Raw genomic sequence first — 114249 nt, 5'->3', positions numbered from 1 at the left:
TCGTAGATGGCAATAACTTCGTATAGTAGGCTATTAATCAGGTTTTTAATTACCTGCTCTCGGTACGGGTGCGGGGTAGGAAATTTCTGCTGTAGAAAACGCAACGAAGCCGTGATGGTGGTGGCCTCCGCCTCCGACAGCGGTAGTACGTGCCGGGTAATGTTCTCCAGAAAATGGAAACTGTCGGCCTGCACACTGTTGTGGCTGGTGATAAACTCTTTGGTGAAGAATACAGATAGGCTGTCGTGGTCGTCGGATAGCTGCGCCCATTCTTTAATCACGTGCGGCGTGATGAGCATCAGGCAATTCGGCTCGATGGAGTAAGTTTCCAGATTTGCCTTCAACTCCAGCGTACCGCGCAAGCATATGCCAATCTTGTAGTAGTTGCCGCGGTAGGGGGCGTTCAGCGGCGGACCAGCCGAATGCGTGTGCTCATCCAGAAAAAACACTTCAGCTGGCTTATCAGCAGGGTTGGAAAAATAGTGGAGCGAATAGGTAGGAATAGAAGAAGCCATAGCAGGAGCCGAAGATCAGTATGTGTCTGAAGATAAGACGAATAGTCTATGATGAAAGTGGTGGTAAGCACCGCACCGCATCGGTAGTAAAGTTACTGCCTACGCAACGATAGGTAGTACCATAAAGGCGTAGTAGGGTACTAAATAAACGAAAACCAATAGCCGCCTACTGCGTTAAGTCAAGTAAGAGCTCGTCTGTAAGGGCGCTGCTACTGCGCCTCTCAGACGAGCGTACGCAACAGAAAGAAGTAGGGCCAAGCGTGCGTAAGCACGTGGTGCTACCCTATTCTTAACCCCAACCCAACCACCATGGAGTATAATATTGATAACGTAAGAATGGATTTGCAAACCGTTGGTTTTCAAGAAACCTCGGCAATAGTAGACCAAGTAGAAAGCGAACTGCGCCGCGTGATGCGTTTCCGGCAGGATATCGTAGCCGCCGACGTGTACCTGCGCGAAGACGGTAGCAACCCCGAAACCAATAAAGTGGTACGCTGGCGCCTGGGCATTCCCGGCAAGGATCTGTTTGCCGAAGCGGCGGCCGGCTCGTGGGGCGCAGGCTTACGCGATGCCAGCGAAAAGCTGCGCCGACAGTTCGTAGACTAGAATGTCAACAGACGAAGGCTGCTATTCTCCTGTTTCTGAATAGATAGCATGTATACTGAATAGGTCTCCCGTGGTGTAACTATTTTACACTACGGGAGACCTAGTTATTTTGTGAGAAAACAGCCCAGACAATGTCAACCTACGCATTTTGCGTAGTGCCCTCATTTGCTAGAAGCAAGTACCAGAGAGGTTAAGCTTTGTCCTTAAATGGTCGTCGCCATCAACTCCGGGAACTTGGCCGGGGTGCAAGCAAACGAAGGAATGTCCAATGCGGCAAGTTGCTCGGCCACGCGTCGGTCGAAGCTGGGGGCGCCATCGTCGGCGCGGGCGAGCAAGGCGACGACCGTGACGCCGGCAGGGCGCAGGGCGGCTTTACGCCCTTCCGGCTCAATCAGCACATTGTCCACGTCCTTATATCAGCCTCAAAGGGTAGGGCGTTTTGGGCATCGGCTTCGGAGCCGAAGACGAGTTTCCAACTGGTAGCAGGGCAGGTAGGCATCAGGGTCACTTCTTACTCGAAAAAGTCGGCGGGGTCAGCTTGGCTTAAATACTTACTAAGGCTGCCTAAGTCGCCAAAAATGGGATAAATCAGTTGCATAAACTGCTCAGTGGCAGCAGGCCCATCGGTATAGGCCTCAAATGTTTCGCCCTGGCCCAGCAGCTCTACGTGGTCTAGTAAAGCAGGCGCGTATTCCTCCAGAACGGTCTCGATGTGTTCGGCCCAACTGGCACCGCTACCGCTGAAACCGTATTTCTCGAATACATTGTAGTAATCGTCCAGGTCCGTAAGATCTGCTACAATGTGTTCCTGGCGGCCCGGCGTGGCGTGGTCCTCCAGGTCATTAATCAAAAAAGGATAAGTGGAAGTCATAGATGCCAAGGTAGGGAGAGATGGGTATTCGCACTTGGTTGTAGCTTACATGGTTTTGAAAGACACTACTGCGCATGTGAGAATGAGACGTGAATGCGTGAGTGATGACGCGGGGCATAGCCCCACGCCATCCATACTCCCACTACATGCCCAGTAACTCCCGTAGCCCGCGTTCCAGGTCGAATTCATCTTCTGCGGCTACTGCTGCAACGGGCTGAGTGCCTTGCTGAGCGAGGTCCAACTGCGCAGGCGTGGCAGACGCGCGCAGCAAAGCTGCTGGGGCTTACGCACGCACTCGGCACAGCCGAGTGCGTGCGTAAGGCTTCTTAATACGCTACGTCATCGCCCAAAAAGTCCAGGCCGGGCATGCCGATGGGGGCGCCGGGGGGCATGTCCAGGGGGGCGGGTACGGTGAACTTGTTGGGGTCGGTGGTGAAGGTATTGATCTGGGAGAGGCCGAATAGCAAATTAGCTTTCTGCCGGGGCTCGGCGCTGGCTAGCTTGCCAGTCATCCACTGCTTGAGGCCGTCGATTTCGGCTAGGCTTTCGCCGCGCACGCTTTCGGCTACCTGCGGGTCGGCGGCAAGCTGGAGTAGGCTTTTCAGCGTGAGGTTATTCACCAGCACCTGTAACTCACCTTTGTAGCCGGAGGCTAGAGGTGCTTTCCAGGTCTGGCTCAGTAGTTTATCGACCACTGGCATGAAGCCCGGCTGCTTGCTGTCGCGGGCGTGATACTCCACCAGGCGGGTAGCACGCTCCGGATTCAGCAGCGACAGGATGGTAGGTGCCGCCGCCGCTTCAGCCGCGGCCATGGGGTCGAAGGTAGGGCCAGTGTGGCCGGCAAAGGTTTCCATGCTGCTGGGGTAGCCCGCCGGGCGGGGCGGCAGCTGTTGCAGCAGCTTCTCCGGCAGCATCAGCGCCTCCGGCGACACGGTAGCCATCAGGGCATCGAAGGCGCGCCACTGCTCGGCGGGCTCTACCATGCGGGTCACCACCTGGCCGTCGTTTTTCACGGCGTGGGTGAAGTACAAGCCACCCAGCGACTTCGCCGCGGCCTCTACCTGGTAGCGGTGCAGCAAGTACATGGGCACCAGCACCTCTTCCAGCGTGGCCATGGGGGCGTTGTCGGGAATGGCGTTGGTAGAGAAGTTGTCGAGTACGTGGCGGCGCACCTTCATCAGCTTGTCGAGCTGGGTTATGGCGTTGCTGCCGTCGTCCCACTGGTGCGACTCGGGGTGCACGTAACCGCCGATGTCAGGGATGAAAATGTGGCCCTGCTTCAGGGTTTCCACCAGAATCTGGTCGAGCGCTTTGTCCTCGTCGGTGCCTTTCGTGAAGTCCTGGTAGCCCCACAAAATAGCGCGCTTGTCCCAGCTGCCAATGCCCTTGGCGTAGGCATCCGACACGTCAATCGTACCGTCCGATTTCAGCGAGAAGCGCGGGAAGGGGTAGTCCATCACCGAGCCGCGGTCCTGGGTACCCGAGGAGGTGAAATTGTGGTACAGCCCCAAGGTGTGGCCGATTTCGTGGGCCGACAGCTGCCGGATGCGGGCCAGCGCCATCTGCTCCAACTCCGGCGACACCTTCTTACCGTTTTTATAAGGCTGCAACAGGCCCTCGGCAATGAGGTAGTCCTGGCGGTGGCGGTCGGAGCCCAGCGTGACCACGCCTTTGATGATTTCGCCCGTGCGCGGGTCGATGTAGGATGAGCCGAAGGAGAAAGCCCGCGGGTTGCCGGCGCGGTCCACCCAGTTCACCACGTTGTAGCGAATGTCCATGGGGTCGGCGTCCTGGGGCAACTCCTTCACCAAGAAGGCATTCTTGTAGCCGGCCGCTTCAAAGGCCTGGTTCCACCACGCGCCGCCTTCGATGAGCGCCTTTTTGATGTCCGGCGGGGCGCCGCGGTCCACGTAGTACACAATGGGCTCCACTGGCTCGCTCACTTTGGCGCCGGGGTTCTTCTTCTCTAAGCGGTGCCGGCGCGAGAAGCGCTTTTCCAGCGGCTCGGTCATGGGCGCCGAAAAGTCGAGGTAGGAAAACTGGAAAAAGCCCGAGCGCGGGTCGAATTTGCGTGGGTGGTACTTGTCGTCGGGCAACTCCACGAAGGCCTGGTGCATGCGCACGGTCACGGCGTTGGGGTCGGGCGCGATGCTGCGGCCGTAGCCCTGGCCGCCGTTGGGGCCGCCCGTGAAGGTAATTAGCGCGTCGAACTCGGTGTTTTTGGGAAAGTTCTTGGTGGCGTCGGGGTTCACAGCCGAGCGCGACTCATCCAGCCGATAGCCGGCCGAGGCCCCACCGCCAGCGTTGCCACCGCGCAGGCCCGCAAAGCTGCGCCGGCCCAGCTGGTCGCCTATTTTCTGGCTGTCGCGCACCAGGAAGGGCGTCAGGTCAAGCAGTACTTTGTTGCCCTCCACAGCCACCGGCGTAAAGCCCCACAGCACCGATTTGGCAAAGGCGCTTTCCACGGCTCGCTGCTCATCGCCGCCGCGGGAGGCGCGGTAGCTGTAGTTGGGCTCCACCAGCATCACCTTGGGGCCTACCCGCACAAACTTGGCAATGGCCGAGGAGGCGCCGCCCCGCTCGGGTCCACCCATGCCTACGCCGTCAGGTAGGGAGCTGAAGTAGAGAAACTCCTGGTCGAACTTGTCCAGCTCAAGGTAGACTTTTCCGGTTTTCTCGTCGTAGTAAAACGGAAAATAGCCGTCTTGTTTCTTGGCACCCTGGGTAATAGAAGCAATAGTAGCAGCGGGCTTCGCTTCAGCGCGGGTAGGGGAGGTGCCGCCTTGGTTTTGGGCCGGCGCAATATGGCTGGCCGCCAGCAGGGCGGCCACAAAGAAAGGAGTACGCTTCATTCGATAGGGTAGTGGTTTGGTGCGAACTGATAGTGCTTTGGGTGCTTTCTTGGGCACGTTCCTAGCGGCTGATGCTGCGAGTGTGATGCACAATCTGCCTGCTTACAGAATCAGATGGAAAAACCTCACTGCTTCGTGCAAGAAAGAAAGCTACTTGACGAATGGACGAATAACTGCCCACGCCGTTGCGTCAATTTTAGAAAAGCATTGCCGATTACGCAACTATTTCAGTGAAATGCACTGCTACCTTATATTTTTATTAATGCAACGCGGGTATGATTGATAAAAAGGGATTTATGCTGTCAGAACTTCCGATCGGCACTCGACTCAGGCGGAAGTCCTGGCTGTGCTAAGCTGGCTCTACCCGGCAAACACGTTTTGGCAGGTGGCGCACCGCATAGGCGTGGTGCCCACATACAGCAATTGGCGCCACCACGCTACGCGCTCGGCAGGGGCTACGGCCAGGCTGCCGCAACGTGGGCAACGCGGTAATTTCGGTGCGGTGCGCTCCTGCTCAAAATCGGTGAGCAAGGGCTGGGCTACTTCCACCAACGCTTCCTCAATCAGCAACTGGTAGTACATCCCCTCGCCGTAGGGTAGGGAGGGCGGACCGTGGGCCTTCACCAGCGCCACGATATCGGCCTGTAGCAGCTCGTTGTAGAGTACAACGGCCTCGGTGTACGTGAGGTAGCGCGCGGCGGGAACCAGCATAACAGGGACGCCTACCGCTTGCGCTTAGCCGGTGCGCGGCGCTGGCCGCGCAGGCGCCCTACGTACACCAGCAACCCCACGCTCAGCACGGCCAGCCCCGCCGTGAGCAGGTCGCGGGTGGTGCGGCTCTGGTCGACTTCGTTGGCCAGCGCCTGGGCTTCGGCCAGTTTCTTCTGGTGCTGCCGCTCGCGTTCCTCCAGGTTCGTAATCTGGCGTTGCAGGTCGTAGAACCGCTCCTGGGTGGTGCTTTGGTCGCTCTGGGCCACGCTGGCCTGCTGCTGCACCTGCTGGCGCTCGGCCACCAGGCCGGCGGTTTGGCGTAGGGCATCGTCCTTCACGGCCTGCACAATCTCGGTGTCCTTGCGGATGATGCCTTTCAGGGCGGCTACCACTTCTTCTAAATCCCTTTTGCTGGGTTTGTTGGCCAAAAAAGCATTGCGCTGAGCATTAGCGGCTTCATACTGCCGCACCAGCGCTTCCCGCTCCTGAATCAGGCGGGGTACAGGGTTGGTAGTTTGCTCGGGTGCAGTCTGGAGTAGGAGAAGCAGCAGAAGTTTCATGGGGGCAAAGGTCTTGAAAAGTTGCGTTGCGCGGGTGCTGCGTCTAGTAAGCCGCCTTAGGCGTACGAGAAATTTTATTTTTTATGATCGATATGCAACCGCTGCCCAATTGGCGAGGCTCTAGCTACTGTATCCCATCTTTCCATTCATTCACAGATCATTATGAAATTGTCGAAAGCTTTACTCGGAGCCGTTTTGGTCGGCATCACGGCGCAAACTACTGCCTGCACAAAAGGCGACGAGCCCGCACCGAAAGGCGAAAAAGTAGCAAAGGGTAGCGAGAAAAAAACGCCCGTCTACTGCCCCGCGTGTGGCCTGGGCTAAGCAACGCGCCAGAAACTATGGCTGCCGTACCCGCCGTGCCGAGCATCTTATCGGCTATTGCCTGCAATCTGGACGACCACCTTCTGGCCGCAGCCTTGCCGCTGCTCGAAGCAGGCCAGGTAGAAGCCGTGGAGTGGTCGTTTGACACCCTGTTTGACGGCCGGCAGCTGCCTAATTGGTTTGCCGAGCTGCTGACTGCCTACGGTGAGCAGGGCCGGCTGATTGGACACGGCGTGTATTATTCGTTGCTTTCGGGCCGCTGGACACCCGAGCAGGCGCAGTGGCTGGAGCAGCTACGCCTGCTCGCAGCGCGGTTTCACTTCGACCATATCACGGAGCATTTCGGCTCCTTCACGGGGCAGAACTTCCATACCGGCGCGCCGCTGCCTGTACCTTACACGGCTGCTACTCTGCGCTTGGGCCAAGACCGGCTCCTGCGCGTGGCCGATGCCTGCCAGTGCCCAGTGGGGCTGGAAAATTTGGCTTTCGCCTACTCCCTGGAGGAAGTGCAGCGCCACGGCGAGTTTTTGGAGAAGCTGCTGGCGCCCGTCAACGGCTTCCTGATTCTGGATCTGCACAACCTGTACTGTCAGTTGCACAACTTCAACTTGTCTACCGACTCGCTGCTGGCGCTCTACTCGCTGCATCGGGTGCGCGAAATCCATATTTCGGGCGGTAGCTGGGAGTACTCGCAAGTGGAGCAGGGTAGGCAGATCCGGCGCGACACCCACGACGAGGCCGTGCCCGACGAGGTATTTGCTCTGCTGGAACGCACAATCCCCCAGTGCCCGCAGCTGAAGTACGTAGTGCTGGAGCAACTCGGCACCGGCCTCCGCACCGAGGCCAGCCAACACCAATTCCGGCAGGATTTCCAACGGATGGCTGCTATAGTAGAGGCCAGTCGGCACCGCGCGCCCAGCCATCAGCCCAACGCATTCCAGCCGCCAGCAGCCCTACCCACCGGCCCGGCCGCCCACGACGAAGCCCTCCACGCACAGCAGCGCCAACTCTCGCAAATTCTGGAAACGGCCGCTTCCTACGAAGAAGCGCAACAGCGCCTGCGCGCCTCCTCCCTCGCCCATACCGACTGGCAGTTAGAGCAGTGGGCGCCCCACATGCTGGAAACAGCCATCAGCATCGCCCAAAAGTGGAAATAGTGTAGTCTGTTAAAGTCTGTCCTCCTGAGCATGTGGCGCATCAAGCCAGTGTCGAAGGACCTTCTCACGCCAGAACGAGTCGTTGTTACGTTTGTCGTTCACGCGTGAGAAGGTCCTTCGACATTGGCTTGATGCGCCACATGCTCAGGAGGACAAGGCGAAAAATAGCTTTGTCACTCACTACCCACCAAAACCACCCGTATCTCCCTTGGGTTGGTTGTCGATAGAGCTGGCGGGCTTGCTGGTGCCTAAAAACCAGGTGAAGCCCAGGTAGCCCACGCGGGTTTCGTACTTGGTTTGCAGATTGGTAGTGAGGCCTGCGGCTCTTAGCCGAGTGTACTGGCGCCGCGTGTCGAACAGGTCGCTGACACGCAGTGTGAGGGCCGCCCGGTCGTGGAACAGGCGCTGGCGCAGGGCTACATCTACCCCATACACGGCCAGCAGGCGGCCTTGCGGTACCACCAACGGTGCGCGGTAGTTGCCGCTAAGCTGCACGGCCAGCGTTTTGGTCGGGCTGAACGTATTCAGCAAATATGCCGTGCCGGTGAAGTTGGCGCGGGTGCCACTGCCGGTGTAGCTGGCTACCTGGTTGCGGTAAAAGGAGCCGTTGGCAATGAGCTTCCACCAAGTAGTCACGGGCTGCGTCAACGAAACTTCCATCCCGTAGCTAGCCGTGCGGCCCAGGTTGGCGTAGCTGGTGCGGGTGATGAAGTCGGGCTGGCCGCTGAGGCGGGTCGCCAGCGTGTCAACCGTGCGCAGGCTCTGAATGGCTTGATTGGCGAAGCGTCCAAACAGCGTGGTGTTGAGGGTAGTATGCTGCCACGTCACCTGATGGCCCAGCTCTGCCACATGCACGTACTCGGGGCGCAGGGCGGGGTTGCCCACCATGTAGTTGCGCGCATCAGTGTAAATAGGTAAGGCCACGATTTGCAGAAAGTTGGGTCGATTCAGGCGGCGCGAGTAGCTGAGCTGGAGGCGCTGCTCGTGGTGGGGTAGGGTACGCGCCACTGTGGCGGAGGGGAATAGGTTGAAGATGCGTTGGTTGGTTGAGCCCATGGGCAGTACCCGGGCCTGTAGCCCGGTAAACTCAGCTCGCAACCCCACTTGATAGTCCCAATGGTCGTTTTTCTGCTGATACGAGCCGTAGGCCTGCGGAATCACTTGCTGGTAGTGGTAGCGGTACGAATTCGCCTCTTGCCGAATAAATTCTGCGCCGGGTACTGGCTGCACCGTATACTCAGCCGTGCCGGGCGTCACCATCACGTCGGTTTTTACGCCCGCTCCCCAGCGGCGTTTGTCGTCCAGGGGATGCACGTAGTCTATCTGCGCCGAGGGTAGGTGGATGGTCACATCGAGGAACTGCCGACGCGCCTGCCGAGTGTAGCTGGCGGGGCCGTCCAGCACACGTTGCTCCGTAGTCACGGTGCCGCCATCCAAGGTATAGGTAGCGCTGGCCGTTAGCTCGCGGCCAGGGTAGGCAGCCCAGGTATGCCGGTAGTTGCTGCCCACACGCATGGTATACAGGTCGTCGACTTCCGGATTTTGATTTTGTAGGATAATCGTCGGGTCAGTATCGCGCGTGAGTTGGGTAGTGAAATGGTTGGTTTGGTGTAAGTCGTTCTTATAAAATTCGGCGGTCAGCGTCAGCGTTTGCTCCGGGCGCCAGGCGTAGTCCACGCCTAAGCGAAGCGCTTTATTGACTTGGTGGCGGACGGCGCGGCCGGTCTGATCGGTGCCAGTGGTGCGGCCCTCGGCTATAGCCACCTGCTGCAAGGCCGAGCTGCCACGGAACTCATTATTGAGCCCATTTACGTTGCTGTAAAAATTGAATTTGCCCACCTTACGGCCAAGGTTGAGCGAGGCGCTGTACTTGTCGCGGGTACCCACCGTGACCAGCGCCTCCCCGTTCCAACTGTCCTTAACTTGCTTTTTCTGCACTAAGTTGATGATGCCGCCCGCGCCCTGGGCCGAGTACCGCGCCCCCGGATTGGTAATAACCTCAATGGTTTCGAGGCGGCTGGCGGGCAGCTGGTCGAGGCGCAGGCTGCTGGGCGCGGGCTTGCCGTCGAGGTAGAGCGTAACGCTCGCGTTGCCCCGCAAGCTGACCTGCCCGTTTTCATCTACCGCCACAGAAGGCACCTTTTGCAGCACATCGGCCGCCGTGCCGCCCACGCTGTTCAGGTCTTTGTCTACGTTGATAATCTTCTTGTCCAGGTCTTCAACGAGCACGGCCTTTTCGCCCTGCACTACTACCCCGTCAAGCTGCACCACCATCGGAGCGGCCAGCCATTCGCCCAGACGGAGTACCGGGGTAGTCGCATTTAGCGTGATGCTCCGGCGAGTAGTCTGGTAGCCTAGTGCCTCTGCCCGCAGTACGTAGTGGCCCAACGGAACGCTCACTAAGGCAAAAGTACCGTTATCAGCCGTTTGAGTGTTTCCGGCTAGAGTAGAGTCCGGTAATCGCAACAGCAAGACGTTGGCAAAAGGAAGCGGTTGACGTGTGCTTCGGTCCAATAGCGTGCCCGATATGCCACCCGAAACTTGAGCAGATGCTGTGCTCGGCACTAGGCAAACGACTACCAACATCAGCCACCAAAAACGCCACTGGCCCGAGCACGCAGCCTGTACGCAGCAGGAAAACGGATGCCGCAACTGCGTCACAGTTTTTCCGATACATTTCGTAAGTGTCTGACTATAAAGGTATTTTTTAATACAAGTTACCATGTAATGCATAGTACAGAGAGCTGAGTATACCGACTGTTTCATACAAGTGAGTAGTTAACGTGACGAAGAAAAGGGAAGCAGGAGAGGCAACAGCACCCACTTTCCTACCGCTATGCTTGCGGACGGAGATGCTGGAGAAAGCAGAAAGGTGTCGTGCGGATTACTTCGTTTGACGACGCAGGAAAAGGTAGTAAGCCAGAAACCCGAAAGCCGTGCTGAAAAGCAGGATGATGATGGAGTGAATGCCCAAGGGTAGGAATAAGCTGCATACCGTAAGCCCCACGCCGCTGCTCAGAAGCAGCGCAATCCACTTCACTACCTTGTTTTGCTCGTCTTGAGGGCCGGGCAGTAGGCGCTCCACAACGCTTTCCGAAACGGCCGCCCCCAGAATTTGCCGCTTCAGCAGGTAGTTCATAATCAGTTTGATAGCGGCTAGTACGAAGCTACAAAGCAGGTAAAACCCGAAGATCGGCAGCACAACCCGGCGCGCGAGTTCCAACGCATTGTCGTCAAGAGGCACCAGCGTACTTTGGGCCGAAGCTCCCTCCGTAGTCAAGCAGAAAAGCAGAAATAGCAAAAAACCTTTCATAAGTCGGGCCGTGGAGTAGTACTGCATGAGACCGGTCGAAGCCGTTCGTGTTGCAAAAAATTACGAAAAAGACAGCAGGCGCATTTGTCGGCGGTGTCGGGCCAGCAACTCTACACATTGGCCGGCCATAAGGAACCCTACTACTACCAATAGCCCACCTCCCAATAGGGTAGCCATATCCTGAAAAACCTGCATCAGCGTGCCACCAAACAACGCCAGAAAAGCGCCGACAACCCCCACTACAGGAACCGCCACCCAGCAGAGCACCCACGGGAAAGCGGGCTTAGTCTTGGGCAACTGCGCTAGCACGCTGGCCGTGAGGTCAAAAGTGAAAGCCGGTTGGGGTAGGCGGGTCGTTGCCACAAATAGGTGCTGGTAGGTCGCAACCTGGTCCTGGCACTGGTGGCAGCCGCGCAGGTGAGCCGCCTGGGTAGCCGGCAGCAGGGCCAGCGACTCCGCGGCCTCTTGGAGGGCGCGTTCAGAAAGATGGGGGCTTGTCATAAGTCGTCGCGTTGGTAGCGGGCTAGTAGGTGCTGTTTCAGCTGTTTTCGTGCTCGGAAGAGGTAGTTTTTCACGGTACCATCTGGCAGGGAGGTGATCTGGGCAATTTCCTCGTAGCTCAGTTCCTGCTGATGGTACAAGGAAATCAGGGTGCGGTAGAGTGGGGGTAGCTGCTCGATGGCCGTGCCCAAGATATCGGCTAAGTCGTGGCTGAAAAGGGCTGTTTCGGGGTCGTAATCTGAGTCGGCTACAAGCGGGGGCGGGGCTCGGCGTCCTTCCTCTACTGCCGCATCCGGGATGGGTTCCGCAGGGTCTACCAGCACCAACTGCTTCTTTTCCAGGTAGTGCAGGCACGTGTTGTAGGTGATTTGGCCTACCCACGTGGAGAGCTTTGCCTGAAACTTAAACCCAGCCAGGTTTTTATACACCTTCAGGTAGACCTCCTGCGCAATATCCGGGCGGTCGGCGGGGTGTCGGATCATCTTGAATACCAACTGCGTAACCAGCCCTTCCGTGCGCTGCACAATCTGCCCAAACGCCGCGGTGTTGCCACCCAGCACCTGCTTCACAAGCTGCTGGTCGGTTGCGGGAAGGGTAGGCAAATCGGTCATCAAAGCATGAGACCGGTCAGCCGAAAGGATGTTGCATTACCGTGCGCAGATGCCCCGTTTCTCTGAGAAATATTGTGTCTCTACCCACTGAATCCGACTCTACTATAAGGAATATTTGAGTTAACTGGAAAGGCAGCCAGAACAGCGTAGAGACGCATACTTGCGTCTTGTCGTTGCTGACGTTGTTGGGCTAGAACGATACTAATGCGAACTGTTCAACGACGAGACGCAAATATGCGTCTCTACACCGTGCAGTGGCCCAGATACCTTCTCCCTACGAAACCGGCACCGCCTCGCGCACGGCGGCGGGCTGGTGGCGGTAGAACCACAGAATCAGAATGGGCAGCAATGTCAACTCAGCCACTACCCCAAACAGGAGCGTGAGGCCAATGAGCAGGCCCACGTAGAACGTGCCGTCGAACGACGAGAAAATTAGGGTAGAGAAGCCGCCTACCAGAATCAACGACGTGACAATGACCGCCTTGCCGGCCATGAGGTAGGTTTTGCGTACGGCCCGGAACAGGCTGTCTTCTTTCAGCAACACCAGTTTCAATTTGCTGATAAAGTGAATGGTATCGTCCACGGCAATGCCGAAGGCGATGGTGAAGATGATGCTGGTGCTCACCTTCATGCTCACGCCGGCCACGCCCATCACGCCCGCTACTATCAGGATGGGTACCAAGTTGGGAATCAGCACAATCAGCGTCATGCGAATGGAGCGGAACAGGGCCAGCACAATCAGCGTCACCATCAGAATGTCGATGCTCATGCCGGTTATCATGTTCAGCGACAGGTTCTCGTTATTCTTGTCGATGAGGTTGGCCGAGCCGGTGAGGCGGGTTTGCACGATGGTGGAGTCAATGCGCTGACGCAGAAACTGGCGCAGGTCGGCGTTGAGGGCGCCAGCGCGCAGGCTGCCCACGTCGGGCATGCGGCCGGTTAGCCTACCCTCCGAGCCATCGGGTAGGACCAGCGCCTGGAACTCGGGCTTCTTCCGAAACGGCTTGGCCCGGCGCAGCAGGCGTTGCAACTCGGCGTCGGAGTCGGGTAGGCGGTACTCGGCTATGTCACCGCCGTTCAGGGCTTTGCGCACCGATTTTATCAGCGTCACGGGCGAGGCCACGAAGCGCAGGCCGTAGGTGCGTTGGAGGTAGGTCTCGATCTGCTCGGTCTGGCGCAATACGGGTAGGGTGAGGACTGAGCCGCCTGCCGCTGGCGTAAGGGCCATTTCGAAAGGCCGCACGCCCGCAAATTGCCGCTCAAAAAACCGGAAGTCTTGCTTCACCGGGTCGTTTTGCGACAAATCATCCAGCAGCGCCGAGTTGATGCGGATGCGCGAGGCCGACGCCACCGAGGCAATCAATACCACGGCACTCACGGCCACTACCAGCTGCCGTCGCGCCAGCACCTGCCGGAACAGGCGTCCCAGCACGCCGTCCCAGCTGCGGCCTTCCTGGCGTGGCACCCGCAACTGGGGCTTGCGCAGCAACAGCAGCATGGCGGGTAAAAGCGTGAAGCTGAGCACAAACGTGAGCAGCACGGAAATGCCCGTAAACAGCCCGAAGTTATAAATCGGCCGGATGGTGCTGGTCATCAGCGTGAAAAAGCCGATGCTGGTGGTCAGCGCCGACAGCCCCGACCCAAAGCCCGATTCTTTCAAGGTGACCCACAGCGCGGCCCGTTTCTCGGTGCCGTAGCCCAGCTCCGTCACGTAGCGCGTGATGATGTGGATGGTATCGGACATGCCCACCACGAACAGCATCACCGGCAGCAGGGCCGTCATCAGATCAATGCTGATACCGGCCGCACCCATCACACCCAGACCCCACACAATGGCCCCCAGCACCACCACTAAGGGTAGCACCACGCCCCACCACGTCCGAAAAGTGAACCACAGTAGGGCCGTCACCAGAATGACCGACAGCGACATGAACAGCGCCAACTCCATCTGCAAGCGGTCCACAAACACGGATTGCGCCACCATTTTGCCGGCTAGGTGGTAGTCGGTTTCCGCGAAGCCCTGGCGCGTCAGCTCCCGGCGCACGGCCGCCAGCAGCGAGTCGCCGGGCGGCTTGGCGAGGTTGGGCGAGGTTTGCAGCAGCACGGTAGCGGCGCGGGCATCCGGCGAAATCAGGTTGCCCACCAGCCCCGGCGTACGGTACACGGTGGCCGAGTCCTGCGCCCGCCGCGCGGGGTCCGGGTCGCCGGGGTGGAAGTAGGGGATGTTGAACACGCCCAGCCCTTCCACCACCGGGTTGGTGGCGGTGGTAGGCGACGTGACGCTGACCACATGAGGCCGCCGCCGCACAAACTGCGTCAGCGAATCGACGCGCACCAGAAACTGCGGGTCGAAAACGGTCTTGCCCGTGGGAGCTTCCAGGCCCAGCAGCACGTAGTCGTTGTCGTTACCGAAGCGCTGGGCGTACTCCTCGTAGTAGGCCAGGTCGGGGTCGCTGGCGGGGTAGAAATCGTTGAAATTGTAGTTGAAACGCAGCTGGGCGGCAAAGTAACCCGCTAGGCCCGTGAGGAGAAACAGGGCCAGCAGGATAGGGTAGGCGAATCGGCGAGTAGGCATAGGGTAGGAGGGCGGCTCAAGCAGAAACGAGTACGCAGCGTTCTGCTTACCTTAAGGACCGCCGAAGGCCAACCGTTGTTTTTTGCTATTTGTTTCCGCGAGCTATTCTATTTAGAAATGAAAAGCCCTTGGTATATCCTATGTTGTGTAGTGCTGCTGCCGGAGGTAGGGCAAGCGCAGGAACGGTATAACCGCTGGGATGCACGACCGGCACCTAATATTTCAACAATCTCTGCCGAGGAACGGGGAAAAAAGGTATTGCTGATAAAAGCGCGGCAGGATTCACTCAACGCTATAAAGCGCTTCAAACAGGACTCTTTGCGAATTATCGCCATCGCTTCTACCCAAACTCGCTTGCAACGGGGAGTTAAACAACGCATCAAAGATCATTAAGGTCAGCCAGCCGACGTGGCAGCCTACACATATATACAACGTGCTATACTATACCCGATAACAGCACTACGTGCAGGAACCGAAGGGATAGTGAAGGTGCGCCTTTTTGTAAATAGCGATGGGCAGGTTATTCAAACGGAAATCATAGAATCAACTATTCCACTAAATGCGGAAGGCCGGGACATAATGCTACAACAAGCACGTCTTATTATGAAAGGGCTGCAATTTGTGCCCGCTACTGGTGCGACGGAAGAAGAATTGGGTATTAATTACAGAATCCAATAGCTATGATGCGGCTGTTTCGCTTTGAGCGCAATAGTTAGCTAATAGAAGAAGAACCAAGAGCGAACTGCAAATTCTCAGCGGCCCCAATCAGTGCAATTCCACCATAACTGGCTGCAACTCGTGCTTCGGTTTAACGCTCACGAAAAGCCTCAGTCCTCAGTAAAACAACCTAACGTGAACTACCTCGCCAGCGTCCGCAAACAGTTTGAGTACTACAAGCTCCTCGGTGAGCAAACAATGCAGCAGCTACCGGAAGAAGCGCTGTTTTGGCAATACAACCCAGAAAGCAACAGCATCGCGACCATCGTCAAGCACCTGTGGGGCAACATGCTCTCCCGGTGGACGGACTTCCTAACCACCGACGGCGAGAAGGAATGGCGCAATCGCGAAGCTGAATTCGCTAACGATTTACAAACCAAACAAGAGGTGCTGGCGCGTTGGAATGAGGGGTGGCAATGCTTGCTAACTGTACTTGACAGCTTACAAGAGGCAGATTTAGGGAAGGAAGTTTTCATCCGAAATATGGGCTGCACGGTGGTAGAAGCTATTAACCGGCAACTGGCGCACTATCCATATCACATCGGGCAAATCGTCTTCATTGGCAAGATGGTGCTAGACGGACAGTGGCAGTCGCTGTCTATCCCGAAAGGCACTTCCGCCACCTACAACGCCAATAAATTTACACTGCCCAAGCGCACCGAGCATTTTACAGATGAGTTGCTGAAAAAGCCGCAGAGTTAACTTGACAGCTTATCCGGACACTGCGAACCTCTGCGAGAACCTGCCGCCTGCTTACCTTTGCGCCCATGCACCAATACCACACCCTCCTCCAGCATATACTCGACCACGGCACCCAGAAAACCGACCGCACCGGCACCGGCACACTGTCGGTGTTTGGCTACCAGATGCGTTTCAATCTGCAAGAGGGCTTCCCCTTGGTGACCACCAAAAAGGTGCACCTGAAAAGCATCATTCACGAGCTATTGTGGTTTTTGCAGGGCGATACCAACATTGCCTACCTCAAAGAGCACGGTGTGAAAATCTGGGACGAGTGGGCCGACGCCAACGGCGAGCTGGGTCCCGTGTATGGCAAGCAGTGGCGCAGCTGGGCCGCCCCCAACGGCGAAACCATCGACCAGATCAGCGAGGTAGTGCGCCTGCTGCGCGAGCAGCCCGACTCGCGCCGCATCTTGGTCTCGGCCTGGAACGTGGCCGACCTGCCCGATATGAAGCTCCAGCCCTGCCATGCCCTCTTCCAATTCTACGTGGCCGATGGCAAACTTTCCTGCCAGCTCTACCAGCGCTCGGCCGACGTGTTCCTGGGCGTCCCTTTCAACATTGCTAGCTACGCCCTGCTCACGCTCATGCTAGCGCAGGTAGCGGGCCTACAACCCGGCGACTTCATCTGGACCGGCGGCGACACTCACTTGTATAGCAACCACTTGGAGCAGGCCCGCGAGCAGCTCACCCGCACGCCGCGTCCGCTACCCCAGATGCGTCTGAACCCGGAGGTAACGGACATTTTCGGCTTTCAGTACAACGATTTTAAGCTGGAAAACTACGACCCCTGGCCCGCTATTAAGGCGCCGGTGGCCGTGTAATATTTGGTCGAGCATACCGGGCGGTAACTTTGCAGCGTTAATGGAGTAGAATGGGTAAATTCCTATTTCATCTCGTTAACGTGCTGCTCAGGATATGACAACAACTAACCTCTACTCCCTTAAGACCCGTGCCCAGCGTTGGTTGCCAGTAGGCGCGCTGGTATTACTGGCCCAGGCCGGTTACGCGCAAATGTCCTTCAACCGTTGGGAAGGTGGCACCAGCAGTCCTACCGATACACCCGTTCGTAAGTCGGGTAAGCGGGCTGCGGCCACTGCCGATGCCACGCTGCCAGTAGTTACTGCCACCCCCGAGCCGGTCCGGCGTACGCCGCCTGCTGTGGCAGCCTACTCCAAGCCCTTACGGCGTGGGTTGGGGCAACGCGTGCGGGCCAGCGCCTATAGTGCCCCCGATGCGGAGTTTTACCGCTACGCGTGGCAGCACTTGCGCTACCCCGCCACGGCCTTGCAGGCAGGACTATCGGGGCAGGTGCTGGTGCGCCTCAACGTCAACTCGGCCGGGGATGTGATTGATTCGGAGGTGCTGAGTGCAGATATTCGGCAGGCGCCTACCGGCAAAGAAGCGTCTGCGGCGGCGGGTAAGGCTGCCATGCGCCAAGGTGCCGCAGATCTGCTGTGGGGGCTGCATTTTGAGCCCGCCGCAGGCACCACCCAAGAAGACGTACCCGTACGCTACGTTATCCAGTAGGCATTTCAGACGGGTGGTAGAAGATGCGATAATGGTGGTTCGGAAGGCCATAGTTTGCCGTAAACTTTGTATTTTTAGGCATAAAACAAGATAAAATTGCAGCAAAGGGGGCACCACTTGCGTGCAGTTTTATGTTGCGCTCTGTGAGAACGACTAATGATAATTGGTCGTTCGAGCATATTATAAAGTTCAATGCAGTCTAGTGCGATGAAAAAATGGTTCTACTACCCGGTTATTTGCTTGCTGACGCTACTGGCCACGGCCGAGGCGAAAGCCCAAAACTTTAATACCTGGACGGCCGATCCACCGGCCCCTATCACCCCCCGGCGCAAACGGCCGGCTTCCAAACCCAAGCCTACACCCGTAGTGCGGGATACCGTTGCCATAGAGGTACCCAAGGTGGAGCAGTCCAGACTCATCAAGCGCGGCCTGACGCAGCGCATGAAGGCGCACAAGCCATTGGAGGAGGATAACACGTCGGTGGAGTTCTTCGCGAACAACAGCCGTTATCCGACCGCCGCCGCCATGGCAGGTGCCCAAGGCAACGTGCTCATTCGGCTGCAAATAGCACCCGATGGGCACGTGAGTCGTACATCGGTAGTAGCAGTGGAGCCGCGCCCCATTCCGGGCTATAACACCAACGTGCCCCCCGCCGCTATGGATGCCTTGGCCAACGAAGCCCAACGCGTATTTCGGATGCTAAAATTTGAGCCGGCGTCTAGCACATCGGAGGAGGAGCTCAGTGCTAGTTTCTCATTGCAATAAAATTTGAAAAATTATATTATTTCTACGATATGCAAATTATATTTTATTAATATAATTATATCGGGTATGTAATTATATTTTTGAATATGTTGAAAAATATATGCCGTGAGCAATTACGGGGCGTGTTGATGTTTTTGAAATTTATACTTCAAAAATAAAATCCAATATTGCGGTGGATTTCGTATCTGCCATTCATGTGGGTTATTCCTAATTTTTCTTCTGGTGCTACGATGGGGCATGAGGGTGGACCAAGTGGTCTGCCCCTCCAGTACCGCGCCTGGATAGCTTTGTACGCTCTGGATGCGAATGAGCGGCCTCGCGCCGACATTTTACGCATCAACGAAGTCACGGAGGCAGATTTGGCCGAGTTCGAAGCCAGCTGGCTCCAATTACGCTGTCGTTCCAGCGGTACTCTCCCTACCCGGTTCGACTTGCCACCGGCTACTGATTCGCCTTGTACCTGAAGACTGTAAGGTAGCTTACTAGTTAGTTTCGTCGGTTTCCCACTGGCGGAGTGCCCCTAGCAACGGATGCATTGCTGAAGCGAACGTACTGCCCTCTAAACGCTCTATGGGGCGTATTCCGGCTACGTTGGCCGTAAAAACGGCTTCGGCGGCTAGTAGTTGATCGGGAGTGAATAAGCCTTCCTGGCAGGGTAAGCCCTGTTGGTGAGCCACAGCCAGCAGATGCGCCCGGCGTACTCCCGCCACGCAGCCCGTTGCCAGAGCGGGTGTGTATAGCTGCCCTTCTCGCACCCAAAACACCGCCGCCGATATGGCTTCTGCCACGTGCCCAGTGGCGTCCAGCAACAGCAGTTCATCCAGGCCGCGCGTTTGCCGCTCCAATCCGGCCCGTACGTAGTAGAGCGCGTGCGGCCCCTTGCAAAATGATAGCGGCGTATGAAACGTGTGCGTCTCCCGGGCGAAGCCAGCCTGATTGATCGGCTGGTCGTTGGGCTGAAAGGGTAGGGCCGCAACGAGGTACTCGGTAGGGGCAGCGGGCGGCGGGGAGTACAGACCACCGCCACCGCGCCAGAGCTGTATCCGCACCCGGGCCTCGGTTAGCGAATTGGCCGCCGTCACGCGCCGCACGGTGGCTACAAGGGAAGGGGCGTCGGCCAGGGCGGGCGGCAGCGGCAGATGCAGCGCAACAGCCGCTGCCCGCATCCGGCGTAGGTGGTGCGACAGGTAGCGTACGGTATCGGCGGCCCAGACCAGCGTTTCGAAAAAGCCGTCGTTGAACTGTAGCCCGCGGTTGGGTAGGGGCAGGGCGAGGTCGGCCGCGGGTAGCAGGTGGTCGTTGTAGAGCAGCACGGGCGAGTGACTGAGTGGCTGTTTTGGTTGCACAATATGGATAATCTACACCATCACTCAGTCACTCTTCCACTCAGTTGTTCCTATGTGAGCACAAATTTTTTGCCTGGCAGCGCTTTCACTATCCCTCTAAACTCCAACCCCAGCAGCAGCGTGGCAACCTGGTTCACAGGCAACTGCGCTTTCCAACTTAGGTTATCCAGCAACTCTTCTTTGAGCACTACAAGTAGCTCGATAAGCTTGAATTCCTCCGCCGTGAAATCGTGGGGTGAGTAGGTTGGAGCGGCCTGAAACTTGCCCGACTGGTGCAGGGCGGCATCCCAATTCAGCAATTCTTCCAGGTCTTTGGGTTCGGCGTAGAGCGCGGCTTTGTGGGCCTTGATGAGGTCGTGGCAGCCGGCGGAGGCGGGGCTACCCAATGGGCCGGGTAGGGCCAGTACCTCACGATCGTAGCTGATGGCCAGCTCGGCGGTGATGAGCGCACCGCCTTTGCGGGCCGCTTCTACCACCACCGTGCCATCAGAAAGCCCAGCAATAATGCGGTTCCGTGCGGGGAAGTTGTACTTATCGGGCTGGGTGCCAAAGGGAAACTCTGTGAGTAAACCGCCCTGCGTGCGCATCTTCTCGGCAGTTTTGCGGTGGGCAGGGGGGTAGAGTATGTCCAGCCCAGTGGCCATCACGCCTACTGTTTCCAAGCCTTCCTGCAAGGCAGCGCGGTGGGCAAAAATGTCGATACCATAGGCTAAACCGCTTATTACCAGAGGTTGATGCGGCACGAGGCCCTGCACTAGCTTCTCAGTTTGCTCGCGGCCGTAATCGGTGGCTTGGCGCGTGCCCACAATGCCGACTGTTTTAGGCGTGTTTAAGTCGGCAGTGCCCTGGTAGTATAGGAGGGTAGGAGCGTCGGGCAGCTGCTTGAGGCGCTTCGGAAACTGCTTGCTGGTGTAGAACAGCAGTTGTACGCCCTCCTTTTCGGCGCGGCGCAGGGTTTCCTCGGCCCGGCGTAGAGCTGTAGTGCGCTCCGCGCCGGTAAGGGTGGCCACGGCTTTCGGCCCTACCCCCGGAATCTTACGCAGCTTGCCCGGCGGCAGGTGCAGCACGTTTTTGGCGGAGCTGCCGTAGCTCATCAGCTGTCGCGTAAGCTGCGGCCCAATACCGGGAAACAGCGTCAGGGCGACTTCGTGGAGGAGGATATCGTCGTGCATGTGGTAATTCTCACCCCTAGCCTCCTCTCCGAAAAGAAGAGGGAGGATTAGCAGCTAGTTTTTAGTACTAGTATTAGCTCCCCTCCTTTTTCTAAGGAGGGGTTGGGGGTGGTTCTGCTACAGTTAGAAATAAAAATAGAGCTATAAACAGTGCAACGATTGGAATACCCCCAACCCCTCCTTTTTCAAGGAGGGGAGCTAGCTTCTAAAACTAGCTCTAGTCTCCCATCTCCTTTTCGGAGAGGGGATTGGAGGGTGAGGCAGACGTAGGATTCTTCCCAAGTCCATCCAACTGCTTGCGCAGTTCCACCAGAAACCCACGCACCTTCTCCAGCGAGTGCGCCACTTCCATGCGTTCCTTGAGCTGGGGGCCGCGCTGGCGCATCAGGTCGCGGGCGCCGGGGATGGTGTAGCCGCGCTCCTTCACTAGGTGGTAGATGGTGCGGAAGGTTTCGATGTCCTGGGGCGTGTAGAGGCGGTTGCCCTTGCGGTTTTTGCGCGGGCTGAGGTCCTCAAACTCCGTTTCCCAGAACCGAATCAGCGAGGGCGCCACCTCGAACATGCGCGCCACCTCGCCAATGGTGTAATATTCTTTCTTGATCTCGCGCTCTTTGTACGGCATTGGTCGGGGGTAGGGGCGCGTTGCATGCGCCCGTCGTGGCACGACGGAAAAGGCCATTGGCATCGGCAGCAACGACGGGCGCGTGCAACGCGCCCCTACATTTGCTAACTTTGCCAGAACGGCTTTTCGCAAAGCTGCAAACTACCAAAAAACGGGCCGCTATCAACCACAAAGCGGCCTGCGTACCACGAACCCTCACGATTTGCCGGGCCGAAACCCGGCGTTCCTTCCCTATGTCACTCCCCAAGGCTTCGCACGTTCGCCAGCAGTTTCTCGACTTCTTTGCCTCCAAAGGCCACCATATTGTGCCCTCAGCGCCGCTGGTGCTCAAAGACGACCCTACCCTGCTGTTCGTCAACTCGGGCATGGCCCCGTTCAAGGATTACTTCCTCGGCAACAAGCCCGCCCCCTACAAGCGCGTGGCCGACACCCAGAAGTGCCTGCGCGTATCGGGCAAGCACAACGACCTGGAGGAGGTAGGCTACGACACCTACCACCACACCCTGTTCGAGATGCTGGGCAACTGGTCGTTTGGTGACTATTTCAAAACCGAAGCCATTGCCTGGGCCTGGGAACTGCTGACTGACGTGTATAAGCTGCCCAAAGACCGCCTCTACGTCACCTACTTCCAGGGCGACGAGGGCGACCAACTGGCCGCCGATACTGAGACGCAGAACCTGTGGCGCCAATATACCACCGAGGACCGCATCCTGCCCGGCAACAAGAAGGACAACTTCTGGGAGATGGGCGATACCGGCCCCTGCGGCCCCTGCACCGAAATTCACATCGACCTGCGCTCCGAGGAGGAGGTAGCCCAAAAGCCCGGCCGTGAGCTGGTGAATGCCGACCACCCGCAGGTAGTGGAAATCTGGAACAACGTGTTCATGGAGTTCCAGCGTCTGGCCGATAAGTCGCTCATCAAGCTGCCCGCGCAGCACGTAGATACCGGCATGGGTTTCGAGCGCCTGATGATGGCCGTATCGGGTGTGAAGTCGAACTACGATACCGACGTGTTCCAGCCGCTGATTCAGTTCATTGCCAAGGAAGCTGGGGTAGAGTACCACGGCACCGCCCCGGCCACCGTGAATGACCAGCCCGCCACGGAAAATGAGAAAACCGACATCGCCATTCGCGTCATTGCCGACCACATCCGCGCCATCAGCTTCACCATTGCCGACGGCCAGCTGCCCAGCAACGTGAAGGCTGGCTACGTGATTCGCCGCATCCTGCGCCGTGCCGTGCGCTACGCGTTTTCGTCGCTCAATCAGAAGCAGCCCTTCCTATATAAGCTGGTGCCGGTGTTGGCCGATCAGATGGCTGGTATCTTCCCTGAGCTGAAAGCGCAGCAGCAGTTTGTGCAGCGCGTGATTGAGGAAGAGGAAATCAGCTTCCTGAAAACGCTGGAAAACGGCCTGCGCCGCATTGACGCGCTGGAAGAAGGCTTCAAAAGCCAAGGCAACACCATCGACGGCAAAACGGCTTTCGAACTGTCTGATACGTTTGGCTTCCCACTTGACCTCACCGCCCTCATTGCCCGTGAAAAAGGTCTGATGGTAGACGAAGCCGGTTTCCAGAAAGAACTGGAAGCCCAGAAAAACCGCTCGCGCAATGCTCAGGAAAGCGAGCAGAGCGACTGGGTAGTAGTGAACTCCGACAACGGCGAGCTGCCCGTATTTGTGGGCTACGACGTGGAGGAAGCCCCCGCGCGCCTGCTGCGCTACCGCAAAGTGACGCAAAAAGGCAAAACCGAGTACCACGTGGTGCTCGACCAAACGCCGTTCTACGCCGAGTCGGGCGGGCAGGTAGGCGATACGGGCTACCTGGAAGGCGGCCTGTCGCGGGTGCGCGTGATTGACACGCGCAAGGAAAACGACCTCATCGTGCACACCGTGCTGGAGTTGCCCCTACCCGAGGACTTGGAAGGTGAGTTCACGGCCCGCATCGACAGTAGCCGCCGCGCTCTGATTCGCAAAAACCACACGGCCACGCACTTGCTGCAAGCTGCCCTGCGCCGCGTGCTGGGTGAGCACGTGCAGCAGAAAGGCTCCCTGGTAAACGACAAGCTCCTGCGCTTCGACTTCTCGCACTTCACCAAGGTAACCGACGAGCAGCTGCGCGAAATCGAGCAGATCGTGAACGAGCGCATCCGTCAGCAAATTCCGCTGGACGAGCGCCGCAACGTGCCCATTGCCGAAGCGAAAACGCTGGGTGCTATGGCCCTGTTCGGTGAGAAATACGGCGATTTCGTGCGCGTCATCACCTTTGATAAAGAGTACTCAGTGGAGCTGTGCGGCGGCATCCACGTGCGCGCCACCGGCGAAATCGGCTTCTTCAAAATCACGAGCGAATCGGCGGTAGGCGCGGGCGTGCGCCGCATCGAGGCTGTAACGGCCGACGCTGCCGAGGCTTACGTGGATCAGCAGCTAGATTTGCTGCGTCAGGTGCGCGAATTACTGGGAAATCCTCAGCACTTGCTTCCTAGCCTGCAAAAGGTAGGCGAGGAAAACGCCGCTCTACGCAAGCAGTTGGAACAGGCCGAAAATCAGCAACTTGGTCAACTAAAAGATCAGCTCGCTTCCCAGGCCAAAGCAATAGGCGGCGTGCAGTTCATTGCCGCCCAGGTGCCCGCCCGCTCTGCCGATGCCCTCAAGAAGCTCGCCTACGACCTGCGCCAGGTAGTGCCCAACCTCGTAGCCGTCCTCGGCGCCGACATCGACGGTAAGCCCCAATTAGCCGTGATTCTGGACGACGAAATTGCCAAAGCCGGCAAGCTCAACGCCAAAACGCTGATTGGCACGCTGGCCAAGGAAATCCAGGGCGGCGGCGGCGGCCAGCCTTTCTTCGCCACGGCTGGTGGAAAGAACGTGGCCGGGTTAGCTGCGGCTATTGGCAAGGCGGAGGAGCTGGTAGGCCAAGCGCTGGCGTAATAGTTGTGAATTGCAAACGCGGGCCTGAGCACTCCAATTAGGTAAGTGCTCAGGCCCGCGTTTGCAATTCACAACTATCCCAATCTTTCTTTAATGAAGAAGTTTTACGTATTCTGTTTTCTACTAGCTGCGGGAAGTATTGGTGGTTATAATGCCACTGCTCAGGTGAGCAATGAACCACATACAGTTAAGGAGTATTTTGATGCAGCCGGTAAAAAGCTGCCTTCCGCTGAAGGCGCAGCTGAATGGGGCGAATCAATTTATCAGGATAGTATTCGGGGCGTTGTGCAGCGGTACTATGCTAGTGGTAAGTTGAAATGGCGCAGTGAATACGAGAATATTCGTCGGCACACCGTGCATGGTTTGGATGAGGCGTGGTATGAAAGCGGACAGTTGCGCCGTCGAGCGCACATGACCCACGGAAAGTGGAATGGGGAATTGTTGTCTTACCATCCAAACGGCACCCTAAAGCGACGCGAATCATACCAAGATGGAAAAAGCCTGGGTGGCGAGTGTTTCGATGCTGCGGGAAAACCAGTTGCGTTCTACCCCTTTGAGAAGATGCCAGAAGCACCCCTTGGGGGCTTTACGGGTACGTTGCAATATGTTGGGCGGAACATACGCTACCCAGCAGAGGCTTTGAGAAAAAATATTCAGGGCAAAGTATTCGTCAATTTCTACGTCGATACATTGGGTGTTGTGCGTGACGTTCATGTTAAAGAAGGTGTACACCCATCCATTGATGAAGAAGCAAAGCGAGTCGTTGCTAGCTTGCCAGCATGGGAGCCTGGTTATCAGGATGGAAACCCGGTTATGGTGAGTTTTACTATGCCCGTTATGTTTAGAATTCAGGGTAAAAAAATCAAAAAACGTACTTCTGTTGAATAAACAGAAGCTGCCGTTGCCATAGCTATAATGCGAGTAAAGGTTCTATATAAAACAGCACCACGCTGCTTTATCATTGAATAGCTGGCGTAGTCGTCTGATTACGGCTTCTCTGTTTAACTTGCACCTCGATATGGACGAAAGCATCAAAGCCAAATACCAGCCGGTCATCGGCCTCGAAGTACACGCGCAATTGCTCACGCACAGCAAGATGTACTCCTCGGATGAAAACGAGTACGGCGCCATGCCGAACAACAACCTGAGCGTGATTACGCTGGGCCACCCCGGTACGCTGCCAAAGGTGAACTACACGGCCGTGGAGTACGCCATGAAAATGGGTCTCGCCACCAGCTGCCAGATCACGCGCGACAACCTGTTTGCCCGCAAAAACTACTTCTACCCCGACCTTCCCAAGGGCTACCAGATCACGCAGGATAAAACCCCCATCTGCACCGGCGGCCACGTGGATATCCGGGTGGCGGGCGCCGAGCCGAAGCGCATTGGCATCACGCGCATTCACATGGAGGAAGACGCGGGCAAGTCGATGCACTTGGCGGGCGAGGTAGAGACGCTGGTGGATTTGAACCGCGCCGGCGTGCCGCTCATTGAGATTGTGAGCGAGCCGGACCTGCGCACCGCCGACGAAGCCTACGCCTACCTGGCCGAAATCAAGAAGCTGGTGGAGTACCTGGAAGTGTGCGACGGCAACATGGAAGAAGGCTCTCTGCGCTGCGATGCCAACGTATCGGTGATGCTGAAAGGCGCCGACAAGTTCGGGATGAAGGTGGAAGTGAAGAATATGAACTCCTTCCGCAACGTGCAGCGCGCCATCGACTACGAGATTGAGCGGCAGATTGCCCTGCTGGAAGCCGGTGAGGAAATCATCAGCGAAACCCGCGGTTTCGACGCGGCCAGTGGCACCACCAACGGCCAGCGGAGCAAGGAAACGATGAACGACTACCGCTACTTCCCGGAGCCCGACCTACCCCCGGTGGTTATCGACGATGAGTGGCTGCACCGCATCCAGGCCAGCTTGCCGGCATTGCCCCAGCAGCTCTACGCCCGCTTCACGGGCGAGCTGAGCCTCTCGGATTACGACGCCAACGTGCTGACGGCTGAAAAGGACGTGGCCTTGTTCTTCGACGAGCTCACCCGCCTAACGCCCAACGCCAAAGCTGCCGCCAACTGGGTGACCGGTCCGGTAAAGGCCTACCTCAACGAGCGTGCTTTGCCCATGGCTGAGTTCCCGCTCACGGCGCAGCACCTGGCTGGCATCATTGAGCTGATTGATGAAGGCAAAGTAAACCACTCGGTGGCTTCCAAGCAGCTGTTTCCCTACCTGCTGGAGCACCCCACGGCCAACGTAACCGGCGCCGCTGAGCAGCTGGGTCTGTTGCAGCAATCGGATGCCGGGGCGCTGGAAGCCCAAATTCAGCAGGTGCTGGCCGCCAACCCGGCCAAAGTAGCCGAGTACAAAGCGGGTAAAAAGTCGCTGACGGGCATGTTTATGGGCGAGTTGATGAAGCTCACCGGTGGCAAAGCCGACCCCAAAATGGCCAACCAGCTCCTGCGCAAAGCGTTGGACGCGTAAGCTGCGAGTAAATGAGTAGTTAAGTATTAGGTTTATAGAAAAACGCCTGTTATCCTGCGCTTGCGAAGGACCTTCTCACGGCAGAACGGTAATCGTAACAACGACTCGTTCTAGTGTGATAAGGTCCTTCGCAAGCTCAGGATGACAGGCGTTTTTCTTCTTTTTCAATGGATGCTCCATGCGTATTTCTCTGTTACTGCTTCCTGGGCTCCTACTGCTAAGCTGCCGACCAGCTACCCAAGCGCCATCTGAGGCGTCGGCTACAGGTTATGAAATTCAGGGGAGCATTCGACTCGCGGCACCGCAGAGCCGTGTAGTGCTGGAGCAGCAGGTAGGTAGTACGACGCGGCTGGATTCAGCGGCCCTCGATGCCAACGGCCGTTTTACGCTGCGAGGACAAGTACCCGCGCCAGGCCTCTACCGGCTGGTGCTGCGCGTGCCCGGCGCCGATGCCCGCATCTTTCTTGTACCGCTCGACAACCACGCCCACCTGACGCTGACCACTGATGCAGGCGGTGCGCACTGGCAAGGCTCGCCAGAAGTTGACTTTCTACAAGCGCTGACTCGGGCAACGCCCGCCGAGAAACCCCGTATTGTGCGCCGCTATGCTACGTCCTACCTCGCTCCGAGTGTGGTATGGGACCTAAGCGCCGCTGGTGCGCCCGACGATTTTCTGGACTCCATGACCACGCGCTTCCGGTTTGCTGGCGACTCCAGCCGGGCTGCGTTCGGACTCTATCAATGGCAACGCGCCTACTGCCTCACCGCGCCCGGTACGCAGGTGCCAGAAATAGCCCTACCCACCGCCAATGGCAAAACGGTGAAGCTAAGCAGCCTGCGCGGGCAATATGTATTGCTGGATTTCTGGGCTTCGTGGTGTGGCCCCTGCCGTGAAGAGCACCACAGCCCGGAGCTACGAAAAATCCACCGGCTGTTTCGCGGGCGGGGGCTGGCTTACTACGGCGTGTCGCTGGACGAGGAGGCTGCAAAGTGGCACCGTGCGCTCGCGGCCGACAGCTTGCCCGGCGTACAGGTGCGGGCGACTGAGGGCGAGCAAAGCGCAGTAGCGCGGGCCTTTGGGGTGACTACACTGCCCTTCAACCTACTGCTTGATCCGGAGGGTAGGGTGCTGGCCCGCAATCTGCATGGGCACACGTTGGGCTCGCGCATTGCCAGCTATATTCCGTTGGATTAACCCACTTCGGGAACCTGCGCGGCTGATTTGGGTTGTAGCAACGAAGGACGCGCCTAAAGCCGTGGATTCCTCCAAAATCCGCAACTTGCGGCCGCAAACGCTGTCTTTTCCGTCAATTCTATTTAAACGCCTTGGCGTTTTGACCCCGCTTTCCTCGAATGAACCACCCTCCCATGAAAAGTCTGTTGCTGTTTGGTGCCCTGCTTGGTATGGCAAACGCCTGTAACAAAGCTACTTCGCCTACCTCTAGCGCTGGAAATAGCACTGGTTATCAAATCAACGGCGAGTTAACGAACGCCACGTCCGGCGCCAAAGTGTATTTAGCTGAATTGGAAGATAATCAGCTCGTTTCGCGCGATACAGCTACTATTGACGAGAAAGGGCGCTTCGCCTTCACGGGTACCACCCCGGCGCCTAGCATTTATCAGGTGAAGGTAGACGACACCAACCAAGCCCTGGTAGCGCTCGACAATCAAACCAAACTCACGCTACGCGGCGATGCCAGCAAGCTCAACAACAGCTACACCGTGCAGGGCTCGCCCGACTCGGAGCTGTTGCAGCAAGTGAGCAACGCGTTGCAGATGAACAAAACCAGCATGGACCGCCTGGAGCAACGCTTCGTACAGGCCCGGCAGGCAGGCCAGGCCGATTCGGTGGCCGCGATTCAGCAGGAAGCCCAGCAAATCCAAGAGCGTGGGCAAGCAGGTGTGCGCCGTTTGGTACGCCAGCATCCGGGCTCCGTGGTATCGGGCTTTGTGCTGACGGCTGTGCTGAACCCGGACGATAACTTTGGTCTGGCCGATACCGTGGCCACGGCTCTGAAAGCTACCCACCCCGAGTCGCGCTATGCTAAGGCGCTGACTGCCAAGGTGGATGCCTCTCGCGCTACCGCCACCGGCGCTGTAGCACCCGACATCAAACTGCCTACCCCAGAGGGCAACGTGGTACCCCTGAGCAGCCTGCGCGGCAAGTACGTGCTGCTGGATTTCTGGGCCTCGTGGTGCGGCCCCTGCCGCCAGGAAAACCCCAACGTGGTGCGCGCCTATCAGAAATACAAGGACAAAGGCTTTACCGTCTACAGCGTGTCGCTGGACCAAAGCCGCGACAAGTGGGTGAACGCCATTGCCAAAGACAACCTGACTTGGACGCACGTATCAGATTTGCAGTACTGGCAGAGCGCGGCGGCGCAAACCTATAAGATTGAGGCAATTCCGCAGTCGTATCTGCTTGACCCGCAGGGTCGCATCATCGGCAAAAATCTGCGCGGCCCGGCGCTGGAAGCTAAGCTGGCCCAGGTGATGAAGTAGGGGCGGCTTACAGCCGCCTAACGTTGCATAAAAAACGCCCGCTTAATTCGTTCAGCGGGCGTTTTTGTGTTTTTGTCAACGATATGCAGTCGTCAGCAACGATGGGCGCGTACAACGCGCCGCCCCTACAGGAACATGCGTTTCATAGCGTTCCAGAGCAGCTTTTTACGGCCTTGGTCTTCCTCAATCACATCTAGCTCGGCAGCGGGGAGGTAGGCGGCGTCGCCGACCAAAATGACAGGCTCGTAGAGCTGAGTTTTGTGCACGGCCACGTCGAGCAGGTTTTTGCCGAAGCCGATAATCTGCTTGGCTTCCAGCTTGGTGCGCAACGTGCTCAGGGCCACCGGCAAGTGCGATTCCACGTTGATGAGCACCGTGTCTTCCACAATTTGCCCGATGGCCTTCAGCACGTTGTTCAGGAACACGTGCCGGGGTAGGCGCTGAAACTTCACCGCATCCAGGCGCACCAGAATCACGATGCCGCGGGCGTTGCTGCCTAGGGTAGAGAAAGGCGTTTGGGTGAGTGGAGGAGCCGTGCGCTGGGGCGGAGCGGGGGCAGCCGGCGGCGCAATTCTGGTAACAGGGGGCGCAGGCGGTGGGGTTGGGGCACTACTGGGCACCGTAACCGGTGGACGGCTTATTAGTGGCGTAACGGGCGGCACCGAAGCAGCCGGGCGGCTTACGGGCGGTGTTGGGGCTGCAACCAGCGGCGTGGCGGGCGGTGGTACTGGCGTGGCAGCTAGTGGGGTAGGCGGCACGAGCGCAGCCGGCGCTGGGGTAGGTGCCTGCGCCGGCTGTGGTGCGGCAGCTGTTGCTATTGGCGCAGCCTTCTCTTCCCCTACCTCGGGCACTACATAGAGTGTGAGGTCGGCGTAGAACTGCTGATAAAAAGCCAGAGCCGCGTCGTGATTCATGATTTACAGGTCAAATAAGGCCTTCAGCTCCGTGGCATCCGAGGGTTGCATGCGGCCGGCCAGTACCAGGCGCAACTGCCGGCGCTGGAGGGCCCCGTCGAAGAGGCGTACTTCCTCGGGGGTTTCGGGGAGGGCATCGGGCACGTCGATAGGGCGGCCCGACTGATCCACGGCCACAAAGGTGAAAAAGGCCTCGTTGGATTTCACTTTGGTACCGCTGGGAATATCCTCAGCCCACACGTCAATATGTACCTCCATCGAGGAGCTGAACGCGCGCGTCACCTGCGCCTCCAGCGTCACCACGCTACCCAGCCGGATACCCTCCCGAAACGACACGTTATCCACCGAGGCCGTGACCACAATGCGGTTGCTGTGGCGTTGCGCCGATACGGCGGCGGCAATGTCCATCAGGTGCATCATGCGGCCACCCATCAGGTTGTTGAGCGTGTTGGTGTCGTTGGGCAGCACCAGCTCGGTCATGCTCACGAAGGATTCTTTTACGGGTTTTTGCTTGCGCATTGGGGGTAGGCGAGAGTAGGCGAAAAGAGCCGCAAAGATAGGCAGCCGCGCCGGGTATGTTGGCAGGAAAGCGGTAAACAGCCGCTATGGCATTGCGGTAAGCGCTTTCAGCTTCTCTTCAACCACCGCTAAGTGGTTGCTCTTTACCAGCACTACCCCTTGCTTGTCGAGCAGTATGTAGGTAGGGAACCCCTCGATATTGTACTGTTCTATCATGCCTTTGTCAGCCTTTAGCTCCGAGAGCTGCGTCCAGCGCAACTGATGCTTGCGAATGGCTTGCAGCCATAGATTCTTCTCGTCGATGCTTTCCACACCAATGCCCACCACGGCCATTTGGGAGGCGTAACGGGCTTGTATTTCCTTCAAGTGGGGCATCGACTGTATGCACGGGCCGCACCAGTGGCCCCAAAAGTCGAGCAGCACATATTTACCTTTAAATGTATCCAGCGATACGGCTACCCCAGCCGTATCGGGTATGGTGAACTTGGGTGCCGGACGACCCACCTGCGGCTGATTGCGTAAGGCGGTCAAACGGCTGGCAGCGGCTTGCCCCTGCATACTGGCGCGCACCTTGGGCGACAAGCCGCGCAGCAGCTGCTCGTATGTTTCTACCGGTTGGTCATTGACAAATCTAGCTTGCTCATAGAGCAAGTTGGCGCTGGTGCGGGCTTGCGGGTGTGCCTGTATAAATGCTCGGGCGGCTTTCCCATCCAATGATTGTAATGTTCTCATCGAATCTGGGTGAGCCTCCATCCGTTGCTCAAGCTTCCACCTGCTGCGCTGGTTGTACTGCGTGTTCCAATCATTTTCCGGCGTGCCCGTAACCACCAGTTGTCCCACATTTTTCATATCACCCGCGACGGTTACCCGGCCCGGCTCGTTCCAAATGGGAGTGTAGCGTGACGGTACGAGCTTCATATTGATGACGCCATCGTCGCTGGGGCGGGTAGTGTAGGTGAATCGGTCATTCACCGCGCGCACGGTGTCGTGTAGCTGGTGATTGTTATGGTCGTAGAGGAACACCACCGATTTGTTGCCCAGGCCTTTAACGTTGCCCGTAATGCGGCAGGGCTGTACCGTTTGCGCAAGAACGGGGGCAGTCAGGCCCAAGCCTAGCAGTGCGAGAAGAATAGTACGAGTTAACATAGAAAAAGAGTAATAAGATGGAGATGACAACAATATAGGCACAACTATATGCAACTGTTTACTAGCTGACAGACTCTTCATAAAAAGTCTGTCCAAAGACCGTGTTTTCCTATCTCAAGTAAGTAAGGCATTATGCAAAAGCTATTTACCAAAACGAAGGGGCTTCTCCTGCTCAGCGCTGCGCTGCTGGCTGCGTGCCAGCCTGACAGCGACGTATCGCCCGACAATACGCCCAACGTGCGGTCCCTCACGGCGCAGGAGTCGCAAACCGTTGGTAGCGCCAACGATTTTGCCTTCCGCAGCTTTGCCGCGCTGCGCAAGAGCGAAGGAGGCGAAAACCTGTTCATCTCGCCCCTAAGCATCTCCGCGGCCCTCACCATGACCTACAACGGCGCCGATGGAACGACCAAGGAGGCCATGCGCCAGACGCTGGGTTTCGCGCCAACTGCCACCAACGAGGAAATCAGCCAGTCGTACAAAAGCCTGTTTGCGTTGCTGCAAGGGGTAGACCAGAAGGTGAGCTTTGCGGCGGCCAACTCGCTCTGGCATGCTCAGCAGTACAAGCTGCAAGCGCCATTCGTGCAGCTCAATCAAACGTATTTCGACGCCAAGGTGCAGGGTGTGAACTTCGCCGAAAGCAGCACTAAGAACACAATTAATGACTGGGTAGAAAGCAAAACCAACGGCAGGATCAAAGACCTGATCAAGCAGACTACGAGCGACGATGCCCTGTACCTAGTGAATGCCCTCTACTTCAAAGGCACCTGGACCTATACCTTCGATAAGAAACAGACCCAGAAAGCGCCTTTCTACCTGGAAGACGGTAGTACCATCTCCCGAGACTTTATGGCGCTGACCAAAGGCCGCTACCTGCACGCCGCCGATGCCGATATGCAGCTCATCGACCTACCCTATGGCAACCGCCAGTATAGCCTGACGCTGCTGCAACCCACCGCCACGCACACGCTGGCCGACCTCACTGCCACGCTCAGCAGTGCCAAGCTCGCCGCCTGCCTGTCCCGCGCCGATACCATGAGTCTGCCGCTGCACCTGCCCAAGTTCAAGCTGGAGTATGAAGCTAACCTTAAGGAGGTGCTGACACAGCTTGGTATGGGCGAGGCGTTTGACAGGGGAGCCAATTTTAGCAAGATGCTGGAAGAGCGGCGCGACTTATCCATTGATAAAGTGCTGCACAAAACCTTTGTAGAGGTAGATGAGGAAGGCACTGAAGCCGCCGCCGCCACAGCGGTAGGGATGGTGACTACTACCGCTGGCCCGCCGGCTGAACTGTGGATCAACCGGCCGTTCATTTTCATAATCCGGGAGAAATCTACCAACGCTATCCTCTTCATTGGGCAGCTAATGAGATAGGAATAAGGGTACGGCTGTGCTCAGGATGACAGCTGTATTTCCACTCACTCACTCACTCACTCACTCAATGCCTATCCCTCCCAGCCGGCCCTACCCAGCAGGGGCACGAAGCGGAAGGTCTCGAATTCCTCGCGCACGAATTCTTCCTCGCTCTCGCGCACCACGCGCAACATCCGCTGGCTTTGCGCGTCGCCTACGGGAATGACCAGTGCGCCGCCTACCCGCAGCTGGCGCAGCAGGGGGCGCGGGATAGTAGGCGAGCCGGCCGTTACGAGAATCTTGTCGAAGGGGGCGTGGGCGGGCAGGCCAAGCGAACCGTCGCCGCAGAATAGGTGCGCCGGCTGGTGCATGGTGGCCAGGCGGCGGCGTGTACGTTCAAACAGCACCTGGTTGTACTCGATGCTGAACACCTGGGAGGTAAGCTGGAGCAGCACGCAGCACTGGTAGCCCGAGCCGGTCCCAATTTCCAGCACCCGGTCGGTGGGGCGCACGCGCAGCAACTCCGTCTGGTAGGCCACCGTGTAGGGCTGCGAAATGGTTTGGCCTTCGCCGATGGGGAAGGCCTTGTCCTGGTAGGCGTGGGCCTGAAACGCAGGGTCAAAAAACTGATGGCGCGGCACGGCCATCAGGGCCGTGAGCACTTGTTCATCGCGAATGCCTTTGTGGCGCAGCTCGGCCGCGAGGGCGCGGCGCTGGCCACGATGCCGGTAGCTGTCGGGGTCCATAGCGGAAGGAAGAGGCCGGGCGGTGTAGCGGGTTCCAGTGTATGCCCTACCTTTGTGCCCGGCCAGCCCGCAGGGCCAGGCTGGCGGCACGGGCTGCGAAACTACGGTTTCGACCCCACAAAACCGCTTTTTCCGCCTCACCTTTTCCTTTCTTTCCCTTGCTCCGAACTTTGCAGAAGCTTAAGCTGGTGGCCGCCGACTTCGGCGCGGCGCTGCTGGCCTGGATCTGCTTCTTCCTGATACGCAAGTACTTACTGAACGAAAGCAGCACAGGCTACCATCTTACAGCCGGAGTGTGGTTGTACTTATTTGGTTCAGCACTGCTCATTGCCTCCTTCTGGACCATTCTATACGCGCTCATCGGCGAATACCGCGATATTTTTCGCAAATCCCGCCTTACGGAGGTCATCCGATTGGGGCGCGTGTCGGTGGCGGGTGCCATGGTTATCTTCTTCGCGCTGCTACTCGACGACGAAGGCGTTAGCAATTACCGGCTGTATTACAAGACTATTACGGTCTATTTTCTGCTGCATTTCGTGCTCACAGCAGTGTTGCGTACCTGGGCCATATCAAGCGTGCAGCGGCTGGTGCGCCGTGGCATCATAGCCTTCAATACTCTGCTGGTAGGGGCGCAGGCACTGGCCCACGATACCTACCATGATCTGCGCCGGACGGGTCAGCACCTGGGGCTGCGGCTGGTAGGGTTTGCGCAGGTAGGCGAGGAACCCGATGCGCGCCTGGCTGCCGAGCTGCCGAGCGTAGGCTCCTATCAGGAACTGGTCAGCATCATCGCGGAACAGAAGGTCGAGCAGGTAGTTATTGCCATCGAGCCCTCCGAGCACCGCCTAATTCAGGATATTCTGACGCTTCTGCAAGGCGTGCCCGTGCGCATCAGCGTGCTGCCCGACCTCTACCAAATGCTGCTGGGTTCGGTGAAGGTGAATCACCTATTCGGGACGCCACTCATCGAGATAAAGCAGGATTTGCTGCCCGTGTGGCAGGCCGTATTCAAGCGCAGCGGCGACTTGGGCCTGGCCATTAGCTTCTTTTTGCTGGCCTGGCCCATTTATTTATTCACTGCCCTGATGGTAAAGCTGACCTCCACGGGGCCGGTGTTCTACGCGCAGGAACGCATTGGACGCAATGGAGAGCCGTTTCGGATCTATAAATTCCGCTCGATGGTGGTAGACGCCGAGAAAATGGGCCCCGCCCTCAGCTCTGATCATGACCCGCGCATTACGCGCTGGGGGCGTTTCATGCGCAAGGTGCGCCTCGATGAGCTGCCTCAGTTCTGGAACGTGCTAAAAGGCGACATGAGCGTGGTTGGCCCCCGTCCCGAGCGTCGGTACTACATCGAGCAAATTGCCAAAATAGCGCCCCACTACCGCCACCTGCACCGCGTGCGTCCTGGTCTTACCTCCCTGGGCCAAGTGAAGTATGGCTATGCCGAAACCGTTCCGCAGATGGTAGAACGCCTCAAGTTTGATATTCTCTACATCGAAAATATGAGCCTGGCTATGGACCTGCGGGTGCTCCTCTACACGCTTAAGATTATCGTGGAGGGTAGGGGGAAATGATTGTTGAACGAGACTGAAAAGCTGGGATAGGCGTATCAATCCAAACGTTCTGCCTCATCATCTGTTCTCATTTCATACAGTAGCACATCACCAATCAGCACATCAAATAACGTGTTTACCGGAATCATTGAAGCCCTGGGCACCATTGCCGCCGTGCGGCGCGAAGCAGCCAATATCCATTTTACGGTTGAATCGCCCTTTGCCGGGGAGCTGCAAATCGACCAGAGTGTGGCCCACGACGGCGTGTGCCTGACGGTGGTGGCCGTGGATGCCGTGGCTGGCACGCACACTGTCACAGCTATCGACGAGACGCTGCAAAAAACCAATCTAGCCAACTGGCAGCCCGGCCGCCGCGTGAACCTGGAGCGCTGCCTCTCGGCCAACGGCCGTTTCGACGGTCACATCGTGCAAGGCCATGTGGACCTAACAGCTGAGTGCGAGTCGGTGGAGGACCAGAACGGTAGCTGGCGCTACCGCTTCCGCCACGCGCCCGGTCCCGGCCGCATCACCGTCGAAAAAGGCTCCATCTGCATCAACGGCACCAGCCTCACATGTTTCGATAGCACCGACGATGGTTTTTCGGTGGCCATCATTCCCTACACCTACGAGCACACCACTTTCCAAGACCTGCGCCCCGGCGACCGGGTAAATCTGGAGTTTGACATCGTAGGCAAGTACATAGCGAAGCTGCTGGGTAAATAAAGATTAGAAAAATTATTTGTTAAGTTAGCACTTATATGTTTCCATTTTCTATAAGTTATAGTGTTCAAATCACTAGGAATATAACTTCGGATGAGTATGAATCAGTATTAAAATATGTAAAGGAATTTATTGAGAAAAAAACAGCAGATGATATAATAATATGGGAGAATGGCCTTGAATTCAAATCGCGTTTATTAAAATGGAGGTCGCGCAATAACATTATGTCGGCAATAGATAAAGGAGAATTTTATATACTTTCAAAAGAAGGTAAAACTTTTATTTCATATAAAATATATATGTATTTTCTACTTCTTTCAGCACTTGTTTTTGCTGGATTAGTAGAAGCTTTAACTAAAAATATCGCTTTAAGTGTTTTTGTAATAATATTTATGGGTGGATTGAATTGGCTTACTGCTGTTATTCGTCATAGATATATGCTTAATGATTTAAAAAAGAGAATAGACTTATTAATCCCAAGTGGAATATATCCTTTCTATGCCAATAAAAAATAGTCATGTATAGTAATAGTAAGAAAATTCCTCCGCTCTCGCTTGGCATAGTCAAACGAGAGCGGAGCCAGTAAAAGATAACGCGGCCTACGCTCAACTGAGCGTAGGCCGCGGATGCCCTGTGCAAAGGTAGTAAGGCCCTACTGCGCCGAAGGCGGCGGGGTCTTGGTACCCCAGGTTGTGTTGGGTTTGCTACCCATAGTAAAAACCAGCTTGCCGCCCTGCATCAGCTCGTCGCGGTACAGCCAGCAGTTGTTGAGCGGCTTGCCATTCATCGTGGCCGACTGCACGTACACGTTTTCCTTGGAGGTGTTTTTGGCCTCAATGATGAGCTTTTTCTGGTTGCCCAACTCAATGGTAGCCTTGCTGAAAATAGGGCTACCCAACTCCACAATGGGGCGGGCATCAGTGAAGCCCTTCACATCAAACAAGCCCAGCGCGGTGATGACGTACCACGAGCCTAACTGGCCCTGGTCCTCATCCTGCCCGTAGCCGTAGCCGTGGATGGGCTCGGTGCCGTAAAAATCCTCGCAAATCTGGCGGGTCCATTTCTGCGTCAGCCAGGGCTTGCCCGAGAAGTTGAACAGCCAGCTGATGTGCAGGCAGGGCTGGTTGCCGTGGTTGTAGATGGCATTGACGCCGGCAAAAGCGTCGATTTCTTTGCCGCCCCCAAAGTCCGTTTTGGCCGAGGCCGTGAAGATGCTGTCGAGGCGGTTGTTGAACTTCTCGCGGCCCATGGCGTCAATCAGGCCCGCGGGGTTCTGGGGAACGTAGAAGGTGTACTGCATGGCATTGCCCTCCTGGAAGCCACGCCACGGCTCGTACGGTTTGAAGTTATTTACGAACGTGCCGTTGGCCAGCTTGGGCTGCATGAGCTTGTTCTGCGGGTTCAAAATCTCTTTCCAGCCGTTGGAGAGCTTAATCAGGCGCTCGTAATCAGCCTTTTTGCCTAAAGATTTCGCCATTTGCGCGGCGGCAAAGGCACTATAGCTATACTCCAGGGTATGCGAATTAGAGAAATAAGCGCCCGTAGAATCCGTCTTGTACCACTCGCCTTTATACTCTTTATATTCCTCCTTGAAGGGCACGTAACCGTATTGGGTAAAGGCCTTCACGTCCATCTTGCCCGAGCCAAACGGGCGGTTGCGCCAGTTCAATTCGTTGGCCCGCACGGCCTGATAGGCCAGATTCACGTCGTAGTTGCGAATGCCAGTCTGGTAGGCGGCGGCAATGGCTAGGCCCACGAAGTTGGTGCCTACTCCCGATACGTACTGGCTGTTGGCCAGGCCATCGGCAAACCAGCCCCGGTCGCGATAGAGTTGCAGCTGGGTGTTCACGAAGCTACCGTACCACTCGGGGTAGGACAGCGCCCACAGCTGCGTGATGTTCCAGTAGCCGCCCCAAATGGCGTCGGTATTAATATACTCAGGCTTGGGGCCGCGGCCGCTAGTCACCAGCTTGCCTGTTTTGCCGCCATGGCGGGGGTAGTCGCCGTTCACGTCGCTGGCAATGCCGCGGCCTAGCAGGGCGTGAAAGAGGCCGGTGTAGAACTTGGTCTTGTCCTGCTCATTGGGGCCTTCTACTGCGAGTTTGCCCAGCTCGCGCTGCCAGGTTGCCTGCGCGGCGGTGCGGGCCTGGTCAAAGGTCAGGGTGCGGGCTTCGGCTTGCAGGTTGGCCTTGGCATTGGCAATGGAAGTATAGGAGAGTCCTACCTTCATTTCGATTTTTTCCTGCGCAGCGGTTTGGTAGTTCAGCACTAAGCCCGCGCCTTTGCCGGTGGCTTCATTCTTCTTGCCCTGCGTGCCTGCGGCCGTAAAGGCCTCCACGCTCGCCGGCTGCTTGCTGATTTCGCCGTAGAAATACATGTTCACCTTGCCCTCGGGGTCGTAGGTTTTCACATACTTGGGGTAGGTGCTCACGAAGCCCTCCACGTGCGTAGCGTCCACCATCCGAATGCTGGCGTCGGTCACTTCCCCGCTCTCGCCCTGCGTGTTGCCGATGTCGAGGATGATATGGGCCTGATCGTTTTTGGGGAAGGTGTAGCGGTGAAACCCTACCCGCTTGGTGGCCGTCACCTCGGCCGTAATGTTGTAGTCGTCGAGCAGGACTTTGTAGTAGCCGGGCTCGGCCACCTGATTTTTGCGGTCGAAGCGCGAGCGGTAGCCGCTGGCGGGTTTGTCGAGGTCGCCGGGCTTCACGCGCAGCTCGCCTGTGGTGGGCATGAAGCTCACGCCGCCTACCTGCCACTCGTGGAAATGCACGAAGCCCTCGATGGAGTTCTGACGGGTGTCGTAGCCCACGGCTTCCCAGCCCGACTTATTGCCGTAGTGGCCGTTGGTGGAAGGCGCCAGCTTGGCCATGCCGTAGGGCACAGCCGCCGGGGTGTAGAAAAACCACCGGCTGTGCGCCGTGCCGATGTTGGGATTTACGTACTTCAGTACGTTTTGCGCGCTGGCTTCGCTTATCGACAGCAGCAAGGCCAAGGGCAAAACGCCGGCAGAGAAAGACAGTTTCATATAAAGGGTAGTATTAATTTTCAAGAGTTGATCAAGCACATCAAGCTTGCGCTCAGCATGACGTGCTGTAAACTATTGCCAGCTACGCTCGATTTCTTCCAGGGTCCGGCCCTTAGTTTCGGGCACGGCCCGCCACACAAAGAAGAACGTGAAGGCCGACAGCACCGCGTAGAGCCCAAACGCGCCAGACAAACCTGCCACCTTCACCAACGACAGGAACGTGTAGGAAATAAGTGTGCAGGCTATCCAGAGGGCCACCGTAGCCAGCGAGGCGGCCCGGCCGCGCACGGCATTCGGGAAGATTTCGGTGATGACCACCCACACGCCCGGCCCCAGACCCACCGCGAAACAGGCCACGTAGAGCATAATCAGCCCCAGCAATAGCGTGCCCGGCGCGTGCAACTGCAAGGCGACCACCAGCGCGCCCAGCGCCAGCGCCATGCCCCCCGAGGCAAAGAGCAGCAGCGGCTTGCGCCCTACCCGGTCAATCACGAATAGGGCTACGACCGTGCCCGCAAAGTTGATGCCCCCAATGAGTGCGTTGGCCCCAATAGCCGAGGAGGCGCTTTGCCCGTTGTACTCGGTGAAAATGATGGAGCCGTAGTAGAGAATGGTGTTGATGCCCGTGATTTGCTGCAACACGGCCAGTACCACCGCAATCCGCAGCGGCTGGCGCAGGCGCGGCTGGTACAGGTTGGCGTCTTCGCCGCGCTCGGCCACCAGGGCAGCCTGAATTTCCTCGGCCTCAGCCGCCGCGGCCACCGGGCCGTTGAGGCGGGTGAGCGTACCCAGCGCCTCGGCCTCGCGGCCCCTACCCAACAACCATCGCGGACTCTCAGGTACCAGCAGCAGCGTGAGCATAAACAGCAACGAAGGCGCCGCTGCCGACGCAAACATCCAGCGCCACGACGCCAACCCTAAATCGGCCAGGTAGTAGCTGGCCACGTAGGCCAACAAGATGCCTGTTACAATAGCCAACTGATTCAACGTCACCAGCTTGCCGCGAATACGAGCCGGGGCAATTTCGGCAATGTAAAGCGGCACCAACAGCGAGGCTACCCCGATGGCGAGGCCACCGGCCAGCCGCGCTACCACAAACTCGGTGAGCGTGCGCGGTATCGCCGCCGCCAGCGCTGAAAGCGTGAACAGCATAGCAGCCCCAAACAGCAAGCGACGACGGCCGTAGCGGTCGGTAAGCCAACCGGCCACGGCGGCGCCAGCCACGGCCCCAAACAAAATAGCGCTGGCCGCCAGCTCGGTTTGCGCATCCGTCAGGCCAAAGTCCTTCTTCAAAAAGACTAGGGCGCCGTTAATGATGGCCGTATCGAAGCCAAACAGCAAGCCGCCCAGTGCCGCTACGGTGGCAATCAGGTACACGTAGCCAGCACTACCGGCTGGGCCATCAGCAGCATGGCGAGGAGTAGGGCCTGGGGCAGCGGGTGTAAGCATCAGAAGGTGGGTAGGTTAGGGTAAGGACTAGGGTAAAGCGGCGCTCTACCGATAAATAAGCGTATTCGTAGAGGCCGGCCGCCTACCTTTCTAAATAGGCAGCGAGCAGGGTAGGCAGGTAGCGCACGGAGGCCGGGCGCCTCACACCAGCAGCACGTCTATTCCTAGCGCGCGGAAAGGCGCCACCTGGGCCTCGGTCGCGCCGGTATCAGTTATGAGCTGGTGCACATCCGTAGCGGGGCAGATAAGCGACGTTGCCACCGTGCCGAGCTTGGTGTGGTCGGCCACCACAATGCAGCGTTTCGCCTGGCGCACCATCACCTGAATCACGGCGGCTTCTTCGGGGTGCAGGGAGGTTAGTCCCTTCTGGGCGTCGATGCCATTGACACCGATAAAGAGCTTATCCACAAAGAATTGGCTGAGCGCCTGCACCGTAGCGGGCCCTACCACCGAAAACCAGCTACCCGTTAGGAAGCCGCCCGTCACGAACACGCGCACATCGTCGCGGTGGCTTAGTTCCATGGCCACGTTCACGGTATTGGTAATCACGGTGACGTTGGACCCCGGCCGCAGGCTGCGCGTCACTTGGGTAGTGGTGGTGCCGGCCGTGAGGGAAATCATTTCGCCCGTTTGGATAAGGCTCGCAGCGGCCAATCCAATGCGGCGCTTCTCGGAAAGGTTGCGGTCAATCTGCTCGTGAAAGCTGGAGTTGTAGCGAAACGGCTCGTAAAGCAGCGGCTCCCGGGGCACCGCGCCGCCGTGCGTGCGTCGCAGCCAGCCCTGCTGCTCCAGCTCCGTCAGGTCGCGCCGTATGGTGGCCACCGACACGCCAAATTGCGCGGCCAGCTCCTCTACGACTACGGTGCCGGTATGGAGCATCTTTTCGACAATGGTTTGCGCACGGGTTGTAGCGGCGTTATCAGAAGTTTGTAAGTCAGACACAGTGAGTAGCGTTAGAGGTGAAAATGTGAAAGGTGAAATTGTAAAAGATTTCCCTTTCACTATTCAGCTGGCATTCCTCTTCTGGGGGAGCTGGGGGTAGGAGCCTAACAGACACAGCGTTGTAGCTGGAAACCTCAAATTCGCTTTAGGTCCGCACGTAGGCCTTCAGGGTAGCGCACTCCGTCCCAACTGCCGCGCCGTGGGGTCGGATGGTGTAGGCGCCTACCGCCGCGGGCACAATAAACGTCTCGGCGTAGTGCACCACAAAGGGCTCGAAGGCTCCCGTTGGGCTTTCGACGATGGCCTCCGTGCCCTGCACCAGGTTGAGGACCTGCACGCCACCGTGGGTGTGGTGCGGCACTACATCGGTGAACCAGTGGCGGCGTGTTTCAATGAACTCGCGCTCGTGTAGGCCGGTGCGCTCCTCCCGCCAGCCGGAGCCGCTGGCTACGGGCTCTAGGTGGTTTACCAGGTTCTGCTCCACCCAAGCGGTGGTACGGTCGGGCTGAATGTTGGCCGCGCCGTGGGTGAGGTGAATGGGCCGGGGGCGGCCATCGAGGCCCAGCCGGTCCCAATCCCAGAGCTTAAAGGTGAAGATGTAGGGGGTAGCCGAAATTTCCAGCACCATCCCATTAGCGCCCGAGCAGTGAATGGTACCCGCCGGAATTAGAAAATGGTCGTGTTTGCGGGCCGGAAACTCGTTGATGTACTCCGCGGCGGGAAAAGGCGCAGTGGGGTCGTCCTGGGCGCGCTGTAAATCAGCCAGCATGGCGGGAAAATCAGCGTCTTCCTTCATGCCCAGGTACACAACCGCGTCCGGCTCGGCGTCCAGCATGTAGTAGCTTTCATCCTGCGTATACGCCAGGCCGAACTTGTCGAAGGCGTACTCCGTGAGCGGGTGCACTTGCAGCGAAAGGTTGCCGCCACCCATGGTATCGAGAAAGTCGAAGCGGATGGGAAACTCGGTGCCGAAGCGCCCGTGCACGGCCTCGCCCAGCAGCTCGCGGGGGTGGGCAAACACGAGGTCGATGCTCGGGATTTCCACGCGCACGTCGCCGAAGCCTAGCAGCAGCGAGTTTTCCTCGGGTACGCAGTCGAAGCCCCAGGCGTAGTTGGGCGGGCCGTCGGGTAGGTCGCAAACTTCGCGCAGCCACTGCCCACCCCACACACCGGGGTCAAAAAACGGCACCACCCGGAACGGCCGCCGCACAGCGGCCGCCAGTCCGGCTTGCAGGTCGGCGCCAGTGATGAGCTTGGGTAGGGTAGGGTCGTTGGTGTCGAGCAGGAAGTCGGCGCGGGGTAGGACTTGCTTTTTCAGGCGGTCGGCCGCCCGCCAATCCACAAAATACGCCCGCTTGTACTTCAAGCTGGCTTTTTCGGTGAAGTTGTCGCTGCCTAGGTTGGCAATTTCGTTGCGTCGCTGCCGCAGCTGTATCTCCCAACGGGCCAAGTCGGCATAGACTACAACAGCGGGGGTAGGGCATACCAATGTAGCGCCGGTGCCTATAATTACCACCAGTTTGCCCGCTGCCGAAGCCAGTGCCGCTTGCGCCGCCTGAAGTTTCGACGGGTCAAAAAAGTCGGTCACCGTCAGGCCATTGAGTCGGCCAAAAACGGGGTCGTCGGTGAGCGGGCCGGCCACCATGGCGTCGATATCGGCGGGCGAACGGTAGAAGTCATCGGCTACCAAGCACTGCGCCGGCTGCAAGGCCTGCACGAGTTCTTGTTGGAGTTGCTTGAGGTCGGTGCCGGGGTAGCATTCCACGGCTAGCACCAGGGGTTGGTCGGGGGCAGTAGGCGCGGCGGGTAGGGCCGCTCGCAGTGCTTCAGTAATAGCCGGCCAGTCGGTTTGGCAAGCATCTGGCCTCGCGGCGACCGGCACAAAGGGAAACTTATCGTAGTTGGAAGAGCGCATAGAAGGCAGCAACAGGGGTAGTGCAGGGCCGCGCATTACACCCTTAAAGCTGATGCGCGGTCTAGTGTCATCGCGTGCCGACGTATGATGCCGACCGATTAGCGGTGATTTTGTCGCTGCTATATTAAGAATAATATGATCGTTTTGACAGTAAACGATCAAAATAACTTGCGCGCTTTACTATATAATGCTCATTTAGCCGGTGTTACTCCCCACTGTTCGTTGGGATGAGGACCCATCACGAGAACCAATGAGCCGCCTTTCAATAGCTCTGTCGCCGGAAACTGAAAGGACTGCAACGGCTTGCCATTGAGCATGGCCGCCTGCACGTAGAGGTTGCGACGGGAGGCACCCTTGGCTTCGATAGTGAATTTGTGGCCTCGTCCAAAACGCTGCCCCAAGTCAATATCAACTTTGGAATACAGCGGGCTACCGATTTCGTAAATTGGCGCGGCGCTGGTGCCGCCATCGGTCTGAAACAAGCCCAAAGCCGCCATCACCAGCCACGCGCTCATCTGGCCCTGGTCCTCGTCGCCGAGGTAGGCGTTGCCCACGCCGTAGCCGTAGTAGCGCTCCAGAATCGAGCGGCTCCATTTCTGGGTAGACCAGGGCTTGCCCGCCCAGTTGAACAAAAAGGCAAAGTGCATGGATTGCTGGTTGCCCTGCACCACGGGGTAGTTCCAGTATTGGTCGTTCAGGCCATTGTAGCGCCACGGCTCACTCTCGCGGAAGCCCCATTCCAGCCGGTCGATAAAGGTCTGCCTACCCACTTGTTTGATCAACGCGGGCACATCCTGCGGCACGAAAAACGTGAGCTGCCAGGCGTTGCCCTCCACATATTCTTCGTTGGCGCCGCTGCGGAACGGGTCAAACGCTTTCGTCCAGGTGCCGTTGCTGAGCTTCGTGTGGCTGTAGCCGGCGCTGTCTATCGTGTTTTGCCACCAATAGCCGCGGTCGTTAAATTTCTGATAGATACCAGGTTGATCGAGCGACTTGGCCAATTGTCCTACCGTCCAATCGTCGAAGGAATACTCCAATGAGTTGGAAAAGCGGCCTTTGTCGGAGGGCACGTAGTGGTAATGCTCGTAGGCAACCAGGTCCCGGTTGCCGGCAAAGCCCGTGAACACCTTTTGGGCTGGGGTGGTCTGCATTTTCACCGCGGCCGCCAACACCTTGTTCGCGTCAAAGTCCCGAATGCCCATCTGGTAGGCGGCTACCATCTGCGGAATTTCGTGCTCGGCCACCATCACCGGAATGTAGTTCATGCCGGCCGGACCCTTTGCCAGCCAACCGTAGGCGTCATACATGGCCAGTTGCGAGCGTACCCAGCGGCTGCTCCACTCCGGCGTGACGAGATTCCAGACCTGGTTCAGATTCCAGAAAGTGTTCCAGAACGCATCGCAGCCCAATGCCACGTCGTCGGCGGGGTGGGGTAGGCGATGCACCTGGCCGTCGGTGCCGCGCCAGTCGCCGTTGGCGTCGCTCCAGGTGTTGCGGCTGCAAATGGAGCGATACAGGGCGTTGTAGAACCGCATCTTTTCCAGTCGATTGGTGGTGGTAATCTGCACGCGGTTGAACAGCTCGTTCCACGTATCGACTTGATGTTGGCGGACGGCCTCGAAGCGCCAGCCGAACGGCGCCGTTACTTCGGTTTGCAGGTTTTGGGCGGCATTGGCAATGCTCACCAGCGAAATGCCGGACCGCACCTGCACTACGGGATGCTGCCGGGCGTCGAACTCAGCAAACAAGCCGGCGTCCTTCAAGTCTTTGCCAATGAAGGTGGTGCCGTACTGAATTTGGTTGTTGAGCCAGCCGCCGAGCCGCTTGATCGGCTGATCGAACTCAACCACAAAATGCAGCGTGTAGTCCTGGGAGGCATCGTTGCTCCACACGCCGGGCGAAAACTGGTGAATGCTGCCTTCGAGGCGGGTTGCACTCACTTGCTTCACCTGTACCTCCTTCAACTGATACTCGTACTCCGACGGAATGTGAAAGTCGAGCAGCACGCGGGCGCTGTCGCGGTCCTGCGGAAACGTAAACCGCTCGAACCCGCAACGGGTGGTAGCTGTCACTTCCGCCTTAATGCCATAATCGGCCAACTGCACCGCGTAGTAGCCAATGGGCGCCTTTTCCGTTTTCTTCTCAATACGCGAGCGGTAGCCCGATTCAGGCCGCAGCTCATCGCCTATGTGGGTCTGGAGCTTGCCGTTGGTGGCAAATACGCCAAGTCCAGCTATCGTCCACTCGTGGATGTGGCTGAAGGTGCCCACGCTTTCATAGGTAGGCTGGTAGCCCGCTTGCCAACCGCTGTTCTGGTTGTCGGGGCTCATCTTCACCATGCTAAACGGCATCCAGGGGCCCGGCGCAATCATCCACCGGGAGTGGGCCGTGCCCATGCGGGTATCCACGTAGTCGGCCAGGGTTTGCTCTTGCTGGGGTGCCCGCTGCACCACGCCTTCCTGCACCACTTTCCCGTTTTCCAGAATCCTGTATTTGCTTTGGGTAGGAACGGTTACGGCGGGCATTGGCGCCTCAAACTCGTACGCGCCCTTTTCTACTGGCTCTCTGAAAATGGTTTGGCCGTCCAGCTGTACGCTTAGGGTAGGCGTGCCCGCCACGTGCTGCACATTTACCAGCAGCGGCTGCCGACGCTGCCCATCGGCGGCTAACTCGTACGGAGCAGGCGTTACAGAGCGCACAAAAAGCTGTTGGGGGCGTTGCACCGTCACGCCCGATGGACCAAGCAAACTCACTTGGTCAAAAAGAATCCATGAGCCTTCCGTAACGGTGATAGTGACTTGGTTGCCACCCGCTTGCAGGACGCCTTTATCCAGCGGAATTTCGATGACTTTAGGGGTAGCCTTCGCCAGATTGCCACTGATGGAAGCCGTGTCAACGGGGCTTTCGGTCATCTTGGGCCGGCGCTGTTGGCGCACGTCGTAGCCCGCGGCGCTTAGTTGGATTCGTTCTTCCTGCCCGTTGATGCTGACCTGTAGAAGAGGCAAAAACGTTTTAGCATAGTCTGCTAATCGAATGACGAGTTTGTAGCTACCCGTAGCGGTCAACTTCTTCAAGGTAAATAGCAGATTCACCTGGTTGGTGCGCCAGCCGGCGGTACTCCAGGTGCCGCCCCACGTGTCTACCGGCCCCGGCAGCACATACGGAAACGCCTGTTTTTCCTTGGAAGCACCAATGAAATAGCACTTGTCTTCATAGCCGAAATCCTGTCCCACGAACTTGCGGAAACCAGCCGGAGCTAAGGCAAATTCTGCCCCCGATTGATCGGCTTTGCCTACTTGCCAGAGTATGCGCTCCGGTTGTTGCGCGTGGGAAGGGGCCGCTACGCTCAAAAGCAGCAGTAGCCAAAAAAGTGTTTTCATCATGCCTATCGTGCCAAAAGAAGGGGCAGAAGATAGGCAGAAGTCAGAGGAAACAACGAAGATGCGGTTGATAATCACCCGGTTTCTCCGCGAGCGGGCACAGGGGCCGCACCGCGAACAAGCGCGTGCGGCCCCTAAGGCCCTACCTGGTTCGGGCCATAGTATGCGGCCACCACCGCGCCGTGCCCCATTTATATAGCTCGGCGCAGCCCCAGGCCGTGAGACTGCCCAGCGTGGCGCCGGCCACCACATCGGAAGGGTAGTGGGCGCCCAGGTAGATGCGGCTGTAACACACCACCACGGCCCAGGCCAGCGTGAGCCACTTGGCCAGGCGGTAGCGTGCAGGTAGCACCAGCCACAGAAAAATTACCAGCGCAAACGAGTTGGCTGCGTGCGACGACAAAAAGCCAAACTGCCCGCCGCAGCCGTTCACCAGGTTTAAGGTAGTCGATACCTGCGGGTCGTGGCAGGGACGCAGGCGGGCAAAGTAGGGCTTAAACAAGCGGCTGGAAATCACATCGGCCAGCGCCACGCTCAGGCCCAGCAGCGGCAGCAGCAGCAGGGCACGGCGCTGGTAAAGGTAGCCCAGCACCACCACCAGCACAAAGTACGCTGGAAACCACACGAAGCGTTCCGAAAAAAACACCATCCACTTATCCAGCGCGGGCGAGTGGTGCAGGTTGATGGCGATAATCAGCCACCGATCTAAGGCGCGCAGCTGTTCAAGCAAGGGAATCGGCATTTGGGGTAGAAGAAACCCAATCGACACCCTTACGCAGCCAGGCGAGGGTAGCAGCCTCCGGCGAGCCGGGCGCGGGCACGCGGTTGTAGTGCCACTCGGCGCGGGGTGGCATACTCATCAGAATGCTCTCGGTACGGCCACCGGTTTCCAGGCCGAAGCGCGTGCCCCGGTCAAAAGCCAGGTTGAACTCGGCGTAGCGGGCGCGGCGCACTAGTTGCCACTGCGTTTCGGCCGAGCCATAAGGTAGGGCCTGGTTATGGCGCATCAGCTCGGTGTAGGTAGGGCCGAACAGGTTGCCCACGTCCTGCACAAAGGCAAACAGCGCGTCGGCTGAGCCATCTTTGCCTACCGTGAGGCGGTCAAAGAAGATGCCGCCCACGCCGCGCGTTTCCTGGCGGTGGGGTAGGAAAAAGTAGTCGTCGGCCCACTGCTTGAAACGGGGGTAGGAGGCCACCGCGTGGCGCTGGCACACGGCCTGTATCTGCTCGTGAAACCAACGGGCCTGCGCCTCATCCACATAAATTGGGGTGAGGTCGAGGCCGCCGCCAAACCACGCCTGGCCATCGCCGGCCTCGAAGTAGCGCACGTTCATGTGGGCAATGGGCACGCGGGGGCTGCGCGGGTGCAGCACCACCGACACGCCCGTGGCGAAAAACGCCGGATTGGGCATGTGCAGCAGCTGGGCCGCCTGGGCGCTCATCTCGCCCGCTACCGCCGAAAACGCCACGCCGGCCTTCTCCAACACCGCGCCCTCGGTGAGCACGCGGGTGCGGCCGCCGCCACTCTGGTGGTGCTGCCAGGCATCGGTCAGGAACTCGCCGGTGCCGTCGGCCTGCTCCAACTGTTGGCACAGGCGGTCCTGGAAATCACGCATCCAGCTTTCCACGGTGGCGCGAAAAGTAGGGGTGGCAGGGGTAGGGGAAACGAGGGGAGAAGCAGACAAAAGCGCGGTGGATTGAGCCAAAAGAACGCGACGCGAAGAAACGTGCCGCTTGAGCCGGCAAAAATACGTACAAAACCTGCCCCGCAGGCACTTTTCGCCCAAAGCCGTACTTTCGCTTTTTCCTACCCTACCTGCATGACCACCCAGCCCGCCCCGTTTTCCGACCCTGCTTCCCCGTTCACCGTTCCCCGCCCGGATACCCAGATGCGCGCCTACCGCCTGATGCACACGGCCGCCGAGCTGGCGCGTCTTTACGAAGAAAACAAGGCCGTAACGGCCCGCTACGTGCACGCCACCGCCCGCGGCCACGAGGCCGTGCAACTGGCCGCCGCCTTCCACCTGCGCCCCACCGACTACGCCGCCCCCTACTACCGCGACGATGCCTTGCTGCTGGGCCTGGGCTTGCAGCCCTATGAGCTGATGCTGCAACTGCTGGCCAAGCGCGACGACCCCTTTTCGGGTGGGCGTACGTACTACGGGCACCCCTCGCTGCGCCGGGAGGGTTTCCCCGTTATTCCGCACCAAAGCTCGGCAACGGGTATGCAGGCCATTCCGGCCACCGGCATGGCGCACGGTATCAAGTATCTGGAAAGCCAGGGCCTGTTGAAAACCGCCGACCAGCGCCCCGTGGTGCTGTGCTCCATCGGCGACGGAGCCATGACCGAGGGGGAGGTGAGCGAGGCCCTGCAAATGGCTGTGCTGCACCAGCTACCCATTATTTTTCTGGTGCAGGACAACGATTGGGGTATTTCGGCTACCGGCCGTGAGATGCGCGCCATGAATGCCTACGAGTTTGCCGCTGGCTTTAAAGGCCTGCATCGTCTGAAGATTGACGGCGCTGATTTTGCCGTTTCCTACGCTGGGCTGGCCGCCGCTTTTGCCCACGCCCGCGACACCCGCGGGCCAGTGCTGGTGCACGCCACTTGTCCGCTGCTGGCCCACCACACCAGCGGCGTACGCCGCGAAAAATACCGCGGCGACAACCTCGCCCAGCACGAACCCCACGACCCACTCCCGCGCCTGCATCGCCAGCTGCTGGATATGGGCTTGGCCACCGAAGCCGAACTGGACGACCTGGCCGCCCAGGCCCGCACCACGGTAGACGACGACTACCAGCGCGCCCTGCAAGCCGCTGACCCCGACCCCGCTACCTTCGCCGACCACGAGTTTGCCCCGCCCGCCGTGACCGAGGAAGCCGGTGAGCGAAGCCCCGCCGGTGCCGAGAAAGTAACAATGGTAGACGCCGCCTTGCACGCGGTAGACGATATTTTGCGGGAGTTTCCAGAGGCGCTCTTCTACGGGCAGGACGTGGGCGGCGCCTTGGGTGGTGTGTTTCGGGAGGCGGCGCTGCTGGCCCAGAAGCACGGCGCGGCGCGGGTATTCAATACGCCCATTCAGGAGGCCTATATTGTGGGCAGCACGGCCGGCATGTCGGCCGTAGGGGCGAAGGCCATTGTTGAAATTCAGTTTGCTGACTATATCTGGCCGGGCCTGAACCAACTGGTAGAGGAGCTGTCGAAATCATGCTACCTGTCCAACGGTCAGTTTCCGGTGCAGAGCCTGATTCGGGTGCCGGTGGGTGCTTATGGTGGGGGCGGGCCCTACCACTCGGGCTCGGTGGAAAGCACGCTGCTCAACATTCGGGGCATTAAGGTGGTCTACCCCAGCAACGCCGCCGATATGAAGGGCCTGCTGCGCGCCGCCTTCCTCGACCCCAATCCGGTGGTGCTGCTGGAGCACAAGGGCTTGTACTGGAGCAAAGTGCCCGGCACCGAAGACGCCCGCACCCCCGAGCCGGCCGCCGGCTACGTGCTACCCCTGGGCCAGGCCGCCATTGCCCAACCCGCCGACCCTGAGCAGACGCGCCGAGGCGCTACCTGCGTGGTCATCACCTACGGGATGGGCGTGTACTGGGCCAAAGCCGCCAGCCAGCAGTTTCCCGGCCGCGTCGAAATCCTGGACCTGCGTACGCTCAACCCCCTCGACTACGAGGCGGTGGAACGGGCAGTGCGTCAGCACAGCAAAGTGCTGGTGCTCACCGAAGAACCCCTGCTCAACTCCTTCGCCGAAAGCCTCGCAGGCCGCATCCAGCGCACTTGCTTCCAGCACCTCGACGCGCCGGTGTTTACCCGGGGCGCTGCCAACCTTCCCGCTATTCCGCTGAATGTAGCGTTGGAGAACCAAATGCTTCCCAACACTGAAAAAGTAGCTAAAACGCTGGGCGAGTTGCTGGGGTGGTAGCAAGGAGTGAGTACAAAACGGCTGTCATCCTTCGTAAGCGCAGGATGACAGCCGTTTTGTACTCACTCACTCATTAGAACGGATAGCCAATACCCAGGTTAAACGCTGTTTGGCGGGCGCCGAAGCCGAAGTTGCGAATCACCCATCGGTTGCCGGGGTAAGTGGGGTCGTAGACTTTGGTGGCTATGTCGAGGCGCAGAATAAGGAAGGTGAAGTCGAAGCGCAGACCGAAACCCGAGCCCACGGCAAATTCCTTGTAGAAGCGGTTGAACGCAAACTGAGCGTTTTTATAATCCGGATTTGTTTCAATGCGAGACTCGTCGGCATGCAATAGCCAGACGTTGCCAAAGTCTGTGAATACAGCACCATTAATAAAGCTATACAGCGGAAAACGGTATTCTACGTTGCCTTCTAACAACAACTCGCCGGGTTGTTCTTGTGCTAGGTTTTGCTTGCCGTTGATCAAAGTAGAGAAGGAGCCTGGGCCTAAGCGGCGCGGTGCCCAGGCCCGTACACTGGAACTGCCCCCGGCAAATACAAATTTATCATAGGGGATAATCAGACCAGTTTGTTGCTCATCAGAGCCGGGTGGGTAGTAGGTGGTAGGGGTAAGAGCCCGTGCCGCGCCCACATTGAAGCGGTAAACGAAATACGATTTTGAATCCAGCTTGATATAGCGACGATAATCCGCGCTGAAACGGGCGAAGTTGAATACGTTCAGATCCGGGAAAACTGCCTGATAGATCTTACGTGTGAGGCCGCCTACCTCCGCATACAATCGCAAGTAGCGGGCATCTCGGGTTTCATTAAAATCGTTGGAATTGTAGAGGGAAGTGAAGTTGATGCTGGGTACCAACTGCCGCGTAAAGCTCTGAATCAGCGGAAATCCTTGGTTTGATAGCTCTTGTAAATTTGCTAAGAACGCCGGATCAATTGAGTTAAAGGGCGTATTCACGATGCTCAAATCAGCAGGCGTAAATACGTATTGGTGAAACTCGGAGCGCTGCCAGATATAATCGTACGTAGCCTCGGCATTGGTGCGTGTGTACTGCGGCCGGCTAACGAAGGTATACGAAGCGTTGATGCGCGTACGTGGATTATATTGTACCAGGTAGCGCTGGGGCCGGAAGGGAATAATGAACTGCGGAATCACCAGGTTCACGTTGCCGCCAATTTGGGTCGTGAGTACCGCATCTGGGTTACCGCTGGTTTCATCGTCGGTACTGGCAATGTTATACTGCCCCTCGAAGCCCGAACGGATACCAAATTCCAACACCTCAGCTCCGCCAAACGGGTTACGCACGCGCAAGCGCACGTTGGCAAAGGGCCCTACCAAGCCGCTCACGTAAGTGCCGCCAAACTCAGTGGTTTCTTGAAATTTTTTGGCTGGTGAGGCATTCACAATGGCCGCCAGCTGGCCTTGTACCGAGTCGGCCAGTGTGTTCGACTGGCGGGGTAGGCGGCGGTAATTCACCGTGTTGAAACGGAACATATCCAGCGTACCCAACTGCCGCTGCGTGAGCAGCGTGTTGGCCAGGCTGTAGTGGTCACCGGGACGTACTTCCAGCTTATTATCCAAAATACGCGGGCGAATTTTGTGCTCGTAGGCTAAAAACTTCACCGAGTCGCGCACGATAGTGTCGCGCGCTACCCCGAAGCGGACAATGCCGGCATCGGAAATAAAGCTCACGCGCTCAATGGTATACAGGCGGTGCGATTGGCCGGGTGCTGGATCGGCAACGAAGGTGCGCAGGCGCACGGTGGTAGGGGCAAAGCTGGTATCGGCTTCCAGGGTGATGTACTGCTCCCGAAAGTCGTAGTAGCCTGCGTTTTTCAGCAACGTTTCAAGCCGGGTGCGCTCCTGCCCAATCACTTCCTCGTCGTACTGGTCGCCCACATGCAGCAGCGACTGGGGGCGGGAAGCCAGTACCCGCCGCTCCACGGCCGTGTCGGGGATGGTGTAATTGAGCTGGGTGTAGTGAAAGGGTAGGCCCTCGTGCACGTGGTAGGTTACGGTCACGCGGCGGTCCTCCACCGTGTCGGTGGCGTATACGCTGCTGCGGAAGAAACCCTTGGATTTCAGGAAGATATCGAGCTGCGTGACCGTTTGGCGCGTGAGGGCCGTATCGTAGAGTACCGGGGGCTCGCCAATGCGCATAATGGAGTTGCCCTTTTCTAGCTTCTGCTGAAAGCGGCGGTTGCGCCGCTCCCGCTTCTGCGTGAGCTTGGCTACCTCCACCGAGTCGGGTCGGGCCTCAGCAATGAGTTGGTTGTAGCGCTCCAGGTCCTCGTTGAGCTTACGCCGGACCTTTGTCGAATCATAAAAATTCGTCCCCAGCTGATAGATGAGTAGCTTTGGGATGGGAAAGCGGGAATTGGGCTGCTGCTGATAGAGCGTTTGCATGCGCTCGGCGTCGGCCTTGTCTACCCCCTTCAACTCAATCTCATTCAGCAGGTTCTGGCCGGGCGGCAGCAACTTGGTAGGTGCGCAGCCAACCAGGGCCAGCAGCAGCCAGCACACGGGCAATAGGCGCCGCCAGAGGTGGCTGGCCCCAAGCGTATTAACGAATAACGATGGTTTCAAAAGCAGTAGCGAAATATGTGCACGCCCTGCACCAAAAAAAATACCGGTTGCGGCACGGCGCTTTTCTGGTAGAAGGAGGCAAAAGCGTTCTGGAGCTGCTAAGTTCCACACTTCTGACCGAACGGTTGTTCGTGACGGCGGAGTTTGCGGCAAAAATTTCGCCATTCCCGCCTCAGGTACCCGTGGAGGTGGTATCGGCGGAGGAACTGACCCGCCTGGGTACGTTGGCTACCAACCAAACGGCGCTAGCCGTAGCCCGCCTACCCCAGGAGTCGCCTTTGCCCACAGTGCCCGGCTTGCTCTTGGCGCTCGACGAAGTGCGCGACCCTGGCAACCTGGGCACCCTCATCCGCCTAGCCGACTGGTACGGCCTGCCCGGCGTGGTATGCTCCGATACCTGCGCCGACCCTTGGAGCCCCAAAACCGTGGCCGCCACCATGGGCTCGTTCACCCGCGTGCCCGTGTGGCAGCGCGACTTGCCCCAGTGGCTCGCTTCCCTACCCCCCGAGATGCCCGTTTATGGCGCCGACCTGCACGGCGATAATGTGCACCACCTCCGGTTGCAGCCCCAAGGCGTGTTAGTGATGGGTAGCGAAAGCCACGGCCTCACGCCGGCTGTGGAGCAGTGCCTCACCAAGCGCCTGCACATCCCTGGGCGTGGCCAAGCCGAGAGCCTGAACGTGGCCATTTCGGCAGCCATCCTGCTGGACAATTTCTTCCGGGCGGGGTAGGGGCCTTTGCTCCGAAAAAAGAACGTTATGCTGAGCGTAGGCGTAGCCGGAGTCGAAGCATCTCTACCGTGAGTAATATTCAACGATTGAAATTACCATTACGGTAGAGATGCTTCGACTCCGCTGCGTTGCGCTCAGCATGACGTTCTTTGTAAAGCCAATGCTACTCCTTAATCAATCCCGAAAAACGAGACGCCGAAGCTCAGGCTCTGGGCTTGGGGACCACGGTTGTCCTTGAAGAGTTGGTTGAGGTGATACTTGGCAAACAGGTCTACCTTACGGAAGCCGATGCTGCCCTGTAGCCCGTACTGGAAATCCTCCAGATTGTAGCTGCCGCGGTCCTTGTCTTTCCGCGTGTCACCATCCTGGTCGTACTTTAGCTTGGTGTGCGTGCCCAGGCGGTAGCCCACGAAGCCACCGGCTGCCAGCCGGAACGTTTTGTGGTACTCTTTGTCGCGCAGATTTGCTTGCAGCATCACGGGCAGGTTGACGCTAGACATGGCCAACTTGCTTTTTTCCAGGTTGTAGCCTACCCGCTCTACCGTTGTGTAGTTGGGTTGGCCGCTTATCAAGCTCGTGTTCGATACAAATCGGGTATCATTATCGAGCATGAAGTTGTTGAAGGAAAACTCGGGGCCCAGCAGCAGGTACATGGGCGAGCCTTTGCTGCCCAGGCGCTGGGCGTAGCGCCAGTACAGGCTCACGTAGCGCGAACCAAAAGGCCGCAGATCAATGGGCTGCCCGCTGCTGTAGTTGCTTTTATTGACCAGCGCATTCAAGCCCAAATCCATCCCGAAGGCACTCTGGCTGCTGCGGTTGGCCTCGCGCTGCCGCCGCGCCAGGCGCAACGAGTCGCGGTCTACTTCCTTCTTGCCGTCGTTGTCGATGTGGATGGACACGTGGCCGTTGCCGTGCTCGTCCTTGTTTTCTTCTACTCTGATGTTGCCCACGCGGCCCAGCGTCACGTCTACTCGCTCGGCGGTGGGTTTCTGGGGCTTGCCTTGCGCATCCTCGTTGCGCACCGTGATGCGGATTTGCTCGGGCACGCCGGCGCCAGGGTGGTCTTTAGCAGGGTAGAACTCCGTCGTCACTTCACCCGATGAAGAGTTTTTGCCGGCTGCCTCGGCCTGGCTGATATAGCCGTTCAGCACCGTCATCAGCGAGTCGAGCTTGTAGTTCTGCAACTGGCGCAGCTGGGCTTTGTTTTTCACATAAAGCGTCATCACGGCTTGGTTGGGGAGCCGTACAATGATGGTATCGTCGTTGAGAACGGGGGTAGGGCGGAGCGAACGAGCGGAGAAAAGGTCGGTAGCACGGGCCGAGCAAGGCGCGGCCAGGGCCAGCAGCGCGGCGGCAGCTAGCAGGGAAGTAACGCGTTTCATGGCGTAGGAGCGTTAGAGTTGAATCGTTTTGTTGAGCTGATGGCCGGCCACGCGGGCCTGCACCGTCAGGGTTTCGGGTAGGCCTACTTGCTGTAGGTCTACCGGGTCTCCAACTACGGCATTGCGGGCCTGGCGCAGCACGGCACCCAGGCGGGTACGCTGCTGCGGAGCCGAAACCGGGGTTTGGGCCGCGGCCAGCACCGGCGCTGCCACTTCACGCACCACTTCCACCTCAATGGGGCGGGTAGGCACTTGCGTGGTGGTCAGCGTGGCCGGCACGGCCGCCACGGCTACTTCCGGAGCTGCCACTTCCAGGCGCTCCGGACGCGCCTTGGGGGTAGCAAGCGTTGCCACGGCAGCCGGCGCCGGGCGAGCAGAAGTAGTAGTGGCCGCAACCATGCGGGAAGCCGCCGCGGAGTGGCTGGCAGACAGCACCGATTGCGCTGCCGAAGCACTGGGGGCGGTAGCAACCGGGGCTTCTGAAGAGGTAGATGCGAGGTCCTGGGGAGCAGTTGCCTGGGTAGGCAAATCTTTTTTCGGAGCGGAAACGGCGGGTGCCGTGGTAGCCAGCTGGTCCGCTGTATCGGTGGTGCCGGGAGCTTGCAGCAGCCAGCCCAAGCCCACTGCCAGTAGCAGGGCTATTACCGCCGCGGCAGAATATAACCACATAGTAGGCCGCTTCTTAGCGGGCTGTAGCTCTTCTTCCAGTTGAGCCCATAAGTGGTCGGGCGGGGTAGGGGCGTGGCCCTGGAGCCGGTCCCGAAACAGTTGATCAATATCTTCCGGTAGCATAGTATTCTTTTGGTGGGGTGGTAGAAATGGCCGTGGCGTTGGCCACGGTCAGGCGGCGCTGCAACATGGCCCGCGCCTTACTCAGCTGCGATTTGCTGGTGCCTTCCGAAATGCCCAGCAGCTCGGCAATTTCGGGGTGGGAATAGCCCTCCAGCGCGTACAGGTTGAACACCGTACGGTAGCCGGCGGGCAGCTCAGCCAGCAGGGCCAGCATGTCGTCGGCCTGAAGCTGGGTGTCGGCGGTGGCGGGCGTCACGGCGGCGGTGCTGGGCACGTCGTCGATGGCCAGGTGCAGGGGCTCCTTGCGGCGCAACTGGCCCAGGGCCTCATTCACCATAATCCGCCGGATCCAGCCCTCAAACGAGCCTTCGTGCCGGTACTGGTCTAACGCCCGAAACACCTTCACAAAGCCGCCAATCATCACTTCTTCGGCATCCTCGCGGTGCCGCAGGTAGCGCAGGCACACGGAGAGCATCAGCCCCGCAAACCGCTCGTAGAGCAGTTTTTGGGCGCGGCTGTTGCCCTGGCGGCAAGCGGCAATGAGGTCGGCGTCAGTCACGGGTGTTGGGGTAGAGGTCTAGGGCGATAGCAAGCGTGTTTGGGAAGGTAGATGGGCGATGGGGAGTAACGGTTGCCTGACGGCAAAGAAAATTTTAGAGTATTTGCCAAAAGCAAAAAGATCATGGATATCATTAGGCTGTCGAAGCAGGGTAGGCATGCTGCCGTTGGCGGCTACTTTTCAACCTGCACGACATCGTACGTCGCGCACAAGTATCTTATTCACAATGCTATGAAAGAACCCAAGGAAATTGTTCAGGTAGGCGCGCTGGAGCTGCGCTTTCTGCTGGATGGCGATGACACCGACCAGCGCCTGGTGGTGTTTGAGTTTTCGGTGCCACCCGGAGCAAAAGTGCCCGCCCCGCACTACCACCAAGACGTAGACGAAATGGTGTACGGCCTAGCCGGGAGCATGACCACTACGGTAGCCGGCCAGAGCCGCACGCTGGGACCAGGCGACTCGTGCTTCATTCCGCGCGGCGTAGTGCATCACCATGCCAACGTAGGCTCCGAAACGGCTACCCTACTCACCGTACTAACCCCGGCCCTTATCGGCCCGGCGTATTTCCGGGAGCTAGGCGCGCTGCTGCAAGCGGGCAGCCCACCCGACCCAGCGCGGGTGCAGGAAATTATGGCCAAGTACGGACTGGTGGTGGCGTAATAGCGTGTGCATTATTGCTTTAGATGTGATATCAAAAAGAAGACGCTACCTACCCCAGCACTGTGCTGGGGTAGGTAGCGTCTTCTTTACGGAGGTGGCAAAAAGAAACCTTAGGTCGGGAAGCGCTGGATTTATACGCGTGCTACCCCAAATGCTACGTTTGTCTCTGTCATGCAAGCTTAGTAATTGCCTATCGACAGCATCACCAGCGTGCAGGCTTCTTCGGTCCGGATGCCCTTGGCCTGAGCCATCTTTTCCAGTTCCTCGTTCTCGGTGCCGGGGTTGAAGATGATGCGTTTGGGCTTGAGGTCCAGAATGTAGTCGTACCAACTGGGCTGGTTATGGGGCCCTACGTAGAGCGTCACGGTGTCCACAGCATCTTCGGCGGGGCGGTCGGTGTGAATATCGAGTCCGGCCACCTGGCCCTTGCGGATGCCTACGGGCACTACCTCATGGCCATGGTTCTTAAGCATGTTCACGGCCCGAAACGAATAACGGGCGGGGTTATCACTGGCCCCGATAACAACGGTCTTTTTCATAAATAGAGTCTTGGGGTCTTAGAAACTTAGATTTTTACTTGAAGGTCATTAGGCTGAACGTTCAAGGAATACGGGTAAATAAAGGTGTTGTTAAACAAATAGGAGAAAACCTCCGACTCGGGTTCACGCAGGTTGATTCGGTGATAGTGGCTAGGCGGTAAGCAAATTCATAGCAATACCGCTTAGCAGCAAACCCTTACCAAGGCAAGACGCCAGTGGAAGAGGATGCCGTGCCGGTGGGGCCATCGGCTGCCAGCAGGGCCAGCCGGATGGCCTCTGCCGCGCCCTGCGCGGGCGTGTCAGTTCCCTCAAAGCCATTCAAGTCGGTGGCCGTATAGCCGGGAGCGGCCGAATTCACCTTGATGGCCGTGGCCCGTAGTTCGTAGGCTAACTGCACGGTGAGCATATTCAGCGCAGCCTTTGAGGCCGAGTACCCTAGCAGGGCCCAATCGTGCTGCCCCACGATGGTGAGCGAGCCCAGCGGGCTTGACACGTTGACGATGCGCCCCGCCGCGGCCTGCTTCACCAGCGGCAAAAACATTTGAGTGACGGCCAGTGTACCCAAAAAATTGGTTTGTAGCACTTGCGCTACGCTGCGCACATCGGCGGTGCCCGGTGAGCCGTCGCCGGGCACATTGATGCCCGCGTTGTTCACCAGGATGTCGAGGTGGCCTGTCTCGCGTTGTAGGCGCGCCGCAGCCGCGTCGAGCGTTGCTTGGTTGGCTAGGTCTACTTCGAGGAAGCGAACATCGCCTTCGGCAGCCAGTGCCGCTGCGGCTTGCTCACCTTTGGTGGCCTCGCGGGCTCCTAGGTACACCTGGCAGCCTGCCTGCAATAGTCCCCGCACTATTTCGAAGCCAATGCCTTTGTTGCCGCCCGTCACCAGCGCAATTTTCTTGTTTTCCATGTCAGTTGTGAGTTTAGCCTCCTACTTAATAAGGAGGCGAGTAAGTACCCCACAAAGGTCCGGGCAGTAGCTTAGGGGCAAACTTCGCCAGTCAACCCATCTGTTGTAGATTTCAAACATGGCAGCGCAATTTCAAAGGCGCCACACAAGCTGACGCCCGATAACTACACCCCAAATACGGCCAAGCGCCGGAAATCTCCTGGCGTTTGGCTGGCCTGACGCTTGAAAAAGGTGCAAAAATGCGCTACGTCGGTAAAGCCCAGGCTGTCGGCAATTTCTGAAATACTCCAGGCGGTTTGCTTTAGCAAGAGTTTGGCTTCCTGCATTAAGCGGCGGCTGATGAGGGCAGTGGTCGTGTGGCCCGTCATCTCCTTCAGCACGCGGTTGAGGTGGTTGACGTGCACGGCCAATTGATCGGCATAGTCCGTGGCGGTGCGTAGGCGGAGCGGTGGCTGCGGGCTTTGGCGCGGAAACTGCCCTTCCAGTAGCTCCGTGAATTGGGTGGCTACCCGTTCGGCGGCGCTGTGGGTAGCCAGCGGGGCGGGGGCCGGCTGTAGCTTCTGCACCAAGTGAATCAGCTCCCAGAGATAGGTGCGCAACAGGTCGTGCTTGTAGGCGTAGCCAGACGTGAGTTCGCGGGCCATCTTCTCGAATATAGCTTCAAGCACTGCGCAATCGGCCTCGGCCACATCCCACACGGGGTAGGCCCCAGGCTGAAAAATGGGTAGCTCTGCCAGTACCACCCCGGTGCGGGCAGGTAGCAGAAAGGCGTCATCGAAGAGGCAGCTATAGCCCGTAAAATCCTCGGTGAGCGGCAACCACCGATAGGGTACGCGCGGCGTCACCAGAAACAAAGTGTTATTGCCGACGTGCGGAGCCTGATCGGCACACTCTACTTGGCTACGCCCCCGGCAGAGCGTGATTTTGTAGTAGGACCGCCGGTTAAACGTCATCGGGGGTGCTCCGCGAAGGTCTGCCAACGGGAATACGTTGAAATGCCCTACCCCCTGTTCCATATCGGGTGGCGGCAAGACGCCTACCGCGGACTCCAAACTTGGAGCACACGCAGCGTAAAAAGCAGGTAGGGAATTCGGTTTCATACAGGTAATTATACGTAGTAAGCGTGGCAGTAGGCAGCAGCGACGACACGTTGCCACAAGAAACAGGAAACTACTTTCATGGGGTTGATTCCTGCTATAAAGGCTGACTTGGTCGTTTTCGCTTAGGTAGAAGTCAGCGGTTTATCCTAATCTGTTCATTAACATCTACAAAGCAAAAAGGTGTTGTCGGTTAAACAACACCTTATTCCAACAGCCAAACCAGCCAGGTATTTGCTCCAATTAAAGCGCTAAGCTCCCACTAACTGCCTCTGCGCACCGCTCGCCGTCCATGGCGGCCGATACGATGCCGCCGGCGTAGCCTGCACCCTCGCCGCACGGAAACAAGCCGCGCACCACCGGGTGCTGCAACGTGTCCCGGTCGCGGGGAATGCGCACCGGTGACGACGTGCGGCTCTCTACCCCCACAATCTGCGCGGCGTTGGTGGCATAGCCCGGAATCTTGCGCCCAAAGTTTTCGAAGCCCTGCCGCAGCCTGCCCGCCAGGTTTTTGCCCAGCACCTTGTCCATGGGCACCGATACCAGGCCGGGTTGGTAGGATGTGTCTAGTAGCTCCGCCGACACCTTGCTTTTTAAGAAGTCGCCCAGGCGCTGGGCGGGGGCTACCTGGGTATTGCCGGCCAGCTGGCAGGCGCGTTGCTCTATTTGTTGTTGCAAGCGCAGGCCAGCCAACGCACCGTGCTGGCGCACGTCCATATCCTCCAGCTCCACGGCCGTCACGATGCCGGAATTGGCATACTGGGAGTCGCGGCGGCTGGGGCTCATGCCGTTGACTACCACCTCGCCGGGGGCAGTGGCGGCGGGCACAATAAAGCCGCCGGGGCACATGCAGAACGAAAATACGCCCCGCTGCCCGCCCTGGCCCTGGGTCTGGTGCACCAAGGCGTAGGAAGCGGCCGGCAGTAGGCCACGGTCGGGGAGGCGGTACTGGGCGCGGTCGATGAGCTGCTGCTGGTGCTCCACGCGCACGCCCAGGGCAAAGGGCTTGGCCTCGACGAGCACACCGCGGCGGTGCAGCAGTTCGTAAATGTCGCGGGCCGAGTGGCCGGTGGCCAGAATCACGGCATCGGCCAGCAACTCCTCGCCCTGGGCCGTGACCACGCCACGCAGATGGTTGCCGGTCAGCACCAAATCGTCTACCCGCGTATCAAACCGCACCTCGCCGCCAGCCTGCCGCACCGAGTCGCGCAGGGCGGCTACCACGGCCGGCAGCTTGTTGGTGCCGATGTGGGGGTGGGCATCGACCAGAATATCGGGGGTAGCGCCGTGCTGCACCAACAGGCGCAGGATGCGCTGCACGTCGCCGCGCTTGGTGGAGCGGGTGTAGAGCTTGCCGTCGGAGTAGGTGCCCGCGCCGCCTTCGCCAAAGCAGTAGTTGGAATCGGGGTTAACGAGCTGTTGCTTGTTGAGGGCCGCCAGGTCGCGGCGGCGGGTGCGCACGTCTTTGCCGCGCTCCACTACAATGGGCCTGATGCCCAGCTCAATAGCCCGTAAGGCCGCGAACAACCCAGCCGGACCAGCACCCACAATCAGCACCGTGCGGCGGGCGCGACTTACATCCGGAAACTGAAACCAGGGTCCGAACAACTCGGCTGGCGGTGTCGTGCGGTAGATGTCGGCGCGCAGGCGCACCAGCGGCTGCCGGCCGCGGGCGTCGATGCTGCGCTTGCGCAGGTGCACAAAATCGGCTTGGCCGGGGCGCAAGCCAGCCGCGGCTAGCAGGGCTTCGTAGCGGGTCAGCTCGTCGTAGGCTTGCTCGGGCGCAAGCAGCAGCTCGACTTCCTGGGGGGAAGGGGTATGCATGGGTGAAAGGGAGTTAACCTTTAAACCGAAGTAGGAAAAGGATTGCAAAGATACGGCAGGAGTGGCAGCTTGTCATTTCGAACGCAGTGAGAAATCTGAAGTATTCCTGCTGATCGGATTGTAGGCACACGCAAGATTTTTCCTGTCTACCTGATGGGTAGAGTAGTCTGATGTGTTCCAGATTTCTCACTGCGTTCGAAATGACAAGCTGCTACCCTACCGCCTCCACGGGCGTGTCCAGAATACGGACGGGGCGCTTGTTTTCATCAATGGCCACGAACGTGAATACGCCCGAAACGGCCTTTTCGCGCTCCTCGGAGTACATCTGCTCCACAAACAGGTCCACGCGTACTTTCAGGCTGGTGTTGCCCACGTGCTCCACGCGGCCAATCAACTCCACCAGCGTGCCGCCGGGAATGGGATGGGTGAAATCAACCCGCTCGGACGAGACGGTTACCATTTTCAGGCGCGAAAAGCGGGTGGCTGCGATGAACGCTACCTCGTCCATCATGTGCAGGGTAGCCCCGCCGAACAGCGTGTCGTAGTGGTTAGTAGTGTTGGGGAATACGGCTTTGAAGATGCGCGTCTCGGCGCGGGTAATTTTTTCTTCGAGGGTCATCACAACGGAGTGAAAGGGTGAAACGCCCTTCGACAGCTTTCCGCAGGAAGCCAAACCACAACCAAGCCGATAGGGGGGTAGGGAGATACGCGCACGATTTCTGGCCGGCGGCGCGGGGCGCTCCGGGGCGGGTCGTATGCTTCCTCAATACCCGACAACGGCCCCAGGCGCGGGGGCTACGCATTGTCAGTCAGCGGCAGGCAGATTTTCTGACTTATACCTCCTAATCGCCCAACTCTTCTCGCCCGGCCGTGGGGCCAGGCAATGGGTAGCAAGCGGGGACCCTGCGGTGGTACTTACAGTAGCGCGTCTGTTCGGGAGTTGCACCCGATTCCCTTTTCAGGCCACTCCCAGGGGCGGCCACCTTCCGTTGTCTGATGGAAAACAGGCAAAGAACAACTGTCGGCAAAGGTAGGCGCTGGCGCGGGAATAGCAGCAGACGCCCGCGTCGTACCAAAAGCAACCTGCTATTGAACGCGGTATGTAGTCACAAAAACTGCATTATATGCCGGCAACATCGTTGTGCAAGCGCGGTCCTCGCTCGCTTTGGCCTTACGAATAGTAACATATAAGGTAGTGCCTTTGGCCAGTGTGGTGGGCAGATTCAGGCCGTAGTAGCTGCCACTAGCGGAAGCAGCGCTAAGTGACGAGCCGAACATTTTCCCTACTTCTTCATTTTTCTGAGTATTGGAAAAGTGTAGCAAGGGCAAGCGGCAGTCACCGCCGATACCTTGGGCTATTACCTCGTATTCCTTCGGTGCAGCATCGTCTTTCTGGCAGCCAAACGCTACGAGTAGAATGCTCAGCAATAGCAAATAACGTATCATGGCAGCAGGGTTTATCAATATAGAATACTAACTAGTGGGGGCTTTCGGAGAAAACTACACCACAGATACTAGAGAACTGATAAGGCAAGAATGGTTGCAGGCGTAGCATCTGAATTGGTGTGATAAGCCATTTCAACGTCTCCCAAAAACAAAGCCTCCGACGACTATTTGCATGACAACAACTCCTGCCCGCACGATGGCCTCGCGGGTGAAATCCATCTTCAGCGGCTCCATCGGCAACCTAGTGGAGTGGTACGATTGGTACATCTACTCGGCGTTTGCGCTGTATTTCGCGCCGGCGTTTTTCCCCAAAGGCAACCAAACGGCGCAGCTGCTGAACTCGGCGGCCATCTTTGCGGTGGGCTTTCTGATGCGGCCGTTGGGTGGCTGGCTGCTGGGCCTCTACGCCGACCGTCGGGGTAGGAAAGCAGCCCTGTTGCTATCGGTGCTGCTGATGTGCGCCGGCTCCCTACTCATTGCCCTCACACCCGGCTACGCCACCATTGGGGTGTTTGCGCCAGTGCTGCTAGTGGTGGCGCGGCTACTACAAGGCCTGAGTGTGGGCGGCGAATACGGCACCTCGGCCACCTACCTCAGCGAGATGGCCGATCAGAAGAACAGAGGGTTCTTTTCCAGCTTTCAGTACGTGACCCTGATTGCCGGTCAACTGGTGGCGCTACTGGTGCAATTGGGTTTGCAGGCCGTGCTCACGACTGAGCAGTTGCATGCGTGGGGCTGGCGTGTGCCCTTCGTTATTGGGGCCGGGGCAGCGGTAGTCGCCTTGTTTCTGCGCCGGCACATGGAGGAAACCGACGCCTTTGTGAAGAATGACCAGCCTGCGGGAGCAGCGCTAAAGAAAGAAGAAAGCAAGCTGCGCGTGCTGATGCGTTACCCTCGCGAGGTGCTCACGGTAGTGGGCCTCACACTGGGCGGCACCATTGTGTTCTACACATTCACCACGTACACGCAGAAATTTCTGGTGAACACGGCGGGGTTCACTAAGGACCAAGCTACGCTAGTGTCGTTTGGGGCGCTAGCCGTGGCCATGGTGCTGCAACCCGTGGTAGGGGCGCTATCGGATAGGGTAGGACGGCGGCCGGTGCTGCTGGCCTTTGGGGTAGGCGCCACGCTGGGCACTGTGCCACTGATGACAGCCTTGGGCCACGCTACCACCACCTGGGGCGCATTCGGCCTGCTGGTCATCGCCATGCTGATTATGAGCGGCTACACGGCCATCAACGCCGTGGTGAAAGCCGAGTTGTTTCCGACCGAAATCCGGGCCTTGGGGGTAGGACTGCCGTATGCCCTCACGGTTGCTATCTTCGGAGGCACGGCCGAGTACGTGGCGCTGCTGGCCAAGGGCTACAACGTGGAAGCGTGGTTTTACTGGTACGTAACGGCTTGCGCCAGTATTTCTCTTATCACCTACCTACGCATGGCTGATACCCGGCATACGTCGCGCATGAACCAAGCATAAAGGCCGGCTACTGCGCATGCCGGGCGTTCCATTCGGCGGCGAGAGCCGGAAGGCGGTCCGAGTCATCTGTCAGCCAACCCATAGCCGATTTCGTATCAGAAAAATACTGCGCGTCGAAGCGGATGGCGGGCTGCACCAGGCTATGCAGCGCATTAATGGCCAACTGGTTATGCGTCTGCCCACTATCCAGCACCAATACTAGTCGCTCCAAGGGTAGGACCACCAAGCCAGGCATCCAGTGTGTGCCCAACCATACCTCATCTTCTAACGATAAGTCGGGCACACTATTCATATCAAGTAGCAACCGCCGCACGGCCAATTGCTGTAGCAGCATGAGCAGTTGCCCAGCGCTGCGACGCAGTTGCCGTACGTTGCGTCCGCTTATCCATTCGACTCGTAATACAGTTACTACCTCGTCATATTGCAAATAAAAATCAGATATAGTGCGTATAATCACGTTTTGTATAAGCAAAAGTACAGTTACAAAGATATAGAGTATAGTAGGTTGCATCAATATGATACTGACTTTTTTATTTTGGGAAAAAGGGCTAATGCACTAGCAATAAACAAGAAACCCTGGCCACTATAGCAGCCAGGGTTCTAATAGAAGCTTGCCCTATTATGGGAGGAAACTACTTATGCGCCCGCTTAGGGCGCTTGGCGCGCTCGTATTGCACAGGCCAGGCCAGTTCCACGTCTAAATCAGAGGCGGCATGTAGGGGGAAGTACGGGTCGCGGAGGAATTCGCGGGCCAGCAACACCAAATCGGCCTGGCCTTTCTGAAGGATGTCCTCGGCTTGCTGGGCGGTGGTAATGATGCCCACAGCACCCGTAAGCATCCCGGTTTGCTGTTTCACGGCCTCGGCAAACTCCACCTGGTAGCCCGGGCCAGTCGGGATTTTGGCATCGGGCACGTTGCCGCCGGTAGAGGCATCCAGCAGGTCAACGCCGTTTGCCTGGAGTACGCGGGCCAGCTGCACCGAATCGTCCTTGGTCCAGCCACCCTCGGTCCAGTCGGTAGCCGACACGCGCACGATAACGGGGTAGTCGTCGGGTACCTCGGCGCGAATGGCGGCTACCACTTCCAGTAGCAGACGGCTGCGGTTCTCGAAGGAGCCGCCGTACTGGTCGGTACGCTCGTTGCTGAGCGGCGACAGAAACTCGTGGAGCAGGTAGCCGTGGGCGGCGTGCACCTCAATCAGCTGAAAACCAGCCGCGAGGCTGCGGCGGGCAGCGGCCCGGAAATCAGCGACAATCTGCTGGATTTCCTCCTCGGTGAGGGCGTGCGGGGTGGCTTTGTCGGGGGCGAAGGGTAGGGCGCTGGGCGCTACCACCTCCCAACCGTTGGGCTGCGTGGCCGCAATGGCTTTGCCGCCGTCCCACGGGGGCGTGGTGCTGGCCTTGCGGCCGGCGTGGGCCAGTTGCACGCCAATGGCGGTGCCCTGCTGGCGCACAAAGTCGTTGATGCGCTTCAGGAAGGGCACGTGCTCGTCTTTCCAGATACCCAGGTCCTGAGGCGTGATACGGCCCTCGGGCGCCACGGCGGCGGCCTCCGAGATAATGAGGCCTACCCCGCCCACGGCGCGGCTGCCCAGGTGCACCAGGTGCCAATCGTTGGCGAAGCCGTCTTCCGAGGAATACTGGCACATCGGCGATACCACAATGCGGTTTTTAAGTTCAAGTCCGCGCAGATGCAGCGGGGAAAAAAGAAGCGTAGACATAGGTAGGAAAAGCGTTAACGGAAACTCTCGCCCCGGCAGCGGCCAAGCCACAACTGCCGGGGTAGAGAAAACAGCACGCCCTCCAATAAGTTACGACGCCTCTTCCGCGGGGGCAGAAGAGGCGTCGTGTTATAAGCGAAGAAAGAGGCGGTTACTTCTTCACTACCCGAATGCTGATGCGGCGGTTGAGGGCGCGGCCCTCTACGGTTTCGTTGCTGGTGAGCGAGTGCTTGGCACCATAGCCCTTGGCTTGCAGCCGGGCCACAGGAATACCCATATCGGCCAGGGCGAACATGGCGGCGCGGGCACGCTCCTCACTTAAGTGCAGATTTTGCAGGTCGTTGCCGAGGCTGTCGGTGTAGCCACCTATCTTCACCACGGCGTTCGGGAACGACTTCAGAATGCCGGCCACGTTCACCAGTTGCTGGTGCGACTCCGTCGTGAGCACGGCTTTGGCCGGCTCAAAATACACCCGGTCGAAGTTGATCCAGCCTTTTGTGCGGTTCACCGGATCCACCTGAATACTGGGTTCGGACAGGAAAGTATACAGGCGGTTTTCGGTGGAGCGGGCGCCTACCTTCTGGGTGGTGCCATTCGTCAGCTGTAGGATAACCGGCTGGCCTGTGTCATAGATGTAGCTGTCGCTCTCGCTGTCGTAGTGGCCGGTAGCGGCAGGGTCGGTAGCCGTAGCCGACGCCGTATTTTCATTGGCTGCATATGTAGTGGCAGAAGGAGTAGGGGCAGTGCCCGCATAGGCCGCAGTACCCGGCACAGCCGACAGGCGCTCGTGTCCGAAATAGTACCCTAGGCTAACGGCTAGCAGCAACAGCAGGCCCCACTGCCAGCGCAGCGAGGTAGCCGCACGCCCACTATCAACGGGCTCAGGAGTAGGGGAGGTGCCCCAGCTACCCACGCCGGCTCGCACCAGCTCGGCCGCTGGCCGGGGTGCCAGCTCAGGCGTGCCGGCGCTAACGGGATGCCACGCGGCCGTCCCCATAGCCCCCAGTTCCTCGGGCTGATTTTGCAGGTAGGCGCTGAGCTGCTGTACGCTCAGCTCCTGCTCGGCGGCGTAGCGCCCCAGCGCTGCCAGCGTAGCCGCCGCTACAGTGCCCAGCAGCGTGCGGGCCGCCGTGGGCTCCACGTAGGCCGATACTGACAACCGATTGAGGGTGAGAGCGTAGGCATCGCCCAGTAGGCCCTGCATCAGGTCGAGGCCGCGGCGCTGCCAGTTGGTGGTGTGTAGGTCGGCCAGGTGGTGCAACACGTCGGCCCGGTAGGCTTCCTGTGCCAGCGTGGCCAGCACCTCAGTGCCGCCCGGCCGCTCGGTGCGCGCTATCAGGTGCTGCACCACCAGAGTAGACGCTTGATTGACGACCTGTTCAACGCCCGCTTCGTTCTCCCGAACTGTGGCGCTAATCTGGCTGATCTGCTGCGCGGTGAAGCAGCTTTTCACCGTTTGAAGTAAACTTTTTCCCATGGCTGTAAGACGAAGAACGTGCGGATGGATGCACCGAAGATAGAGATTTTCATGTGTTTTTTAGAATAAAAAAGATGGATAAAATACTATTATTCAATTAGATAACTTGTACTAAAATCCTTTGGATTGCACTGCGATTTGCAACTGTCCAATATCGGGGTGCATAAAAGAATATCGGAGGTGATGTTTCCCGGAAAAGTGCTTTTATTCAATAAGCTGAACTTTAGTAGTATGGTATCGAAATAAAGCAAAACGCACAAAGACAGCAAAACAGTGGTTTTGCTGTCTTTGTGCGTTCAATCAAAGCAGAAGCGATGAGGATGCGGGCAGTTACCGTGCCCCCAAAATCTGCTCAATGCGTTGCAGCTCGTCGTCCTGGAAACCAGTGTTGCGCAGGCACTGCAAAGAATCGAGGAGTTGGGCGGAGCGGCTGGCGCCAATGAGCACCGACGTCACGCGCGGGTCCTTCAATAGCCACGACAGCGCCAGCTGGGCCAGGCTCTGGCCGCGCTCTTGAGCCAACTCGTTGAGCTGCCGGATTTGCTCCAGGCGCTCGGGCGTCAGCTGCTCGGGCGTGAGGTGGCGCCCCTCGCGGCCGGCCCGCGAGTCGGCCGGGATGCCGTGCAGGTACTTATCCGTGAGCATGCCCTGGGCCAGCGGCGAAAAGGGAATGCAGCCCACGCCTTTTTCTTCCAACAAATCGAGCAGGCCACCTTCCACCCAGCGCTCAAACAACGAGTATTTGGGCTGATGAATCAGGCAGGGCGTGCCCAACTCGCGCAGAATACGGATAGCCTCGGCGGCTTCCTGGGGCTGGTAGTTGCTGATGCCCACGTACAGGGCTTTGCCCTGGCGTACCACATGGTCGAGGGCGCCCATGGTTTCTTCCAGGGGCGTTTCGGGGTCGGGGCGGTGCGAGTAGAAAATATCCACGTACTCCAGCCCCATGCGTTTTAGGCTTTGGTCGAGACTGGCAATGAGGTACTTGCGGGAACCCCATTCGCCGTAGGGGCCGGGCCACATATCGTAGCCGGCCTTGGTGGAGATAATCAGCTCGTCGCGGTAGGGTAGGAAATCCTCTTTCAGAATACGGCCAAAGTTGGTTTCGGCCGTGCCGTAGGGCGGGCCGTAGTTGTTGGCCAGGTCGAAGTGCGTGATGCCGTGGTCGAAGGCCGTGCGCAGCGTTTCGCGAAACGTGGCGGGCACGTCCACGTCGCCGAAGTTGTGCCACAGACCCAGCGATATAGCGGGTAGTTTCAGGCCGCTACGCCCGCAGCGGCGGTACTCCATTTGGTGGTAGCGGTCGGGGTTGGGGTGGTAAGGGGTAGTCATGAGGGTAGGGATGAAAAGAAGGTCAGCGGCCGCAAATAACGAAAAGCTACTTATCTAGTGGTCTACTCATACGAGCGAAAGCAAATGGCGGGAAACAAAGCCCGACTGTTTTAGCTTATAGCCGCAGTACTCATCTCAACCAACTTTCCCATGAAACGCATTTCCTTCTGGGTAGGCGCCTGCGCCGTCCTGTTGCTGGCGGCCCCTACCCACAGCCACGCCCAAACGACCACGCCAGCCACCAAAACCAAAGCGCCGGAAGACAAGTCGAAGCGACCCAGTCCACCCGCTACTGCCTCGGCCACCGTGGGCGGCACCAAGGTCATGATTGACTACAGCCAGCCATCCGTGAAAGGCCGGGAAATATTTGGTGCGCTGGAGCCGTATGGAAAAGTATGGCGCACCGGTGCCAACGAGGCCACTACCTTCATGGTGAGTAAAGACGTGAAAATCAACGGCCAAGCGCTACCGGCTGGTACGTATGGCCTGTTCTCCATCCCCGGCAAAGATGAGTGGACCATCATCTTCAACAAAACAGCTAAACAATGGGGCGCCTACGAATACGACGAGAAGCAGGACGTTCTGCGCGTAAAAGTGAAGCCCACCACACTGAGCCAGCCCGTGGAGCGCTTCACCATCACGGCCGCCAATTCCGGTAAAGTAACCATGCAGTGGGCCACTACCGGAGTAGAGTTCATGGTAAAGTAGAGACAACGCGTAGCAAACCAGTTATATACAGCTAACATTCTGGCGCTGTCCTTACCTTGTCAGTTCCCGTTGCATATTGAAAATATCACGTATGTTTGTGTAGCGAAAATGGCAGCCAACCACTTGGGCTGACTGCCACCTTCACTACTTCAGCCAGTGCGACAGTAGCAGGTACAACCCGCTCCCGCCGCCGCAGGCTGCCAACACTTTCACAACAAAAGTGCTGCTTACCTGGATGTCGAAGCTCAGCTTCAAGCCATCCAGCGGCATACGTCTCTTACCCATAGTCCAGTGGATTTGAGGGTGGCCAAAACACCCTACTTATCCAGAAGCCCGTGCTCGCAACACGGGCTTCGCTGTTTCAGAAGCAGCCGTGTTGGCGGGGTGACAACCGTACGTTAGTCCAAAGATAAGGATATTAGCAAGATGGTAGAAGTATTTTGCTAATTATTTTAGTAAATCAGGGCTTGACTTGCCCATACGCTCGTTCTAAATCCTGCCGCAGATTATCGAATACGTACTGGTGTTCCTGCGAAATGCCGAGTTGCTCCAGCGGCTGCCAATAAGCACGGGGTTTTAGCTCGGAGGTGTAGGTAGTGATGCGACTAATACGCGTTTGGTGCGCGTCTACTTGTTCAAACAGGTAGATAGCTTCCTTGAATCCCAGCCACTTTCGCCCTGTCAACTGGTACTTCACCACATCCATGCGCAGGATTTCTCCTGGGCGCAGTTCCGTGACGCGCTCCACTATCTGACCACCACTGAAGTAGCAGATGCGACGGGCACCCACTGCTTCGCGCTCTAGTACACACTTTTGCGGAATGGGTAGGCCTATTTGTAACAAAAAGGGCTTCGGCGCATCCAGCGTATCCACCGATTTTATCTGCTCATACACCTGGGCCGCCGAGTATGGTAGGAGAATATCCGTGCGAACCGCGACGATGGCGGGACGACTTTCCAGCGCTTTTTCGGCGGGGGCACTTAGTAGAAAAAGCAGGAATGGGAGGAATAGAACCGGCAGGCTATTCCGATCAAGCAGCTGTTGCCGGCGCTGTACCAAGTGCATGGCCACGCTCCCCAGAAATAAGCACGATACCACCAAGGGCAAAGCCATCAGAACGCAAATCATACCCTCCAGCTTACCAATTAGCAGTAGCAGAAAGAATATCGCTAAGCTCGTAAGTAACCCAATGTGTGCCCACCTGCGGTTAGGCAGTGCCCCAATGGCTACCCCCGTCACAATGGGTAGCAGAATAAAAAAGGCCCAACCATAGGCCACGAACCCATAATGAAGGAGAAGAAAGCCGAGCGATAGAAAAACAAATGAAATAATAGCGGCCGTGCGGAAGCTTTTATCGGCGAATAAGGATTTCATATCATTTCAGCGCATAGGGATTTATAATTATTCAGCCGCTACTTTACATTTCCTCACCCAGCACCTCTTCCACCCACGCCTTGCCCCAGTCGGCTTGCTCCTGCTCGGTCCAGAGTTGGGGGTAGAAGATGCGGCGCTGAAACTTGGGGGGTAGGTAGTTGCGCCAGTTGGTGCCGCCCGTGGCGGGCACGTCGGTGGGGTCGCGCTGGAGGTAGCGCACCGCCGATTTGAAGTGCATCAAGGGCCAGTTCACGTTCACGCTTACGTCGAGCTGGCGCAGGGCGCGCACCAAGCGGGGGTGGCGCTGGTCTTCCTGGGGTAGGCGTTGCACCACACTCCACACATTGCGGTGCTGGTACTCGGCGGCGTGCTGGTGCAGCTGCTTGGTATATTTCTCCTCAAACTGCGTGAGCGTAAGCGCCTTGGCCCCGGTTTCTTCCACAGTAGCCCCGGCTTTCCAGTAAATGCAGCCCATCAGCTCCGTCGCGTCGGCCGACTCGCCCAGGAGGCGGCGCTTTTCCTTGTCTACCAAGTTGTCGAGGGAGGTAGAGGCCAGCTCAATCATGCGGTACTGCACGCTCTGAAAACCCGAGGCTGGCATCAGCGCCATCCGGAATTGCAGGAACTGCTGCTTGTCCATGCCGTCCACCATCACATCAAACGAGTCGATCAGGTTTTCGAAGTAGCGGTTGATGCGCCCTACCCGCAGCACCACTTCTTGGAGGGTAGGCGCTTGCAGGTCGCCGATTTGCTCGTACTCGCAGAGGCAGAGCTTGAAATACAGCTCTGTGATCTGGTGGTACATGATGAAAATTCGCTCGTCGGGAATCTGCGTGAGTGGGCGTTGCAGGCTCAGCAGCGTGTCCAACTCAATGTAGTCCCAGTAATTGACGTAGTCGGCATAGTAGAGACCTTCGAGGTAGGCGGCCAGGTCCTGGCCATCGGCGGCGTATTTCTCTTGCAGGCGGCGTAGCTGGGCCAGCACGGCGGGGGAGAATTCTTCGGAAGTGGGGGTAGGCATAAGCAGGAGCAAGCGCGTGTCAGCAACAAGGTAGACCGGTATAAATTTTAAAGCCAGACGGACTACTGCGCAAAGAACGACAAACCCCACCAACCAGCTCTACACTGACGATTAGAACGGTATGTCAAACGCAGTGAAAAATCTTACAGGATAGTACTCCCGATAGGGTCTCTGCGAAAGGATCCGTCTTTTGTGCGACGTGTAAATAGGTCAAGAAGGCTACGCGTAAGGAGCTGTTAATGGGCTGGCCTGATTGTGTGTTAAGCTGACTAATATATTGCATACCTGTTAAATACTGTATAGCGACTCAGGCAACGCCTACCTACTTGTTGGTATCTAGTAGGCAATGGCAGCTACCGGGTATGGCCGTTCCCCGCGAATCTGATACCTTTAGCCCGTTATGGCAGAGAAGAGCAGTATTTTCGATATGATCGGGCCGGTGATGATCGGGCCGAGCTCCTCACACACGGCGGGCGTGGTGCGCATTGCCAGCGCGGCCATCCGCATTCTGGGCAGCTTGCCTACCCACGCTACCGTCACCTTCTACAATTCGTTTGCCCGCACCTACGAGGGCCACGGCTCCGACCGCGCCATTATTGGCGGTCTGCTGGGCTACGCCACCGACGACGTGCGTATCCGCGACGCGTTCGACCACGCCAAGGAGGCTGGCTTGCAGTACACGTTTCAGAGCGTAGGCAACGCCTCTACCATGCACCCCAACACCATTAAGCTGCAACTGCGCGACGAGCGCACTGGCCACCAGGTAGAGGTAGTGGGGCAGAGTCGGGGCGGGGGCGTCATTCGCATCGTGGAGGTAGACGGCTTTCCGGCTGATTTCTCGGCGGCGCTGCATACGCTAATTCTGGATGCCGACGACCGCACGGGCTCCATTGCCTTTATTGCCTCTGTTATTGCGCACGATGAGTGTAATATTGCGACCATGTCGGTGTCGCGCAAGGGTCGCAACGACCGGGCGCGGCATTTTATCGAGATGGACTCCGATCTGAAACCCATTACCCTGGAGTACCTGCGTCAGTTGCGCTGGATACACCGCGTTATTTATATTCCGAATATTGCTTAAAGAAATTGCTTCCTGTTTCTTTCGCTTGTGCTTATGAAAACAACGTTTACCTTGTTTCGGCGGCCGCTGGTGGCTGGCCTGGGCCTCTTGCTACTGGTAGGGAACGTGCCCGAGGCGCACGCCCAGCAACGGACTCCGCCCGCGCAGCCGCCTGCCGGTAGCATGCAGGTCCCAACCCCCAGCGGCCCCTGGACCCTACAAGCTGCCGTAGACTATGCCCTAGCCAATAACCTGAACGTGCGTCAGTCTCGGCTGTCAGCGCAGTTGGCAGACGTGACACTGCTGCAGAGCCGAGCGGCGCTATGGCCTACCGCCAACCTGAACGGCTCTCAGACCTGGAACTACGGTACCAGCATCAACCCCCTAACCAACGACTTCCAGAGCCAGACTACGCGCTCCAACAACTTTTCCGCCAACACGCAGGTGACGCTGTTTTCGGGATTTCAGTTGCGCAATACGGTGAAACGCAACGTGCTGGACTACGAAGCAGCTCTGGGTGATATTGAAAAAGCTCGTAATGATCTGTCCCTGAACGTAGCCTCAGCGTTCTTGCAGACCCTGCTGGCGCAGGAACTGGTGCGTACCAACCAAACTCGCGTAAACAGCACGCAACAGCAGGTGGAGCGCACACAGGTGCTCTTGAAAGCAGGTAGCGTGGCCGAAAGCAACCTTATTGATAGTCGGGCGCAACTGGCTACGGATCAACTTAACGTCATTACGGCGCAAAATCAGGAAACGCTGGCTCGTCTGCAACTGGCTCAGTTCATGAACCTGAACGAAGCCGCCACGCAGGCGCTGGAAATTACTACCCCCCCGCTGCCCGACCCAGACGAGCTGTCTTTGGCCGATGTGAATCCTTCGACTACTTACCAAACGGCCCAGGCCATCCAACCCGAAATAAAAGCCGCTGATTTGCGCGTGCAGAGTGCCTTGCGCAACGTGGAGGTGGCGCGTGGCGCGTACTACCCACGCTTATTCTTTGGGGCAGGTATTTTCACGGGTTACTCCTCTGCCCGTAACCTAACGGTTATTGGCAATGACTCAACTGCCAGACGTACAACGTTTTATGTTGAGAACCCGAACGGAGGCGGGATTACTCCGCTAAGCGTGACGACCTACCAGCGCGACGTATCGACGCTGCCGCAACGCTACTGGGACCAACTGGATAATAACCTGGGTCGCTCATTGCAGTTCAGTCTACAGGTTCCGATTCTGAATGGCTTGCAGGCGCGCACCAACGTGCAACGCTCGAAGATTGCGGTGAGTCAGGCAGAACTACGCGCTGAGCAAGAGCGCCTGCTACTGCGGCAGAACATTGAGCAGGCTTACGCTGATGCCCTAGCTGCTCAACGCCAGTATATAGCTTCAAAAGAGCAGGTAGAATCTCTGACGTTGGCCTACCGTAACGCGGAAATCCGCTTCAACAACGGTCTGCTGAACGGTACGGAGTTCAATATTGCCAAGAACAACCTCACGGCTGCTGAGTCGAGCATGATTCAGGCGAAGTACAGCTTCATCTTCCGCCGCAAGGTGCTGGACTTCTACCAGGGTAAATCGATTGAATTGTAAGAGAGCTTTGGGGCTGGCTGGCAGAACGTCAACTAAGCCTTAAGCTTCTACTCAAGACTCAAAAAAACCTATGAAAAATAACCGCTTACTCTATATTCTGCTGGGCCTGGTCGTGGTGGTCGTACTCGTCGTGATAGTCGGGAAGAAACAGGGCTGGATCGGGCAGCCGGTGGGCACGGAAGTGCTGGTAGCCAAAGCTGGCCCGAGCAACATCGTGGAAAAGGTGAGTGCCTCGGGCAAGGTACAGCCGGTGGTAGAAGTGAAGATTTCGCCCGACGTATCGGGGGAAATCACGGAGCTGTACGTGCAGGAAGGCGACTCCGTAAAGCAGGGCCAGCTGCTGCTGCGCATTCGCCCCGATAACTACCAGGCCATTGTCAGCCAGCAGTCGGCGGTAGTGAACACCCAGCGCGCCAACGTGGCCCAGAACCAGGCCCGCTTGCAGCAACTCATTGCCAATGCCAAGCAAACCGAGCTGACCTACCGCCGCAATGCGTCACTCTACAAGCAGAAGGTGATTTCGCAGTCGGACTACGAAGCCTCGCAGGCGGCCTACAATGCCTCGCAGGAAGAGCTGAACAGCGCCCGTGCCAGCATTAAGGCGGCGCAGAGCAACGTAGCCAGCGCGCAGGCCTCGTTGGAAGAAGCCCGTCGTACCCTGGATAAAACCACCATTTATGCCCCTGTGAGCGGTACCGTGAGCAAGCTCAGCGTCGAAAAGGGCGAACGGGTGGTAGGTACTTCGCAGATGGCCGGTACTGAAATCATGCGCATTGCCAACCTGAACTCGATGGAGGTGCGCGTGAACGTGAACGAAAACGACATCATCAACGTGCACCTGGGCGACTCGGTGGATGTGGAAGTAGATAGCTACGCCGCCCAGGACAAAACCTTCCGGGGCCTGGTGACCAGCATTGCCAACACGGCCAAAGACGCAGTAACGGCCGAAGCTGTGACCGAGTTTGAGGTGCGGATTCGCCTGTTGCCTGCCTCGTACCAGGACCTGATTACGACCGTGAACGGGCGCACGCGCATTCCGTTCCGGCCTGGCATGACGGCCTCCGTTAACATCATTACTAACCGCAAAAGCAACGTGCTGAGCGTGCCGCTGGCCGCCGTGGCCACCCGCTCCGACTCTACCGCCTACAAGGCCGCCATGGCCCAACGCGGCGGCAACAGCGCCAACAATGCCGAGGCCGACAAAGGCGCTCCGAAAGTGGATGTTCAAGAAGTGGTATTTGTGGTGCGGGGCGGCAAAGCCGTGATGACACCCGTAAAAACCGGGGTGAGCGACTTTGCCAACATTGAAATAAAGAGTGGCCTGCAAGCGGGTGAGCAGGTGGTGAGCGGTCCTTTCCGGGCCGTGTCGAAAACCCTGAAAAATGGGGATTTGGTGACCATTAAAGATGCCAATACCATCAACAAGGCGGAGATGAAGGAAGACGTAGCCGCGAAGTAGCGCGCGGCCCTACCCTCCGTGTCATCCTGACGAAGGAAGGACCTTATCACGCCAGGGCAGTTGCTCGACGCGTGATAAGGTCCTTCCTTCGTCAGGATGACATCGATTTATAACCGATAAAGGAAACCAATACGTTGGAAAAAATAGCCATGTTGGGCGGCGGCTCCTGGGCCACGGCACTCACCAAAATCCTGTCCGAAAACGGTGCCCGCGTGAGTTGGTGGCTGCGCGGCAAAGACGACGTGCAGCACCTGCGCACCACCCGCCACAACCCGCGCTACCTGTCGTCGGTGGCCTTTGATCTGACGCGCGTGTTCCCTTCCACGGATATTGCGGAGGTAGTGAAGGATGCCGATTGGGTGGTGCTGGCCGTGCCCGCCGCCTTCGTGAAAGAGGCCCTCGACAAGCTCGACCGCGACGCGCTGAAAGGCAAGCGCATTATTTCGGCCATCAAGGGCATGATTCCGGGGCGCAACGAGCTGGTGACGGACTACGCCATGGAGCGGTTTCGGCTGAAGGAAGGGTGTATGGGCGTGGTGGCCGGCCCGTGCCATGCCGAGGAGGTAGCCCTGGAAAAGCAAAGCTACCTCACCATCGGCTCGCCCGACGTAGCCCTGGCTGAGCAGTTTTGCCAGCTGCTGCGCAACCGCTACGTGCGGGCCCACGCCGCCGCCGACCTCGACGGCATTGAGTACTGCGCCGTGATGAAGAACATCATCGCCCTGACCTGCGGCATTGCCCACGGCCTGGGCTACGGCGACAATTTTCAGGCGGTGCTGGTGAGTAACGCGGTACAGGAAATCCGCCGGTTTCTGCACGCGCTCAGTCCCGAGCCCCGCGACCTGTCGGCCTCGGCCTATCTGGGCGATTTGCTGGTGACGGCCTACTCGCAGTTTTCGCGCAACCGCACCTTTGGCAGCATGGTGGGTAGGGGCTACTCCGTGAAATCGGCGCAGCTGGAGATGAACATGATTGCCGAAGGTTACTACGCCGTGAAAAGCATCTACGAGCTGAACCGGGAGCTGAAGGTGACGATGCCTATCACCTCCGCGGCCTACCACGTGCTCTACGAGAAGATTGCCCCGGCCGTGGAGCTGGAAATACTCAAGGAAAAGCTGCGGTAGGTAGCAGCCATTTGGGTTTTTTTGGCGGTTTTGCGGGGGTAGGGGAAAACGATGCCGAAAGGGGCAAGTAAGGCAAGTAGAGAGGCTGTAGGGCTCTCTAAATAGCTTCTCATTCCCGTAAAATCAAACCGAAACGTTTGCGCCCGTTGCGGCAAAAGTCGGGGAGTGAGGCCGCGCAAATTCCCTTTTAGAACTCTGAAAACGGCTTTTCTGAAAGCACACGGCCGCTGCAATGCGAGGCGAGTTCCTACCTTTGCGGCCAGGGAAATACATAGTTCCCTGCTCAGGAGGGTTTTGTTATGGAGTTGAGTATTCCGTCTTTTCCGGCGGCGCGGGCGCGCCGGGTATACCGGGCGGCCGTGGCCACGTGGTTTTTCTTGCCGGGGCTGGTGTTTGCCAGCTGGGCTTCGCGCATTCCGTTTGTGCAGCAACGCATGGGCTTCAGCGAAACGGCGCTGGGGTTGGTGCTGCTGGCTATTCCGTTGGGGCAGCTGCCTTCGCTGCCGTTTTCGGGCTGGCTGATTGCCAAGCAGGGTAGCCGGCGCACGCTGCTGCTAGGCGTGGTAGGCTACTGCCTGGCGTTGCTGGGACTGGGCTGGGCGCCCACGCCGGCGCTGCTGGTGCCGTGCCTGGTGCTGTTTGGCTTTGCCAGCAACCTGATGAATATTGCCGTGAACACCCAGGCCGTGGGCGTGGAAAGTCTGTACGAAGGGCAGCACATCATGGCCTCGTTTCACGGTATCTGGAGCACGGCGGGCTTCGTGGGCGCGGCCATTGGCACGTTTATGAGCGGGCAAGGCGTGGTGCCGCTGTGGCATTTTCTGGTGATTGTGGGCCTCATTGCCATTGTAGGGGCCTTTAGCCAGGGCAAGCTGCTGCTACGCGATACGCACACGGCCACCGACCAGCCCATCTTCGTGCGCCCCGATGGGCCGCTGCTGGGCCTGGGCCTGATTGCCTTCTGCGCCATGATCTGCGAGGGCGCCATGTTCGACTGGAGCGGGGTGTATTTCAAGAAAGTGGTGCAGGCGCCGGGCGCGTGGGTAGGGGCCGGTTACACGGCCTTTATGAGCACTATGGCGCTGGGTCGCTTCGGCGCCGACTGGCTGACCGGCCGCCTGGGCGCACGCCGCATGATCCAACTCAGCGGCCTGCTGACGGCGGCGGGGCTGCTGGTCGCCGTCGGGTTTCCTACCCTCATTACGGCCCTGATTGGGTTCATGATGGTCGGCTTTGGGGTGTCGGCGGTGGTGCCGCTGGTGTACAGCGCGGCCGGTAAGTCTAAGGTGATGTCGCCGGGCATGGCGCTGGCGTCCGTTTCCACCATCGGGTTTCTGGGCTTTTTGATTGGGCCGCCCATGATTGGATTGGTTGCCGGCGCTACCAGCCTGCGCGTTTCCTACTCCCTCATTGCCGTAATGGGCCTGTGCGTAACCTGGGCCGCCACAAGGGCAAAGCAATTGTGAGGTTGTGAGTTGGGAATTGAAAAAACGATTCGCGCCGAGCAGCCGTACCATTTCACAACTTCACCTTTCACAACTTCACACTATGGGTACTTGGGGGCATTTCAACTTCGATAACGACGATGCAGTAGATTTTGCCGGCGAATTTATGGATTCTGGCAGCGAAGTAACGCTCCTGGAAGCGCTAGTACCCGCCGCCGAAGCCGACGAATATTTGGAGGTAGACGCCGCCGCCGCGGCCCTAGTAGCCGCCGAAATCGTAGCAGCGTGGCGCGGCCACCCCGGCTCCGACTTCCTGCCCGGCCTACTCCCCAAAGTCCAGCACCTCGACGTAAGCGACGAGGACGAGCTAACCGACCTGGCTCTTCGTGCTGTGGAATCAGTGCTGAAAGAATCGGAAATGCAGGAGCAATGGGCTGAGGGTAGCGAATTGGCTGCCTGGGAAGCTGCTCAGCAGGATTTGCTGGGTAGGCTGAAGGCGGAGCCAGTGGAGTAGGGAATTAGAAACAGCGTGTCAATAGAAAACGCGTGTCATCCTGAGCTTGCGAAGGACCTTATGCCCACAGAACGACAAGCGTAACAACGACTCGTTCTGTGGGCATAAGATCCTTCGCAAGCTCAGGATGACACGCGTTTTCTAATTTCTACCCAATAAACTCGCAAAGTCGTCCCCTAGCAATTGTTCCAACTCCGCCCACACCCTGTGCACGGGCAACCCCATCACGTTGAAGTAGGAACCCTCTAGGCGCGTTACGCCTACCATGCCTATCCAGTCCTGGGCACCGTAAGCGCCGGCTTTGTCGAGAGGTTGATAGTGCTTCACGTAAAACTCAATTTCAGCCAAAGACAGTGGGCGGAACGTCACGCGCGTTTGGTCGGAGAAAACCACTTGGCGGCCGTCGCCGGTAAGCAGGCACACGCCGGTGAACACGTCGTGGGTGCGGCCTTGCAGGCGCGTGAGCATTTGGATGGCCTCGGCCGCGTCGGCGGGCTTGTTGAGCACGTCCTCGTCGAGGCAGACGATGGTGTCGGCGGTGAGAATTACTTCATTTCCGGCTAGCTCTTCGCGGTAGGCGGCGACTTTGCGGGCGGCCAAGAACTCGGCTACCGCAGCGCGTTGCAGGTGGGGGGGAAAGTCCTCGTCTACCTCCTTCAGGCGGATTTCGTAGGGTAGGCCCAGCTCGGTGAGCAGCTGGCGACGGCGGGGCGAGTTAGAAGCAAGCAGCAAATGGGTGATGGGCATCGTCGTCACGAATGGAGGAGAACAGGAAGCCTCCGATGGTTTTGGGGTAGAAAAACGTTGATTTGGGCGGCATCACGGCCCCGGAGTGGCACACGCGCTCTACGGCCTGCATGGTCACCTCGTTGGTGATGAGGGCGGCGCGGGCTTCGCCCCGGTCTACGCGGGTGAGGCACTCGGGGAAGTTGCGTACGTAGGCCACGCCCGGCCAGGTACGCTGGGCGTCCATATCGCCTAGGCCCAGCGCCCTACCCAATACAAAGTAGTGCAACACGGTCAGGTCGAGGGCTTTCACCTCAGGGGTGGTGGGCCAGTCGAGCTGGGCGTGTACCTCGGGCCGCAGCCGGATTTTGTAGGACTGCCCATCGAGGTATAACCCGAAGGCCCAGGGCTTGCCGGCAATCAGCTCGGGCAGGCAGTAGGGGTCGTCCTGGGGTAGTACCGTAAAGTAGGGCGTCAGGCGGGCTAGAAATTCCTCCGCCGTCAGGTTGCCGGGTAACTCCAGTAGCAGGCGATGGGTAGGCAGGATGCGCAGGTCATCGGCAGCGGCGTTGGTCAGGTACATCAAGTGGTAGTTCCACGGTTCCTGGCCGGTGTAGGAGTCGCCGGCGTCGGCGCGGCGAGCCTGGCGGTAGGCCAGGGAGCCTTCGTAGCGGTGGTGACCATCGGCCAGAATCACCTGCTTGTCGGCCAGTAGTTGCTGAAAACGCTGAATCACGCGGCGGTCCTGAATTACGGCCAGCACGTCGCGGGCGCCTTGGTAATCCTCCTCGGTCTGGTAGAGCGGGTCCTGGATGGCCTCGTCGAGGTAGTATTCCAGTTCGTGCTCCTCGTCGCGGTAGAGGCCGTGGGTGGCGCTGGTTTGCAGCTGCAAGCGGCTGAGCAACTCGGCGCGGTCGTTCACCGAAGAGGGTAGGGTGTTCTCGTGCCGCAATACCACGTTATCGGCCCAGTCGTAGGCCCGAATGTGGCACATAAAGCCCTTGCGGCAATACTCGTAGCCGGGGTTGCCTGGCAGCCGAAAATACTGGTAGTATACGTAGATGCCCGGCAGCACATCCTGAGTCAGCACGCCCTGCTGCTGCCACTCCCGCAGGCGCACCAGGGCCTCAGCAGCCGGATCGTCGCCGCGGGGTACGGTGAGGTGCAGGCTGTTGAGCGGATTGCGGTACAGCGCTTCGCGCTGTCGCGCCGACACCACATCAAACAGCGGCGATACGTAGTCGTCAATCTGCTGACTCAAAGCGGGCGCATAGCGCCAGCCGCGTACGGGTTGAATTTCAGCCAAGTAGGTGAGGTTGTAAGTGAGAGGAAAGTTAGTAGCGCTAGAGTTAGTAGAATTAGCTCTCCTCCTTTTTCAAGGAGGGGAGCTAGCTTTAGCTCTTATCCCATACAGCATAAAATTCCAGAATAGCATCTATAATCCGGTCCTGGTCCGCTTCGGCCAACTCATAGTAGAGGGGTAGGCGCACCAGGTGGTCGGTATAATAGTCAGCCCAGGGGAGGGCGCGGTCGTCGTGGTAGGGCGCGTAGTAGGGGCTGCGGTGCAGGGAAAGGTAGTGAAACACCAGTAGCACCTGTTGCCGGGCCAGGTGCTCGATCAGGGCCGTGCGCTCGGCCAGGGAGCGGCACGTGAGGTAGTACATGTGGGCGTTATTGGTCGCATATCCGGGGATGACGGGTAGGCCCACTTGTCGGGCCGCCAGCGGGCCACGGAGGACGTCATCGTAGCGCTGCCATAGCACGTGGCGCCGTTGCTGGATGCGTGTCATGCTCTCCAGTTGCGCCCACAGGAAGGCAGCCGTGAGGTCGGAGGGTAAGAACGACGAGCCTGGCTCCAGCCATGTGTACTTGTCCACTTCGCCCCGAAAAAACGCTGCTCGGTCAGTGCCCTTTTCCCGGATTATTTCAGCCCTCCGCACCAACTGCGGGTCGTTTACGGTCAGCAAACCGCCCTCGCCAGCTATAATATTCTTGGCTTCGTGAAAGGAGAAGGCCCCCAGCGTACCGAGCGTGCCGAGCGGCCTACCCCGGTGAAAGCTGTCGATGGCCTGGGCGGCGTCTTCCACCACGGCCAAGTTGTGCCGGGCGGCTACGGCCAGCAGCACGTCCATGTCGCAGGCAATACCGGCGTAGTGCACCGGTACAATGGCGCGGGTGCGGGGCGTAATGAGCGTCTCTAGCTGTGCAACGTCGAGGTTAGGATTCTCTGGGGTGCTGTCTACGAACACGATGCGCGCCCCCCGCAGGACAAACGCGTTGGCCGTCGACACGAACGTGTAGGAGGGTACCAGCACCTCGTCGCCGGGCTGAATATCGAGCAGCAGCGCCGCCATTTCCAACGCGTCGGTGGCAGAGGAGGTCAGCAAGGCTTTCTGAAAACCTAGTTCCTGCTCAAAAAAAGCGTGGCATTTTCGGGTGAATAGTCCGTCGCCGGAAATCTTGCCCGAGCGCACGGCCTGCTCCATATACTGGAACTCGCGACCGGATAAATAAGGCTTGCTGAACGGGATAGGCGAAACGGACATGCGCGGCAGGAACTTCGGCAAAGGTACAGCCCGCAGGGATTACGCGCGCGGTGGGGTAGCAGGGGCCTCATCGACGATATAGAGCGGGCGGTTCTTCACGCCCTCAAACGTTTTGCCCACGTACAGCCCTACTACGCCCAACACGCTGAGTAGTAGACCCGAAAAAAACCAGATGGAAATAATCAGGCTGGCGTAGCCGAGTACCGTAATTTGTCCCAGCCAGTAGCGCACCAGCGTGTAGAGCACCGCCAGAAACGCCGTGCTCGAAATCAGCAGGCCCAGCTGCACGGTCAGGCGCAGGGGTTTATCGGAATAGGCCAGCATCACGTCCAGGGCTAAATGCAGCCGCTTGCGGAAGCTGTAGCCGGTGGCGCCGCTGGTTCGCTCGGCGTGCATGACATTCACCGTAGCGGCCCGAAACCCTACCCAGCGGGCCATGGTAGGCAGGTAGCGCGCACTCTCGCGCATCTGCCCGATGGCGTCCACCACTTTGCGGTGGTAGAGGCCAAAATTCGCCAGCGTACGGTCCTGAGGCGTGTCGGTGAGGTAGGCCAGCGTGGCGTAGAACAGCCGCGAGAAGGCTTTTTGCATCCAACTATCCTGCCGTTGGTGGCGCCGGGCCAGCACCAGTTCATATCCTTGTTGCGCCTGGCCGTAGAGGGTATGGATTTCCTCGGGGCGGTCCTGCAAGTCGCAGTCGAGTACCACCACCCACTCGCCGCGGCTGTAGTCGAGGCCGGCTGTGATGGCGCGGTGCTGCCCAAAGTTGCGGCTCAAGCGCACCCCGCGCACGCGGTGGTCTTGGCGCATGAGTTGCTCAATCACTGGCCAGGAGTTGTCCGGGCTGCGGTCATCCACCAAGATAATTTCGAAACTCTCCGTAATCGGCTGCACGCTGGCCACAATGCGTTCCACCAGTTCCACCAGCATCGCCTCGGCCCGATACACCGGGCTGACAATGGAGAGATGGGGCACTGGCGGATCGTGACCGATGGGAGCCATGGGGGTGAGGTGGGAAGTTAGAAAAAGCCTGTCATCCTGAGCTTGCGAAGGACCTTCTGCCAGTTGAACGAGTCGTTGTTACGTCTGTCGTTCCTACGTGAGAGGTTCCTTCGTAAGCGCAGGATGACAAAGCAAAGCTGCCAGACGACTCTTACGGTGCCAAACGGCTTAAACGCCAGGTGTCGCCGGCCTGCTCATACACAATGCGGTCATGGAGGCGGGAGAGGCGGCCCTGCCAGAACTCTACCCGGGTAGGACGGAGCAGATAGCCGCCCCAGTGCGGAGGGCGGGGTAGGGGATCTTGCCCAGCAAACTGCGACTCTACCTCGTGCTCCCGGGCCTCCAGCGTCTCCCGGTTGGCAATGGGCTGGCTTTGGGGCGAGGCCCAGGCGCCTACCTGGCTGCCGCGCGGCCGGCTCTGGAAATACTCCGTTGACATAGTTTTCGGCGCTTTTTCGATGCGGCCTTCCACGCGTACCTGGCGTTCCAGGCCTGGCCAGAAAAATGTAAGCGCTGCTCGCGGCTGCGCGGCCAGCTCCTGGCCTTTGCGTGAGTCGTAGTTGGTGTAGAATAAAAAGGTGGCGTCGTCGGGTAGGCCTTTCAGTAACACCACGCGGGCCGAGGGCTGACCGTCTGGGCCGACGGTTGATACCGTCATGGCCGTGGGCTCGTCGAGGTGGGCGGCCAGGGCCTCGTCCAGCCAGGCCCGAAATTGAGGAACGGGCGTGGGTTGTACGTCGGCTTCAGAAAGGGTGCGTTGGGAGTAGCTCTGGCGCAGGTCGGCAAGTTCCTGGTCGGTCATGGCAGCGAAATAAAAAGGAATTCGTAACGAAGAAAAAGGACTACTCCGCTTCCGGCAGCCACTAGGCGGCGGAGCGAAGCAGCCGAACCTCCGGTCTTACTTCCAGTAAAAGTACTTTATTGACCTTCTATTTCCCTAACTATCCTATCGGCTACCCTTTTCACTCATTGTCCTATGCCTCAGCTACGCACCAGCAGCCTCCTGATTTCCCAGCCTTTTCTAGGTGACCCAAACTTTGATCGTTCCGTGGTCTTGCTCTGCCGTCACGATGAGGAAGAAGGCTCTTTCGGACTCACCATCAACCGCTTATCGAACTTGCGCCTGGGTGATGTGCTAGAGCTACCCGGCCCCGACGACTCGGTGGTGGCTACCCTGCCGCTCTACCTGGGTGGCCCCGTAGAGCCCGATACTCTGCACTACCTGCACCGCCAGCCCGACCTACCCGATGCCCTACCCCTGGGGGATGGCGTATACTGGGGCGGCGACTTCCGCCAACTGCTTGGGCTGGTGGAAACCGGCGTGCTGCCGCCCACAGATATTCGGCTCTACGCCGGCTATTCGGGCTGGACGGCGGGGCAGCTGCGCGAGGAGGTGCGGGAAAATGTTTGGATCGTGCACCCTAATGCTGCCGGGAAAGTATTTACTTTGGATAATGATGCCTTCTGGCAAGCTATTTTGCGGGAGAAAGGGGGCCGCTACCGGATGCTGTCCAATTACCCCGTCGATCCTCGCCTGAACTAAATCAGTTGGTCATGTGCCGCGCCGGCGCCCACCCAAGCCGCCGACTTTTTGTTTGAATCGTATGCAACCCGAGAACCCCAACACCGCCCCTCAGAGCCCCGAGAATGCCGCGGAAACCCCGCAGAGCATTCTGGAGCGCCGCCTGGCCGAAATCAGCGCCCAGAAGCAGCCCACCACCACACCTGATGCCGACTCGGAAACCGAGCAGATTCAGGAGCGACCCGCCCAAGGTACGCCTGCGCTGCCCGAGGGTACGCCGCCTGGTGCCGGCACCGCCGAACCAGAGCCCGACGCCACCCCGGCCCCCGCACCTGGCAGCGCCGAGTCGCCGGCCGATGTGGAGCCGGAAACCACGCCGCCCGCTTCTGATATTTCGGCTTCGCAGCAGCGGGCCCAAGCGCACGAAGGCGCCCAGAACGACGCAGCACTGGCAGATACCGCATCTGCGCCCGCTGCGTCTGTTGCCACCGAAGAACCCACTACCCCGCACGGCATTGCCGATATCAAGGAGATAGAAGAGCACGTGCCGCACGTGTCGCTGTCTTCGGCTGAGGCCATCGAGCAGGCTCCCGAAGGCGTGGCGATGCTCTCTACCTCCGCTGAAACGCCCGTGAGTGGCGAATCCGTTGTAGCCGAGGAAGCTGATACTACTACGGATGAAACGAGTGAATCTGAGGATTCTGCTGCCGCTGGTCCCGATTTCAGTTCTCTGAGCCTACCCGAACAAGGTACCTATTTGCTAGGCCTGTTGCGCGACAAGGGCGCCCGTAAGAACCGCAAGCGCATTTTCGACTTCAACCGCCAGTACGAAACTGCCGTGGCTGCCGACCGCACCGCTGCCCAACAGCGCTTCGTGGACGAAGGCAACCCCGCCGACGCCTTCGCCTACCTGGGCCCCGAGGGATATGCAGAAGTGGGCAAAGCCGTGCAAGATTTCCGCGAAAGCCGCGCCCGTGATGCCAAGGCCGAAGATGAGGAGCGCGCCCGTAACCTCACGCACAAGCAACACCTACTGGCCCAGCTACGGCAGTTGGTAGAATCGGCTGAAACCAAAGACAGCTCGGCTCGTCTGAAGGCCTTGCAGAACGACTGGAAAGCCATTGGCCCTGTGCCCCAGCAAGACTCGCAGGAGCTGTGGAACAACTACCACGCGCTGCTTGATATTTACTACAACAACCGCGGCCTTTTCTTCGAGATGAAGGAGCTGGACCGTCGCCGCAACCAAGAGGCTAAAGAAGCTCTGATTGTGCGGGCCGAAGGCCTAAGCGCACAGTCCAACGTCAACAAAGCCCTACAAGAGCTACGGCTGCTGCACGAGGAGTGGAAAAACATTGGGCCCGTGCCCAATGAGCAGCGCGAGCCACTGTGGGCTCGTTTCCTAACGGCCTCAGAGCAAGTACACGCCCGTAAGCAGGAACTTCTGGACGCCCGCGGCACGCAGGAAAGAGAGAACCTGACACGTAAGCAAGCCCTATTAGAGCGCCTGCAACCGCTGGCTGATTTCCAGACGGAACGGGTAAACGAATGGCGCGCCAAAACCGACGAACTGCAAAAGCTCAAAGAAGAATGGGACGCCACTGGGCTGGTACCCCGACAGCAGGCCGAGGCCATCAACAAGCAATTTTGGGCGGGCTATAAGGGCTTCTTCCAGCGCAAGAATCAGTTCTTCAAGGCCATGGACGAGGAGAAGAACGCCAACCTGAAGCGCAAGCAGGAAATGTGCGAGCAGGCCGAAGCCGCTCTGGCTAATCCTAACTGGGAAGAGGGTAGGGAAATCGTAATCCGACTTCAAAAGGAGTGGAAGACGGTGGGTCGTGTGCCCGAGAAACAGTCGGACAAAATCTGGAACCGCTTCCGTACGGCCTGCGACGCATTCTTCGAGCGCAAGCACGAGGAAAGCCGCCAGCGTCAGCAACAGCAGCAGCAAGTGTCGCAGGAGCAGTCGGCCTACCTCGATCAGTTGGAGGAAAGCATTGCACTGCTCACTCCCGAAGCACCGGGCACGCTCGAAGGCTTCCGCCAGCAAGCTGCTGAATGGCGCACGCAGGCCGGGGCCAGCGGTGGCCGTGGTGCCGACCGCGCCGAGGAGAAATTTCAGTCTCTGATGGGGCAATACCTGGATGCCGTACCTGGGGTGAGCTATTCGGAGCGTGCCAACTTATTATTCCAATTGCAGGTAGAGCGCCTGAAGGCCAGCCCCGACTCGCAACAGGCCCTGCACAAGCAAGAGCAGACGCTTCGCCGCGAAATCAACGAGTTGGAAAACGATATTGCTACCCTGCAAACCAACCTCGACTTCTTTGCCCGCTCAAAGAATGCCGATCAGTTGCGCGGGGAGTACCAAGGCCGTATCGATGAGGCAAAAGTTCGTATCGAGCAGTTGAAAAAGCAACTGAAGGTAGTGCGCAGCTAGTCTCCTGCTGACAGAAAGACAATAAAAATGGCCTGCTACACTAGCAGGTCATTTTTATTGTAAAATTTAAGGTGTTGATATGGAGAAGGATACAGGTATGCAGTGTAAAATTATTCGTCTACTATTTGCAAAATAGTTCCGCATGGCTACTTTTGCACCACCAACACGCCTCCATAGCTCAGCTGGTAGAGCAACTGACTTGTAATCAGTAGGTCGCTGGTTCGATCCCGGCTGGGGGCTCACGGTTCCTAAAACGCCTTGCAAATCTTGATTTGCAAGGCGTTTTTTTATTCTGCTCGATGGTAGCCAAACAGGCCATCATATAGAGTACTTCTTCTAGCATAGATCTGCTTGTATACCTGCCGATAGTACTTCTACTTGTTTTTGATAGGTGGGCAAGAGGTGAATAGTTTCAGAGTGGGAATACTATTGGAATAGAATAGGATTGTGCATCAGGGTTTTCACGGACCAACGATGGGAATTACACCCAAAAAAATGAGGTTCTTCATGATACTTATTTATCTAATTGTACTTTTGGGATATGTTAAGAGTAGTGAAATGACGATAAGTTCTTTTTTCGATTATGACGATACCCGCCAATAACCCAGAGAATGACAGGGGGCTTACCTCCACTGCTACTGAGCAATTACTACGGCGTTATAATGTGCACGTACAGGGAGAAGGAGAGGAAACTCTGTTGTTCTGCAATGGTTTGGGTTGCAGCCAGGAAATCTGGCAGTATCTCACGCCTCGCCTCAGAACCCGCTACCAGTTAGTATTATTTGATTATCCGGGTACTGGAAATGCACAGCCAGATGCATATGATGCGCAGCGTCATAGCACTCTGCAAGGATACGTAGAAGATATTATAGCTATTTGCCAAGCACTGCAACTACAGCGCATCATTCTCGTTGGGCACTCAGTGGGGGCTAGCATTGCGCTGGTAACAGCTGCGTACGCGCCTACTTTGGTGTCGTCGGTGGTATTGCTGGCGCCATCTCCTTGTTACCTCAATGAGCCAGGCTATTACGGAGGGTTCGAGCGGGTAGACGTAGACCAACTCCTATCGCTAATGGAACAGGATTATGATGGTTGGGCTTCGTTATTGGCTTCGTTGCTAATCGGGTCGCAAAACCCCGCTACGCTGGGCGAACAACTGAATGGTTTCTTTTGTCAGGCCGACCATCTTATCACGAAAAACCTCGCGCGCTTAACGTTCTATACGGATGTTCGTCCTGTTGTGCCCAGTGTGCGTATGCCTACGCTCATTTTGCAGTGTCAGCAAGATGTAGCTGCTCCTGAGGAGGTAGGCGCTTATTTATCACGGCACTTACCCCAAGGCACCCTCGTGATTATGCAGGCAACGGGACACTGCCCCCATTTAAGCGCTCCACTAGAGACACTTGCTGCCATAGAAGCTTTTCTGGGGTAGCACTGCCGGAAAGAGACAGTTCTGTAGTGTTACCGGCCAGTTAAATGGTGAGCTCTGACGGGCACATCATTTGGGCTTGCCTCAGGGTATAGAAAAAGCTGCCTTTTTTATGCGGAAGCGAAAACGTTAGGAAGAGACGCTAAATAGTGTTCCATGTGAGCAATAGTAGCGACAGGTGCATTCAAATGAGGATAATGCCCCGTGGTGTCGAGGATCTGTAAGGTACTGCCTTGCAGATGCTGGTGCAGGTAGTGGCCCACACTGGGGGGAGCTATAATATCCTCTGCGCACTGAAGAATGAGCGCTGGTACTTGCAACTGGGATAATATATTTCGGTAATCAGACAGAAACGTGGCGCGGGCAAACTGCCGAGCAATAGCTGGGTCTACGCGGGAAAAACTTTGCAATACTTCGTCCACCAAATCCGGGCGTAAATCGCCGCCTACCAGGTTTGGGACCACATTACTGCTCCAAGCGTGATAATCCCGGTCCAGAAACCCGAGAAGCTCTTCCATGTCCGCTGGGTCGTAGCCGCCTGCGTACTCGCCGTCATTAAGATAACAAGGGGAAGCAGCCAGCAAGATCAGTCGTTCGAACAAAGCGGGTTCCCGAATGGCCGCGAGCACCCCAATAATGCCACTAACGGAATGCCCTACATAGACCACTTTAGGGATCTGCAAAGCACGGATCAGTTCCAGTAGATCAGATACGTATCCGTCTAGGGTCTGATACCGAGTGAAATCATAGGCTGCTTTATTGGAGTCGCCAGCCCCCATCAGGTCAAACAGTACGACCTGGTAGTGTGAAGCGAAAGCAGGCGCTACATAATGCCATACCTGCTGATCAGTTCCGAACCCGTGCGAAAACACAATGGGGCGTGGTCCAGCACCATAAGAACAGACGTGGTGGCGACAAAAAATATTCATAGGAGGTAAATATTTGTGTGCGCGCATTGTGTAAACTCATCTGAGCGTACCGTACGATGCGAAGTAAGCAGATTCGTATCTGTAAGAGAATCGAACTAAAGCTGCTAATACTATTTGCATAAGACAAGCTCTTCCCAACAAAGTACATGTTTTCCCGTCGTGGGTCTATACTAGAGTGTGAGGATGCACGACGGGTTGTAGTAGCCATAAAAACGCCAGGGGGCCAACTTCACGATGAAGTTGACCCCCTGGTAAATGCGATGCCGGTAGCTTTTCTATCCATTCAGCTCCCACTCAGGCGGTGGCGGGTGAGTGTAGCCAGGTAGGCAGGAGAAGGCTGCTGCTCAGATTCTATCCGGGCCAGTTCTTCGATAGAAAGTACGCCATTGATGTAGGCTTGTAAGCCGGCAATAATGGTATCATCAAGGGGGGCACCACCCATACGGGCAACGGCAACGCCCCACTCGGCGTGGCGTTGGCGGCGGCGGCGGGCAGTAATTTCAGCCACCGGTAAATCTGGTGGCAGGGTAGTAAAGTAGGAGTGAGCCATAGAGTAAACAGTTAGTAGAATACTCCGATGGTCAAATGGTATGCCGATCTGCTGCTCAATCAGGCATAGAGCATAAATTTGAAATACAATATATGGAAAATGGTTATTTATATAACTATAGCAAGGTAATTATAGTGTATTATCTACTGTAAATGGTGCCAAATAGCATATACTAAAGCTGCGAATGCTACAGCACTCATCAGAATATACAAAACCCGATTCTGGCGTGGTTCTATTTCGCTTGGTTTCATCGCTGAAGACGTAGGAGTTCCTGCAGCTAACGAATAGCAGTTGGCAAAGTTGGTGATGAGCTTAATTGCGGGCGAAAACGGCGTAGAGTTGAGTGGGCATCAGCAGTCGCGCCAGTTGAGCTGAATACGCATTTTGCTTGAAATGCAGTCCGCGCAGGTATGTGTTCTGAATGGCATGAGCCAGTTGCTCGTCTTCCGCCCGCAGCAGATCCGCTACTACAAGGCATTCCTTCAACGTCGTTAAGCTACCTTCTTCTGCTGCCTGCTGGGTGAAAACGGCAAAGATTCGGAGTTGACGAGGAAGTGAATGCTGGTTTTCCGGTACGTTCAATTCGGGTGCTAATTCCGGAAAATGACTAACTAAAAACTCTTTAACATGGGTGGGAGAAATCATAGCTATTCCTGATAAAGTAACCCGACACACAACAAAGTCACTGCTAGTGTGCTGTACTAAGCCAACTGTTGTGCCACCTACCTGCTGTGTCTTCCAGTCTCTATCTATCAACTAGTTATGCGATAATGAGTCAAAGCTATAAGGTGAATGTTTCCATATTTGAGAATAAATAGCTGTATAATGGGATATTATGGAGATAATATATGCAAAAATAAATATTTTGTATTTTTACAATGGTTTATTGCACGCGACTCTATAATATATGAATTGAAATACCCTTTGATTGTCGTTTGGATACGCACTCTATTAAGGAGTCCTGTACTTTTGCCGCCTGTATCATCCAGTACCACTCGTACGCTATGTCCATACCATCCGCGCCTACTCTGATTCCCCATACTGCCGCATTTGTTCGAGAAAAATTTCTGCATGAAGGGTCGGGCCACGATTGGGCACACATTGAGCGCGTGTGGCGCACCACGCAGGCACTGGCCCGCCAAACACCCGGTGCCGATACCACTATTGCCGAACTAGGCGCCTTGCTACACGACATAGCCGACTGGAAATTTCATGGGGGCGATGAAGAGGCTGGTCCCCGTGCTGCCCGTACGTGGCTGCTTGACCAGGGGGTAGGCGAGGAGGTTATCCAACCTGTAGAAACCATCATCCGCGAAATCAGCTTCAAGGGGTTGGGTGTGCCTACCCCCATGAGCACCCTGGAAGGAGCCTTGGTGCAGGATGCCGACCGCCTCGACGCGATTGGGGCCATTGGCGTGGCGCGGGCTTTTGCCTACGGCGGACACAAAGGTCGCCTACTCCACGACCCCGCCGTGCCGCCCGTGCAGCACGAGTCCTTCGAGAGCTACAAGAAAAATGACAGTCCTACCGTCAACCACTTCTACGAGAAGCTGCTGCACCTGCGGGAGCAGTTGAACACACCCGCCGCGAAGCGCGTGGCCGAGGGTAGGCAGCGGTTTATGGAAGAGTTCCTGACGCAGTTCCTTCGAGAGTGGGAAGGGGAGGATGTGGGGTAGGTTGGCTAGACTTTAGCGCGTACGACGTATGCACTCTGGCAAATTCTCAAAGGTTACAGTGCCAGCCAGGATATCTTGCTGTAATAGAAGGCCAGTGGGCAAAATAGGGGGCAACCCGCTCACGGTCTCCATACCAAGTTTATGACGCGAGCCAAGTTGCTCATTGATATGCTAATTGAAAAGTGGCAGGATAGTAGTACCCTCTGTATCGCCGCTATATAAAGTAAGACCCGGCCCGGCTTTTGCGCACGCCCCGCACAACCTGCCTACCTTTGCTGCATGACGCTCCGCTATCTTTTCTCGCGCTTCTACCTACCTCTACTTGTGGTGCTACTGGCCGCTGGCTGCCGTACTTGCCCAATTGCTTCCTGCCACACCCGCAAGGTGCACATGCACGATGGCGCCAAGTATCGCGGGCAGCCGCTGTGGAAGAAACAGAACCCCGCCATCGGTGAGAAAATCAAGTGGCACCGGCAGACGACAGGCAAGCGCAAAGCCGATAAGAGCAAGCCGTTGAAGTAGGCTGCCGAAAGCCCGTCAAGCCGAAAAAAATGGCCTTTTTTTCGTATCTTGCCAGCTTAACGCAGTACACATTCACCGGTGCCGGCGCGACCCTGTAAGGGCCTGCGCTGGCCGACTTTGTTCTCTTATGGCGGAAGGCGAAAAGATCATTCCGATTAACATTGAAGACGAGATGCGTGGTGCCTACATCGATTACTCGATGTCGGTTATCATCTCCCGGGCCCTGCCCGACGTGCGCGACGGCCTGAAGCCCGTGCACCGCCGCGTGCTCTACGGCATGTCGGAGCTGGGCGTTTCTTACAACAAATCCTACAAGAAATCCGCCCGTATTGTGGGCGAGGTGCTGGGTAAGTACCACCCGCACGGCGACTCCTCCGTGTACGATACCATGGTGCGCATGGCTCAGGACTGGAGCCTGCGCTACCCGCTGGTAGACGGCCAGGGTAACTTTGGTTCCGTGGACGGCGATTCGGCGGCGGCTATGCGCTACACCGAGGCCCGCCTCAAACGCCTGTCCGACGAGCTGCTGGGCGACCTGGACAAGGACACGGTAGACTTTCAGCCCAACTTCGACGACTCCCTGGAGGAGCCGTCGGTGATGCCGGCCAAGTTTCCGAACCTGTTGGTGAACGGCACCTCGGGCATTGCCGTGGGTATGGCTACTAACATGGCTCCTCATAACCTCACGGAGGTAGTGAACGGCATTGTAGCCTACCTCGACAACGAGGACGTGACCATTGCTGAGCTGATGGAGCACATCATCGCCCCGGACTTTCCAACGGGTGGTATCATCTACGGCTACGAGGGCGTCAAGCAGGCCTTCGAAACTGGCCGGGGTAGGGTAGTAATGCGTGCCAAGGCGCACATCGAAACGCTACCATCGGGGCGCGAGCAGATCGTGGTAACCGAGATTCCCTACATGGTGAATAAGGCCGCTATGCTGGAGAAAACTGCGGCGCTGGTTGACGACAAGAAAATCGAGGGCATTTCAGCCATTCGCGACGAGTCGAACCGCGAGGGGATGCGGGTGGTGTACGAAGTGAAGCGCGACGCTATGCCCAACGTGGTACTGAATCAGCTCTATAAGTACACCCAACTGCAAAGCTCGTTTGGGGTCAACAACGTGGCGCTGGTGAAAGGCCGGCCCATGACGCTGAACCTGAAGGATCTGATTGTGTACTTCATCGAGCACCGCGAGGAAGTGGTAGTGCGTCGCACCCGCTACGAATTGGCGGAGGCCGAGAAGCGCGCCCATATCCTGGAAGGCCTGCTGATTGCCCTAGACCACCTCGACGAGGTGATTGCCCTGATTCGTAGCTCCCGCGACGGTGAGGTAGCCCGTGGCCAACTCATCGAACGCTTCAAGCTGAGTGAGGTGCAGGCTCGTGCCATTCTGGATATGCGCTTGCAGCGCCTGACGGGGCTGGAGCGTGACAAGATTGTGCAGGAGTATGAGGAGCTGATGCAGCAGATCGACTACCTGAAATCGGTATTGGCTTCACCTGCCTTGCAGCGGCAAATCATCAAAGATGAGCTGACCGATATTCGGGAGCGGTACGGCGACAAGCGCCGCACGGAAATCGAATACGCTGGCGGCGACTTCTCGATGGAGGATATGATTGCCGATGAGAGCATGGTAATTACCATCTCCCGTGAAGGCTACATCAAGCGTACTGCCTTGGACGAATACCGTTCGCAGGGGCGGGGAGGGGTAGGCGCCCGCGGCGCTGCCACCAAGCAGGACGACTTTACGGAGCACCTGTTTGTGGCAACTACTCACGAATACCTGCTGTTCTTCACCGAAGCCGGTCGCGTGTTCTGGCTAAAAGTGTACGAAGTACCAGAAGGAGGGAAGGGCGCCAAAGGCCGTCCGATTCAAAACCTAATTGAGATTCCGCGTGAAGACAACGTGCGCTCTGTGCTGAACGTGCGCGGCCTACGCGACCCTGACTACCTGGAAAATACCTTCCTGATGTTCTGCACAGAGCAGGGCACCGTGAAGAAAACGCCGTTAGAAGCCTACTCGCGTCCTCGCACCGCCGGTATCAACGCCATCAGCATCAACGAGGGCGACCGACTGCTGGATGTGCAGCTCACTACCGGCAACAGCCAGGTGATTCTGGCCTCCAGCGCTGGCCGGGCCGTGCGTTTCGACGAGGAGAAAGTGCGCTCGATGGGCCGGAACGCGGCTGGGGTGCGCGGCATCTCGCTAGCTGAGGATGGTAATGACAAGGTGGTAGGCATGGTTTGCCTCTCCGATCAGACCCAGGAACTGCTAGTGGTTTCCGAAAATGGTTACGGCAAACGCTCGGAGCTGGAGGAATACCGCACGACCAACCGTGGCGGTAAAGGTGTACGCGCCATGAAAATTACCGACAAAACCGGGGCGCTAGTAGCCATCAAGGCCGTGACGGATACCGATGATCTAATGATTATCAACAAATCGGGTATTACTATCCGCCTGCGGATGGCCGACTTGCGGACCATTGGTCGGGCTACGCAGGGGGTGCGTCTGTTGAAAATCAACGAGCGTGACGAGATTTCGTCTGTAGCCAAAGTGGCCGCCGAGGATAAAGATGAGGAGGCCGTTGACGGCCTACCCGAGCCGAATGGCACCCCGGATAATGGGGGCGGGGAGGGCCTAACGGAGGACTCTACGACAACGGATCTAACCTCGCTAACCGATCCGGATGCGCTTAGCGCAAACTAAAAAGCTGAGCTAAAACGGCGGAACCTGGCAATGGGTTCTGCCGTTTTGCGTTAGTTTACATTCTGAATTCACCCATTCTCTACCTATTCTTCGCAAAGAACACCATGAAGAAACTTGTGTTAACCCTCGTGGCTGCGGCTGCGCTAACTACTGCGTCGGCTCAAAATTCGGCTGTCAATAACGCGTTGCTCTACCAAAAGCAAGGCACGCTGGATAAGGCCCGCACCGAAATAGACAAGGCTATTGCCCACGATAAAACCAAAGACAAAGCCAAAACCTGGTACACCCGCGGCGAGATTTACGACGCCATGACCAGCAACCCGATCTACGGCAAAACGCTAAAGGCTGGAGAGGGTATGAACATAGCTTACGAGTCGTACCAGAAAGCTATTGAGCTAGATGGCAAAGACGGTGAATATGGCAAACAAGCGGCTGCGAAGATGCAGGGTCTGTATGGCTTGGCGTTGAATGCTGGTGTAGAAAGCTACAATGCCAAAAATTACGACGAGGCGATTAAGTCGTATAAGATGGCGCAGCAGATGAACCCCCAGGATACGACGGCGTATCTGTATGCGGCTTACGCATCGTTGGCCAACGAGAACACGGCTGGCGCTAAGGAAAATTATGGCAAGCTGATGGCGATGAACTACAAATCGCCTACCATGTACAGCCAGTTAATGCAGATTGCCCGGCAGGAAAACAATACCAATGAGTACAACAAGCTTCTACAAAGCGGCTTGCAGGCGTATCCGAACAACAAAACCTTTGTGCTGGAAGATCTGAACCAGCTGATTACCGCTGGCAAGGATAAAGAAGCCATCAGTAAACTACAGCACGCTATTGAGCTGGATCCAAAAAATTCCAACCTGCAAAGTGTGCTTGGCTCGGTATACGACAAGCTAAAGCAGCCTGAGCAGGCGGAAGCGGCTTATAAGAAAGCCATCGAGTTGGACGCGAACAACTTCGATGCGCAGTACAATTTGGGCGTGTACTACTACAACAAAGCAGCAGAGTTGTATACCAAAGCCAGCAAAATGGATTTGGCAGCGTACCAGAAGTCAGGCAAGGCTTTAGAAGCAAACGGCAAGAAGTACTTCCAACAGTCGTTGCCATACTTTGAGAAAGCACTAGAACTACAGCCAGACGAGAAGGCTGTAATTGTACCCTTGCAAAAAGTATACGTTCGGTTGGGACGCAACGCAGATGCTGACCGTTTGAACGCCAAGCTGGAAGGCAAATAGAGTATGAAGAATAATCTCCTTATCCAAAAGGATAGGGGATGCTACCCGAAGCCATTTATACGCTTCGGGTAGTTTTTGAAAACTCTACTTAACATAATATAAATTATAAGACAAATAGACAGTTGCTTTTTTTAGGCCGGCTGCCTTAAGAGTTTGTGAAGTTCACACTGTTTGACGTGCTACTGATGCGGGTAACCGTGAAGTACGGTTGAGGGGGCGTAAGCATTATAAGCGAGAATAACTGTAAAACTCTAGTTGGTATTGGCAGTATTCGGCACGCAGTCTACAGTTCCCATAACCTTATAAAAGAGCAGTATTTGTTTTGTTGTTCGCTTTAACAGCAATAGGCTTATTCGTGGACTCGATTTTATAAGTTGATTATTAGATAAGGAGCAGATAAGCTACGCGATTAAAAAAGCGTAGGTAGCGCAATTAGAAAATGAATTTGAACCTCTCTCCTATTACGTGTTACTCTTCTGTGTTAAGCGATATTTCTTAAAATGTTTTAAAGACGCTTTTCCTTCGTTCTAGACGAAGCTTTAATCTAGTCTTTTACACTATCGTCTCACAATTGTTGAGTGATTGGAACAAGGTAAAGTAGCTTCATAAGAATAGCTTCCTGCCCTAGCCCCCGGCTCCGGGGTTATATAGATAGTAATTAAAAGAGAGACAATGACAATAGGTAGTAGATTAAATAAGAGTATTAATAATGTCAATGTATGTACTATAAAGTAATTAAAAGTACAAAATAATATAATTTGGTATAAATATTTTATACTTTATACTGCTTCTATATACTTTTATTGCATATACTTGCTACGTAAAACCTACCTATAATCTTTTCCTTTTATGCCAAAGACCATAGACTATCCTCGCACTACCTATGCTAGTGCTTGGGAAGTAGCTGAAGTTGTAGATGATACTGGTGGCAAGTGCGCTATTGAAACAAGTGCAAAGAAGCTGGATCGTAAAGTCAGTGGTTCTTATAAAGCCATTATTGGCTCTGCCGTAAAGTTTGGTTTGCTTACTAGTAAGCGGGAGATTCTCACCACAACCAATCTATACCGTCGTATTAAGCATGCTTATGATAAATACGAAGAGAAGATCTATCATAGGGAAGCATTTCTACATCCACCGTTGTTCATGCAGATATGTCGCAAATTCCGTAACAGGGAATTACCGGTGCATATGTTCGACGTTATGCTGATTCGGGAGTTCGGCGTAGAGGAGATCAACGCGCAGAATGTGGCCAAAGCCTTTGTGGAGGGAGCACGTATGGTAGACATCCTGGATGAGCGCAATGTAATTGCCGACGTGGATCAATTAGCAAATCAACAGACTCCACGTCGGCAGCTAGCCAGCACGGAGATGCCCACTAATCTATTTGCTACTCCTACTACCAACACTGCAAGTCTACCGGAGGCCGAGTCTACCTCTACTCCTACCACTTATACCAAAGGTATATCCCCCACTCCTGCTTTTGTGCCACCGGCTCCCCCCTTACGAGGTGGCGATGCTGTCTCGGCCCTCTTTGGCTTAGACACCGATGATTTAGATCATGACGAATCAGAGCAAGATGATACTCCAGCAACTGAGACCTTAGAAAACCCACCGATTGCGCAGCGTGTTTCCCCTATTCCTGTAACGCCACCACCCGTGGCCACCCCCACCGCTACAAAGGCGACTACCCCTCCACCGGCCCCCGCCGTTAGTAGTAGCAGCACGAGCTACTCCATCCATATTAGCGGGCCGGGAATTGAAACTCAACTGCTTATTCAGGATGCGCAGGATCTGGCAATCGTATCTATCCTTTTGGAGAAGATACGCAAGCAACTTTCTGCTTAGCTCAACTACATTGTAAACCCATTACCCAACGCGACTAGGTAGCGGAGTGTGCCACCTAGTCGCGTTGGGTTTATTTTCGGCGCAGTACTGTGTAATACCAGATACCGGCGCCCCGGTCCCGACCCAAGTAGAAACTATCGGAAGGCATCGCATCGACGGACGCCTGCCAGGCCTGCGGCAGATCGTCGTCGTCGTACGGTTCGTCGGAGAGAACTACTACCGGCAGACGGGACAGGGTATGCAACGTATCGTCGGAGATATCGGGCATGGGCTCACCAATCATCCATATTTGCTTGACTGGCACCTCCCCCATACTATACCAGGGTAGCTTTCGAAGGGTAGGCTGCCGCCGCACGTCAACTAAATGGCGTAGACCCTGCTCATCCCGCCGCCCCTCCCATCGCGGATACGCCGGCAGCAATAAGGCCAACAGTGCCGCCATGCCCGTGAGGGAGGTAGCCATAAGCGCTGTCGGGCGCAGGTGCTGCCACCCCTGCCGGATAGCGACAACAGCAACGCTACCTAGTACGACCACTACTGCCACAAAACGTAGGGTATTCGGACCGAAGCCGGGTAAGCGTACTACCATCATGGCGAGCGGAGCTAGTGCGCACACTACCACCAATACCACGGTCCACGCCCGCACCAACCGGCGCTCGGTAGGCAATACGGTTGTAGGCCTTTGAAAAGCAGTTTCCAGGTACCGCAGCATGCCCGCTATCAATAATGCTATGGGCGGCAACAGGGGAAGCATGTAGCGTTCTTTTTTCTCGGGTACTAGGCTCAGCAGCACCAGGCTGGTCACCAGCCACCCCAGCAACAGCAGATACGGCACGTAGGCACCAGCCCGATGTCGGGCATAGGGCACATACAGCGCTACCAAGGCCACGAGGGTCCAGATACCCGAAAACACCGGAAAGTTGAGGTAGTACCACGGGGGCTGTACGTGCCGCTCGCCCCAGGAGGTGGTTTCGACTTGCGCCACGGCCAGCACGGCCGCCGGCACATGACTGTATACATACAACGGCCATGATAACCCAATACCCAGCCCCAGCACAGCCGCTAGCGCAGTTCCCTGCCAATGCGCCCGCACGGTAGCCCGCCACGGGTTCAGGCGCGACAGGTAACATGCTACGTAGGGCAACAACATTGCGTAGGGAGCTACAGGTCCCTTGCTGAGCATACTGGCACCCAGGGTAACCCCAGCCGCAGCAAACCACCCATACCCCCGCCCGGCACTGTTCCACCCCCGCGTAAGCAGCCAGAGCGTGCCTACCATAAAGCTATTCGAGAAGATGTCCCACTGCCCTTCCCGCCCACTGGTAATGATAAGCAGACTGCTAGCCAGCACCAAGGCCCCCAACCAAGCAGTGCGCCCAGCCTCGTCGGTCTCGGTGGGTAGACCCCGGGTTAGCTCGCGGGCCAGCCCCCAGAAAAAGAGTATCAACAGCGTAGCCATCAGGGCCGCTGGCAGGCGCAGCACAAACAGATTGGAGGTTGTCCCGCCAAGCTTCATGGCCGTTGCCACGGCCCAGGTAGGCAGTGGGGGCTTTGCCAGCCGCAGTTCCAGATTCATGGTAGGAATTAGCCAGGAGCCACCGTTTACCATTTCGCGGGCAGCTACAAAGTTGCGGGCTTCCATCAGACTCACGTTGGGCGTACCCAGGTAGGGAAAAAAGCTGAAGAAGCAAACGAGCAGCACCGTTAGTGTACGGAACCAGCCAGCACGCAGAATAGAGGTAGGCAACATACTGAAGTAGTGAGAGTGCCGCCCCACGCGCAACGCAGGCCGGCAGAACAACATAATGGAACTATGCAACAGGGTGCGGCAATAATTGCCTAGCGGCCTAACAACGTCAGGAGTTGGGGAACATTATCTACTTCTATCGCATCCGGACGGCACGCCAAGATCCGGCGGATGGAAGCCGAGGACCGCCCGCCGAAGACCACCACCTCCAAGCCTGCGGCCCGGGCGGCAGCCGAGCGGGCCGGCGTAATCACGTCCTTATGCACCACAATGGCTTCCACCTCCTGCTCCCGGGCAGCCTGCACGCCTTTCGCAAACTCATCGTCCTTGGCAATTTCTACGGCCAGCGGCGCCCCAGGCACGGCGGCGCGTAACAGGGGTAGCGTTTGGGGATGGTCAGTGAGAATCAGGAGGCGGTCAGCAGGTACACGGAAACGGCGCAGCACGCGTCCTAAGGCCCGCGCCAAAGCCGGCGAGCGGCGGTATGCCTGGCCCTCCGGCGCACAGTCATCGTGCTCGTGCAAATCCAGGTGCAGCAAGGGGTAGCGCCCCGTACGTCGGGCCCGGCGTTGCAACTGGCTCAGCAAGGTTTCGAAGGTAGCGGGCTGCTCTTGCTGAAACCAGTCGTAGGGCCAGCCCCCGCGGTAGTGTAGGGCCGTAATGGCCGCCGCGGGCAGCTCACTCACGCACCCGTGCCCGTCGGTCATGGAGTCGAACCGCGGGTCGTGGTAGAGGATCGGTATACTGTCCTGACTGAGTTGCACGTCAATTTCTACCCCATCAACGCCCTGATCCAACGCGTGCGCAATGCCGCGCAGACTACTAGGAGGTAACGGGTTGAAAGGATTAATAGGCGTAAAAAATCCCGACCCGGCGTGGCCAACAACCAACACCTGACGCTCCACCGGCGGTACTTTCTCTCCTGGTGACAGCCACTGCCAGGCGACTACCAGGCTGAGGACTACTAGCAGCCCCAGACCCCAACTTAATTTCTTTTTTCTGCTTAACACGTGCTAAAGGTATTTCGCAAAAAACGAAAAAACCGGATGAGTATGCCGCCAGCGGTCCTATTTCATAAATCGCGCTACCTTTGCCCCCCTCCCCGCCCCCGGGGAAATTTCTCCGTTTGCGTTTCCCAATCGTATGCCTTCTGTTCTCGTTACCGGGTGCGCCGGCTTTATTGGCTCCCACCTCTGCGAGCGGCTGCTGGCCGACGGCTACCGGGTGCTGGGCCTCGACAACTTCGATCCGTTTTACGATCGGTCGCTGAAACAGGCCAACCTGACCGCCTTACTCCCCCATGCCCAGTTCAGCTTTCACGAAGTGGAACTGCGCCGCGGAAGCGAGGCCCTGGCAGATGCTTTTCCCGCCGACCCCATCGACATAGTGGTACACCTGGCTGCCAAGGCCGGCGTGGGTCCTTCCGTACGCGAGCCTATCGCCTACCTCGACAACAACGTGATGGCAACCACTCACCTGCTGGAGTGGATGCGCGGACGAGAAATTCATAAACTATTCTTCGCCTCTTCTTCCTCGGTGTACGGCAACACGCCGGAACGTCCCTTTCGGGAGGACATGAACCTGCTCAGCGCGGTCATATCGCCCTACGCTGCCTCTAAACTGGCTGGGGAGCAACTTACCTACACCTACCATCACTTGTATGAGCTGGACGTACTGAACGCCCGCTTTTTTACGGTGTATGGCCCCCGCCAGCGGCCCGATTTAGCCATTCATAAGTTTGTGCGCCTGCTGCACACCGGTCAGGCCATTCCAGTGTTCGGCAACGGCAGCACGGCCCGCGACTATACTTTCGTATTGGACACTGTAGATGGCATTGCCCGGGGCGTGGCCTACTTGCTGAGCCATACAGAGGTGTACGAAACCATTAACCTAGGCAACAACCGCCCGGTGCCGCTACTGGAGCTGATTGAGGCCGTGGGAGACGCTGTGGGCGTAACGCCTCGCTTGGAGTTCCATCCCATGCAGGCCGGTGACGTGGACGTGACCTACGCAGACATCAGCAAGGCCCAACACCTGCTTGGCTACCAGCCCAAAACCAGTTTGGCCGATGGCCTACGGCAATTCGTGGCCTGGCAGCAGGCACAGGTGGAGTAAAGGGGTTGTCCGTACCCGAAGCGGTGGAGTCGAGCGGCATCAGCCTTTCCAGCGTCAAATGCTACCGCAAGTATTTGTAGGCATCATTATTCTCTGTGCCTAATTTTATATGGTTGTAACTAAGTATATTTCATTTTCTATTGCGCTACCTATTGTCTTATTCCGGCTCGTTGACGCTAGTTAGGAAGCTACAGCCTCGATCCATTTTTTATTATATTCCTTTTCAATATGTTAAGCTCTTGTTTATTGAAATCCGCTGGCCTTCTGAGCATCGGGCTGGCCTTGGCGGGTTGCTCCTTATTTGAGCAAAGCGGACAAACTACCGTCGAGGGCGTCGTCGTGGACGACGTGACCGGGCAGCCCATCGCCTTGGCTGACGTGGCCGTACTGGCCAACAAGCGCAGCAGCTCCTCCTCCGCCTTCTCGCAAGTGGGCGACTGGCACCCCACCGACGCGCAAGGCCGGTTCTCGTTTGCCTTTGAAGCCAACGGCGCGACCGACTACGTGCTACGCGCCGATGCGCCCCGAGGGAGCACACAGTACTTGTCGGCGCCCAAAATCAAAGCCGGCCGCAAAAATAAGAACGTGCGCGTCCCCCTGACGTCTATATCCTGGCTTCAGGTGCACTTACGCGACGTACCTCCACGCGCCGATGCGTTGAATATTACGGTCAGCGGCTTTCTTACCTCGGTGACAGTTCGTCCGCCACAGGACACCATCTTTTACCGGCCCGTGCCAGCGGGTAATAACGTAGTGGGGTGGAGCCTGAACGGGAGCCCAACCGTCTCGGATGCCGAAACGCGCATCCCATACACCGTGGCGGGAGCGGACACCGCGCGCATCGAGATTCGCTACTAATTCGTCGTCAGAATTCCTGAAAACGAAGCACGGATTGAATGGTAGTACCCCACCTACTTCCGCTCACTCTTCAACCGGCACTTTTACTTCCACGATTTTCAACGCCTTGATTTCGCGGCGTAGTAGCACGATGTTGCGGGCGTACACCACCGTGCCCGACACGTTGCCCAGCAGCAGCACCACGTCCCAGCGCAGCACGGCGTATACCAGAATCAGCACGGAGCCCAGCAGGCTCACCACCCAGAATCCCAAGGGTAGCACCGACTCGCCTTTGCGCTCGGAGTAGAGCCATTGGTACACAAAGCGCAGCAAAAAGATGGTTTGGCCCACCGCGCCCAGCACCAGCACCCCACGCGGAATACGGCTGCTGAGCATGGCTTGCAGGCTGAAGTGCGCCTCGCCGACGATAAAGCGCATCAGCGTGGCCAGCGGAAACACGTAGGCCGCCACCCGAAACCAGCTGTTCAGCTTCTGCCACTGCCCCAGCAGTTGCAGGTTGCGGATGTAGATGACGTAGCTGATCAGCTGGGCACCCAGAATCACCGGGTCGTGGCGCAGGATGCCGTAGATAATCATCAGAAACGACGATATCAGGCTGATCTGCCAGAACAGCGCGGGCACCAGCACCCGCCGGGCCCGCTCGCTCTGAATCCACTGTAAGACAATACGGCTCGAAAACAGCAGCTGCGATACCAGGCCAATCACCAGGGCCACGTTCTGCACCGAAAACCACCGTTCGAGCGTCGCCAGCAGGGTTGTACTCATACTCACCTCAATGCCGCGTTAGTTAGACGGTGCCCCGCTGCTGCTCCCCAATCTCGTAGTTTTTCCAACGCGAACGGATCCAGCGGAAGCCGAACGTATCCACCAGGGGCTTCCAGGCACGATTCCAGAGGTTGTACTTGGCCGTGCCGGCAAAGCGCGGGAAGTGGCGCACGGGAATTTGCTTCACCTTGCCGCCTTGCAACTGCACCAAGGCGCCCAGGAAACGGTGCATGCCGTGGAACAGGGGTAGACGGCGGGCATACTCAATCTTCATGATCTTGAGCGGGCAGCCCGTGTCCTGAATGCCGTCGTTGATGAGCGTGCGGCGCACGGTGTTGGCAATCTTGGAGGACATTTTCTTGGTGAGCGTATCCTGGCGTTTGGCCCGGATGCCGTTCACCATATCGAACTCCGGAAAAAACCGGAAAAACTCCAGAAAATCCAGCGGCGTGGTCTGAATGTCGGAGTCGATGTAGCCCACCAGCGTGGTGCGGCAGTGGTCCACGCCGGCTTTGATGGCCGTGCTCAGGCCGCGGTTCTGGCTGAGGCTGATAAATTCGTAGCGGTTGTCTTTCGCGCAGATGTCGCGCAGAATAGCCAGCGAACCGTCGCGCGAGCCGTCGTTCACGAACAGCACCGTGGTCTGTACCGGCGTTTGTTCCAGAAACTTATTCATCTCTACCACAAACTGCGGCAGGCTTTCTTCTTCGTCGTAAACGGGCACGAGCACCGTCAGGGTTTGGGTGGCCAGGTAGGCGGCGTTGGAATCGGCGGGCATTGGCTAAAATAGCATTAGAAACGCAAGGTAGGCAGAAACCCAGCAATCCTCAGTGTACGCTACCCACGGCCTACCCCTACCCAATTGAGCGCACTACTTTTTCGATCAGCTCTTTGGTGCGGCGAATACCGGCTTCCTCGCTCAGCTTTTCGCCCTCGTACTCGATGCCCAGATAGCCCTGAAACTTCGCCTTTTTCAGCAGTCCCAGCATCTTGTAGTAATCCGTTTCCACGCAGTTGCCCGTTGCATCAAATTCCAACGTTTTGGCGCTTACGCCGGTTTTGATAACGGGCAGCCATTCGGCCACGGCCTTGTACCGGTCATACTCCTCCACGCACTGGCCCTTGTACAAGTCGCCCGTTTCCCGGCGCACGCAGAAATTGCCGAAGTCCGGCAGCACGCCCACGTTGGGTTTGCCTACCCCCTGTATCGTGTGCAGCAGCCACTGCCCGTTGGAGGTGTAGCTACCGTGGTTTTCTACCACCACGTTCAGGCCCAGCGGCTGGGCGTAGGCACTCAACTGCCCCAATCCCGCCATCGCCGCCCGCTGCACCTCTTCGGCAGTACCCTTGCCAAAGGCATTCACACGCACGCTCCGGCACCCTAGGTAGGCCGCCGCCTCCAGCCAGGGACGGTGGTTTTCCACGGCCTGCTGCCGCTGCCGCTCATCGGGTGAGCCCAGGTCGCCTTCCCCATCCACCATAATCAGGTGGTTGGTAATGCCGTTGTCGCGGCAGCGTTGCTGCAACGCCCGCAAATAGGTTTGGTCTTTCGCTTTGTCCTTGAAAAACTGGTTCACGTACTCCACGGTCGTGATGCCAAATTTCTGCCGGGCCACGCCGGGAAAATCCAGGTTGGTTAACTCTTGCTTGAAAAGCGCTTTGTGCAACGACCACTGCGCCAGAGAAATTTCCCCGAACGTGGGAGCTGGAGTAGTAGCGGTCAGTAGTTGCGGTGCAGCCAGCGCGGCGGTAACCAAGACGGACGTTTTCTGCAAGAATTCGCGGCGGGAAGTGGACATAGACGACGGGGACAGGTAGGAAAACACTCCTAGATACCACCTTTTTTTGTATATCGAACACGTAGCCGCGCGCCGGAGCGGTTCAACTTCCCCGGTGCGCGGCGCGTACCCATCGAATCGTAACGCCTATGAAAACGTATAAAGTCCTGGTCATTGGGTGTGGCAACATGGGTGCTTCTCACGCCCGCGCTTACCACCAACTGTCCGCCTTCGAGCTGGTGGGGCTAGTCAGCCGTGGCCCGGAGAGCCGGGAAAAACTGTCGCGGGAACTGGGCGGCGTGCCCACCTACGCCACCACCGAACAGGCCCTGCACGCCACTACCCCCGATATGGTGTCCATTAATACCTACCCCGACACGCATTTTGCCTTGGTGCGGCAAAGTCTGCTCGCCGGTGCCCACGTGTTCGTGGAGAAGCCCCTGGCCACCACCGTAGCCGAGGCCGAGGCATTGATAGAGTTGGCCCAACAGCAGCAACGTAAGCTGGTGGTGGGCTATATTCTGCGCGTGCATCCTACCTGGAACCAGTTTGTAGCCCTGGCGCAAACCTTAGGAAAGCCCCTGGTGATGCGCATGAACCTGAATCAGCAGAGCGCCGGGCGCCACTGGTACACGCACCGCCAGCTCCTGCGCTCGGCCTCCCCGCTGGTCGATTGCGGGGTGCACTACGTGGACGTGATGTGCGCCATGACGGGGGCCGCCCCGCACAGCATCAGCGCCATTGGGGTGAATCTATCGGCGGAAGTTGACTCCGCTATGTACACCTACGGGCAGTTGCAAGTGCGCTTTCAAGATGGCTCCGTGGGCTGGTACGAGGCCGGCTGGGGACCGATGATGAGTGAGACGGCTGTGTTTATTAAAGACGTGATTGGGCCGAAGGGGGCCGTTTCCATTATCGACGAGGTGCAAAACGGGTCGCAAGACATTGCCGGCCACACCCACACCGGCGGCCTGCGCATTCACCACGCGGCCCTAGATGCCGATGGCCAGTTTGCCCGCCCAGACGAGGTGCTGCCTACCCCCACCGAGCCCGACCACGACGCGCTGTGCCTACTCGAACAGCAGTTTCTACTCGATGCTATTACCCACAACCACGACCTGACCGACCACCTACGCTCGGCCGTCACCAGCCTACGCATTGTGCTGGCCGCCGATGAGGCCGTGCGCACCGGCCAAACGGTAGTGTTGTAAATGTGCGGAGCCAATGAACCGTTACACCTTCCTGGGCCTGCTGGGCACCGCGGCGACTACCCCCCTGCGTCGGGCGCTGGCGGTCCTCTCCCCCAACTTGCGTCTGATGCAACCTGAACAGTTCCTTTTTCACGACGACGGCCAGATTCCCAACAGCCGCTTTCCCGTCCTGCTCTACCGCAATGCCTTCCCGGCCCGCGACATGGAGGGCGCCGCGTGGCTTGAAAAACGCTTTGCGGCGAATAACTGGACCAACTCCTGGCGCAATGGCGTGTATGCCTACCATCACTACCACAGCACCTCACACGAGGTACTGGGCGTGTATGCGGGCACGGCCCTTCTACAACTCGGCGGCGAGCAAGGCCAACAGGTGCGCGTGCAGGCCGGCGACATTCTGGTGCTACCAGCCGGCGTAGGGCACAAAAACCTGGGTAGCGAGCAGTTGGGCATCGTAGGCGCCTACCCCGAGGGACGCCACTGGGACGTAAACCGCGGCTTACCCGGCGAGCGGCCTCAGGCCGATCAGAACATTGCGGCCCTACCCATCCCGACGACGGATCCGCTGCTAGGCTCCACCCAGGGCCTACCTACCCTGTGGAAGAAGTAAGGTAGGTAGCCTGCATATTTCAGTTCATCCCAAGCTGACTCAAGGAGACAGAGTACCAGGTGGCGTAAGTCTGCCACTGCCGGCGCCAGTAGGCGTACTCACCCAGCACGCAGATTACTTTGTCGCCCTTGAGGTAGATGCGCGTTTTGGCTTGCTCGTTTTTCCAGGCAATCGGGCCGGCCTCGTCCGGCTCCATGTCCTCTACATTCTGCCATAGGAAAGACCGGGGAGTTTCGTGCTGCTGCCCCAGCATATCTTGCCAAAACCGCGTCGCGTGTGCAATAGGAGAAGGAATCATAAAGAGTGTAAAAGCGAAATGAAGAGAAAAGAGCTAGTAGCTACGGTTCAGGTAAGGCAATATAATCACAATCAACTTTTCAAACCGGCTTTTATTAAAATCCCTACCAACCGAGCATCTGATTACACACTTCTCATATTTATTGCCAAACTCCTTGTATGTATCATAAAAATAAACAGCATCTATTATTTTGTTAACAAAATAATAGATGCTGTTTTGACGATACCATTTCTCACAAAAAGAACAAGTTGTCCCTATAAGCTGAATACGTTTTTCCTACTCTACTCCCGGCGCACGCCTGCTGCAATGGTGCTATGGCGCTGGCGCAGCACGGAAACGATGTCTTCCAGCGTGAGACCCGAGCCCGCCAGCAGCACCAGCAGGTGGTAGAGCAAATCGGCCGCTTCGCCTTTCAGCCCTTCCGTGTTGCCGCCTACCGCATCAATCACCGTTTCGACGGCTTCCTCGCCTACTTTCTGGGCGATTTTGGGCATGCCTTTGCGGAACAGCGAGGCGGTGTACGACTTGGGGTCCTCGTCGGGAAAGTCGCGGCGGCGCTGCACTAGGCGCTCCAGCTCGGCCAGGAAGCCCACTGGGGCAGTGGGTAGGGCAGTTTGCGCGGGCTGCTCGAAGCAGCTGACGGTGCCACGGTGGCAGGTAGGGCCGTCGGGGCGGGCGCGAATGAGCAGGGCGTCGCCGTCGCAATCCTCATGCAAGCTGACCACGGTGAGGTAGTTGCCGGAGGTTTCGCCCTTAGTCCAGAGGCGGTTTTTGGAACGGGAAAAGAACGTCACGCGTCCCTCCTGCCGGGTTTTCTGCCAGGCTTCCTCGTTCACGTAGCCCAGCATCAGCACCTGGCCGGTATCGGCGTCCTGTACCACGGCGGGAAGCAAGCCGCCCATTTTATCGAAATCTAAGTTCATTTTTGTTGATTTTATCTGTCATGTTGAGCTTGTCGAAGCATCTCTACCATGCGTATTCTTCTCTGTTCGCAACGAAGCAGTAGAGATGCTTCGACAAGCTCAGCATGACCCGTAACTATAAACATAACCGACAAACTAATCCTACAGTCGTACCGGAATGCCTTCTGCGCGCAGGGTTTGCTTCAACTCCTGAATACCAATTTCACCGAAGTGAAAAATGCTCGCCGCCAGGCCCGCGTCGGCTTGCGCCTGCTGGAATACGTCGGTAAAGTGTTGGATGCTGCCAGCCCCGCCCGAGGCCACCACCGGCACAGATACGGCCCGGCTCACGTCGCCGGTGAGGTCCAGCGCGAAGCCGTCCTTGGTGCCGTCGTTGCTCATAGAGGTCAGCAGGATTTCCCCGCAGCCACGGTCAGCGACTTCGCGGCACCACTGCACGGCGTCGCGGCCGGTATTATGGGTGCCAGCGCGGGTGTACACCTGCCAGCCGTTTTCAGGCGTGTAGCGGGCATCTACGGCCACCACAATGCACTGGGAGCCGAATCGCCGGGCTAGTTCGTCTATCAGCTCTGGCCGGTGCAGGGCGGCCGAATTGATGCTGGCTTTATCGGTACCGTTGAGCAGGAGCATTTCCACATCGGCCACCGAGCCAATGCCGCCGCCTACCGTAAAGGGAATATCCAGGGTAGCGGCCACGTCGCGCACCAGTTGCACCAGCGTCTGGCGCTTCTGGTTGGTGGCCGTGATGTCAAGAAACACCAGTTCGTCGGCGCCCTGCTTGGCGTATTGTTCGGCTAGCGCCACTGGGTCGCCGGCATCGCGCAAGCCCTCGAAGCGCACACCCTTCACGGTGCGGCCGTCCTTCACGTCGAGGCAGGGAATGATGCGTTTGGTTAGCATGGAGTTGAGTTTTGAAAGGTTCTGTTGGTTTTATTGGCTCAGTTCTGCTAGCAGCCAGGCGCGGGTATCGGAGCCAGCTACTTCCTCCACAGTCGCCAACAACGCCTTGGTGGTGCATATCTTTCTCCCGGCCACAGTAGCCAGCAGATCGAAGTACTTTGCACTACCCAAACGGGCATGCAGCGCGGCAAGCACCACAGTGCCCTTGTTGTAGATAACCCGCCGGTACATGGTAGGTTCGTACTGATATCGGTTGAATCCCAGAATAGCAGGTGTTCCCGCCGCAGACTGCGCAAGCTGAGCAAGCCGCGTCCGATACGTGACCGTATCGCCGCTAGCCTGTAGGTAGAGCAGGCTGGAGTAGGTAGCAAAGGCCTCGTTGAGCCAATCGTTTTCGTTGTGGATGGAGCCCCAGCTCCACCATTTATGGCTGATTTCGTGGGCCAGAATGAGCAAATCACCTGGCTTCTTTACGTCGAAGTCCGTGTACGTAATGATGGTGGCGTTGTCCAGCAACCCAAACGCATCTGTGTTGGTCCCGGGTAAGAAGATAGTGAAGTGCGTAATAGAGTCCTGCCTACCCAGCGTCCGGTTGTAAAACGCACGAATGGCCTCGGCCTGTTGCAGCAACGCGGCATCATCCTGTGTGGCTACCCCGCCTACTTTCACTACCTGCATACCTCCGGAAGCGACTGGTGGTAGTTGGTTGAACTGCGAGGCGACCAGGTCCGTAATTTCAATAGCGCTGGTTATGCCGCGGAAGGTCCACTGCCCGGAGCGGTGACGAAGCGCCGGGGAGGTGCTGCGCACCTTGTAGGCCGCGGGTGCCCGCACTCGCAAGGTGTAGTCCACCACGTCGTATTCGTGGTAAGCCCGCATAGGCAACCAGCCCGAATGCGCGCTAAAGACGTGTACTTGCTGTGTGTAATACGACTTCGCCAGCGTGCCCGAATACGTCAACGTAATCTGCCGTGCTTTGCCAATACGCGCCTTGAGGTAGTGTATCGCTATCCGCTGCAACGTATCTGCGAAGTAGGGGTAATAACGCGGTAGCACGCGCTGCTGATCGCCACCGGGTGTTTGCAGACGTGCCAGATGATACCGCCGATTCAGATTGAATGTGATGCTTGTTGTTGTATCCGTCGGCGCTATCCACCAGGTATACCGACACGTAAAGGCATGCGTCTTTGGCTCCACCTGAAGCTGTACTTCTACTACTGGCGTAGCCTGGCAGGTTTGGGCAATTACCAATGCCACCAGCAACCCAATTAACAACAGCGAAGCTTTCATTTTAGCAGAATACAGCGTGCGGTTCTCTACTAGCAAAGTCTTTACAACATCGGCCGCAGTTCATCTAATGTGATGGTACCTTCATAAATCGCCTTGCCGATAATGGCGCCGTGCATCCCCACAGCGGCAAGTGCCTCTACATCAGCCAGCGTAGTAACGCCGCCCGAAGCGACCAGCTGCGCCTGTGGGAGCTGTTGCCGCAGCTGCTGGTACGTAGCCAGGGCGGGGCCTTGCAGCTTGCCGTCCTTGCTCACATCGGTACAGATGAAGGTAGTGGCGCCGGCCGCCAGGTAGTCTTCGATGAACTCCGCGAGCGTCCGTTCGCTCTGCTCGGCCCAGGCATTGATGGAAATATGGTTGTCGCGGAAATCGGCCCCGATGATGATGCGCTCGGCCCCGAAGGTGCGCAGCCACTCCCCTACCAGCGCCGGCTCGCGCACGGCAATGCTGCCGGCCGTAATCTGCCGCGCCCCAGCATCGAAAGCCTGCCGCACGGCGGCCTCGCTCTGCAAGCCCCCGCCGAAGTCGATCGTCAGGTTGGTGTGCCGGGCAATGCGCTCCAGCACGGGCAGGTTGACAGGCTGCTTGGCGCGGGCTCCATCCAGATCGACCAGGTGGAGGCGGCGTACGCCGGCCTGCTCGAAGCGCTGGGCCACGGCCAGCGGGTCCGAATCGTAGGTGGTTTGTTGGGAAAAGTCGCCCTCCGTCAGGCGTACGCACTGGCCGTTGATGAGGTCGATAGCGGGGATCATGTCCATGGGTTAGGGGTATGCATGTCATCCGAGTGCAGGGAGGAATCTGAACCATTGAAGATGCTTATTCAGACTCCTCGCTGCACTCGGAATGACAGTTACAGCTTTAAAAAATTCTCCAGAATACGCGTGCCTACCGGGCCGCTTTTTTCGGTGTGGAACTGCACAGCATAAAAATTCTCGTGCTGCACGGCGGCGCTGAATGGCGTTGGGTACTCGCCCTCGGCAATGGTGTAGCTGCCTACCGGCGCGTGGTAGCTATGCACAAAGTACACGTAGTCCTGCTCGCGCACTCCCTCGAACAAGGGTGAGCGGAGACGGTGCAGATTATTCCATCCCATGTGCGGCACTTTATGCTGGGCGTCGGCCACAAAGCGCTTCACCTCGAAGGGTAGGATGCCTAGCATGTCGGCGTTGTTTTCCTCGCTGTGCGTGCCCAGAAGTTGCATGCCCAAGCAAATACCCAGGAAGGGTTGCCGGCAGGTAGGCAGCACTTGGTCGAGGCCTTTGCTGCGCAGTTCCTGCATGGCTGTAGACGCCTCGCCCTCGCCCGGAAACAAGATCTTATCGGCGCTACGAATCTGCTCGGGGTCGGCCGTCAACGTGGCGTGTACGCCTAGCCGCTCCAGCGCAAACAACACGGACTGCACGTTGCCTCCTTTGTAATCAATCACTGCTATGTTCATTTGAGTAAAATAAAGCCAGACAACTCTATTTTCATTTGTTTAGCCATTTGAATAAAACCAATTTCTCATGCTTTTGCTACCCCTCTACGCGAGTGTAGTTAACCTTTAGCTTCACATATAGTTAGTCAGGCTCACCTTCGCCTAACTATGCACAATGCACAATACGCAATAAATCAGATATATAAGTAAGTTTATTCATTTTTTTAAACAAATGAATAAACTATAAAATACCCTTCGTGCTGGGTATTTCCATCTTGCCAGCATCACGCACCAACGCCATCTTCATCGACTTCGCAACTGCCTTAAAGATGGCTTCGATTTTGTGGTGTTCGTTCTGCCCTTCGGCTTTAATATTAAGGTTACAGCGAGCTGCGTCAGCGAAGCTTTTAAAGAAATGGTAAAACATTTCGGTAGGCATATCGCCGATTTTTTCGCGTTTGAACTCCGCTTCCCACACCAGCCAAGGGCGACCAGAAAAGTCAATGGCGGCTTGGGCCAACACGTCGTCCATAGGTAGTAAAAAACCGTAGCGGGCCAAGCCGCGCTTGTCGCCGAGTGCCTGCGTAAACGCTTCGCCCAACGCAATAGCTGCGTCCTCAATAGTATGATGCTCGTCGATGTGCAAGTCGCCTTGTACTTCTATTTTCATGTCGACACCTGAGTGCTTGCTGAGCTGGTCGAGCATGTGGTCAAAAAAGCCGAGGCCGGTGTGCATCTGCGGCCGGCCGGCGCCGTCGAGATTCAGCTCCACCCGGATTTTGGTTTCGTTGGTGTCGCGCTGCACCACGGCCGTGCGAGCAGGTAGGCGCAGGCGTTGATAAATTTCTTCCCAGCTAGTAGTCGTCAGAGCGGCGCGCTCGTCGGACTCCTCCCCTATCAGTATAGCTTGGCACCCTAGGTTCTCGGCCAGCTGCACATCGGTAGGCCGGTCGCCGATGACGTAGGAGTTCGGCAGGTCGTAACCGTGCTGGGCATCGAGGTAGCGCGCCAACATCCCGATACCGGGCTTGCGGGTTTCAAGGTTCTGGTGGGGGAAGCTGCGGTCGATATGTTCGCGCACAAACTCCACACCTTCCCCGCGCAGAATGTCGAGCATGAGCGTGTGCGCCGGCCAGAAGGTTTCTTCCGGGAAGCTGTCGGTGCCCAGGCCATCCTGGTTGCTTACCAGCACCAGCTCGTAGTCTAGCTCGCGGGCAATGCGGGCCAGTCCCGAAACAGCGCCGGGCACAAACTGAAACTTATCCGGCGTGAGAGCATCAATCTGCTGGCTCGGCTGCGGCTCGATGAGAATGGTGCCGTCGCGGTCGATGAAGAGAACTTTTTTCATGAAGTAGCGCGAGTCAAGAAGTTCGCGTAGTAGAAGAAGCTATAGCCAAGGCGA

105 protein-coding genes, 1 tRNA gene and 1 riboswitch (1 of these 107 running past the window's edge) are annotated in these 114249 nt (G+C 57.6%); of the genes, 43 read left to right on the top strand and 63 right to left on the bottom strand.

Going from position 1 to position 114249, the window contains the following annotated elements:
* On the bottom strand, positions 1-515 hold the 5' portion of the coding sequence (locus tag J4D97_RS04020; RefSeq protein ID WP_208306444.1) for a helix-turn-helix domain-containing protein. It extends 355 nt beyond the left edge of the window; 515 of the gene's 870 nt are visible here — the first part of the coding sequence; its start codon is at positions 513-515; its stop codon lies off the left edge, out of view.
* A gap of 309 nt (positions 516-824) precedes the next feature.
* Between J4D97_RS04020 and J4D97_RS04015 the strand changes: the two genes are divergently transcribed.
* Positions 825-1121 (top strand): HPF/RaiA family ribosome-associated protein, encoded by a 297-nt coding sequence (locus J4D97_RS04015; RefSeq protein ID WP_208306443.1) that lies wholly within the window; start codon positions 825-827, stop codon positions 1119-1121.
* Between the two features lie 203 nt (positions 1122-1324).
* Here J4D97_RS04015 and J4D97_RS04010 read toward each other — a convergent pair whose 3' ends face one another.
* The 6 genes from J4D97_RS04010 to J4D97_RS03990 form a co-directional block, all read right to left on the bottom strand.
* Positions 1325-1528, bottom strand: a complete 204-nt coding sequence (locus tag J4D97_RS04010) for a hypothetical protein (RefSeq protein ID WP_208306442.1) — start codon at positions 1526-1528, stop codon at positions 1325-1327.
* A 104-nt stretch (positions 1529-1632) separates the two neighbouring features.
* Positions 1633-1992 carry an Imm51 family immunity protein gene (locus J4D97_RS04005; RefSeq protein WP_185283747.1) on the bottom strand — a complete coding sequence of 120 codons (360 nt, stop codon included), beginning with the start codon at positions 1990-1992 and terminating at the stop codon, positions 1633-1635.
* A 142-nt stretch (positions 1993-2134) separates the two neighbouring features.
* Positions 2135-2263 (bottom strand): hypothetical protein, encoded by a 129-nt coding sequence (locus tag J4D97_RS23720; protein ID WP_279592406.1) that lies wholly within the window; start codon positions 2261-2263, stop codon positions 2135-2137.
* A 55-nt stretch (positions 2264-2318) separates the two neighbouring features.
* A complete protein-coding gene (locus tag J4D97_RS04000) occupies positions 2319-4844 on the bottom strand; it encodes a zinc-dependent metalloprotease (RefSeq protein ID WP_208306441.1) in 2526 nt (841 codons plus the stop codon).
* Positions 4845-5204: 360 nt separating this feature from the next.
* Positions 5205-5555, bottom strand: coding sequence for a hypothetical protein (locus tag J4D97_RS03995; RefSeq protein ID WP_208306440.1), 351 nt, complete (start codon positions 5553-5555; stop codon positions 5205-5207).
* A gap of 11 nt (positions 5556-5566) precedes the next feature.
* Entirely contained in the window at positions 5567-6115 is a 549-nt protein-coding gene (locus tag J4D97_RS03990) for a hypothetical protein (protein ID WP_208306439.1), read from the bottom strand.
* Between the two features lie 162 nt (positions 6116-6277).
* Between J4D97_RS03990 and J4D97_RS03985 the strand changes: the two genes are divergently transcribed.
* Complete coding sequence (locus J4D97_RS03985) at positions 6278-6439, top strand: chryseobasin-related MNIO class RiPP peptide (protein ID WP_208306438.1); 162 nt, start codon at positions 6278-6280, stop codon at positions 6437-6439.
* A gap of 17 nt (positions 6440-6456) precedes the next feature.
* Positions 6457-7596 (top strand): multinuclear nonheme iron-dependent oxidase, encoded by a 1140-nt coding sequence (locus J4D97_RS03980; RefSeq protein WP_243900110.1) that lies wholly within the window; start codon positions 6457-6459, stop codon positions 7594-7596.
* Between the two features lie 180 nt (positions 7597-7776).
* Here the strand turns inward: J4D97_RS03980 and J4D97_RS03975 are convergent, their stop codons facing one another.
* The 5 genes from J4D97_RS03975 to J4D97_RS03955 all read right to left on the bottom strand — a co-directional run bounded on the left by J4D97_RS03975 (position 7777) and on the right by J4D97_RS03955 (position 14596).
* Entirely contained in the window at positions 7777-10182 is a 2406-nt protein-coding gene (locus J4D97_RS03975) for an outer membrane beta-barrel protein (protein ID WP_208306437.1), read from the bottom strand.
* 298 nt (positions 10183-10480) lie between these two features.
* Positions 10481-10876: a hypothetical protein gene (locus J4D97_RS03970; protein WP_208306436.1), complete on the bottom strand. Its 396-nt coding sequence runs from the start codon at positions 10874-10876 to the stop codon at positions 10481-10483.
* Positions 10877-10969: 93 nt separating this feature from the next.
* The gene (locus J4D97_RS03965) at positions 10970-11410 is read right to left on the bottom strand and encodes a hypothetical protein (RefSeq protein ID WP_208306435.1); all 441 of its coding nucleotides are present in this window, start codon (positions 11408-11410) and stop codon (positions 10970-10972) included.
* A complete protein-coding gene (locus tag J4D97_RS03960) occupies positions 11407-12021 on the bottom strand; it encodes a sigma-70 family RNA polymerase sigma factor (RefSeq protein ID WP_208306504.1) in 615 nt (204 codons plus the stop codon). Before J4D97_RS03960 ends, J4D97_RS03965 begins: the two co-directional genes overlap by 4 nt.
* A 274-nt stretch (positions 12022-12295) precedes the next feature.
* Positions 12296-14596, bottom strand: a complete 2301-nt coding sequence (locus J4D97_RS03955; protein WP_208306434.1) for an efflux RND transporter permease subunit — start codon at positions 14594-14596, stop codon at positions 12296-12298.
* A 117-nt stretch (positions 14597-14713) separates the two neighbouring features.
* Here J4D97_RS03955 and J4D97_RS03950 point away from each other — a divergent pair, with 117 nt between their 5' ends.
* The 7 genes from J4D97_RS03950 (at position 14714) to J4D97_RS03920 (ending at position 18810) form a co-directional block, all read left to right on the top strand.
* Positions 14714-14989 carry a hypothetical protein gene (locus J4D97_RS03950; RefSeq protein WP_208306433.1) on the top strand — a complete coding sequence of 92 codons (276 nt, stop codon included), beginning with the start codon at positions 14714-14716 and terminating at the stop codon, positions 14987-14989.
* 15 nt (positions 14990-15004) lie between these two features.
* Entirely contained in the window at positions 15005-15274 is a 270-nt protein-coding gene (locus J4D97_RS23945; RefSeq protein WP_208306432.1) for an energy transducer TonB, read from the top strand.
* Positions 15275-15448: 174 nt separating this feature from the next.
* On the top strand, positions 15449-16015 hold the full coding sequence (locus J4D97_RS03940) for a DUF1572 domain-containing protein (RefSeq protein WP_208306431.1): 567 nt from the start codon (positions 15449-15451) through the stop codon (positions 16013-16015).
* 65 nt (positions 16016-16080) lie between these two features.
* Positions 16081-16875: a thymidylate synthase gene (locus J4D97_RS03935; protein WP_208306430.1), complete on the top strand. Its 795-nt coding sequence runs from the start codon at positions 16081-16083 to the stop codon at positions 16873-16875.
* 94 nt (positions 16876-16969) lie between these two features.
* Positions 16970-17581, top strand: a complete 612-nt coding sequence (locus tag J4D97_RS03930; RefSeq protein WP_208306429.1) for a TonB family protein — start codon at positions 16970-16972, stop codon at positions 17579-17581.
* A gap of 207 nt (positions 17582-17788) precedes the next feature.
* Positions 17789-18346 carry an energy transducer TonB gene (locus J4D97_RS03925; RefSeq protein ID WP_208306428.1) on the top strand — a complete coding sequence of 186 codons (558 nt, stop codon included), beginning with the start codon at positions 17789-17791 and terminating at the stop codon, positions 18344-18346.
* A 194-nt stretch (positions 18347-18540) separates the two neighbouring features.
* The gene (locus J4D97_RS03920; RefSeq protein ID WP_208306427.1) at positions 18541-18810 is read left to right on the top strand and encodes a hypothetical protein; all 270 of its coding nucleotides are present in this window, start codon (positions 18541-18543) and stop codon (positions 18808-18810) included.
* An 18-nt stretch (positions 18811-18828) separates the two neighbouring features.
* On the opposite strand, the gene J4D97_RS03915 is transcribed toward J4D97_RS03920, so the two are convergent.
* The 3 genes from J4D97_RS03915 to J4D97_RS03905 form a co-directional block, all read right to left on the bottom strand.
* Positions 18829-19692 (bottom strand): aminotransferase class IV, encoded by an 864-nt coding sequence (locus tag J4D97_RS03915; RefSeq protein WP_208306426.1) that lies wholly within the window; start codon positions 19690-19692, stop codon positions 18829-18831.
* 50 nt (positions 19693-19742) lie between these two features.
* Positions 19743-20864 (bottom strand): DNA-processing protein DprA, encoded by a 1122-nt coding sequence (gene dprA / locus J4D97_RS03910; protein WP_208306425.1) that lies wholly within the window; start codon positions 20862-20864, stop codon positions 19743-19745.
* 217 nt (positions 20865-21081) lie between these two features.
* Positions 21082-21486 (bottom strand): MerR family transcriptional regulator, encoded by a 405-nt coding sequence (locus J4D97_RS03905; protein WP_185283729.1) that lies wholly within the window; start codon positions 21484-21486, stop codon positions 21082-21084.
* A 233-nt stretch (positions 21487-21719) separates the two neighbouring features.
* Between J4D97_RS03905 and alaS the strand changes: the two genes are divergently transcribed.
* From alaS to J4D97_RS03880, 5 genes are all read left to right on the top strand, one after another.
* The gene (gene alaS, locus J4D97_RS03900) at positions 21720-24413 is read left to right on the top strand and encodes an alanine--tRNA ligase (protein ID WP_208306424.1); all 2694 of its coding nucleotides are present in this window, start codon (positions 21720-21722) and stop codon (positions 24411-24413) included.
* Between the two features lie 93 nt (positions 24414-24506).
* On the top strand, positions 24507-25301 hold the full coding sequence (locus J4D97_RS03895; RefSeq protein WP_208306423.1) for an energy transducer TonB: 795 nt from the start codon (positions 24507-24509) through the stop codon (positions 25299-25301).
* Positions 25302-25431: 130 nt separating this feature from the next.
* A complete protein-coding gene (gene gatB / locus J4D97_RS03890; protein WP_208306422.1) occupies positions 25432-26889 on the top strand; it encodes an Asp-tRNA(Asn)/Glu-tRNA(Gln) amidotransferase subunit GatB in 1458 nt (485 codons plus the stop codon).
* A 178-nt stretch (positions 26890-27067) separates the two neighbouring features.
* Positions 27068-28084, top strand: a complete 1017-nt coding sequence (locus tag J4D97_RS03885) for a TlpA disulfide reductase family protein (protein ID WP_208306421.1) — start codon at positions 27068-27070, stop codon at positions 28082-28084.
* 158 nt (positions 28085-28242) lie between these two features.
* Positions 28243-29391: a TlpA disulfide reductase family protein gene (locus J4D97_RS03880; RefSeq protein WP_208306420.1), complete on the top strand. Its 1149-nt coding sequence runs from the start codon at positions 28243-28245 to the stop codon at positions 29389-29391.
* Between the two features lie 125 nt (positions 29392-29516).
* Here J4D97_RS03880 and J4D97_RS03875 read toward each other — a convergent pair whose 3' ends face one another.
* The 3 genes from J4D97_RS03875 to J4D97_RS03865 form a co-directional block, all read right to left on the bottom strand.
* The gene (locus J4D97_RS03875) at positions 29517-30305 is read right to left on the bottom strand and encodes a hypothetical protein (RefSeq protein ID WP_208306419.1); all 789 of its coding nucleotides are present in this window, start codon (positions 30303-30305) and stop codon (positions 29517-29519) included.
* A gap of 3 nt (positions 30306-30308) precedes the next feature.
* Entirely contained in the window at positions 30309-30824 is a 516-nt protein-coding gene (locus tag J4D97_RS03870) for an acyl-CoA thioesterase (protein ID WP_208306418.1), read from the bottom strand.
* An 84-nt stretch (positions 30825-30908) separates the two neighbouring features.
* On the bottom strand, positions 30909-31970 hold the full coding sequence (locus J4D97_RS03865) for a TlpA disulfide reductase family protein (protein WP_208306417.1): 1062 nt from the start codon (positions 31968-31970) through the stop codon (positions 30909-30911).
* 132 nt (positions 31971-32102) lie between these two features.
* On the opposite strand from J4D97_RS03865, the gene J4D97_RS03860 reads away from it, so the two are divergent.
* Entirely contained in the window at positions 32103-33341 is a 1239-nt protein-coding gene (locus J4D97_RS03860) for a serpin family protein (protein ID WP_208306416.1), read from the top strand.
* 71 nt (positions 33342-33412) lie between these two features.
* On the opposite strand, the gene J4D97_RS03855 is transcribed toward J4D97_RS03860, so the two are convergent.
* On the bottom strand, positions 33413-34066 hold the full coding sequence (locus J4D97_RS03855; RefSeq protein WP_208306415.1) for a protein-L-isoaspartate(D-aspartate) O-methyltransferase: 654 nt from the start codon (positions 34064-34066) through the stop codon (positions 33413-33415).
* Between the two features lie 158 nt (positions 34067-34224).
* Between J4D97_RS03855 and J4D97_RS03850 the strand changes: the two genes are divergently transcribed.
* From J4D97_RS03850 to J4D97_RS03840, 3 genes are all read left to right on the top strand, one after another.
* Entirely contained in the window at positions 34225-35643 is a 1419-nt protein-coding gene (locus J4D97_RS03850; protein ID WP_243900108.1) for a sugar transferase, read from the top strand.
* 111 nt (positions 35644-35754) lie between these two features.
* A complete protein-coding gene (locus J4D97_RS03845; protein WP_208306413.1) occupies positions 35755-36345 on the top strand; it encodes a riboflavin synthase in 591 nt (196 codons plus the stop codon).
* A 35-nt stretch (positions 36346-36380) separates the two neighbouring features.
* Positions 36381-36857 (top strand): hypothetical protein, encoded by a 477-nt coding sequence (locus J4D97_RS03840; RefSeq protein ID WP_208306412.1) that lies wholly within the window; start codon positions 36381-36383, stop codon positions 36855-36857.
* 137 nt (positions 36858-36994) lie between these two features.
* Here J4D97_RS03840 and J4D97_RS03835 read toward each other — a convergent pair whose 3' ends face one another.
* From J4D97_RS03835 to hemF, 7 genes are all read right to left on the bottom strand, one after another.
* Positions 36995-39370, bottom strand: a complete 2376-nt coding sequence (locus J4D97_RS03835) for a GH92 family glycosyl hydrolase (RefSeq protein ID WP_208306411.1) — start codon at positions 39368-39370, stop codon at positions 36995-36997.
* Positions 39371-39442: 72 nt separating this feature from the next.
* Positions 39443-40819, bottom strand: coding sequence for a sugar porter family MFS transporter (locus J4D97_RS03830; RefSeq protein ID WP_208306410.1), 1377 nt, complete (start codon positions 40817-40819; stop codon positions 39443-39445).
* Positions 40820-40960: 141 nt separating this feature from the next.
* Entirely contained in the window at positions 40961-41761 is an 801-nt protein-coding gene (locus J4D97_RS03825; protein WP_208306409.1) for a DeoR/GlpR family DNA-binding transcription regulator, read from the bottom strand.
* A gap of 145 nt (positions 41762-41906) precedes the next feature.
* Positions 41907-43676, bottom strand: a complete 1770-nt coding sequence (locus tag J4D97_RS03820; protein ID WP_243900107.1) for a class I mannose-6-phosphate isomerase — start codon at positions 43674-43676, stop codon at positions 41907-41909.
* 191 nt (positions 43677-43867) lie between these two features.
* Entirely contained in the window at positions 43868-47059 is a 3192-nt protein-coding gene (locus J4D97_RS03815) for a GH92 family glycosyl hydrolase (protein ID WP_208306407.1), read from the bottom strand.
* A gap of 139 nt (positions 47060-47198) precedes the next feature.
* Positions 47199-47786 carry a phosphatase PAP2 family protein gene (locus J4D97_RS03810; protein WP_208306406.1) on the bottom strand — a complete coding sequence of 196 codons (588 nt, stop codon included), beginning with the start codon at positions 47784-47786 and terminating at the stop codon, positions 47199-47201.
* A complete protein-coding gene (hemF, locus tag J4D97_RS03805; protein ID WP_279592405.1) occupies positions 47779-48741 on the bottom strand; it encodes an oxygen-dependent coproporphyrinogen oxidase in 963 nt (320 codons plus the stop codon). The genes J4D97_RS03810 and hemF overlap by 8 nt, the downstream gene beginning before the upstream one ends.
* 135 nt (positions 48742-48876) lie before the next feature.
* Between hemF and J4D97_RS03800 the strand changes: the two genes are divergently transcribed.
* Positions 48877-50982: an alpha-ketoacid dehydrogenase subunit alpha/beta gene (locus tag J4D97_RS03800; protein WP_208306405.1), complete on the top strand. Its 2106-nt coding sequence runs from the start codon at positions 48877-48879 to the stop codon at positions 50980-50982.
* A 73-nt stretch (positions 50983-51055) separates the two neighbouring features.
* On the opposite strand, the gene J4D97_RS03795 is transcribed toward J4D97_RS03800, so the two are convergent.
* Complete coding sequence (locus J4D97_RS03795; RefSeq protein WP_208306404.1) at positions 51056-53566, bottom strand: BamA/TamA family outer membrane protein; 2511 nt, start codon at positions 53564-53566, stop codon at positions 51056-51058.
* Here J4D97_RS03795 and J4D97_RS03790 point away from each other — a divergent pair.
* Complete coding sequence (locus J4D97_RS03790; RefSeq protein WP_185283711.1) at positions 53557-54297, top strand: RNA methyltransferase; 741 nt, start codon at positions 53557-53559, stop codon at positions 54295-54297. The genes J4D97_RS03795 and J4D97_RS03790 overlap by 10 nt on opposite strands.
* Before the next feature lie 170 nt (positions 54298-54467).
* Here J4D97_RS03790 and J4D97_RS03785 read toward each other — a convergent pair whose 3' ends face one another.
* Genes J4D97_RS03785 through J4D97_RS03775 form a run of 3 tightly spaced genes read right to left on the bottom strand, consistent with a single transcriptional unit; the run spans position 54468 to position 57030 of the window.
* Positions 54468-55679 (bottom strand): outer membrane beta-barrel protein, encoded by a 1212-nt coding sequence (locus tag J4D97_RS03785; protein ID WP_208306403.1) that lies wholly within the window; start codon positions 55677-55679, stop codon positions 54468-54470.
* Positions 55680-55691: 12 nt separating this feature from the next.
* Positions 55692-56471 carry a hypothetical protein gene (locus J4D97_RS03780; RefSeq protein WP_208306402.1) on the bottom strand — a complete coding sequence of 260 codons (780 nt, stop codon included), beginning with the start codon at positions 56469-56471 and terminating at the stop codon, positions 55692-55694.
* Positions 56452-57030, bottom strand: coding sequence for an RNA polymerase sigma factor (locus J4D97_RS03775; RefSeq protein WP_185283708.1), 579 nt, complete (start codon positions 57028-57030; stop codon positions 56452-56454). The genes J4D97_RS03780 and J4D97_RS03775 overlap by 20 nt, the downstream gene beginning before the upstream one ends.
* Positions 57031-57261: 231 nt before the next feature.
* Here J4D97_RS03775 and J4D97_RS03770 point away from each other — a divergent pair, with 231 nt between their 5' ends.
* Positions 57262-57690 carry a cupin domain-containing protein gene (locus tag J4D97_RS03770; RefSeq protein ID WP_208306401.1) on the top strand — a complete coding sequence of 143 codons (429 nt, stop codon included), beginning with the start codon at positions 57262-57264 and terminating at the stop codon, positions 57688-57690.
* A gap of 179 nt (positions 57691-57869) precedes the next feature.
* On the opposite strand, the gene J4D97_RS03765 is transcribed toward J4D97_RS03770, so the two are convergent.
* From J4D97_RS03765 to J4D97_RS03740, 6 genes are all read right to left on the bottom strand, one after another.
* Positions 57870-58229, bottom strand: a complete 360-nt coding sequence (locus J4D97_RS03765) for a CoA-binding protein (protein WP_185283706.1) — start codon at positions 58227-58229, stop codon at positions 57870-57872.
* Between the two features lie 196 nt (positions 58230-58425).
* On the bottom strand, positions 58426-59136 hold the full coding sequence (locus tag J4D97_RS03760; protein WP_208306400.1) for an SDR family NAD(P)-dependent oxidoreductase: 711 nt from the start codon (positions 59134-59136) through the stop codon (positions 58426-58428).
* 164 nt (positions 59137-59300) lie between these two features.
* Positions 59301-60116, bottom strand: coding sequence for a helix-turn-helix domain-containing protein (locus J4D97_RS03755; protein WP_243900106.1), 816 nt, complete (start codon positions 60114-60116; stop codon positions 59301-59303).
* A 360-nt stretch (positions 60117-60476) separates the two neighbouring features.
* Positions 60477-62057, bottom strand: a complete 1581-nt coding sequence (locus tag J4D97_RS03750; protein ID WP_208306398.1) for an NAD(P)/FAD-dependent oxidoreductase — start codon at positions 62055-62057, stop codon at positions 60477-60479.
* A gap of 211 nt (positions 62058-62268) precedes the next feature.
* Complete coding sequence (locus J4D97_RS03745) at positions 62269-62676, bottom strand: acyl-CoA thioesterase (RefSeq protein ID WP_187319797.1); 408 nt, start codon at positions 62674-62676, stop codon at positions 62269-62271.
* A gap of 182 nt (positions 62677-62858) precedes the next feature.
* A riboswitch (cobalamin riboswitch) is annotated at positions 62859-63059 on the bottom strand.
* Positions 63060-63143: 84 nt separating this feature from the next.
* Entirely contained in the window at positions 63144-63503 is a 360-nt protein-coding gene (locus tag J4D97_RS03740) for a hypothetical protein (protein WP_208306397.1), read from the bottom strand.
* 172 nt (positions 63504-63675) lie between these two features.
* On the opposite strand from J4D97_RS03740, the gene J4D97_RS03735 reads away from it, so the two are divergent.
* Positions 63676-64980 (top strand): MFS transporter, encoded by a 1305-nt coding sequence (locus J4D97_RS03735; RefSeq protein WP_208306396.1) that lies wholly within the window; start codon positions 63676-63678, stop codon positions 64978-64980.
* 7 nt (positions 64981-64987) lie between these two features.
* Here J4D97_RS03735 and J4D97_RS03730 read toward each other — a convergent pair whose 3' ends face one another.
* The 4 genes from J4D97_RS03730 to mgrA all read right to left on the bottom strand — a co-directional run bounded on the left by J4D97_RS03730 (position 64988) and on the right by mgrA (position 69510).
* Positions 64988-65314: a hypothetical protein gene (locus tag J4D97_RS03730; RefSeq protein ID WP_185283700.1), complete on the bottom strand. Its 327-nt coding sequence runs from the start codon at positions 65312-65314 to the stop codon at positions 64988-64990.
* Between the two features lie 298 nt (positions 65315-65612).
* Entirely contained in the window at positions 65613-66701 is a 1089-nt protein-coding gene (locus tag J4D97_RS03725; RefSeq protein ID WP_208306395.1) for an NADH:flavin oxidoreductase/NADH oxidase, read from the bottom strand.
* A 151-nt stretch (positions 66702-66852) separates the two neighbouring features.
* Positions 66853-68178, bottom strand: coding sequence for an OmpA family protein (locus tag J4D97_RS03720; protein ID WP_208306394.1), 1326 nt, complete (start codon positions 68176-68178; stop codon positions 66853-66855).
* A 330-nt stretch (positions 68179-68508) separates the two neighbouring features.
* Positions 68509-69510, bottom strand: a complete 1002-nt coding sequence (mgrA, locus tag J4D97_RS03715; protein ID WP_208306393.1) for an L-glyceraldehyde 3-phosphate reductase — start codon at positions 69508-69510, stop codon at positions 68509-68511.
* A gap of 150 nt (positions 69511-69660) precedes the next feature.
* Between mgrA and J4D97_RS03710 the strand changes: the two genes are divergently transcribed.
* Positions 69661-70218, top strand: a complete 558-nt coding sequence (locus J4D97_RS03710; RefSeq protein ID WP_208306392.1) for a DUF2911 domain-containing protein — start codon at positions 69661-69663, stop codon at positions 70216-70218.
* 144 nt (positions 70219-70362) lie between these two features.
* Here the strand turns inward: J4D97_RS03710 and J4D97_RS03705 are convergent, their stop codons facing one another.
* The 3 genes from J4D97_RS03705 to J4D97_RS03695 form a co-directional block, all read right to left on the bottom strand.
* Entirely contained in the window at positions 70363-70503 is a 141-nt protein-coding gene (locus J4D97_RS03705; RefSeq protein ID WP_185283695.1) for a hypothetical protein, read from the bottom strand.
* A 175-nt stretch (positions 70504-70678) separates the two neighbouring features.
* A complete protein-coding gene (locus J4D97_RS03700; protein WP_208306391.1) occupies positions 70679-71593 on the bottom strand; it encodes a polyketide cyclase in 915 nt (304 codons plus the stop codon).
* Positions 71594-71636: 43 nt separating this feature from the next.
* On the bottom strand, positions 71637-72614 hold the full coding sequence (locus tag J4D97_RS03695; RefSeq protein ID WP_208306390.1) for a tryptophan 2,3-dioxygenase family protein: 978 nt from the start codon (positions 72612-72614) through the stop codon (positions 71637-71639).
* Between the two features lie 400 nt (positions 72615-73014).
* Between J4D97_RS03695 and sdaAB the strand changes: the two genes are divergently transcribed.
* From sdaAB to J4D97_RS03665, 6 genes are all read left to right on the top strand, one after another.
* Positions 73015-73695, top strand: a complete 681-nt coding sequence (sdaAB, locus tag J4D97_RS03690) for an L-serine ammonia-lyase, iron-sulfur-dependent subunit beta (RefSeq protein WP_185283692.1) — start codon at positions 73015-73017, stop codon at positions 73693-73695.
* A 33-nt stretch (positions 73696-73728) separates the two neighbouring features.
* Positions 73729-75264 carry a TolC family protein gene (locus tag J4D97_RS03685; RefSeq protein ID WP_208306389.1) on the top strand — a complete coding sequence of 512 codons (1536 nt, stop codon included), beginning with the start codon at positions 73729-73731 and terminating at the stop codon, positions 75262-75264.
* Between the two features lie 70 nt (positions 75265-75334).
* The gene (locus J4D97_RS03680) at positions 75335-76723 is read left to right on the top strand and encodes an efflux RND transporter periplasmic adaptor subunit (RefSeq protein WP_208306388.1); all 1389 of its coding nucleotides are present in this window, start codon (positions 75335-75337) and stop codon (positions 76721-76723) included.
* 134 nt (positions 76724-76857) lie between these two features.
* Complete coding sequence (locus J4D97_RS03675) at positions 76858-77847, top strand: NAD(P)H-dependent glycerol-3-phosphate dehydrogenase (protein WP_243900105.1); 990 nt, start codon at positions 76858-76860, stop codon at positions 77845-77847.
* A 299-nt stretch (positions 77848-78146) separates the two neighbouring features.
* Positions 78147-79313, top strand: coding sequence for an MFS transporter (locus J4D97_RS03670; protein WP_208306387.1), 1167 nt, complete (start codon positions 78147-78149; stop codon positions 79311-79313).
* Positions 79314-79395: 82 nt separating this feature from the next.
* A complete protein-coding gene (locus tag J4D97_RS03665) occupies positions 79396-79806 on the top strand; it encodes a DUF4259 domain-containing protein (protein WP_208306386.1) in 411 nt (136 codons plus the stop codon).
* A 141-nt stretch (positions 79807-79947) separates the two neighbouring features.
* Here J4D97_RS03665 and J4D97_RS03660 read toward each other — a convergent pair whose 3' ends face one another.
* The 5 genes from J4D97_RS03660 to pdxH all read right to left on the bottom strand — a co-directional run bounded on the left by J4D97_RS03660 (position 79948) and on the right by pdxH (position 84882).
* Positions 79948-80553, bottom strand: a complete 606-nt coding sequence (locus J4D97_RS03660) for a Maf family nucleotide pyrophosphatase (protein ID WP_208306385.1) — start codon at positions 80551-80553, stop codon at positions 79948-79950.
* Positions 80522-81838, bottom strand: coding sequence for a DUF1015 domain-containing protein (locus J4D97_RS03655; protein ID WP_208306384.1), 1317 nt, complete (start codon positions 81836-81838; stop codon positions 80522-80524). The genes J4D97_RS03660 and J4D97_RS03655 overlap by 32 nt, the downstream gene beginning before the upstream one ends.
* An 88-nt stretch (positions 81839-81926) precedes the next feature.
* The gene (gene rffA / locus J4D97_RS03650; protein ID WP_208306383.1) at positions 81927-83078 is read right to left on the bottom strand and encodes a dTDP-4-amino-4,6-dideoxygalactose transaminase; all 1152 of its coding nucleotides are present in this window, start codon (positions 83076-83078) and stop codon (positions 81927-81929) included.
* A 39-nt stretch (positions 83079-83117) separates the two neighbouring features.
* Complete coding sequence (locus J4D97_RS03645) at positions 83118-84080, bottom strand: glycosyltransferase family 2 protein (protein ID WP_208306382.1); 963 nt, start codon at positions 84078-84080, stop codon at positions 83118-83120.
* Positions 84081-84231: 151 nt separating this feature from the next.
* Positions 84232-84882, bottom strand: coding sequence for a pyridoxamine 5'-phosphate oxidase (pdxH, locus tag J4D97_RS03640; RefSeq protein WP_208306381.1), 651 nt, complete (start codon positions 84880-84882; stop codon positions 84232-84234).
* Positions 84883-85056: 174 nt separating this feature from the next.
* Here pdxH and J4D97_RS03635 point away from each other — a divergent pair, with 174 nt between their 5' ends.
* The 4 genes from J4D97_RS03635 (at position 85057) to J4D97_RS03620 (ending at position 89468) form a co-directional block, all read left to right on the top strand.
* Positions 85057-85623 (top strand): YqgE/AlgH family protein, encoded by a 567-nt coding sequence (locus J4D97_RS03635; protein ID WP_185283682.1) that lies wholly within the window; start codon positions 85057-85059, stop codon positions 85621-85623.
* Between the two features lie 61 nt (positions 85624-85684).
* Positions 85685-88036, top strand: coding sequence for a DUF349 domain-containing protein (locus J4D97_RS03630; RefSeq protein ID WP_208306380.1), 2352 nt, complete (start codon positions 85685-85687; stop codon positions 88034-88036).
* Between the two features lie 167 nt (positions 88037-88203).
* A tRNA-Thr gene (locus J4D97_RS03625) sits at positions 88204-88276 on the top strand.
* Between the two features lie 343 nt (positions 88277-88619).
* Complete coding sequence (locus tag J4D97_RS03620) at positions 88620-89468, top strand: alpha/beta fold hydrolase (RefSeq protein ID WP_185283680.1); 849 nt, start codon at positions 88620-88622, stop codon at positions 89466-89468.
* A 107-nt stretch (positions 89469-89575) separates the two neighbouring features.
* On the opposite strand, the gene J4D97_RS03615 is transcribed toward J4D97_RS03620, so the two are convergent.
* From J4D97_RS03615 to J4D97_RS03605, 3 genes are all read right to left on the bottom strand, one after another.
* Positions 89576-90394 (bottom strand): alpha/beta fold hydrolase, encoded by an 819-nt coding sequence (locus J4D97_RS03615; protein WP_208306379.1) that lies wholly within the window; start codon positions 90392-90394, stop codon positions 89576-89578.
* Between the two features lie 283 nt (positions 90395-90677).
* Complete coding sequence (locus J4D97_RS03610; RefSeq protein WP_185283679.1) at positions 90678-90944, bottom strand: hypothetical protein; 267 nt, start codon at positions 90942-90944, stop codon at positions 90678-90680.
* A 312-nt stretch (positions 90945-91256) separates the two neighbouring features.
* Positions 91257-91589, bottom strand: a complete 333-nt coding sequence (locus J4D97_RS03605; RefSeq protein ID WP_185283678.1) for a DUF7674 family protein — start codon at positions 91587-91589, stop codon at positions 91257-91259.
* A gap of 359 nt (positions 91590-91948) precedes the next feature.
* Here J4D97_RS03605 and J4D97_RS03600 point away from each other — a divergent pair, with 359 nt between their 5' ends.
* From J4D97_RS03600 to J4D97_RS03580, 5 genes are all read left to right on the top strand, one after another.
* Positions 91949-92620 carry an HD domain-containing protein gene (locus tag J4D97_RS03600; RefSeq protein WP_208306378.1) on the top strand — a complete coding sequence of 224 codons (672 nt, stop codon included), beginning with the start codon at positions 91949-91951 and terminating at the stop codon, positions 92618-92620.
* A gap of 279 nt (positions 92621-92899) precedes the next feature.
* Complete coding sequence (locus tag J4D97_RS03595) at positions 92900-93142, top strand: hypothetical protein (protein ID WP_208306377.1); 243 nt, start codon at positions 92900-92902, stop codon at positions 93140-93142.
* A 127-nt stretch (positions 93143-93269) separates the two neighbouring features.
* A complete protein-coding gene (gyrA, locus tag J4D97_RS03590) occupies positions 93270-95852 on the top strand; it encodes a DNA gyrase subunit A (protein ID WP_208306376.1) in 2583 nt (860 codons plus the stop codon).
* 104 nt (positions 95853-95956) lie between these two features.
* On the top strand, positions 95957-97093 hold the full coding sequence (locus tag J4D97_RS03585) for a tetratricopeptide repeat protein (protein WP_208306375.1): 1137 nt from the start codon (positions 95957-95959) through the stop codon (positions 97091-97093).
* Positions 97094-97942: 849 nt separating this feature from the next.
* Positions 97943-98938 (top strand): hypothetical protein, encoded by a 996-nt coding sequence (locus J4D97_RS03580; protein ID WP_208306374.1) that lies wholly within the window; start codon positions 97943-97945, stop codon positions 98936-98938.
* Positions 98939-99008: 70 nt separating this feature from the next.
* Here the strand turns inward: J4D97_RS03580 and J4D97_RS03575 are convergent, their stop codons facing one another.
* Positions 99009-100688, bottom strand: a complete 1680-nt coding sequence (locus tag J4D97_RS03575; RefSeq protein ID WP_208306373.1) for an ArnT family glycosyltransferase — start codon at positions 100686-100688, stop codon at positions 99009-99011.
* 89 nt (positions 100689-100777) lie between these two features.
* The gene (locus J4D97_RS03570; RefSeq protein WP_208306372.1) at positions 100778-101695 is read right to left on the bottom strand and encodes a glycerophosphodiester phosphodiesterase; all 918 of its coding nucleotides are present in this window, start codon (positions 101693-101695) and stop codon (positions 100778-100780) included.
* A 133-nt stretch (positions 101696-101828) separates the two neighbouring features.
* Here J4D97_RS03570 and J4D97_RS03565 point away from each other — a divergent pair, with 133 nt between their 5' ends.
* Positions 101829-102800, top strand: coding sequence for a GDP-mannose 4,6-dehydratase (locus J4D97_RS03565; protein WP_185283669.1), 972 nt, complete (start codon positions 101829-101831; stop codon positions 102798-102800).
* A 228-nt stretch (positions 102801-103028) separates the two neighbouring features.
* Positions 103029-103658 carry a carboxypeptidase-like regulatory domain-containing protein gene (locus J4D97_RS03560; protein WP_208306371.1) on the top strand — a complete coding sequence of 210 codons (630 nt, stop codon included), beginning with the start codon at positions 103029-103031 and terminating at the stop codon, positions 103656-103658.
* Between the two features lie 63 nt (positions 103659-103721).
* Here J4D97_RS03560 and J4D97_RS03555 read toward each other — a convergent pair whose 3' ends face one another.
* From J4D97_RS03555 to J4D97_RS03545, 3 genes are all read right to left on the bottom strand, one after another.
* Positions 103722-104423, bottom strand: coding sequence for a lipid-A-disaccharide synthase N-terminal domain-containing protein (locus tag J4D97_RS03555; RefSeq protein WP_208306370.1), 702 nt, complete (start codon positions 104421-104423; stop codon positions 103722-103724).
* Positions 104424-104445: 22 nt separating this feature from the next.
* Positions 104446-105201 (bottom strand): glycosyltransferase, encoded by a 756-nt coding sequence (locus tag J4D97_RS03550; protein WP_185283666.1) that lies wholly within the window; start codon positions 105199-105201, stop codon positions 104446-104448.
* 76 nt (positions 105202-105277) lie between these two features.
* A complete protein-coding gene (locus J4D97_RS03545) occupies positions 105278-106222 on the bottom strand; it encodes a sugar phosphate isomerase/epimerase family protein (protein ID WP_208306369.1) in 945 nt (314 codons plus the stop codon).
* A 128-nt stretch (positions 106223-106350) separates the two neighbouring features.
* Between J4D97_RS03545 and J4D97_RS03540 the strand changes: the two genes are divergently transcribed.
* Both J4D97_RS03540 and J4D97_RS03535 read left to right on the top strand, forming a co-directional pair.
* A complete protein-coding gene (locus J4D97_RS03540; RefSeq protein WP_208306368.1) occupies positions 106351-107412 on the top strand; it encodes a Gfo/Idh/MocA family protein in 1062 nt (353 codons plus the stop codon).
* 13 nt (positions 107413-107425) lie between these two features.
* Complete coding sequence (locus J4D97_RS03535; protein WP_243900104.1) at positions 107426-108019, top strand: cupin domain-containing protein; 594 nt, start codon at positions 107426-107428, stop codon at positions 108017-108019.
* A gap of 19 nt (positions 108020-108038) precedes the next feature.
* Here the strand turns inward: J4D97_RS03535 and J4D97_RS03530 are convergent, their stop codons facing one another.
* From J4D97_RS03530 to hisB, 7 genes are all read right to left on the bottom strand, one after another.
* The gene (locus J4D97_RS03530; protein WP_185283663.1) at positions 108039-108317 is read right to left on the bottom strand and encodes a hypothetical protein; all 279 of its coding nucleotides are present in this window, start codon (positions 108315-108317) and stop codon (positions 108039-108041) included.
* Positions 108318-108598: 281 nt separating this feature from the next.
* Positions 108599-109240, bottom strand: a complete 642-nt coding sequence (hisIE, locus tag J4D97_RS03525) for a bifunctional phosphoribosyl-AMP cyclohydrolase/phosphoribosyl-ATP diphosphatase HisIE (protein ID WP_185283662.1) — start codon at positions 109238-109240, stop codon at positions 108599-108601.
* Positions 109241-109381: 141 nt separating this feature from the next.
* On the bottom strand, positions 109382-110140 hold the full coding sequence (gene hisF / locus J4D97_RS03520; RefSeq protein WP_185283661.1) for an imidazole glycerol phosphate synthase subunit HisF: 759 nt from the start codon (positions 110138-110140) through the stop codon (positions 109382-109384).
* A gap of 30 nt (positions 110141-110170) precedes the next feature.
* Positions 110171-111430 carry a M1 family aminopeptidase gene (locus tag J4D97_RS03515; protein ID WP_208306367.1) on the bottom strand — a complete coding sequence of 420 codons (1260 nt, stop codon included), beginning with the start codon at positions 111428-111430 and terminating at the stop codon, positions 110171-110173.
* Positions 111431-111471: 41 nt separating this feature from the next.
* A complete protein-coding gene (hisA, locus tag J4D97_RS03510) occupies positions 111472-112188 on the bottom strand; it encodes a 1-(5-phosphoribosyl)-5-[(5-phosphoribosylamino)methylideneamino]imidazole-4-carboxamide isomerase (RefSeq protein ID WP_185283659.1) in 717 nt (238 codons plus the stop codon).
* 92 nt (positions 112189-112280) lie between these two features.
* Positions 112281-112868, bottom strand: a complete 588-nt coding sequence (gene hisH, locus J4D97_RS03505) for an imidazole glycerol phosphate synthase subunit HisH (protein ID WP_208306366.1) — start codon at positions 112866-112868, stop codon at positions 112281-112283.
* A 220-nt stretch (positions 112869-113088) separates the two neighbouring features.
* On the bottom strand, positions 113089-114195 hold the full coding sequence (hisB, locus tag J4D97_RS03500) for a bifunctional histidinol-phosphatase/imidazoleglycerol-phosphate dehydratase HisB (RefSeq protein ID WP_208306365.1): 1107 nt from the start codon (positions 114193-114195) through the stop codon (positions 113089-113091).
* Positions 114196-114249: the final 54 nt, after the last annotated feature.

Source organism: Hymenobacter defluvii (assembly GCF_017589435.1).
GTDB lineage: Bacteria > Bacteroidota > Bacteroidia > Cytophagales > Hymenobacteraceae > Hymenobacter > Hymenobacter profundi.
This window is presented reverse-complemented; position numbering and strand designations above follow the sequence as displayed.

Excerpts from the sequence above, each read along its gene's own strand:
- sdaAB (WP_185283692.1), top strand. The coding sequence starts at position 73,015 with ATGGCAGAGAAGAGCAGTATTTTCGATATGATCGGGCCGGTGATGATC.
- J4D97_RS03565 (WP_185283669.1), top strand. The coding sequence starts at position 101,829 with ATGCCTTCTGTTCTCGTTACCGGGTGCGCCGGCTTTATTGGCTCCCAC.
- J4D97_RS03980 (WP_243900110.1), top strand. The coding sequence starts at position 6,457 with ATGGCTGCCGTACCCGCCGTGCCGAGCATCTTATCGGCTATTGCCTGC.
- pdxH (WP_208306381.1), bottom strand. The coding sequence starts at position 84,882 with ATGACCGACCAGGAACTTGCCGACCTGCGCCAGAGCTACTCCCAACGC.
- J4D97_RS03695 (WP_208306390.1), bottom strand. The coding sequence starts at position 72,614 with ATGCCTACCCCCACTTCCGAAGAATTCTCCCCCGCCGTGCTGGCCCAG.
- J4D97_RS03680 (WP_208306388.1), top strand. The coding sequence starts at position 75,335 with ATGAAAAATAACCGCTTACTCTATATTCTGCTGGGCCTGGTCGTGGTG.
- J4D97_RS03575 (WP_208306373.1), bottom strand. The coding sequence starts at position 100,688 with ATGTTGCCTACCTCTATTCTGCGTGCTGGCTGGTTCCGTACACTAACG.
- J4D97_RS03540 (WP_208306368.1), top strand. The coding sequence starts at position 106,351 with ATGAAAACGTATAAAGTCCTGGTCATTGGGTGTGGCAACATGGGTGCT.
- hisA (WP_185283659.1), bottom strand. The coding sequence starts at position 112,188 with ATGGACATGATCCCCGCTATCGACCTCATCAACGGCCAGTGCGTACGC.
- J4D97_RS03855 (WP_208306415.1), bottom strand. The coding sequence starts at position 34,066 with ATGGACCCCGACAGCTACCGGCATCGTGGCCAGCGCCGCGCCCTCGCG.
- J4D97_RS03550 (WP_185283666.1), bottom strand. The coding sequence starts at position 105,201 with ATGCCCGCCGATTCCAACGCCGCCTACCTGGCCACCCAAACCCTGACG.
- J4D97_RS03645 (WP_208306382.1), bottom strand. The coding sequence starts at position 84,080 with ATGGCTCCCATCGGTCACGATCCGCCAGTGCCCCATCTCTCCATTGTC.
- J4D97_RS03975 (WP_208306437.1), bottom strand. The coding sequence starts at position 10,182 with ATGTTGGTAGTCGTTTGCCTAGTGCCGAGCACAGCATCTGCTCAAGTT.
- hisF (WP_185283661.1), bottom strand. The coding sequence starts at position 110,140 with ATGCTAACCAAACGCATCATTCCCTGCCTCGACGTGAAGGACGGCCGC.
- J4D97_RS03770 (WP_208306401.1), top strand. The coding sequence starts at position 57,262 with ATGAAAGAACCCAAGGAAATTGTTCAGGTAGGCGCGCTGGAGCTGCGC.
- J4D97_RS03820 (WP_243900107.1), bottom strand. The coding sequence starts at position 43,676 with ATGCGCTCTTCCAACTACGATAAGTTTCCCTTTGTGCCGGTCGCCGCG.
- J4D97_RS03740 (WP_208306397.1), bottom strand. The coding sequence starts at position 63,503 with ATGATACGTTATTTGCTATTGCTGAGCATTCTACTCGTAGCGTTTGGC.
- J4D97_RS03620 (WP_185283680.1), top strand. The coding sequence starts at position 88,620 with ATGACGATACCCGCCAATAACCCAGAGAATGACAGGGGGCTTACCTCC.
- J4D97_RS03880 (WP_208306420.1), top strand. The coding sequence starts at position 28,243 with ATGAACCACCCTCCCATGAAAAGTCTGTTGCTGTTTGGTGCCCTGCTT.
- J4D97_RS04015 (WP_208306443.1), top strand. The coding sequence starts at position 825 with ATGGAGTATAATATTGATAACGTAAGAATGGATTTGCAAACCGTTGGT.
- J4D97_RS03600 (WP_208306378.1), top strand. The coding sequence starts at position 91,949 with ATGTCCATACCATCCGCGCCTACTCTGATTCCCCATACTGCCGCATTT.
- J4D97_RS03765 (WP_185283706.1), bottom strand. The coding sequence starts at position 58,229 with ATGAAAAAGACCGTTGTTATCGGGGCCAGTGATAACCCCGCCCGTTAT.
- hisB (WP_208306365.1), bottom strand. The coding sequence starts at position 114,195 with ATGAAAAAAGTTCTCTTCATCGACCGCGACGGCACCATTCTCATCGAG.
- J4D97_RS03925 (WP_208306428.1), top strand. The coding sequence starts at position 17,789 with ATGAAAAAATGGTTCTACTACCCGGTTATTTGCTTGCTGACGCTACTG.
- J4D97_RS03705 (WP_185283695.1), bottom strand. The coding sequence starts at position 70,503 with ATGGGTAAGAGACGTATGCCGCTGGATGGCTTGAAGCTGAGCTTCGAC.
- J4D97_RS03585 (WP_208306375.1), top strand. The coding sequence starts at position 95,957 with ATGAAGAAACTTGTGTTAACCCTCGTGGCTGCGGCTGCGCTAACTACT.
- J4D97_RS04005 (WP_185283747.1), bottom strand. The coding sequence starts at position 1,992 with ATGACTTCCACTTATCCTTTTTTGATTAATGACCTGGAGGACCACGCC.
- J4D97_RS03840 (WP_208306412.1), top strand. The coding sequence starts at position 36,381 with ATGTTTCCATTTTCTATAAGTTATAGTGTTCAAATCACTAGGAATATA.
- J4D97_RS03790 (WP_185283711.1), top strand. The coding sequence starts at position 53,557 with ATGGTTTCAAAAGCAGTAGCGAAATATGTGCACGCCCTGCACCAAAAA.
- J4D97_RS03870 (WP_208306418.1), bottom strand. The coding sequence starts at position 30,824 with ATGCGCAAGCAAAAACCCGTAAAAGAATCCTTCGTGAGCATGACCGAG.
- J4D97_RS03780 (WP_208306402.1), bottom strand. The coding sequence starts at position 56,471 with ATGCTACCGGAAGATATTGATCAACTGTTTCGGGACCGGCTCCAGGGC.
- J4D97_RS03615 (WP_208306379.1), bottom strand. The coding sequence starts at position 90,394 with ATGAATATTTTTTGTCGCCACCACGTCTGTTCTTATGGTGCTGGACCA.
- J4D97_RS03800 (WP_208306405.1), top strand. The coding sequence starts at position 48,877 with ATGACCACCCAGCCCGCCCCGTTTTCCGACCCTGCTTCCCCGTTCACC.
- J4D97_RS03935 (WP_208306430.1), top strand. The coding sequence starts at position 16,081 with ATGCACCAATACCACACCCTCCTCCAGCATATACTCGACCACGGCACC.
- J4D97_RS03545 (WP_208306369.1), bottom strand. The coding sequence starts at position 106,222 with ATGTCCACTTCCCGCCGCGAATTCTTGCAGAAAACGTCCGTCTTGGTT.
- J4D97_RS03610 (WP_185283679.1), bottom strand. The coding sequence starts at position 90,944 with ATGGCTCACTCCTACTTTACTACCCTGCCACCAGATTTACCGGTGGCT.
- J4D97_RS03860 (WP_208306416.1), top strand. The coding sequence starts at position 32,103 with ATGCAAAAGCTATTTACCAAAACGAAGGGGCTTCTCCTGCTCAGCGCT.
- J4D97_RS03955 (WP_208306434.1), bottom strand. The coding sequence starts at position 14,596 with ATGCCTACTCGCCGATTCGCCTACCCTATCCTGCTGGCCCTGTTTCTC.
- J4D97_RS03930 (WP_208306429.1), top strand. The coding sequence starts at position 16,970 with ATGACAACAACTAACCTCTACTCCCTTAAGACCCGTGCCCAGCGTTGG.
- J4D97_RS03665 (WP_208306386.1), top strand. The coding sequence starts at position 79,396 with ATGGGTACTTGGGGGCATTTCAACTTCGATAACGACGATGCAGTAGAT.
- J4D97_RS03750 (WP_208306398.1), bottom strand. The coding sequence starts at position 62,057 with ATGCATACCCCTTCCCCCCAGGAAGTCGAGCTGCTGCTTGCGCCCGAG.
- rffA (WP_208306383.1), bottom strand. The coding sequence starts at position 83,078 with ATGTCCGTTTCGCCTATCCCGTTCAGCAAGCCTTATTTATCCGGTCGC.
- J4D97_RS03785 (WP_208306403.1), bottom strand. The coding sequence starts at position 55,679 with ATGAAACGCGTTACTTCCCTGCTAGCTGCCGCCGCGCTGCTGGCCCTG.
- J4D97_RS03605 (WP_185283678.1), bottom strand. The coding sequence starts at position 91,589 with ATGATTTCTCCCACCCATGTTAAAGAGTTTTTAGTTAGTCATTTTCCG.
- J4D97_RS03530 (WP_185283663.1), bottom strand. The coding sequence starts at position 108,317 with ATGATTCCTTCTCCTATTGCACACGCGACGCGGTTTTGGCAAGATATG.
- J4D97_RS03950 (WP_208306433.1), top strand. The coding sequence starts at position 14,714 with ATGAAAAGCCCTTGGTATATCCTATGTTGTGTAGTGCTGCTGCCGGAG.
- J4D97_RS03580 (WP_208306374.1), top strand. The coding sequence starts at position 97,943 with ATGCCAAAGACCATAGACTATCCTCGCACTACCTATGCTAGTGCTTGG.
- J4D97_RS03660 (WP_208306385.1), bottom strand. The coding sequence starts at position 80,553 with ATGCCCATCACCCATTTGCTGCTTGCTTCTAACTCGCCCCGCCGTCGC.
- alaS (WP_208306424.1), top strand. The coding sequence starts at position 21,720 with ATGTCACTCCCCAAGGCTTCGCACGTTCGCCAGCAGTTTCTCGACTTC.
- J4D97_RS03985 (WP_208306438.1), top strand. The coding sequence starts at position 6,278 with ATGAAATTGTCGAAAGCTTTACTCGGAGCCGTTTTGGTCGGCATCACG.
- J4D97_RS03735 (WP_208306396.1), top strand. The coding sequence starts at position 63,676 with ATGACAACAACTCCTGCCCGCACGATGGCCTCGCGGGTGAAATCCATC.
- J4D97_RS03560 (WP_208306371.1), top strand. The coding sequence starts at position 103,029 with ATGTTAAGCTCTTGTTTATTGAAATCCGCTGGCCTTCTGAGCATCGGG.
- J4D97_RS04000 (WP_208306441.1), bottom strand. The coding sequence starts at position 4,844 with ATGAAGCGTACTCCTTTCTTTGTGGCCGCCCTGCTGGCGGCCAGCCAT.
- dprA (WP_208306425.1), bottom strand. The coding sequence starts at position 20,864 with ATGCACGACGATATCCTCCTCCACGAAGTCGCCCTGACGCTGTTTCCC.
- J4D97_RS03745 (WP_187319797.1), bottom strand. The coding sequence starts at position 62,676 with ATGACCCTCGAAGAAAAAATTACCCGCGCCGAGACGCGCATCTTCAAA.
- J4D97_RS03905 (WP_185283729.1), bottom strand. The coding sequence starts at position 21,486 with ATGCCGTACAAAGAGCGCGAGATCAAGAAAGAATATTACACCATTGGC.
- J4D97_RS03595 (WP_208306377.1), top strand. The coding sequence starts at position 92,900 with ATGACGCTCCGCTATCTTTTCTCGCGCTTCTACCTACCTCTACTTGTG.
- hisH (WP_208306366.1), bottom strand. The coding sequence starts at position 112,868 with ATGAACATAGCAGTGATTGATTACAAAGGAGGCAACGTGCAGTCCGTG.
- J4D97_RS03700 (WP_208306391.1), bottom strand. The coding sequence starts at position 71,593 with ATGAAATCCTTATTCGCCGATAAAAGCTTCCGCACGGCCGCTATTATT.
- J4D97_RS03965 (WP_208306435.1), bottom strand. The coding sequence starts at position 11,410 with ATGACAAGCCCCCATCTTTCTGAACGCGCCCTCCAAGAGGCCGCGGAG.
- J4D97_RS03515 (WP_208306367.1), bottom strand. The coding sequence starts at position 111,430 with ATGAAAGCTTCGCTGTTGTTAATTGGGTTGCTGGTGGCATTGGTAATT.
- mgrA (WP_208306393.1), bottom strand. The coding sequence starts at position 69,510 with ATGACTACCCCTTACCACCCCAACCCCGACCGCTACCACCAAATGGAG.
- J4D97_RS03990 (WP_208306439.1), bottom strand. The coding sequence starts at position 6,115 with ATGAAACTTCTGCTGCTTCTCCTACTCCAGACTGCACCCGAGCAAACT.
- J4D97_RS03535 (WP_243900104.1), top strand. The coding sequence starts at position 107,426 with ATGAACCGTTACACCTTCCTGGGCCTGCTGGGCACCGCGGCGACTACC.
- J4D97_RS03995 (WP_208306440.1), bottom strand. The coding sequence starts at position 5,555 with ATGCTGGTTCCCGCCGCGCGCTACCTCACGTACACCGAGGCCGTTGTA.
- J4D97_RS03730 (WP_185283700.1), bottom strand. The coding sequence starts at position 65,314 with ATGCTGCTACAGCAATTGGCCGTGCGGCGGTTGCTACTTGATATGAAT.
- J4D97_RS03630 (WP_208306380.1), top strand. The coding sequence starts at position 85,685 with ATGCAACCCGAGAACCCCAACACCGCCCCTCAGAGCCCCGAGAATGCC.
- J4D97_RS03885 (WP_208306421.1), top strand. The coding sequence starts at position 27,068 with ATGCGTATTTCTCTGTTACTGCTTCCTGGGCTCCTACTGCTAAGCTGC.
- J4D97_RS03555 (WP_208306370.1), bottom strand. The coding sequence starts at position 104,423 with ATGAGTACAACCCTGCTGGCGACGCTCGAACGGTGGTTTTCGGTGCAG.
- J4D97_RS03960 (WP_208306504.1), bottom strand. The coding sequence starts at position 12,021 with ATGACCGATTTGCCTACCCTTCCCGCAACCGACCAGCAGCTTGTGAAG.
- hisIE (WP_185283662.1), bottom strand. The coding sequence starts at position 109,240 with ATGAACTTAGATTTCGATAAAATGGGCGGCTTGCTTCCCGCCGTGGTA.
- J4D97_RS03710 (WP_208306392.1), top strand. The coding sequence starts at position 69,661 with ATGAAACGCATTTCCTTCTGGGTAGGCGCCTGCGCCGTCCTGTTGCTG.
- J4D97_RS03875 (WP_208306419.1), bottom strand. The coding sequence starts at position 30,305 with ATGAATCACGACGCGGCTCTGGCTTTTTATCAGCAGTTCTACGCCGAC.
- J4D97_RS03685 (WP_208306389.1), top strand. The coding sequence starts at position 73,729 with ATGAAAACAACGTTTACCTTGTTTCGGCGGCCGCTGGTGGCTGGCCTG.
- gatB (WP_208306422.1), top strand. The coding sequence starts at position 25,432 with ATGGACGAAAGCATCAAAGCCAAATACCAGCCGGTCATCGGCCTCGAA.
- J4D97_RS03895 (WP_208306423.1), top strand. The coding sequence starts at position 24,507 with ATGAAGAAGTTTTACGTATTCTGTTTTCTACTAGCTGCGGGAAGTATT.
- J4D97_RS03635 (WP_185283682.1), top strand. The coding sequence starts at position 85,057 with ATGCCTCAGCTACGCACCAGCAGCCTCCTGATTTCCCAGCCTTTTCTA.
- J4D97_RS03835 (WP_208306411.1), bottom strand. The coding sequence starts at position 39,370 with ATGAAACTGTCTTTCTCTGCCGGCGTTTTGCCCTTGGCCTTGCTGCTG.
- J4D97_RS03670 (WP_208306387.1), top strand. The coding sequence starts at position 78,147 with ATGGAGTTGAGTATTCCGTCTTTTCCGGCGGCGCGGGCGCGCCGGGTA.
- J4D97_RS03720 (WP_208306394.1), bottom strand. The coding sequence starts at position 68,178 with ATGGGAAAAAGTTTACTTCAAACGGTGAAAAGCTGCTTCACCGCGCAG.
- J4D97_RS03865 (WP_208306417.1), bottom strand. The coding sequence starts at position 31,970 with ATGTTAACTCGTACTATTCTTCTCGCACTGCTAGGCTTGGGCCTGACT.
- J4D97_RS03760 (WP_208306400.1), bottom strand. The coding sequence starts at position 59,136 with ATGGAAAACAAGAAAATTGCGCTGGTGACGGGCGGCAACAAAGGCATT.
- J4D97_RS03830 (WP_208306410.1), bottom strand. The coding sequence starts at position 40,819 with ATGCTTACACCCGCTGCCCCAGGCCCTACTCCTCGCCATGCTGCTGAT.
- J4D97_RS03815 (WP_208306407.1), bottom strand. The coding sequence starts at position 47,059 with ATGATGAAAACACTTTTTTGGCTACTGCTGCTTTTGAGCGTAGCGGCC.
- gyrA (WP_208306376.1), top strand. The coding sequence starts at position 93,270 with ATGGCGGAAGGCGAAAAGATCATTCCGATTAACATTGAAGACGAGATG.
- J4D97_RS03920 (WP_208306427.1), top strand. The coding sequence starts at position 18,541 with ATGTGGGTTATTCCTAATTTTTCTTCTGGTGCTACGATGGGGCATGAG.
- J4D97_RS03725 (WP_208306395.1), bottom strand. The coding sequence starts at position 66,701 with ATGTCTACGCTTCTTTTTTCCCCGCTGCATCTGCGCGGACTTGAACTT.